Genomic DNA, 115,343 nt, shown 5'->3' with positions numbered 1-115,343 from the left:
GACCAGGTCAACGACAAGACGCAACAGGCGCACGCGCAGGCCATCCGCGAGCTCATCGCCCGTGACAAGAACCACCCCAGCGTCGTGATGTGGTCGATCGCCAACGAGCCCGACTCGGGAGTCGACGAGTCCCGGCCGTATTTCGAGCCGCTCGCGACACTCGCACGCGAGCTCGACCCCACGCGCCCCATCACGTTCGTCAACGTCATGATGGCGCCGGTCGGCACCGACAAGATCTCCGACCTCTTCGACGTCCTGTGCCTCAACCGCTACTACGGCTGGTATGTCGACACGGGCGACCTCGAGGCGGCCGAGGCTCACCTCGAGGCGGAGCTGCGCGGCTGGGAGGCCGCCTACGGCAAGCCGATCATCATGACCGAGTACGGCGCCGATACGGTCGCCGGCCAGCACTCGGTCTTCGCGCAGCCGTGGACCGAGGAGTACCAGGTCGCCTACCTCGACATGAACCACAGGGTGTTCGACCGGATCGAGTCGTTCGTCGGCGAGCAGGTATGGAACTTCGCAGACTTCCAGACCGCCGTCGGGATCATTCGCGTCGACGGCAACAAGAAGGGCGTGTTCACCCGCGACCGCAAGCCGAAGGCTGCCGCCCACGCGTTGCGGAGTCGCTGGACGCGACTCGAGAGATAGAGAGAGAAGACCATGTTCATCGACAAGGCCGAAGTGATCGTCACGAGTCCGGACCGGAACTTCGTCACGCTCAAACTGACCACGGACGACGGGCTCACGGGCCTGGGCGACGCGACGCTGAACGGCCGCGAGCTCGCCGTCGTCGCCTACCTGACCGAGCACGTCGTGCCGCTGCTGATCGGAGCGGATGCCTCGAAGATCGAGGACACGTGGCAGTTCCTGTACCGCTCCGCGTACTGGCGGCGGGGCCCCGTCACGATGGCGGCGATCGCGTCGGTGGACATGGCGCTGTGGGACATCAAGGGCAAGGCGGCCGGGATGCCGGTCTACCAGTTGCTGGGCGGCGCCTCCCGCAACGGGCTCATGGCGTACGGGCACGCCTCGGGCAAGGAGCTGCCCGAGCTGTTCGACTCGATCCGCGCCCACCAGGAACAGGGGTACAAGGCGATCCGGGTGCAGACCGGGGTGCCCACGCTGAAGGCGATCTACGGCATCGCGGCGCAGGGCGCCGACGTCGGCGACGCGTCGGTCCGCTACGACCATGAGCCGGCCCGTCGCGGCGCGAAGCCGGTCGAGGAGGACTGGGACACCCGCGCGTACCTGAACCACCTGCCCGGTGTCTTCGAGGCGGTGCGCAACGAGTTCGGCCCCGACATCCCGCTGCTGCACGACGGTCACCACCGGATGACGCCGATCCAGGCGGCGCGACTGGGCAAGGACCTCGAGCCGTACGACCTGTTCTGGCTCGAGGACTGCACGCCCGCGGAGAACCAGGAGGCGCTGCGACTCGTTCGCCAGCACACCACGACGCCGCTCGCGATCGGCGAGATCTTCAACACCGTGTGGGACTTCAAGGACATCATCCGCGATCAGCTCATCGACTACGTGCGCGGCGCCGTGACGCACATGGGCGGAATCAGCCCGCTGAAGAAGACCCTCGAGTACGCGGCGATGTACCAGATCAAGTCCGGAATGCACGGACCGACCGACATCTCCCCGGTCGGGATGGCCGCCGCGATGCACCTGGGACTCGCGATCCACAACTTCGGCATCCAGGAATACATGCGCCACGGCGCGAAGACCGACCAGGTCTTCCAGCAGTCCTTCACCTGGCAGGACGGCTACCTGCACCCCGGCGACAAGCCTGGACTGGGCGTCGACCTCGATGTCGACGAAGCGGGCAAGTACCCGTACGCGCAGGCCTACCTGCCGTACAACCGCCTGCTGGACGGCACCGTCCACGACTGGTGAGCAAAAGGGCGCGGATACTTCACTGAGGCGGGCGTGGCAATCGATGCCACGCCCGCCAGGACCGATATTGTCGAGACGGCAGCACCGTGGTGGAGGTCGTATGGCAAGTGACGCGGGAGCGGACAAGGCTCGCCGGAAGGGTGGCGCGGCGACGATCTACGACGTCGCGGAGCTCGCCGGCGTCAGCCCGTCGACCGTGTCGCGGGCGCTCGGGAAGCCCGGACGCATCAGCGCCCCCACGGAGGCCCGCATCCGGGCGGCCGCCGAGCAGCTGAGCTTCCGCATCAACCCGATGGCGCGCGCCCTGCACACCGGCCGCACGAGCACCCTGGCTCTCGTCGTCGCCGACATCACCAACCCCGTCGTCTTCGACATCGTCCGCGGCGCCGAGAGCGCCGCCAGTGCCGGGGGCTACACCCTCGTCATCGCCGAGTCCCAGGAATCGAGCGATGCCGAGGCCGAGGCGGTCCAGCGCCTGCTGCCCAGCGTCGACGGCATCATCCTGGCTACGAGCCGGCTCGAAAGCGACGTCATCCGCGAACTCGCCGCGCAGAAGCCCGTCGTCCTCATCAACCGCGCCGTGGACGGCGTCGCCGCGATCCTGCCCGATGTCGAAGAGGGCGTCGCGGCGCTCCTGACCCACCTGCACGACCTCGGCCACCGCTCGATCGCGTTCCTGTCCGGTCCTGCGACGTCGTGGGTGAGCGCGCAGCGGTGGGAGCACCTGCTCGAGGAGACCGAACGACGCGGAATGGGCCTGGTCGAGATCGGCCCCAACGCCCCGACCATCGACGGCGGGCGGGAAGCGTTCCGCCGCGTGCGGGCCGCGAAGGTCACCGCCGTCGTGGCGTTCAACGACCTCATCGCGATCGGCCTCATGCAGGCGATGTCGAGCGCGGGCGTGCGGGTCCCCGGCCAGATGAGCGTCGCCGGCTTCGACGACATCTTCGGCAGTGAGCTCATCGTCCCCGCCCTCACCACGGTGCGCAGTCAGCTCGGGCTCGCCGGACGCCGCGCGTCGTCGTATCTGGTCTCGCGACTCGAGGATCAGGACGCGACGTCGGAGGAGGAGCTCCTGGCGACCGAGCTCATCGTACGGGGGTCCACGGGACCGGCCTGACCTGGATGAATCGGCCTCCCGCCGCCGTGTATCACGCCGGAGGTCGTCGGCTCTTCTCTCATGAGACTGGAGGGCCCACCCATGGAATTCAACGACGCCTCTGCGACCTTTCTTGCCGTATCCCCGATCCTTCGAGAGAGGGCGACACTCGTCGCCGACATGGCCGTGGCCGGGTCGGGCCGTGCATCCGACGCGGCGAAGGCCGCGGTCGCCGAAGTCGAGCTCGCGATCGCCGACGCCGACGCGGCGTACCAGCGGCAGTCGTATTCAGCGGCACTCGACGGGTACGAGCGGGCCCGCGGACTGATCTACCGGTTCCTGCACCCGGGATTCGACGTGCACACCTGGCTGGGCGACGTCCATCGTCCCCCGCTCCCGATCGGCGCCGTGCTCGAGAACTCCCTGCTCGAGGCGTCCGCCAACCTCGCCGGCGTCATCCGCCCGACCGCCGTCGATCCCGTGCCGGTGACGGGGCTGATCGCCACCGCGGCCGTGGAACCCGACCTGGTGCGATTCACCACCACGGGCTTCCGGCCGACGCAGGAGGCGCGGGCCGATCTCGGCCTCGCCTCGAACCAGGCGCTCGCACTGATCACCGACGGCAAGCCCGAGCTCGCCGTCCCGCTCCTGAAGAGCGCCCTCGAGGCGGCCGGCGCGCCCGACGTGGAGAAGCAGACGGTGGGCGCGACGATGCTGACCCTCGCGACGGCGCTCGTGCAGACGGGGCAGGGCGAAGAGGCCGCGAAAGTCGCCGCGCACGCAGCGGATGCCTTCACCGCCGCCGATGACAAGATCGGCGCTGCGCATGCCGTCCACACGCAGGGCATCGCGGTCGCGCTGACGGGAGACCAGGCCGCGGCCGACAAGCTCTTCGACAAGGCGCGCGGCGCCATCACCGACGCACCCGACCCGGCTGCACCGGGTGGAGCCGCGCCAGGCGGAGCCGCGCCAGGCGGAGCCGCGCCAGGCGGAGCCGTGCCGGGCGGCGGCATCCGCGTGCCCGGTGGCCTCCGGCGAGACAACCGCGACGTGCCGGTGGGGCTCGTCCGCCCGCTCGATCGCCTCCGTGCGCGTGTCGACGCGCCCATCGATCGCGTCCTCGTGGACCGGCTGAACCGCGTCGACGACGGCGGGGTCGCAGGCATCCCGATCGCGACGACCTTCGCCGCTTCGGCGGGCCTGCTCGGGGGCCTCGACTCGCGATCGCCGGAAGTGCTCGCGGCGGTCCGCGACAAGGACCCCGAGACGCTCGGCGTGCGACTTCCCGGAAGGGTCGACGGCTGGACGACGACGACCGTCGTCGATCCCGCCGACCGCGCGGCGGTGACGAAGGACTGGGCCGTCGGCATCAACGTCGGCACCGACATCGTCACGCTGGGAATCGAAGACGGGGCGATGCCCGCCGCCGGGAAGATCGCCGACGCCGTCTACCGCCGGCGCATCACCGCCACGAAGCTGATCGATCTGGGCATCGTCGCCGGTCAGTCGTCCACGACGACCTACTATCTGACGCACCTGTACGCCTATGTGCTGCCCGTCAAGATCGGCGACACGCGGTTCGAGCTCGGCCAGCACGGGCTCGCCGAGGAGAGCTACGTCGAGGCCGCGGGCTACTCGTATCTCAACGATCCGATCGAGTCGACGGCACTGTGGATCCGTCTTGCGAAGAATGCCGTGGAGTGGGGCAGCGTGCTCTACCGGGCGGAGAACGTCGACGGGGCGAAGGCGCAGTACGGAAAGGTCATCGACGACCAGGGGAACGTCCCGGCGTCCACGCTGTTCACCACGGCAGGGCTGCACACTCCCGCCGACGTCGCGCGGGGACTCATCCAGCACCTCGCCGACCGGCCGCTGCCGAGCGTGCAGTGGGAGATCGCCTCCCTCGTGCTGACGGCCTTCGGATTCATCCAGCAGATCCTGCAGGGGCTCGACTACTACGGCCTCGCGCTCTCGCCCATCCACACCTTCGAGTACCTCCAGTCGGTCGCGAAGGGCTTCGCCGCCGAGGCCGTGCAGGCCGAGCGCGACTACGTCAACTTCAAGACCCGTCAGGAGGCGACCGAGGCCACGCGGCGCGACCTCGAGGCGGCCGTCGCCATGGCGCAGGCGCAGGCCGAGGCCCAGCGTCAGCAGTACCTGTCGGCAGTCGACGACCGGCAGTCCGCGCAGGCCGCCCTTGACCTCGCGAACAGGCGGCTGCAGGACGCCATCCGGCAGCGCGACGACTATGCCGCCTCGAGCTGGACGCAGATCTGGTCGCAGGCGGCGTCGACGGCACAGGGCATGGGCTCGAACTCGTGGTTCAGCGAGATCAGCGAACTCGCCGACAAGCTCGATCGCGGCGAGAGCATCTCGGGGGAGCGCGGCAAGCTCGCGGCGGCGTACGTCTTCAGCGCCGGCCGGAAGAACCGGGCCTATGAGCTCGCGAAGATGCAGGACAACATCGCGGAGCTGAACGCGGCCATCCCGGTCGCGCAGGAGCAGGTGCAGTCGGCGCAGCACCGCGAGCTCGGCGCCGAGATCGCGTGGCAGGCCGCGCTGCAGAAGTCGCAGCTCGCCTCGGCATCGCTCGACGCGTTCGATGCGAACCTCTTCTCGGCGGATGCCTGGTCGATGATGGCATCGGTCATGAAGGACATCACCCGCGACTACATGTGGCGCGCGATCCGCATCGCGAAGCTCATGGAGCGGGCGTACAACTTCGAGAACGACACCTCTCTGAGCGTCATCAAGGCCGACTACGGATTCGTGGTGTCCTCCGGTCCGGGCGGCGAGGTCAAGCTGCTCGGCGGCGACGGACTGATCGACGACATCGAATCGTTCACCTACCAGGCCATCGTCACGAAGGTGCGCAAGAGCAGCCGGATCAAGGACGTCATCTCGATCGCCGAGGCGTACCCCGCGCAGATGGCCGCGTTCCGCGCCACGGGCCTGCTCAGCTTCGAGACCGACCTCTACGAGTTCGATCGCCTGCACGCCGGCTACTACGGCCAGCGGATCGAGGCAGTCGAGCTCGAGTTCGTCGGCCTCGTGCCCGAGGACGGGATCAACGGCACCCTGACGGCGGGCGGCGTGACCCGCTACCGCACGCGGACGGGAGGCGTCGCCCAGCGCACGCACGTCGTCGACACGATGGCCGTGTCGGAGTACCGGCTGCGCGACGACGTCTTCGTCTTCACCGCCGAGACGGGGGTCCGAGGGCTCTTCCAGGGCATCGGCCTGGGCACGACGTGGCAGCTGCACCTGCCCAAGCGCAGCAACGAGTTCGACTTCGCACGGATCGTCGATGTGCGCATCGTCGTCTATTACACGGCCCTGTTCGACTCGGCGCTGCGGTCCAGCGTGCTCGCGGCGCCGCCGCGGGCGGGCGAGCTGAACCGGGTGCGCGACTTCGACCTGCGCTACGACTTCCCGGAGGCATGGTACGGCTTCTACCGCTCCGGCACGGCCGCCGTGCGGCTCGACGAGGTGCGGATGCCCGCCAACCAGGAGTCCTTCGCCATCGACTCCGTGCACCTGCGCGTCGTCGCCAAGGCGGGGGTCGCGGCATCCGGAATCTCCCTCCACGTGGTCGCGCCCAGCGGGACGCAGACCGACGTCGTAACCGATGCGAACGGCGTGGCCGACCTCACGGCGGCGGCACCTGCCCTCGTCGGGTCGACGCCCATCGGCGACTGGCAGTTCGCCGTCACGGGTGGCGCGTCGCTCACCGACGGGGCGGGCCTGCACTTCGATCGCGTCGTGAGTCTTCAGCTGGGGCTGGACTACTCGTTCGAGTATCCCGCCGAAGCGCTCTGACTCGGGGGCCTGTCATGCGCGAAGACACGGGAGTCGCACCCGGCCTGACCGACGTGCCCGGCGGGGGCGGGGGCATCTCTCCGCTCGGCGACCGGTTCCAGCCCGACCTGGTGCGCGGCACCGGCAACTACGCCGTTCCGCTCAAGCTGCCCAAGGGTCCGAACGATCTGCAGCCGCAGGTCTCGGTCACGTATTCGACGGGTGCGGGCAACGGGCCCTTCGGCCTCGGCTGGCGGTACGAGCCGCTGCGGATCGACAGGCGCAGCGACCGCGGCGCACCCGCATACGACGACAGTGACACGTTCACGCTCGGCGGCGCCGAGACCCTCGTGCCCGTCGGCGGCGGCCGGTTCCGGCCTCGCACCGACACGCAGTCGTGGCTCATCGAGCGCGACGGCGACGGCTGGCGCATCCGCGACGGCAAGGGCGGCACGCGCCGGCTGGGGATCACCTCCACCACGCGGGAGACGGGCCCCGCCGGCGCCGTGTTCGCATGGCTGCTGGAGGAGGAGACGGATGCCGCAGGCAACAGCATCCGGTACACCTACGAGGCCGATGGCGGCCGCCTCTGGCTGACCAAGGTGGAGTGGTCGGTCTTCGCACTGCTCTTCCATCACGAGACACGCGCCGACGCTTCGACGGATCGGCGTGCGGGCTTCGCCCGCACGCTCACCCGGCGCGTCACGTCGATCGACCTCGTGTCCGAACGCGCCGATCCGACCCGCCTGCGCACGTGGGAGTTCGAGTACGTCGCCGCGGCGAACGGCGTCTCGCTGCTGCATCGTGTCGAGCTCTCGGCAGGCGAGGGCCCCGATCGCGTGGCCGAGCCGGCGCTGACGTTCGAGTACACGCCGTTCGACGTCGCGAACGCCGACGTCGTCGCGCTGCCGGCCCTCATCCCGCCCCCGGGCCTCGATCAGCCGGGGACCATGCTCGCGGACCTCGACGGCGACGGCGTGCCGGAGGTCCTCAGCATCACGGCAGGCAGCGCGCTTCGCTGGCGCCGGGCGAACGGCGCCTACGACGGGCCGTTCCCGGTCGGCGACCTGCCGGCATCGGTCTCGCTCACCCGCGCGAACGTGGCGCTCGCCGACCTCGACGGCGACGGTCGCGTCGACCTGTTCGCGACCGATCAGCGCCTGTCGATGTGGTTCCACGCCGACGGATCCGGGGGATTCGACCCTTCGCCGCAACTGTTCGCCGAACGGCCGAGCGTCCGGCTCGATGCCCCCGACACGCGGCTGACCGATGTCGACGGCGACGGTGTCACCGATGTGCTGTGGACGGGACGCGACGCGACGGTCGTCTTCAGGCTCGGCGCGGACGGCATGGTGGAACCGCCGGTCGTCCTCGGCAGCGGGGCGGACCGTCCGTCGGCGCTGTTCGGCGAGCGTGGTGTGCGGCTGGCCGATATGACCGGCGACGGGCTGCAGGATCTCATCTCGGTGCGCAGCGGCCAGGTCGTGTACTGGCCGTCGAACGGCGACGCCTCCTTCGACGACGCCGTCGACATGGCGAGTCCGCCCGTGCTCCCGCCGGGCTACCGCGACGAGAGGCTCCACGTCGTCGACATCGACGGCGACGGCTGCGCGGACGTCGTCTATCTCGGCGACACGGTCACCACCGTCTGGATCAACCAGTCGGGCCTGCGGTTCGCGCCCCCGGTCGAGCTGCCGATCGCACCGCCCGCCGGCAGGCGGGCGCTCGTCGCCGATCTGCTGGGGGATGGGCGGCCGGGATTCGCGTGGACGGTCCCGCAGCGGGATGCCCAGGACAGCGGCATCCGGTTGCTGCGCTTCGCAGCCGGCGGCACGGCTCCGCGCCTGCTGACCGCGATCGACAACGGCATGGGCGGGGCCTACCGCATGGCGTACGCGACGACGACCTCGATGCGGGAGGCCGACGAGGCCTCCGGTGCGCCCTGGTCGAGCCTTCTGCCGATGGTCGTCAACGTCGTCGCCTCCCTCACCGAGCTCGACGCCGTCTCGGGACGCGAGTCGACGTCGACCATGAGCTATCACGACGGCGTGTACGACGGCTGGAACCGGGAGTTCCGCGGGTTCCGCAGGGTCAGCGTCGATCAGGCGGGGGACGACTCGATGCCGGCCACGCGTCAGGAGGTCGAGTTCTTCCAGGGTGAACCCGACGAGCTCGATCTCGTCGAGCGCGAGAGGCAGCGTGCGCTCGCGGGCTCCCTGACGGCGACCTCGGGCCGGACGCGGGTGGGCGAGGCGTGGATCGACCGGAACCGCTCCACGCAGACGTGGGACGCACGCCTCGAGCACGACGGCGGAGCGAACGCCTCGGTGTGGTTCCCGCACGTCGTGCGCATCGAGACGACCGAGCTCGCGGGCCCCGCAGGCGGACCGGACCGCGTCGAGGTCACCGAGCTGTCGTCGTTCGACGCCCACGGGCACCCGACGCTGCGCACGCGGACCGCGTTCGCCTCCGATGCGCCGGGCGACGCCCTCCGCTCCCAGGAGCGGCTGGCATACGTCGCGGACGAGGCGCACTGGCTCGTGCACCTGCCGTCGCGATCCGTCATGCTCGACGCCGACGGCATCGTCAACTCCGCGCGCATCACGCACTACGACGGAGCCCCCTTCGTCGGCCTTCCGGAAGGACAGGCGACGAGCGGGCTCGTCACGTCGGTGCTCGAGGCGCGCCTCCTCGACAGCCGCCTGCCCGCCGACTACGCGGGCGGCCGCGACTTCGCAGCACTGGGATACCTCCGCCTCGACGGCGGCGACACCGCGGGGTGGTACGCCCGCACGTACAGCGCGCGGCGCGACGGTCACGGCAACGTGCTCGAGCAGCACGATCCGATGGGCGCCGCGATGGTGTTCGCCTACGATGCGGACTCGCTGTTCCCGGTGACGACGGTCGACGCGCTCGGACGTGTCTGCACGACGACCTTCGATCTGCGCTCCTGCGAGCCCGCCGAGACCCTCATGCCGGACGGACGGGGCACGCGCGCGGAGTTCGACGCGCTGGGCCGGCTCATCGCGCAGTCGGAGACCGACGATTCCGGTGCGTGGCAGCTCGTGAAGGCCTGGGTGACCGACACGGCCTCGGTGCCGGCATCGATGACGTCGTTCTCGGTGCTGGAGACCGGGCTCACGCGCGAGGAGCTCCTCGCAGTCGACCCGCTCACCACGACGGCCGCGGGGGTCGCCCGGACGTTCCTCGACGGCTTCGGCGCGAAGGCGGCGACCGTCGCCGTCGCGCCCGCGGCGGCCGACGGGTCGGCGCGCACGTCGGTGACGGATCGCCGCGTCGTGAACACGCGCGGTCTCGTCGCGGCGGCCCTCGCGCCCGAGTTCGGCGCGACGCTGGCCTGGCCGGGTCGCCCCGCGATCGTTCCCGCCTCCGCGGTGCGCACGGTCTACGACGGCGACGCGCTCGTCCTCGAGAGCCACGGGCCTTCAGAAGCGGGATTCATGGTCGAGCGCACCCCGTTCACCGTCGTCCATCGCGATCCGGCGGCAGCCGGTGCGGTGCTGCGCACCGAGCACTTCGATGCGCACGGGCGCCTCGCGCAGCTGGATTCCGTCGCCGCACCGGGTCACATCATCACGACCCGCTACGATCTCGAACTCGACGGGCGGATCACGGCGCTGCGGGAGGGTGGCGGACCGGCGCAGGCGGCGTGGGTGCACGCAGGACCCGGCGAGCCGATCCGCATCACACAGGCGGATGCCGGCACCCGCACGTACTACCGCGACGCGGCCGGACGCCTCGTCGAGAGGGTCGATCCCGACGGCACGTCGCTGCGCTTCTCGTTCGACGCGCTCGGACGGGTCACGGCGATCGATCACCATGCCCCGACAGGCGACACGCGTCTGCGCACGGTGCACTACGACGTGGATCCGGATGCCGCGCATCCCGCCGCCGGCAGGTTCCTCGAGGGGCGCGTGGCGGTCGTCGACGAGGGCGATGTGCGGTGCCGCTACAGCTACGACCACGCGGGGCGCCCTGTCCGCGAGGAGTGGAACGTGGATGCCGACACGATGGCCGTCACGCGCACCTACGACCGGCAGGGCCAGCTCGCGAGCGTCGCGTACCCCGACGGCAACTCCGTCGCGTACGAGCGCCATGCGAGCGGGGCCGTGACACGCGTCGTCGGAGTCGCTGACGACATCGAGCACGCCGCTGACGGACAGGTGCTGGCCTGGCGCGCCGCGAACGGCGTGCGGATCGAGCTCACGCGCGACGAGATCGGTCAGCGGATCACCCGACGCAGGGCGGTCGACGCCGGCGGCGTCGAGCTCCGGTCGCTCGGGTACGGGTTCGACGCGATCGGCGCGGTGACGTCGGTCTCGGACGCCGGCTCATTCGGCGCCGAGCACCACGAGTACGCGTATGACGGACTCCGCCGGCTGACGGCGGCCACGGTCCGCGACGGCGGGCCGGGGGGAGCGGTGCTGCGTCAGCACGCCTACGCCTATGACGACCGGGGAAATCTCACGTCGTTCGACGAGTCGACGCCGCTGACCCTCGGATACGCCGACGCCGTGCATCCGAACCGGGTCACCGCGGTGTCGTCGGGCGGCGGGCCCGCGACCGCGGTGTCGTACGGCGAGCGTGGCGAGATCGTGGCGGGATTCGGACTGTCGGCCGTCGCGCTCGATCCGCAGATGCGTCTGACGACCGCGACGCGCGGGGACGGCGCCGTCATGCGCGTCGCGTACGACCCGCAGAACCGGGAGGTGCGGCGGACGGTCACGCATGCCGACGGTTCGGTGTCGACGACGCTGACCGCCGCCGGACTGTGGACTCGGCACGACGAGCGGACGACGTGCCGCATCTACCTCGAGAGCACGCTCATCGCGAGCATCGAGACGACGAACGGCGCCGCCGAACGGACCTATCACCTGCTCGACCACCTCGGGTCGGTCGTGCTCGCGACCGATTCCTCCGGCGCGGAGGTCGAGAGCCAGCGGATGAACCCGTTCGGCAGCGCCCTCGACCCGAACTCGGCGAGCCTCTTCCTCGGCCGCGAGATGGAGGCCGGCTTCGGCATCGTTCCGCTCGGCGCGCGCTTCTACCTGCCGTCGATCGGGCGGTTCCTCTCGCCCGACTGGTATGTGCTGGAGCATCCGAACAAGGCGGTCCGGCTCCCTCAGGGCTTCAACGTGTACTCCTATGCCCTGAACAACCCCATCGCCTTCAAGGACCCGTCCGGCCTGTGGTTCGGCATCGACGACCTCATCGTGCTGGCGGCGGGCTTCGTCGTCGGGTTCGTGGGCGGTCTGATCTACGGGCTGGCCAATGGCCAGGGCTGGGGGAGCCTGCTGACGGCGCTCGAGACGGGACTCACGACGGCGGCCGGCGCGTGGCTGGGCTGGACGGTCGCGGGCCCGATCGGGCTCGTGATGGGCGGGATGAACGGCTTCGTGGGCGGCATCCACGGCATCTACGACTGGTCGAGCCCCTCGGGCTGGTTCGCCTTCCTGTCCGATTCGACGTGGAGCCTCATCGGGACGTCGCTGGGCAACATCGTCCACATCATCAATCTGTTCTACAGCGACGCGAACTATCGGGACGACCTCAGCCGTCGCCAGAACCGGCACGTGTACGAAGGCGGCTTCGCGCTCAAGAAGGACTTCGCCTTCACTGAGGGCAACGTGATCTCCAACGCCGGCCTCGGCACGCATTCGGTGGACACGTCGTTCATCGCCAACCACGAGGAGCTGCACATCTGGCAGCAGCGGTTCTTCGGCCCCATCTTCCAGGGCGGCTACATCGTGTGGGCGGTCGGCGGGTTCATCGTCGGCAGCATCGCGTGGTTCTGGCACACCGACCAGAGCTACGGCAGCTTCATCGAGACCGCCGCCTACTACGACAACCCCTTCGAGTACTGGGCCTACAAGAACGACAACAACTGGCCGCCGTCCGGAGCGAACCCCAGCATCAGATGGTGACCACCGGACCGATCAGATCCCCGACGTCGCGGTTCCCGTGCATTCGTAGAGGGTGCTGCTCGGCGAGTCGCTCGGCTGGGTGCAGCTCTGCTCGACCCAGTCGAGGATCGCGCCCGAGCCGGTCTGGCCGCCGAAGCCCGCCTGGCCCCCGAAGCTCGGGCCGCCGCGTCCCGTCGTGATCACGTAGCGCACGTCGCCGTCGGCGACGAGCTGCTGGAAGCGCTCGAGGGTCGGCACCGGGTCGGCACCGTTGAAGCCGCCGATCGGCAGGAACGACCCGCCGTCGGACGCGATGATGAGGCCCGCCGCCGACTGGGCGCCGAACGTGGCCGCGAGATATTCTCCGCCGCTCGAGTGCTCCCGCAGGTACGCAATAAGCGCCGTGTCGTCGCCGGAGCCGCCGAACCCCGCGCCGCCGAAGCCGCCCTGGTTGGCCGGGGGAGCGCCCTGCGGCCTGCCCTGCGTCACGCCCGCACCAGGGCCGTTCCGGAAGCCGCGGGTTCCCTGGCCCGGGAAGCCCTGACCGCCTGGGTTCGCGCCGCCCAAGCCGCCGGCGCCACCAGGCGCTGCGAAGCCGCGCATGCCGACGTCGGCGACTCCGCCCGCGACGGGGTTGGTCGAGCTGGGGTTCGCGATCGCCACGGCCGACCAGACCAGGGGAGTGAGCAGCATCGCGGCGCCGGCCAGCGCCGCGACCGCCGCGTGACCGCCGCGTCCGCGCAGGCGCTCGCGCAGGATCACTGCGATCGCGATGCCCGCGAGGGCGGCCTGCGCCACGGCGACGGCGATCGAGTAGCCGCCGTAGGTGAACCCGATCCCGAGCGCCGTGACGGCGGCGAGGGCGAGCATGCTGACCTGAGCCCACGTGACGCGACGCCGGCGCGCGAGGGCGAAGGCGAGGCCGATCGCGAGAGCCATCGGGATCGCGAGCGCCGCCGTGTAGAACTGGTGCATGCCGGCGACGGCTGAGAACATGGCCGCGAAGGTCACCAGCCACACGCCCAGCAGCACCGTCACGGGCCGGGGGAAGCGCAGCACCCAGAGCACGACGATCGCGAGCAGCGCCGTCGGGACAAGCCAGGCGATCTGACCCGCGAGCTGTTCGTTGAAGAGCCGGAACACGCCCGGATCGCCCGAGAACGGCGGCGTGAACGATCGATAGGCCGTCGTGTCCGCCGTCGCCTCGCCGAACCGGCCGAGACCGTTGTAGCCGAACACCATCTCCCACGGGCTGTTGCCGAGTGTGCTGCCGATGTAGGGGCGCGAACCGGCGGGCACGAGGGACACGACGATGATCCAGAGGAGGGATGCCGCGAGGCTCAGGACTCCCGCGATGCCGAGCTGCCAGAGCTTGCGCCACCACGGTGCCCGGGTGAACAGCCACGCTGCCGCGAGGGCGGGCCAGACGGCCCACGCCTCGAGCATGTAGGTCTGGAACGAGAGGGCGATGAAACCGCCCGCCGCGAGGAGCCAGCCGAAGCTGCGGCGCGTGAGCGCCTTCGCCGATGCCCAAGCGACCGCACTCAATCCGAGCACGAAGAACGTCTCGGGCTGGTTCGACCGGGCGACCGCGACGAGGATCGGCGTCGTCGCCACGACGGCGCCCGCGAGCAGACCCGCCGTCGGGTTCAGCAGCCGCTTCGCGGTGACGGCGACGATCACCGTGGCGCCCACGGCTGCCAGAGCGTTGGGCAGCACGACGGTCCAGGTCGAGAACCCGAACGCCTTCACGAACAGCGCGGGGATCCAGAAGGAGCCGGGGATCTTGTCGAGCGTCACGGTTCCCGCAGGATCGATCGCCCCGAAGAAGAAGTCCGGCCAGGTCTTGCTCATCGACAGCGCGATCGAGGCGTAGTAGTCCGATCGCGAACCGGTCCACACCGACCACACGGTGAGGAGGCCGGCGCCCACGGCGAGCAGCACGAGCCCCGTGTGCCAGGCCGTCCATCGGGGAGTTCGCAGGGATGCCGCGGAGGCGGGCCGCTCGAGCCCGCGGCTCTCGACGATGGATGTCACGAGCAGAACGTAATGATGCGACCATTCACCCGGTTATGCCGAGGTTATGAATCACCTGGGTCTGCGCGGCCGCCCACCTGTCCGTCGGCGCCCGCCCCGCGCATAATGAGGCCATGCCCGACGACGACGTCGAGGAGCTCGCCGCGTTGCGTCGCAGGGCCTACGGGCCGAACGCCGACATCGATGGCGATGCGGTCGCGCAGGCACGGCTCGCAGAGCTCGAGCTGGCCCTGGCTGTGGCGCGCTCTCGAGAGACCCCGGCGCACACGACGACAGTCTCGCAATCGCGTGGGGAGGGCTCGGACGAGCCCGAGACGCCGGATGCCTCGGCGGCGGTCTCTGCGGACCAGCCTGAACCGGCGACGCCCGCAGAGCCGAACCCCCGCGCGCGCGAATCGAGTCGCGGCCGCCGGCTTCCGTGGATCCTGGCCGCCATCGCGGGGATCGCGGCCCTCATCGCGACCCTCGCGGCGATCGTGAGCATCGAGGCGAGCCCCACTCCCGTCGTGAGTCTGCCCATCGCCTCCCCTCCCGCATCGGTGCGCGAGCCGGATCTCGGCCTCGGAATGCTGGGATTCTTCGGCGCGCGGCGTGCCACACTGCGATACCACGGCGCCGTCGGCTCGCTCGACGTGTGGACGGTCCAGGGCCGCGACTCCGCGCAATGCGTCGTCCTGAGCCTGCGCGGCGAGATCTGGGATCAGGACTGCGCGCCGAGGCCTCTCCCGGCGGTGCTCGACGTGACCGCGGACTACGGGGCTCTGCACTCCGAGTCCCCGGGGATCGACATGCCGTCGGGTTCGTTCGTGCGATTCGCCTGGCAGGGCGGCGCCGTCGACCTCTATGTCGTACGAGGCACGGCCAGGTTCTGACCGGAGCGTTCGGCCGCGAGCTCCTCGAGCGTCTCACGGCCCAGAAGGGCGTAATCGGGGTTGTCGTCGCTCTGCACGAGCAGGAGCACGGCGAACGCTGCGGCCCAGGCGCGCGCCCGCATCCAGGTCGCCGCATCGGTGCGGTCGCCGATGGCGGCGCGGAAGCGCGCGCGGCCGGTCGCGTCGAAGGCGAGCCAGGCGATCGCGAGATCGTAGGCGGGGTCTCCCGCCGTCACGTCGCCGAAGTCGACGATCGCCGCGACGCGTTCGTCACCCACGATGAGGTTGCCCGGGTGGAGGTCGCCGTGGATCCAGACCGGCGGACGGGCCCACGGCTGCGCGGCGAGCCCGTCGCTCCAGGCCCCCTCGGCGACGTCGACCAGCTGCGTGGGAATGCTGCCGCGAAGCTGCGACAGCCGTTCCGCGACCGCCTCGGCTCGGGCCGCGAGCGGCACGCCCCGCACCGGATTGACCGGATGATCGGGATCGGCGGCGACGTGCAGCGCGCCGAGCGCGCGAGCCACAGGCTCTGCCCACGCGCCGCGAAGCGCGCGCGGAACGTCGAGTCCGCGCACGCCGTGGAACCACGGGACGATCGACCACGCCCACGGATAGTCCTCGCCCGGTGCGCCCGCGAAGACGGGAACGGGCACGCGGATGCCGGTGGCCTCGATGGGCGGCCCGAGCCGGGGGAGCACCCGCTGCTCGTGGACGACGAGGGGTGCGGCGAGCGACCGCCGGGGCAGCCGCACCGCAAGGTCGGAGCCGAGGCGCCACAGCTCGCAGTCCCAACCGCTCGCCGCCTTCGCGAGGGGCAGCGCCGCGGCATCCGGGATCACCCGCGACGCCTGCGACACGAGCATGGCGCGCACGAGTTCAGCGGTGATCTGCACCTCGGCGGCGGGCATGTCCGGCATCTCGCCGAGGGTATCGGCTCCGCCGCAGGAAAGTGGATCTGTCTTTATGTGGGAATCGCTTGTTTTGCGTTGGTATCTGTTGTATCTTGGAGTTCACCTTGAGGACGAGGATCCATATGTACGCGACGGAGCGCCAAGCTCACATCACTCGGCACCTGGCCGAGCGCGGTCGCGTTTCGGTCGTCGAACTGGCCGACGATCTCAGCGTCACGACCGAGACCATCCGCCGCGACCTCGCCGCCCTCGAGCAGCAGGGCATCCTGCGCCGCGTCCACGGCGGGGCCGTGCCGCTGCGCACGGGCAGCGTCGTCGAGCCGTCGATCGCCGAGCGCATGATGGTGAACGCCGACGCCAAGCGCGCGATCGCGCACCGCGCCCTCGACGCGATCACCGACGGCTACCGCGGCGCGGTCGTGTTCGACGCGGGCTCCACCGTGGGAGCGATCGCGGCGGGCCTGGGGGAGCGCGTCGCCGCGACGGGCGCGCGCCTCGACGTCGTGACGCACGCCGTGCCGGTTGCGCACACGCTGTCACTCCTTCCCGACATCGGGCTCACCGTCCTCGGCGGCCAGGTGCGGGGACTCACGGCTGCCGCCGTCGGCACGTCGACACTCTCGGCCCTCGCGTCGTTGCGGCCCGACCTCGCGTTCATCGGCGCCAACGGCCTCTCGGCCGACTTCGGGCTCAGCACCCCCGACCCCGCAGAGGCGGCCGTCAAGGCCGCGATCGTGCGCTCCTCGCGGCGCGTCGTCGTGGTCGCCGATCAGGCCAAGTTCGGCGTCGAGTCGTTCGTGCGCTTCGCGCAGCTGAGCGACATCGACGTGCTCGTGACCGACGCCGCACCCGAATCGTCGCTCGCCGACGCGCTCGAGGCGGCCGATGTGGAGGTATGGATCGCATGATCGTGACACTGACCGCCAACCCGTCGCTGGATCGGACCATCACGCTCGCCGGCGCGCTGCAGCCGGGCGAGGTGCAGGCGGCGACCTCGGCGCGTGAAGACGCCGGCGGCAAGGGCATCAACGTCGCCCGCGTCGTCGCGGCAGCGGGCGCCCGATCGCTCGCCGTGCTCCCCCTGGCGACCGACGATCCGTTCGACGCCGCGCTGAGCCACTCGGCCGTCGCCGCCAAGCGCGTGCCGATCCATGGCCGCGTGCGGGCGAACGTCACGATCACCGACCCCGCGGGCGTCACGACCAAGCTCAACCTCCCCGGCGCAGCGCTCGACGACGACGACGCCGCCGCCGTCATCGCCGCTGTGGTCGAGGCCTGTGCGGGCGCCCGCTGGCTCGCGCTCGCGGGCTCGCTGCCCCCCGGTGTCGGCGACGGGTTCTACGTCGACGTCATCGAGGCCGTGCGCTCGCATTTCGGCGATGACGCGCCGCTCATCGCCGTCGACACGTCGGGAGCGGCTCTCGCGGCCGTCGTCGCCGACGGTCGCCCCGACCTCATCAAGCCCAACGACGAGGAGCTCGCCGAACTCGCCGGAGTCGAGCTGGAGACCGGCGACGACCTCGCCGCCGCAGTGCTGCCCGTCGCCCGCAGGATCGTTCCCGCCCGCGTCGGCGCGGCGCTCGTCACGCTCGGGGCCCACGGCGCGGTCCTCGTCGATGCCGACGGCGCCTGGGCGGGCACGCCGCCCAGGATCCGCGTCGCGAGCACCGTCGGAGCAGGCGACAGCTCGCTCGCGGGCTACCTGCTCGCCGACCTCGACGGCGCCGACCCGGAAGAGCGGCTTCGCCGCTCGATCCGCTACGGCGCGGCCGCGGCATCCCTCCCCGGCACGCAAGCGCCTTCGCCCGCCGATCTGCCGACGGGCGACGTGCCCGTCCGCACCCTCGCCTGACCCACCACGACCCACGACACCGCCACACCGACCAAGGAGGTCACCGTGTCCACCATCACACCAGAGCTCGTCAGCCTCGACGACGCGCTCGGCGGCGACAAGGCCGCCGTCATCAAGGCCCTCGCGGCCCGCGTCGTCGCGCAAGGACGCGCGACCGACGCCGACGCCCTGTACGCCGACGCCTGGGCGCGCGAGCAGAAGGACGAGACCGGCCTCCCCGGCGGCATCGCGATCCCGCACGCCAAGAGCGGTGCGGTGACCGAGCCCACGCTCGCCTTCGCACGTCTGCAGCCCGGCGTCGACTTCGGCGCTCCCGACGGTCCCGCCGACCTCGTCTTCCTCATCGCGGCGCCCGAGGGCGCGGCCGAGGCGCACCTCGCCGTGCTGTCGAAGCTCGCACGCAGCCTCATGCAGGACGACTTCACGAGCGGCCTGCGCGCCGCCCAGACTCGCGGCGACGTGGTCTCGATCGTCCGTCAGGCGATCGGCGAGGAGGAGGCCGCGCCCGCCGCGCCCGCGGCAACGGCATCCGCCCCCGCCGCCGTCTCCTCCGGACTCGACGTGGACGGCCGCCCCGCGCGCCTCGTCGCCGTCACGTCGTGTGCGACCGGCATCGCCCACACCTTCATGGCCGCGGACGCCCTCACCGCGGCCGGCAAGAAGACAGGTGTCGACCTCACCGTCGAGCCGCAGGGCTCGAGCGGCTACCAGGCGCTGCCGCAGCACATCATCGACAGCGCCGACGCCGTGATCTTCGCGACCGACGTCGACGTGCGGGAACTCCAGCGCTTCGCGGGCAAGCCCGTGGTGCGCTCGGGGGTGAAGCGCGGCATCGAGGAGCCCACCGAGCTCATCGAGGAAGCCGTCGCCGCCGCCAAGAACCCCGCCGCGACGCGCGTGTCGGGTACCGCGGGGGCCGGCAGCTCGGCCACCTCGACCGAGTCGCTGTCGTGGGGGGCCCGCATCCAGCGCATCCTCCTCACGGGCGTCAGCTACATGATCCCGTTCGTCGCGGGCGGCGGTCTGCTGATCGCCCTCGGCTTCCTCCTCGGCGGCTACAACGTCACCGCCGACGCGGCCACGGTCATCACGCAGAACGCGCTGTGGAACCTGCCCGCGGGCGGCCTCGGCCAGTACCTCGGCTCGGTCGCCTTCATGATCGGCGCGACCTCGATGGGCTTCCTCGTCTCGGCGCTCGCCGGCTACATCGCGTTCGCGATCGCCGACCGTCCCGGCATCGCACCCGGCTTCGTCGCGGGCGCCGTGGCGGTGCTCATGAACGCGGGATTCATCGGCGGCATCGTCGGCGGTCTCCTCGCCGGCGTCACCGCGTGGTGGATCTCGAGCTGGCCCGCCCCGCGCTGGCTCCGCGGCCTCATGCCCGTCGTCATCATCCCGCTGCTCGCCTCGATCGTGGCCTCCGGTCTCATGATCCTGTTCCTGGGCCGCCCGATCGCGACCCTCATGACGTGGCTCACCGACTGGCTCACGGCTCTGTCGGAGAGCGGCGTCGGCGCCATCGCCCTGGGCATCGTGCTCGGTGTGATGATGTGCTTCGACCTCGGCGGTCCCATCAACAAGGTCGCGTACTCGTTCGCCGTCGCGGGCCTCGCCGCCGGCAGCGCGGACAACCCCGCGCCGCTGCTGATCATGGCCGCCGTCATGTGCTCGGGCATGGTGCCCCCGCTCGCGATGGCCCTCGCCTCGACGGTGCTCGCCCGCAACCTCTTCACGCCGGTCGAGCGCGAGAACGGCAAGGCCGCGTGGCTGCTGGGTGCGTCGTTCATCTCCGAGGGCGCCATCCCGTTCGCCGCGGCCGACCCGCTGCGCGTGCTCCCCGCCTCCATGGTCGGCGGTGCCGTGACGGGTGCGCTGTGCATGGCGCTGGGTGTGCAGTCCTACGCTCCGCACGGCGGAATCTTCGTCCTCTTCGCCATCCAGCCGATCTGGGGCTTCCTGGTGGCGCTCGCGGCCGGTACCGTCGTGACGGCGTTCCTGGTGGTCGCCTTCAAGCGCTTCATCGCTCCCAAGGAGCTCGAGGCGGCTGAGGCCGACCTCACCGCGGCCGCCGTCCCGGCGTGATCCACGGGACCGTCATCGAGGAATGAGACAAGGAGCAGAAATGGCACAACGTCAAGCCACCATCGCGAGCAGCTCGGGCCTTCACGCTCGCCCGGCCAAGCTCTTCGTGCAGGCCGTGCAGCAGAAGCCGGTCCCCGTCACGATCGCCGTGGAGGGAGGCCCCGACCTCAACGCGGGCAGCATCCTCTCGCTCATGGGCCTGGGTGCGTCGCAGGGTACGGTCGTGACGCTCAAGGCCGAGGGAGACGGCGCCGACCAGGCGCTCGACGAGCTCGTGGCTCTGCTCGAGACGGATCTCGACGCGCAGTGACCGACGCGGAGTGACCGAAAGCCGGATGCCGCGGGCCCTGTATGGGCTCGCGGCATCCGGCTTTGTCGTGTCCGGGTTCAGATGTCCGCGGCGTCGCCGGGATCGAGCGCGAGGAATTCGCCGCCGTCCTGCTCCACCGCCCACTTCAGCCGCGCACGGCCCATGTCGCGGCCGATGACCGAGAGCGTCATGTCGTGTGTGCCGAACGCCTGCCGCGGTGCGACGGCCAGCACGAAGTCCATCGCCTCGCCGATCTTGAGCCACGGCGCACCGACGGGCGCCGCGAGGAGCGTCACCTTCGCACCCTTGGGCACCGCATAGGAGTCGCCCGGATAGTAGAACTCGTCGTTGACGAGCACGCCCACGTTGTCGACGATCGGGATCGACTCGTGGATGACGTTGTGCTTGCCGCCGAAGAACTTCAGGGTGAAGGCCTCGAGCGTCACGGTGTCGCCGGGCGCGACGACAGTGACGTCATAGCCGCCCGCCGCCTTCGCGACACCCTCCGGTCCGTAGATCGGGATGCCCGGCGCATACTGCAGGATGCGGTCGAGATGGTCGGCGGTCCAATGGTCGGGATGCTCGTGGGTGATGACGACGGCGACGACGCTGTTCAGGTCGTCGAGGGGCAACGTGAAGCTGCCGGGGTCGATCACGAGCTTCGCGCCGTCGTTCTCGATCGTCAGGGCAGCGTGCTCGAATTTGGTCACTCGCATGCCTCGAGTCAAGCGCCGAGGGATGCCTCCGGCAAGGCCGTCTCGGCGATTCCGGCCTCGATTTGGCGCACTCGAATCGCCATGGCATACTTGAACGGTTGCCTGACGGCCCCATCGTATAGCGGCCTAGTACGCCGCCCTCTCACGGCGGTAACGCGGGTTCGAATCCCGCTGGGGTCACCAACAACGAAGAAAGCCGGTCCACTCGGACCGGCTTTCTTCGTTCCTGCCGTCCTACCAAAGCCCTCTACGACGGTCAACCCGCTTGGCCGGCACTCGCCGACGCGCCACCATGTGAGGAACGGATCAGTCGGGCTGCGTGCGCCCCCTGGACCGGGTGAGTGATGCGATGAAAGATCTCTTGATAGGCGGTAGCCGATTCCTCACGACCGACGACGTCGCAGACGCCGTCCTCGACTATGCGAGAGCCCTCGCGCAATACGGAAGATCCGACATCGTGCGGTTCCCGGCCCTCGTCGACGGGGTCGCGGCCACGTCGTGGCTCACGCTGGGACCGAGTTCGGGCTCGACGCTGGCGGCCGTGTCGGTCAGCGACGCTCCGATCGGAACGCTCGAGGGCGCGAACGAGGCCTCGGAGGAGATCTCACGTCGGACGCGGACCCTCGAGGGCGACGTCTGACCCGTCACTCGACGGGGGAGTCGTCGTCCTTCGCCGTGGCGTTCTTCACCGTCGCCGGCTCAGGGCGCGCCCGCGATGCCCGGCGCCGCCGCACGAGGCGCACGGCGCCCCACACCACCAGCACCACGATGGCCGCCACGGCGATCCACGGAAGGATGAAGCCGAGCGCGACGACGATGCCGTTGAGCGTCGCGACGAGCCCGTTCCAGCCGGCCACGAGACCGTCGGTGAAGCCCGCGGGATCGGCTTTCACCGGCTCGGCCACCGGCGTGAGCGTGACGGTCAGCGACGACATGTCGACCTGGCTCTGCAGCGACTCGAGCTGCTGCTGGTACGACTCGAGCGTCGCCTGCCGATCCGACAGCGCCGTCTCGGCGGCGATGAGGTCGGACAGGTCGCCCGCCTGCGACATGAGCTGGGTGAGCCGGTCGACGGATGCCTGGGTCGCGTCGATCCGCGCCTGCAGGTCGATCGTCTGCTCCGTGACGTCCTGCCGGTTGACCGAGGTCGCCGTCACGTCGCCGAGATCGGACAGCTGATCCATCATCGTCGTGAGCTGATCCGACGGTACGCGGACGGTGATCCAGGCGCCGTCGGTCGTCGGATACGGGAGGGTCGTGTCGTACACGACGCCCGGATCGACGGGGATGGGCTGCCCGCTCTGGCCGATGCTCATCGACTCGACGTATCCGCCGAGCGCCTCCGCCGAGTGCGCGACGTCTCGTGTCGCCGCAGGCACGTCCTGCACGACGACGGTCGCCGACGCCGTCGTGATGATGTCCCGCCCGGCGGTCGGGTCGGCCGCCCCGGGGACGGAGGACACCCCCAGCCCAGCGCTGTCGCCGGCGGACTCGTCGGTCGACGCGCTTCCCGCCGAGGTGTCGGGGGCAGCCGGAGCGACGGGGGCCGAGCCGACCTCGCTCGAGCCCGCGGTGCCCGACACGAGCGGCACGATCATCGGCGAGACGACCGCGGCCACGACGACGACGGCGGCGGCTGCTGCGCCGCCGATCCACCAGCGCCGTCGCCGTGCGCGCGCCGACGTGCGGTCGCGGCCGATCTCGGCGAACAACGACTGCTCGATCTCGGCGATGCGCTCGTCCGTGAGTTCGGGAAGGTCGGGCTGACGGTCGCCCTGGACGGGCGTCTCGTCATGCGGCGTGCTCATGTGCTCTCCTTGACAGTCGTCCGCAGACGCGTGCGGATGCGGGAGAGACGATTGCGCACGACGCCGTGGGCGACGCCGAGCTCGTCGGCGGCGGCCTGATAGGCGTATCCCTCGACGGCGCAGAGCCGGAAGATGTCGCGGTCGATCGGGCTGAGTCCCGCGACCTCGCGCAGGATGCGCTCGGCGAGGTCGTCGTCGATCACCTGCTGCTCGACGTCGACGGTGGCGGGCAGCGACTCGTCGGCCTCGCCCGCGGTCCGCTCGCGATCGCGGCGCTGGCGCCGGATGCGGTTCGCGGCCTGCAGACGGCAGATCGTCGCGAGCCACGGCAGCAGCGACTCTCCGGCGAGCTCGAAGCCGTGCAGCTTCCGCCAGGCCGCGAGGAACGTCTCCTGCGTGACGTCCTCCGCGTCGGAGGCGTTGCCGACGAGCCCGTGCGCGATCCAGTAGACGGGTCGCACGTAGGCGCGGTACAGCGTGCGGAAGGCATGCTCGCTGCCGTCCCCAGCCGCACGCACGAGCGCGGCATCCGTCGTCTCGATGTCAGTCATCCCCGTCCGTTCGTCGGCCGGCCACATTGTCTCTCAGTCTTGAGGTGTCGGGTCGGAACCGTCCGTCTCACCTGTAGTCTGAACGGGCGAGAGGGAGTATCCCAGCCTCGCGCGTCCGTCATCACGGGAACCCGTCGTGGATCCCCGGGCGCGCGCCGCCTCCGGCGGGGGAGAGACTTTCGGCCCTTTGCGACCCCCTCCCGAAAGGCCTTCATGCCCTACGAGATCCCCGTCTGGTTCGAAGTCACCGCCCTCGTCGTGCTGACGCTGATCCTCCTCGCCGATCTGCTCCTCATCATCAAGAGGCCCCACATCCCGTCGCTGAAGGAGGCGACGCTCTGGGTCGTCTTCTACGTCTCGCTCGCCCTCATCTTCGCGGTGGTGCTCCTGTGGGTCACGCAGAGTCCACAGGCGATGGGCGAGTTCGTGGCCGGCTGGCTCACCGAGTACAGCCTGTCGATCGACAATCTGTTCGTGTTCGTGCTGATCATGGCGCAGTTCTCGGTTCCGCGCCGCTACCAGCAGCAGGTGCTCATGGTGGGCATCATCATCGCGCTCATCCTGCGCGCCATCTTCATCCTGCTGGGTGCGGCCCTCATCGAGAGCTTCAGCTGGATCTTCTACATCTTCGGCGCCTTCCTCGTCTTCACCGCGTGGCGGCAGGCGTTCCCGAGCGCGCACGAAGAGGACGCGCAGGCCGAGGCGGGCATCGTGCGCTTCATGCGCCGCTTCGTCGACATCAGCGACCACTACGACGAGGGAAAGCTCCGCACGGTCGTGCGCGGCAAGAAGGTCTGGACGCCGATGATCCTCGTGTTCGTCGCGATCGGCGTGACCGACCTGATCTTCGCGATCGACTCGATCCCGGCGATCTTCGGCATCACGCAGAACCCCTTCATCGTGTTCACCGCGAACCTGTTCGCGCTGATGGGCCTGAGACAGCTCTACTTCCTCCTCGGCGGCCTGCTCGATCGCCTGAAGTACCTGCACTACGGCATCGCGTTCATCCTCGGATTCATCGGGCTCAAGCTCTTCTTCCACGCCCTCCACGTCAACGAGCTGCCGTTCATCAACAACGGCGAGCCCGTCGACTGGGCGCCCGAGATCTCGACGTGGACATCGCTGCTGGTCATCGTCCTGTCCATGGCGGTCGCCACGATCGCGAGCCTCGTCTCGTCGGCCCGCGAGAAGAAGGCGGTGACCGTGGATGCCGCGGCCGCGGCCGTCGCGGAGGAGAAGGGCACGCCGCCCACCGTCGACCAGCCGCCGAGCCCCGACGACCACCGCTGAGCGGAGGCGAGGGACGGAGCGATCCGCACCCGGTGGTAGTCTGACCGGGTGCGGATCGCTCGCCTTCTCCTTAGCGGCCGCGGCGAGATCTCGTTCTGAGCCCTCCTCGTCGCGGAGTCCGTTGTGGGCCCATCCCATAAGGGGAGCAGTCCCCTTCTCGAGGAGAACGACCAAGCAATGAGCACCCCTGTTTCCGACGACTTCGGCATTCCCGATCGCCCCCGCACCCTGGCCGAGAAGGTCTGGGACGACCACCTGGTCGTGAAGGGCGAGAACGGCGAACCCGACCTCATCTACATCGACCTGCACCTCGTCCACGAGGTGACCAGCCCGCAGGCATTCGACGGGCTCCGCGCCGAGGGCCGGCCCGTCCGCCGCCTCGATCTGACGATCGCGACGGAAGACCACAACACTCCGACGCTCGACATCGACAAGCCCATCGCCGACCTCACCAGTCGCACGCAGATCGAGACGCTGCGCCGCAACGCCGAGGAGTTCGGCGTGCGCCTGCACTCGCTGGGCGACAAGGAGCAGGGGATCGTCCACGTCGTCGGCCCGCAGCTCGGCCTGACGATGCCGGGCATCACGGTCGTCTGCGGCGACTCGCACACATCGACCCACGGCGCGTTCGGCGCGATGGCCTTCGGCATCGGCACGAGCGAGGTCGAGCACGTGATGGCGACGCAGACGCTGCCGCTCAAGCCGTTCAAGACGATGGCGATCACGGTCGAGGGCGAGCTGAGGCACGGCGTCACCGCCAAGGACGTCGTTCTGGCGATCATCGCCAAGATCGGCGCGAACGGCGGCCAGGGCTACGTCCTCGAGTTCCGCGGCAGCGCGATCCGCTCCCTCTCGATGGAGGGGCGCATGACCATCTGCAACATGTCGATCGAGGCGGGCGCCCGTGCCGGCATGGTGGCCCCCGACGACATCACCTTCGAGTACGTCAAGGGCCGCGAGCACGCGCCCAAGGGCGATGACTGGGATGCCGCCGTCGCGTACTGGCGGACGCTGCCCAGCGACGAGGGCGCCGTCTACGACGCCGAGGTGTTCCTCGACGCGAACGAGCTCGAGCCCTTCGTCACGTGGGGGACGAACCCCGGCCAGGGCGTCTCGCTGTCCGGCGTCGTGCCGGATCCCACCTCATTCGAGGACCCCAATGAGCGCGCCGCGGCACAGCGGGCGCTGGAGTACATGGACCTCGCGGCCGGCACGCCCCTCAAGGACGTCCCCGTGGATGCCGTCTTCATGGGCTCGTGCACGAACAGCCGCATCGAGGACCTTCGCGCGTTCGCGTCGGTCGTCCGCGGCCGGACGAAGGCGCCGAACGTCAGGGTGATGGTCGTGCCCGGCTCGGCCCGCGTGCGCCTGGAGGCCGAGGCCGAAGGTCTCGACAAGGTGTTCGAGGAGTTCGGGGCGGAGTGGCGCTTCGCCGGCTGCTCGATGTGCCTCGGCATGAACCCCGACCAGCTCGCACCGGGGGAGCGCTGCGCCTCCACGTCGAACCGCAACTTCGAGGGCCGTCAGGGCAAGGGCGGGCGCACGCACCTCGTGTCGCCGCTCGTCGCCGCCGCGACAGCCGTGCGCGGCACGCTCTCGAGCCCCAGCGATCTGCCGGCCCCGGCCGTGCTTCGACAAGCTCAGCATGAACAGGAAGGGGTGGCCTGACATGGAGAAGTTCACAACCCACACGGGCATCGCGGCTCCGCTGCGCCGCTCGGCCGTCGACACCGACCAGATCATCCCCGCCGTCTACCTGAAGCGGGTCACCAAGACGGGATTCGAGGATGCCCTCTTCGCGAGCTGGCGCCAGGACCCCGAGTTCGTGCTCAACCAGCCCGCCTATGCCGGCGCGTCGATCCTCGTCGCCGGACCCGACTTCGGCACCGGCTCCAGCCGTGAGCACGCCGTCTGGGCGCTGCGCGACTTCGGCTTCAAGGTCGTGCTGAGCCCGAGGTTCGCCGACATCTTCCGAGGGAACGCCGGCAAGCAGGGCCTGCTCGCGGGCGTGATCTCGGAGGCCGACCTGGAGGCCATGTGGACGACGATCGAGGCGCAGCCGGGTGTCCGGATGACGGTCGACCTCCAGGCGCGCATGGCCTCGATCGGCGACCTCGCAGTGCCGTTCGAGATCGACGATTACACTAGGTGGCGCCTTCTCGAGGGCCTTGACGACATCGGGCTGACCTTGCGAAACGAAGCGAGGATCGCCGAATTCGAGGCTCGTCGCGAGGCGTGGAGGCCTCGGACGCTCCCGATTCCGTAAGCTAAGGCGTTCCCGCTTCCTCGCCGGAGGCCCCACCAGGGCAGCCGCGCCATCCATCACCAACAAGTGAGGTCCCACCGGATGAACACTCTTCTCAGCGACTCGGCCGGCCCGAAGACGGGAGCAAGGGAATTGTCCGGAGAGACCCTCGCGATCCGCGGAGGCCGGCCCCTCACAGGCCGTGTCGAGGTGAAGGGTGCGAAGAACCTCGCGACGAAGGCGATGGTCGCGGCGCTGCTCGGCGAGACGACGAGCACGCTGCGCGACGTCCCCGACATCAGCGACGTGCAGGTCGTGCGCTCGCTCCTCGAGGTGCACGGCGTCCGCGTCGACGACGGCGAGGAGGAGGGCACCCTCCACCTCGACCCGAGCGGCGCCGTCTCGGCGCACTTCGAGGAGATCGACGCGCACGCCGGGGCATCCCGCATCCCGATCCTGTTCTGCGGACCGCTGCTGCACCTGCTCGGCCAGGCGTTCATCCCCGACCTCGGCGGATGCCGCATCGGCGACCGGCCGATCGACTTCCACCTCGACGCCCTGCGCAAGTTCGGCGCGATCGTCGAGAAGCTGCCGAGCGGCATCCGACTGTCGGCGCCCGAGGGGCTGCACGGTGCGCTCATCGAGCTGCCGTACCCGAGCGTCGGCGCGACGGAGCAGGTGCTCCTCACCGCCGTGCGTTCGCGCGGCACGACGGAGCTGCGCAACGCGGCGATCGAGCCCGAGATCATGGACCTCATCGCGGTGCTGCAGAAGATGGGCGCCATCATCTCGTACGAGCCCAACCGCGTCATCCTCATCGAGGGCGTCGACTCGCTGCGCGGCTACGACCACCGCTGCATCTTCGACCGCAACGAGGCCGCGTCGTGGGCGTGCGCCGCTCTGGCGACCGACGGCGACATCTTCGTCGGCGGGGCCAAGCAGCAGGAGATGCTCACGTTCCTCAACGTCTTCCGCAAGGCCGGCGGCTGGTTCGAGATCCACGAGGACGGCATCCAGTTCCGCCGTGAGGGCGCCCTCAAGCCGGTCGTCGTCGAGACCGACGTGCACCCCGGCTTCATGACCGACTGGCAGCAGCCGCTCATCGTCGCGCTGACGCAGGCGAACGGCGTGTCGACCGTGCACGAGACGGTGTACGAGAACCGCCTCGGCTTCACGAACGCCCTCGTGCAGATGGGGGCCGACATCGTCGTCCACCCGCACGGCATCGCCTCCGACGACCGCCGCGTCCCGCGCCGCGAGCTCGAGCAGGCAGCCGTCATCACGGGCCCGACGCCGCTGCGCGGCGCCGATGTCGTCGTGCCCGACCTGCGCGGCGGCTACAGCTACCTCATCGCCGCACTCGCGGCGGAGGGGGAGTCGGTCGTGCGCAACGTCGGCATCATCCGCCGCGGCTACGAGAAGCTGTTCGCCAAGCTCGACGCCCTCGGCGCCGACTTCGACGTCATCGGGTAGTCCGTGGCAGCCACCTCGCCGCGGCTGAAGGCGTCGACGGAGAAGTCGCGGCCGAGCGTCTTCTGGCCGCTCGCCGCCGTCATCGCGCCTCTCATCGCGCTGCTTTTCAAGCTCGAGATCGAGGGCGCGGAGAACCTTCCGAGGGAAGGCGCGTACGTGCTCGCGCCCAACCACTACTCGGAGTCGGACCCCCTCGCCGTCGCGCTGGCCGTGTGGAAGTCGGGACGCGCACCGCGGTTCATGGCGAAGGAGTCGCTCTTCCGCGTTCCGGTGCTCGGGTGGATCCTCCGCGTCACGGGCATGGTCCCCGTCGCGCGGACGTCGTCGGCGGCATCCGCCCGGCAGACGCTCGAGACGACCGAGACGCTCGTCGAGCTCGGTCGCGGCGTCATCGTCTACCCCGAGGGATCCCTGACCCGCGACCCCCGGATGTGGCCCATGCGCGGCAAGACCGGCGCCGTCCGGCTCGCGCTGGCAGGCGACATCCCGCTCGTGCCGATGGCGCAGTGGGGATGCCAGGCCGTCCTGCCGCGGTACGGCAAGCTCAAGCTGTGGCCGCTGCGGCGACCGGTGCGCGTGGTGATCGGCGCGCCGGTCGACCTGTCCGCGTTCCGCGCGGAGCAGACGCCGTCGACGAGCAGCCTCGTCGCCGCGACCGACGTCGTCATGGCCGACATCGCCGGCCTGCTCTCGAAGATCCGCAACGAGCCGGCCCCCGCCGAGCGCTGGAATCCGGCCGACCACGGCCAGAAGGAGACGGGCCGCCTTGAGCCGTAGGCAGGATGCCCTCCCGCGGGTCGCCGTCGTCGGCGCCGGCAGCTGGGGGACGACGTTCGGCAAGATCCTCGCCGACGGAGGAGCCCACGTGACGATGTGGGCACGTCGCGCCGAGCTCGCGCACGAGATCGAGGAGGCCAAGCGCAACAGCCAATACCTCCCCGGCATCAACCTGCCGCGCGAGATGTCGGCGACGCACCATCTCTCCGAAGCACTCGAAGGCGCCGACCAGGTCTACCTCTCCGTGCCGAGCCAGACCCTTCGCGAGAATCTCAAGGCCGTGCGCCCGCTCGTGTCGAAGAGCGACGTGCCGATCGTCTCGCTCATGAAGGGCGTCGAGCGCCGCACCGGTCTGCGCATGAGCGAGGTCATCCAGCAGGAGCTCGACTGCGACCCGGGGCGCATCGCCGTGGCATCCGGTCCGAATCTCGCTCTCGAGATCGCCCGCGAGCAGCCCACCGCCGCCGTCATCGCATCGACGAGCCAGGAGACGGCGGATGCCGTGGCCCGCCGCTCGCGCAACCGCTACTTCCGCTCCTTCGTCAACACCGACGTCATCGGCACCGAGTTCGGCGGCGTGCTCAAGAACCTCATCGCCGTCGCGATCGGCATCGTCGACGGAGTCGGCTACGGCGAGAACACGAAGGCGTCGATCATCACGCGCGGCCTCGTCGAGATGACCGACTTCGCCGTCGCTCAGGGTGCCCACCCCGAGACGCTGCAGGGCCTCGCGGGGCTCGGCGACCTCATCGCGACCTGCCAGTCGCCCCTCAGTCGCAACAACACCGCCGGACGCCTACTCGGCCAAGGCTATCGCTTCGACGACGTCGTCAAGCAGATGAACCAGACGGCCGAGGGTCTCGCCTCGGTCGCCCCGGTGCTGCAGCTGGCCAAGGAGGCCGGCATCCAGATGCCGATCGTCGAGCAGGTCAAGCGCGTGCTCGACGGCACGATGGACCCGCGCGAGATCGCGCCCCATCTCACGACCGATGACGACGAGCCGCAGGGCGAGAGGACGCAGAATGGACAAGCCGGTGGTGGCGGTGCTCTTTGGAGGTCGCTCCAGCGAACACTCGATCAGCTCCGCAACAGCGGGAGGCGTCCTCCGCGCGATCAACCGTGACCGTTACCGCGTGATCCCCGTCGGGATCACGCGCGACGGCGTGTTCGTGCTCGAAGACGACGAGCCCGACAAGTTCGCGCTCGACGCCGAGCGGCTGCCGGAGGTCGTCGACAACGGCACACGCGTGCTGTGGCCTGAGGTCGGCGACCGGTGCCTGCGAGTGCGCCGAGCCGACGGCACCGTCGTCGCGCTCGGAGAGCTCGACGTGGTGCTGCCGATCCTCCACGGCGTGCACGGCGAGGACGGAACCATCCAGGGCTACTTCGACACGCTCGAGATCCCGTACGCGGGCGGGGGCGTGCTCGACTCGGCGCTGTGCATGGACAAGCACTTCATGAAGATCGTGCTGCAGGCGGCCGGCGTCGCCGTCGCGCCGTGGATCACGGTGACGCGGGCGCGATGGGCTGCCGATCCGGAGGGTGTGCGGAGGGATGCCGCGGCTCTCGGCGAGCCGATGTTCGTCAAGCCTGCGCGAGCCGGGTCGAGTGTCGGCGTCTCGAAGGTGCACGACGCGTCCGAGCTCGACGCCGCCGTCGACCTCGCCTTCGCGGAGGACGACAAGGTGCTCATCGAGTCGGCGATCGTCGGGCGAGAGGTCGAGGTCGCGGTGCTCGAGGGGCGCTGCGGCGGAGCGACGCGCGCGTCGCTCCCGGGCGAGATCGTGCTGACGACGCGTGAGTTCTACGACTTCGAGGGCAAGTACCTCGGCGGCGACGGCGCGGAGGTCGTGTGCCCCGCAGACCTGACCGACGCCGAGATCGCGTCGATCCAGCAGCTCGGCGTGCAGGCGTTCGACGCGGTCGGCGGCCGAGGGCTGGCGCGCGTCGACTTCTTTCTGACGGCCGACGGTCTCTACGTCAACGAGCTCAACACGATGCCCGGCTTCACGCCGATCTCGATGTTCCCGAAGTGCTGGCTCGCCTCGGGGATGACGTACCCCGAGCTGATCTCCGAGCTGATCGACACGGCGCTCGAGCGCGCGGCCTGATCGGCCGGCCGCGGCCTGATCACCCGGTGCCGGAGTCCTGCTCGTCGAGCGGGGCTTCCGGCGCCGTGCAGTCGGCGTCCTTCGGAAGCTGCGCGACGGCGAGCCGCACGTCATCGAGGACGTTGTTCGGCGAGACCACTTCGTTGTCGACGTAGACCTCCACGGCGGGGTTGCGGCCGTAGGTCGTGAGCCGGTAGTGCGGCGATTCCGACTCGTCGACCAGCCAGTCGATTCCGCCGACCGTGATGCAGCGCAGCGTCGAGGGGCCCGGCTCGGCGACACCGCACGTGAGGAGCACCGCGGCGGGGTCGCCCCACGCGCCAGTGGCCTGCGCGTCGGTCCAGCGCCGCTGCTGCCCGTCGACCGACTGGGGGAGTCGCACCGTCACGTCGGCGCACAGCGGGCTGTTCGCGTCGGGCGCGGCCTTCATCGACACGGTTCCGCCGCTGCAGCCCGTCAGCGCGACGGCCGCGAGCAGCAGTGCCGACGCGGTCCCGGCGGTGCGGAGTCGGCGGGATCGGGTCACCCCTCCAGGCTAACCTGGCACGATGAGCTCTCCCGCCGCCGCACCCCGGGTGGGCGACCTGTCGGAGGGCGCGATCCTGCGCACGATCCTCGAGCGGCTGGGCCCATCGCGCGCTCAGGTCGGACCCGGTGACGACGCCGCCGTGCTGGCGGCGCCCGACGGCAGGATCGTTGCGACGACCGACACGCTCGTGCACGGTCCCGACTTCCGCCTCGCGTGGTCGAGCGCCTTTGACCTCGGCTGGAAGGCCGCCGCCGTCAACCTCGCCGATGTCGCCGCGATGGGCGCGCGACCGACGGCGCTGCTGGTCGCCCTCGCGATGCCCGACGACACTCCGCTGTCGTTCGTGGAAGGCCTCGCCGACGGCCTCCGCGCCGCCTGCGACGCCCTCGCGCCCGGCTGCGCGGTCGAGGGGGGAGACCTCACGGTCTCGGACACCCTCACGATCGCCGTGACGGCGCTCGGCGCGCTCGACGGGCGCGACCCGCTGCTGCGCTCGGGCGCACGTCCGGGCGATGTCGTCGCCGTGGCGGGCGAGCTCGGTCGCGCGGCGCGGGGTCTCGCGGTGCTGTTCGGACGGTTCCGGGATGCCTCCGGCTCGCCCGTGCCCGTCGACGAGGCCGCGCTGAGCGCCGACGAGTCGACCGACCTCGCCCGCCAGCTGCGCCCGTCGCCGCCCGTCGGGCTGGGCCCCGTCGCGGCGGACGCCGGGGCGACCGCTCTCATGGACGTGTCCGACGGGCTCGTGCTCGACGCGACGCGCATGGCAACGGCATCCCGTGTCACGATCCGGCTCGACGGATCGGCGGTGGGTCCGGAGCCGGCGCTCAGCGGCGGCGAGGATCACGCCCTGCTCGCGACGTTCCCGCCGGAAGCCGGGCTGCCGCAGGGCTTCCGCACGATCGGGCGCGTCGAAGCCGCGGGCGCCGATCCCGTGCTGGTCGACGGGGTCGTCCCCGCCGGTCGCGGCGGGTGGGACCCTTACCGGGACTGGGACGCGACGAGGGGCTGACCCCACCACATCGCCGTGTCGCCGTACGCGCGATCGCGCACCGGCTCGAGTCCCGCGGCGTGCCATGGCGGGGCGGGGGAGCGGCGCGCGCGCTCGACCACGACGACGGCGTGGTCGGACAGGAGCGGCCGCAGGGCGTGCAGCGCCGTAGCGAGCTCGGTCTCGCCGACGTCGTACGGAGGATCGAGGAACGCAAGGTCGAACGGCCCGGCGTTGCGGCCGAGGAACGCCGTCACGGCGATGCGGTGCACGCGGATGAGCGGCTCGGCGCCGAGCGCCTTCGTGACGCGCGCCGCGTTGCGCTGCGCGATCGTGGCGGCCGGCCCGGCCCGCTCGACGAGGTCGGCCGACGCCGCCCCGCGGCTCACCGCCTCCAGGCCCAGCGCGCCCGATCCCGCATACAGGTCGACGACGCGTGCGCCGACGATCGCGTCGGCCGATTCGAGGGCGCCGAAGAGCGACTCGCGCACGCGGTCGCTCGTGGGGCGCGTGCCGCTCCCGGGGACATCGAGGGTCGTCCCTCCGGCGCGGCCGGCGATGATGCGCGTCACGCTCCCACCCTACAAACCCGGCGTCGGAGGCGGTGTCTAGAGTGGATCCATGCCCGGCCACACCCTCGAGTCGCGCCTCGACGGCGCCGTCGGGGGCAAGACGGCCGGCGTGCTGGAGCGCGCCTTCGGCATGAAGACGGTCGGCGACCTGCTGGCGCACTACCCGCGGCGCTACGCGCGTCGCGGCGAGCTGACGCCGATCTCTTCGCTTCCGGTCGGCGAGCCGGTCACGATCGTCGCCGAGGTGCGCCGCGCCAACGAGCGCCGCATGCAGGCGCGCAAGGGCACGATCCTCGAGGTCGTGATCAGCGACGGCAACGGCGAGCTGTCGCTCACCTTCTTCAACCAGGCCTGGCGTCTGAAAGACCTGCGCCCCGGCCGCCGCGGAATCTTCGCCGGAAAGGTGGGGGAGTACAAGGGCTCGAAGCAGCTCGCCCACCCCGACTACGAGCTGTTCGACGACGAAGACACGGCGCGGCTCAACGCGCAGGCGTACGCGAACCTGCCGATCCCGATCTACCCCGCGACCTCGACGGTCGCGAGCTGGCAGTTCACGAAGATCGTCGAGCTCGTGCTCGGGGGGCTCGGCGACATCGCCGACCCGCTGCCCGACGCGCTGCGCGCGGTGCACGGTCTGCTCGACGCCCGCACCGCGATCGAGCGCATCCACCGCCCCGATTTCGAAGACCAGATCGAGCAGGCGCGCGAGACGCTCCGCTGGCACGAGGCGTTCGTGCTGCAGGCGGCCCTGCTGCAGCAGCGCCAGTTCGTGCGCGCGCTGTCGGCGATCAAACGGCCGGGCGGTGCGCTCCTCGAGAGGTTCGACGAAGCGCTGCCCTTCCCGCGCACTCCCGACCAGCTGACGGTGGGCGACCAGGTCGAGCGCGACCTCGTCGGCGACTGGCCCATGAACCGTCTCGTGCAGGGCGAGGTGGGCTCGGGCAAGACCCTCGTCGCGCTGCGCGCCATGCTCCAGGTCGCCGAGAGCGGCGGCCAGTCGGCGCTCATCGCGCCGACCGAGGTGCTCGCCGCCCAGCACGTGCGCTCGATCGCGCGGATGCTGGGTCCGAAGCTCGCTCCCGAGCTCATGCCGACGCTCCTGACCGGCCAGCTGCCCGCCGCCGAGCGGCGAAAGGCCGCCCTGCGGGTCGCGTCGGGCCAGGCGCGCATCGTGGTCGGCACCCACGCCCTGCTCAGCGAGTCGACGACCTTCGCCGACCTCGGCCTCGTCGTCGTCGACGAGCAGCATCGCTTCGGTGTCGAGCAGCGGGAGTCGCTGCGCGCGAAGGGCTCCTCGCCGCACGCCCTCGTGCTCACCGCGACCCCCATCCCGCGCACCGTCGCCATGACGGTGTTCGGCGACCTCGATGTGTCGACCATCCGCACGATGCCGCAGGGGCGCGCCGGCATCCAGACCTTCGTCGCCCCGCTCGCCGAGAGGCCCGGCTGGTTCGCGCGCGTCTGGGAGCGCATCGCGGAGGAGGTGGGCCAAGGCCGTCAGGCGTTCGTCGTCTGCGCCGCGATCGACTCCGAGGCGGCGACGAAGGATGACACGGCCGACGAAGCCGTCGAACCCGACGAAGGATCGACGGCACGCACCCGCTGGGGTGTCGTGCAGGCCGCAGACCTGCTGTCGCGGCATCCCGCCTTCGAAGGCATCCGCGTCGAGATCCTGCACGGCAAGATGCCGTCCGAAGACAAGGATGCCGTCATGCAGGCCTTCGCCCGCGGTGACATCGACGTTCTCGTCGCGACGACCGTCGTCGAAGTCGGCGTCGACGTGCCCAACGCGTCGACCATGGCGATCCTCGAGGCCGACCGGTTCGGCGTGTCGCAGCTGCATCAGCTCCGCGGGCGCGTCGGCCGCGGAGGCGTGCCCGGCCTGTGCCTGCTCGTGACCGAAGCGGCGCCCGGCACGTCCGCGCGGGCGCGGGTGGAAGCCGTCGCCGCGACGCTCGACGGCTTCGAGCTCGCAGAGGTCGACCTCGAGCTGCGCGGCGAGGGCGACGTGCTGGGCGACGCCCAGTCGGGCGTGCGGTCGTCGCTGCGCCTTCTGCGGGTCGTGAAGGACGCTCCGCTCATCGCCGAGGCGCGCGGGGCCGCCGAGGGTGTGCTCGAGGCCGACCCGACGCTCCAGCGCCACCCGGGTCTCGCGGCCGCGATCGAGCGTCGCGTCGGCATCCAGGAGCGGGCCGCGCTGGCCAAGAGCTGACGCGGCTCGCCGTCCGCCGGTCCCATAGGCTGAACCACATGAACAGCCGGATCGCCGTCGTCCCTGGTTCATTCGACCCGCCGACGCTCGGGCATCTCGACGTCATCCGCCGCGCTGCGGCGCTGTACGACCAGCTCCACGTGCTCGTCGTGCACAACCCCAGCAAGGAGGCGATGCTGCCGATCGCGCAGCGTCTGACCCTCCTCGAGCAGTCGATCGCCGAGAGCGACATCGGGGGCGACGTCGTCGTCGCGTCATGGAGCATGGGGCTCCTCGTCGACTACGCGACCGACGTCGGGGCCGGCGTGCTCGTCAAGGGGATCCGGTCGCAGGTCGACGTGGCGTACGAGACGCCGATGGCGATCGTCAACCGGCACCTCGCACAGATCGAGACCGTGTTCCTCCTGCCGGATCCCGCACACGCCCTCGTCTCGAGCTCGCTCGTCCGGCAGGTGGCATCCCTCGGCGGCGATGTCGCGCCCTTCGTTCCGGCGGCCGTCGCCCGCTTCCTCGGCACACCCGCCGACGTCTGACTCAGGCCCCGCACAAGCGGGCGCCGGTAGGCTTGACGACCGTGAGAAAGCGCCACACGGGACCATTCGACCTTCCCGTCCGAGACATCGTCCACCGTTCCGGTGAGATGCGGGAGTTCGCGTTCGACGTGCCCGCGCCCGCCAAATGGGGTGAGGGCCTCGTCTCCGTCCCCGAGGGCGAGCCGATCGCGCTCGACGTGCGGCTCGAGTCCGTCCACGAGGGGATCCTCGTGACCGTCGAGGCCGCCACGGAGTACGCAGGCGTCTGCGGACGGTGCCTCCGAGACATCGCCGAGGGTGTCAAAGTCGAGTTTCAGGAGCTTTTCGCGTATCCTGGGGAGGAAGCAACTGACTTCGAGGTTCAAGACGACCACGTGGATCTTGAAACTCCTGTCAGGGATGCGATCGTCCTGTCGCTTCCGTTTCAGCCGGTCTGTGAGCCGGATTGCCCCGGCCTCGATCCGGTCACGGGCGAACGACTCACCGAGAAGGCCGGACCAGCGCCCAGCGCTCCCACCGATCCACGCTGGGCCGCGCTCCAGGACTACACCAAAGACCACGACGACGATGCGCCGCGCCCCGTGCGGGGCAGCTGAATCGTCGAGAACACAGAAGAGAGTCAGCCATGGCAGGTAACCCCCCGAAGCGGAAGGTCTCGCGCTCCAACACTCGCTCGCGTCGTGCGCAGTGGAAGGCCGAAGCCCCCACGCTCGTCAAGACCATCGAGAACGGCAAGGTCGTCTACAGCCGTCCTCACCAGGCGAAGGTCGTCACCGACTCGCAGGGCACCGAGCTGTTCCTGGAGTACAAAGGCCGCAAGGTCGCCGACGTCTGATCGCCTGACCGGCGACGTGACCGACGTCACTCCTGATCGCGCGATCGACGAGCCCACCGCAGCTCCGACGCGTTCAGCACTTGCCGAGAAGCTCGGCGTCGACATCGACGCCGGGCTTTTCTCGCTTGCCCTGACGCACCGCTCGTACGCGTACGAGCACGGCCAGATCCCGCACAACGAGCGCCTCGAATTCCTCGGCGACTCGATCCTCGGGCAGGCAGTCACCGTGCGGCTGTTCACGCAGCATCCCGAGCTCGACGAGGGCGCGCTCGCGAAGCGCCGCGCGTCCGTCGTGTCGACCGTCGCCCTCGCCGTGGTCGCACGACGCATAGACCTCGGCGCGCACATCCTGCTCGGCCGTGGCGAGAATCTCACCGGCGGCCGCGACAAGGATTCGATCCTCGCCGACACGCTCGAGGCGATCATCGGGGCGACGTACCTCTCGGCGGGTCCGGATGCCGCGACGGCTCTCGTGCTGCGGCTCATCGAACCGCTGCTCGACGACCCCGACCGCTACGGCGCTGCGATGGACCCCAAGACGAGCCTGCAGGAGCTCGCGGCGCACACGGGTGCGGCGGCTCCGCTCTACACCGTCGTGTCGACTGGACCCGACCACGACCGCCGCTTCACGGCGACTGTGACCGTCGGCGCCGTCTCGGCCCAGGGTACGGGGACGAGCAAGAAGCACGCCGAGGCCGCTGCGGCGCTCAGCGCGTGGCGCACCCTCAGCGGTCGTGCCTGAGCTTCCCGAGGTAGAGGTCGTCCGCGCGGGCCTCGAGCCCGCCGTATCGGGGGCGACGATCGTCGCGGTGACCGTGCTCGACGAGCGCGCCCTCACGCGACACGCCGGCGGCGGGGCGCACTTCGAGGGCGCACTGACCGGTCGCATCGTGGAGGGCGCCGCACGCCGGGGCAAGTTCCTCTGGCTGCCCCTCGAGCCGGCGGCCGGCGCCGAGCCCGACGAGGCGATCGTCGGCCACCTCGGCATGAGCGGTCAGCTGCTGCTGCGCGCGCCCGGAGCACCCGAAGAGCGTCATGAGCGCGTGCGCCTGGACATCCAGCATCCCGACCACGGCGAACTGGCCGTCGTCTTCGCGGATCAGCGCACCTTCGGCTCGCTCGCCGTCGATCCGCTCGTTCCCACGCCCGATGCCGCAGCCGGCGGGCGAGGCACCCGCGCGGCGTCGGTGCCGAGTCAGGTCGCGCACATCGCGCGCGACCCGCTCGACCCCGCGTTCTCCGACCGGGGCTTCCGTGCGGCGCTGAACCGCAAGAGCTCGGCCATCAAGCGCGTGCTCCTGGACCAGACGGTCGTGAGCGGCGTGGGCAACATCTATGCCGACGAGGCGCTCTGGGCGTCGCGCATCCATCCCGAGACGCCCGCGCTCACGCTCTCGACGCGGTCTTCGAACCGGCTCCTCGCCGAGGTGCGCGCCGTGCTCGAGAAGGCCCTCGCCGAGGGCGGCACGAGCTTCGACGCGCAGTACGTCAACGTCAACGGGCAGGCCGGTTACTTCGCGCACTCGCTCAACGCGTACGGCCGCACCGGGGAGCCTTGCCCCCGATGCGGCCGCCCGATCGTGCGGGTGTCGTTCATGAACCGCTCGAGCCACTACTGCCCGCACTGCCAGCGCCCTTCGACAGGCTCAGGACAGGGACCGCGGGCGAGCTGAACCCGCGGCATCCGCCTCACTCAGTCGAGCACCTTCTTCCAGGCGCCTTCGTACGCGATCGGCACGAAGCCGATGGCCTCGTTGATGTCGAGCATCGGCCGGTTCTCCTCCGCGTTGTACGTGATGACACGCGGGGAGTCGGGTGCGATCTCGCGCCACGAGAGAAGACCCGCGCACTTCACGAGCGTGCCCAGCTTGTGCCCGCGGTGCTCCTTCAGCACGAGGGTGTCCTCCTGGTTCGAGGCCCGAGTGCGGTCCTTGCCGATCACGAGCTCGTTGAACGCGCACAGCTCACCCGTGGAGATGTGCTGCGCGGCCGTCACGAGCAGGTGCCGCCCGACGTCGGTGTACGCGGCGTCGTGCACCGCGAGGCGCGCGGCGTCCCACACCTCCTCGTCGAACTCCAGCCCGGCCGACGGCGCGTCGGTCGACATGCGCGATTTCATCCACGCATAGCCGTCGACGTACTCCGCCGGCGTCGGCAGCGTCCACTGCACGACGCGGTAGCCGGTCGAGGCCGCCTGTGCCTCGGCGAGGAGTCGGTCGACCTCGTCGAACGGCGCCTGCAGGTCGAACGCGCTGTTGCGCACGACCTGCTCGAGCGCGTACCCGTTGGCGAGGTAGAAGCGGGCCGCCCGGTCGAGGGGGATCGAACCGAAGCCCGTCGGAGGCGTCAGCACCTCTCCAGGCGCGGCGGGGTGCGCCGCCCAGGACTGCAGCACTGTCCGGTCGTACCGGCGTGCGATCTGCTCGACGAGCGCATACGCGGCCGTGCCGATGCCTCGGCCGTGTGCGCTCTCGAGCAGCTCGATGAGCCAGTACGCCGCCTTCGAGCCCTTCTCGAAGGGGATGTCCACGCCGACGCGACCGACGGGCTCGCCGTCGCTCACAACGAGCCACAGCAGTCGCAGCTCGTACTCGTCGGGGCGGTAGATCGGGATCATCTCGTCGGCGGCCATGGTGTGGTCGTCGTGTCCGGAGATCTCCCGGTAGACGCGGTTGCGCACATCGACCATCGCGATGAAGTCGGCGGCGTCCGCGGATTCGATGGATGCCGGGACCGTGAGTTGTCGGAACTCGAGCCCGGTGAGTGTCGTGGTGTTCATTTCTGCTCTCTGGTCAGAGTGTGAGTGTGGGTGTGAATCGGCTGTTCAGGGGATCGCGGAGGTGGCGGGCATCCGGGGGCGCCCGTGCAGCGGCGACGGCGAAGGCGGCCGGAGACCACCACGGCGTTCCTGCGTCGAGCGACGGCCCGGAACGGCCTGCAGGCGGAGTCCTCCTACGAGCGGATCAACGGTCCGCGAGGGGGAGCGTGCAGAACGAGCCGGTCGCCACGGCGAAGACACGTGGGAACGCTGGCGCTGTGCGCTGCGTGCGGGCTTCCGTCATCATGGCGACCTCCTCTCGATGTCTGACGCGATCAGCGACGCTAGCGCAGGCCTTCAGCACACGTCAAGGTCTTCGCCGGATCTCTCACATTCGGCCCGGCCCGCCTGCCCGGTGCGGCGAGGGCCGTCGGGTACGGTTATCCGATATCGTCCGGCCGTGCGGAAGGCTCCTCCATGCACCTGAAGAGCGTGACGCTCAAAGGGTTCAAGTCGTTCGCGCAGCCGACCACCTTCGCCCTCGAGCCGGGTGTCACGTGCATCGTCGGACCCAACGGCTCGGGCAAGTCGAACGTCGTCGATGCGCTCGCCTGGGTCATGGGCGAGCAGGGTGCCAAGACTCTCCGCGGCGGCAAGATGGAAGACGTCATCTTCGCCGGCACGGCCACGCGCGGCCCGCTCGGCCGCGCGGAGGTGCAGCTCACGATCGACAACTCCGACGGCGTGCTGCCGATCGAGTACTCCGAGGTGAGCATCAGCCGCACCCTCTTCCGCAACGGGGCGAGCGAGTACGCGATCAACGGCGAGTCATGCCGGCTCCTCGATGTGCAGGAGCTGCTGAGCGACACCGGTCTCGGCCGGGAGATGCACGTCATCGTCGGACAGGGCCGCCTCGACAGTGTCCTGCAGGCCTCGCCCGAAGACCGGAGAGGCTTCATCGAGGAGGCGGCCGGCATCCTCAAGCACCGCCGCCGCAAGGAGAAGACCCTTCGCAAGCTCGAGGCGATGGAGGCCAATCTGACGCGCCTCAGCGATCTGGCCGGTGAGCTGCGCCGCCAGCTCAAGCCGCTCGGACGCCAGGCGGAGATCGCGCGTGAGGCGGCGACGATCGCCGCCGTCGTGCGCGACGCGAAGGCGCGGCTCCTCGCCGACGAGCTCGTGGGCCTTCGCACCGAGCTGGCCGACCACACGCGCAACGAGCAGGAACGGCACGCCGAGCGGATCGTGCTGCAGGACCAGCTCGACAACGTGCGGGCGCGCATCGAGCTGCTCGAGGCAGACCAGCGTTCGGAGGCCGTCGACCGTGCACGCAGCGTCGCGTTCTCGCTGGAGCGGGTGCAGGAGCGGGTGCGCTCCCTCTACACGCTCGCCGGCCAGCGGCTCGCGCTCCTCGGTGAGGCCGAGGAGGAGGACCCGACCTCGCGCGTCACGGTGACGCAGGCCACGATCGACGAGGCGCGCACCGAGATCGACGACATCGCCGGTGGGCTCGGCGAGGCACAGGATGCCGCCGCCGAAGCGGCTCGCGACGTCATGCGCGCGCGCGCCGAGCTCGACGCCCTCGATGCCGACATCGCCGCGCAGAGCGCGCTGGTATCCGAGCACGACATGCGCATCACCGCCCTGCGCGGTACGGCTGAGGCCGCCGCATCCGCCCTCGCCGCCGTGCGGTCGGCCGTCGAACGGCAGCAGAAGGCACTGGATGCCGCGCTGCAGCGCCGCACGGAGGCGGAGCAGACTCTCGCGGGCGTCGACCCCGGCCTTGTTGCCGAGGGCTCCTCGGCGGAGTACGCGGCCGAGTACGAGCGCGCGCAGCGCGATGCGACCGAGACGGAAGCGTCCGTCGGCGCGCTCCGCGAGCGCCTGCATGCGGCCGAGCGCGAGCTCGAGTCGCTCACGGCGCAGACCAAGACACTGAGCCGCGCCCTCGACGTGCGCAACGCCGCCGCCGACATCATCGCGCGCGGCGGCGAGGGCGTCCGCGGCCTCCTCGGCGACGCGATCAAGGTCAAGCCCGGATTCGAGGCGGCGATCGCCGCCGTGCTCGGCCCGCTCGCCGAGGGCGTGCTCGTCGACTCGCGGGAGGCGGCACTCGCCGTCGCCGAGACGGTGCGCGACGGCGACTTCGGGGTCGTCGACATCGCGATCGCGGACGCCGGCCGCAGCGACCCGGTGCCCGCGGCACCCGGCACCACGTCGGCGCATGACGTCGTGACCGCGCCGGACGGCGTGGTCGGCATCCTGTCCCGCGTGCTCATCGCCGACGACCTCGCGGCCGCCGTGGCGGTGGGCGCGGCCGATGGGGTCACGGTCGTGACGCGCGCGGGCGAGGTCGTGACGGCGCATACGGTGCGCGCGGGATCCGGCCAGGGCCGCTCGCGACTCGAGCTCGCGGCGGAACGGGATGCCGCGGCCGAGCGCCTCGCCGAGATCCAGGTCGTCGCCGACTCGCTGCGCGAGGCGCTCGGCGACGAGGTGCGCGGCCTGGAAGGCGCCCGGCAGCGCACCAGGACCTCACTCGAGGCGCTGCGTGCGCACGACGCGGCCCTCGCCGCCCACGCCGAGCAGGTCAACCGAGCCACGGTGCGACACGAAGCCGCGATCGCCGAATGCGACCGGCTCGCCACGGGGCTCGCGCAGGCCCAGGCTGCCGTCGAGGACGCCACAGGCTCGGCCCGGGTCGCCGACGATCAGCTCACCCTCGCGCTCGAAGCTCCACGCCCCATCCTCGACGCCTCGGCGCGAGACGGCCTGCTCGCGGCGCTCGAGGCGGCGCGCGAATCCGAGATGCGCACCCGCCTCGACGTCGAGACGCTGCGCGAACGGGTGCGGGCGGGGGAGGCCCGCGTCGTGCAGCTCGAGAAGCAGCGCGAACGCGAGCGTGAAGCCGCCGCCGAGGCCGCCCGCCGCGCCGTCATCCGACGGGCGCAGCGCGAGATCGCAGCCGATGTCGCAGGGCAGCTTCCGCCGCTGCTCGACTCCGTCGATCGCTCCGTGGCGCAGGCTCGAGTGGAGCTCGTCGCGGCCGAGAGCGCGCGCACGGCGCTGACGCAGGAGCTCGCCGACCTGCGGACGCGCGAGTCGACGGTGCGCGAGCGGCTCGGGGGGCTCACCGAGAGCGTGCACGGCCTCGAGCTGCAGATCCACGAGAAGCGTCTGCACGTCACGAGCCTCCTCGAGCGCGTCGCCTCGGAGCTCGGCCTCGACGAAGGCGTCCTCGTCGCCGAATACGGCCCTGACCAGCCCATCCCCGTCGACTCCGACGATGACTCCGAGGCCGTGCCCTACGACCGGGCGGCGCAGCGCCGCCGCCTGCAGGATGCCGAGCGCAAGCTCACGCAGCTGGGCCGCGTCAACCCGCTCGCGCTCGAGGAGTTCGCCGCCCTCGAGCAGCGGCACAAGTTCCTCGTCGAGCAGCTGGCCGACCTCACGCAGACCCGCAAGGACCTCCTCACGATCATCGAGGAGCTCGACGAGCGGATGCAGACGATCTTCCTCGCGGCATTCGAAGACACGAAGGCCGCCTTCGGAGAGGTGTTCCCCGTGCTGTTCCCGGGAGGCACCGGCAGCATCTCGCTCACCGACCCCGACAACCCGCTGACGACGGGGATCGAGGTCGCCGTGCGCCCGGTCGGCAAGAAGATCGAGCGGCTCTCGCTGCTGTCCGGCGGCGAACGCTCGCTCGCGGCGGTTGCGCTGCTCACGGCGATCTTCAAGGCGCGCCCGAGCCCGTTCTACATCCTCGACGAGGTGGAGGCCGCGCTCGACGACGCGAACCTCGGGCGCCTCCTGGGGGTCTTCGAGCAGCTGCGCGAGTCGAGCCAGCTCATCGTCATCACCCACCAGAAGCGCACGATGGAGATCGCCGACGCCCTCTACGGCGTATCGATGCGGCAGGACGGCGTCTCCGCCGTCGTCGGCCAGCGCGTGGGGGAGCGGGTCGCGTCGTGATCGGCTGGATCCGAGGCGCATTCGGCGCTGCGGTCGTGATCGCCGTCGTCGCCGGTGCCACGGCGTGCACGATGTCTCCGACGTCGACGTCGACGCCGAGCGCGTCCGCGTCCCCGACGCCCACGGGCACGGCGTCGCCGACCGTCGAGATCAAGCTCGCCGACGGGGACCTGCTCGACCCGAACCAGACGGCGGCGTGGGCCGATCCGCTCAAGAGTGCGCCCGGCTACACGGTCGACGTGGTCGATGACGGCAGCGGCTCGTGGTCGTACACGAGCGACGCGACCGGCTGCACGATCGGCTACTGGCAGGGCGCGTTGACACGCCTGGATGCCTCGTCCGACGACTCCAACCTCTCCGATGAGCTGCTCGCGGCCCAGTTCGGCACGACCACCGACCAGATCGCAGCGTTCGCGAAGGACGACATCGCGCCCTTCCGCACGCCGTCCGAGCTGGTGCAGACGCGGGCCGTTGCCGGCGCCGATGACGAGTCGGGCACGACCTACGTCATCGCGGCACGCGCCTTCGCGGCGCTCAACCAGGGATTCGTCGCATCTCTGCGATGCCCCGCCGACACGAACGTCGCCGCCGTGTGGTCGCTGCTCAGCTCGACCCCGAACGCCTTCCAGATCGTGTTCACCGCGAAGAAGTGATTCTGCGGCATTGCGCAATAGGGAGAATTCCCTAGCGCGCGGTCGATTCAGCCAGGTCTATGCTCCGGCCATGAATCACTCCGCGCAAAGGCGCGTGGGCGTGATCGCCCTCGCCATCGGTTCACTGCTGATCACCGGCTGCGCCTCCGGCGCACCGCCCCAGGCCGCACAATCCCCGACGCCTGTCGTCGAGCCCGGGACTGCGCGCCGAAGTCCCTCCCCGTCGCCGACGCCGACGGAGCGGCGCGCACCGTCGGATCTGTCACTCGATCACGGTGCAGACCTCGACCCTTCGGAATGGCGAGTCCAATGGTTCACGTTCGGCGACGGATTCTCGGAGCTCTCACCGGACGACGGAAACGGGAGTTGGTCGATCACCGATGATGCGACGCAATGCGAAATCAGCTTCTATCAGGGCACCCTCGCCGGTATCGACTACAGCCAGGACGACCGGACGATCACGAACGAACTTCTCACCCTGATGGTTGGCGCGATCTCAGCCGGTGCGACTCGCGAGGATGTCGAATCTCACGCGTTCGACGACGCTGTGCCGCTGTTCTTCGACGACGACGTCCTCCCGATGCGCACCATCTGGGGCGGGCAGGCCGATGGTGGGACATGGCTCTTCTCGGCGCGGATGTTCGGCTCTATGGGAGGTGGGATCTACCTGATGATCAATTGCCCCGAGGGGCAGGATGCCATGGAGGAGTACAACACGCTCCGTGACGACGAACATCTCGTGGTTGATGTCGGGCCGGGATCGACGTGACGCCGGGCGGAGGACGCAACGGACCCGGTTGGGCGGCCGTGAACACCTGACGCAGGGGGAGCGGCTCTCGCGCCCGTAGGCTGGAGGGCATGGCTGAGAGCCCCTGGTCCCTTGTGCGCGTGCTGCGCTCGATGTTCGCCGCACCCGAGATCACCGAGCTCACCTGGCTCGACCTCGAGTCGGCGCTGCTGACAGCGGACTTCGGGCCCGACACGACCGAGCGCATCATCGACGATCTCCGGGAGAAGGTCGCGAAGTACCACACGACCGATCCGAAGGACCTCCAGCGGATGCTGAAGGAGGTGCTCGAGGAGCACTTCGCCAAGTTCGACACCACGCTGCGGCTGACCGAACGCCCCGCCGTCGTGCTCGTCGTCGGCGTCAACGGCGTCGGCAAGACGACGACGATCGGCAAGTTCGCCAAGTTCCTGCAGCGTTACGGCCGCTCCGTCGTCGTCGGCGCTGCCGACACGTTCCGCGCCGCGGCCGTCGACCAGCTCGCGACGTGGGCCGAGCGCGGCGGAGCCGCGATCGTGCGCCCTCAGCACGAGGGCCAGGACCCGGCATCCGTCGCCTTCCAGACGATCGACTACGCCAAGCGCACGGGAACCGAGATCGTGCTCGTCGACACCGCGGGCCGCCTGCACACCAAGGGCGGGCTCATGGACGAGCTGACGAAGATCCGGCGCGTCATCGAGAAGCAGGCGCCGATCAGCGAGGTGCTGCTCGTGCTGGATGCCACGACCGGCCAGAACGGCGTCATGCAGGCAGAGGCCTTCCTCGAGCATGCCGGGGTGACGGGCCTCGTCATCACGAAGCTCGACGGCTCGGCGCGCGGCGGCTTCGTGCTGGCGGTGCAGGAGCGCACCGGCATCCCCGTGAAGCTGCTCGGTCAGGGCGAGGGGATCGGCGACCTGACGGGCTTCACGCCGCACGTCTTCGCGGCCGCTCTCGTCGACTGACACGCCCGAGATCGAATTCGAGCGCTACGGGCTACCGTCGGGGCCTGGGTGCTGGTTTCATGGGGTCATGGCGATCGAGCACGACTTCTTCGGACTCCTCGAGTCCGGACCGGACGGGTCGATCTTCTGGTCCGAGAACGTCGAACTGGGTGATCAGACCGTGACCGTGGACCTCACGGCGCCCGACCAGGACGACGTCTCGGAGGCGGCCCTCGATGTGGCCGCAGGTCTCGTCTCGTCGCTCGAGGCGATCGACCGCAATGCCCGCAACGCCATGGTCGCGGAGCTCGACGACCGCACGAGCGAAGTGACCGAGTACATCCTGCAGCAGCAGGAGGCCCTCGGCGAAGAGCTCGACGAGCTGCTCGTCGACGTCTCGGGCGACACGCACATCGACGTCATCCGCTCGCTGCAGCTCATGAGCATGACGATCCTCGCCGACGAGCACGGCGGGTCGGAGCCCTTCGCCGTGCTCGAATACGCGCTCGACCCGTACGCGACCGACGACGTGCTGCTCGTGAATCTCGGCTCCGACGGCGACGTGCTGTCGGTCACGAGCGCGGACTGACCCGCGGGGTTCGGGGCGTGTCGCGTCGACGACACGCCGGCAGACGCGGCGTGTCGGGACCGGGATACGCCCCGAACCGATGGGGTAAGGGCTCCGCGGGGTTTGGGGCATGTCGCGTCGACGACGTGCTGTCGGCCACGAGCGCGGACTGACCCGCGGGGTTCGGGGCGCGTCGCGTCGACGACACGCCGGCAGGCACGGCGTGTCGCGACCGGGACGCGCCCCAAACCCGTGAACGCTGGGCTACACCGCTTGCGCGAAGCCGCGGTCGACGTGCACGTCGGCGGCGATATGGGCGAGGTGCGACGGGATCTCACGGCCCTTCGAGATCATCGACTGCGCCCAGAGGCGACCCGCGCGGTACGACGAGCGCACGAGGGGACCCGCGAGCACGCCGAGGAAGCCGATGCGCTCGGCCTCCTCCTTGAACGCCACGAACTCGTCCGGCTTGACCCAGCGGGCGACGGGAAGGTGCCGCGGCGTCGGGCGCAGGTACTGCGTGATCGTGATGATGTCTGTGCCCGCGTCGTGGAGGTCCTGCAGGGCCTGCACGACCTCTTCGGGCTCCTCGCCCATCCCGAGGATGAGGTTCGACTTCGTGATGAGACCCGCGTCGCGCGCCTGCGTGAGCACATCGAGCGACCGCTCGTAGCGGAAGGCGGGGCGGATGCGCTTGAAGATCCGCGGCACCGTCTCGACGTTGTGCGCGAAGACCTCGGGACGGGACTCGAAGACCTCGGCCAGCAGCGAAGGATCGCCGTTGAAGTCGGTCGCGAGCAGTTCGACGCCCGTGCCCGGGTTCATCGCGTGGATCTGCCGCACGGTCTCGGCGTTGAGCCACGCCCCACCGTCGGCAAGGTCGTCGCGTGCGACGCATGTCACGGTCGAGTAGCGCAGCTGCATGCGCTGCACGCTCTCCGCGACTCGGCGCGGCTCGTCGGTGTCGTAGTCGGCGGGCTTGCCGGTGTCGATCTGGCAGAAGTCGCAGCGGCGCGTGCACTGCGAGCCGCCGATGAGGAACGTCGCCTCACGGTCCTCCCAGCACTCGTAGATGTTGGGACAGCCGGCCTCCTGGCAGACCGTGTGCAGCTCTTCTGTCTTCACGAGCGAGTGCAGGGCCTGGTACTCCGGGCCCATCTTCGCCTTCGTCTTGATCCACTCCGGCTTGCGCTCGATCGGCGTCTCGGCGTTGCGCACCTCGAGCCGCAGCAGCTTGCGCCCGTCCGGGCCCGCGGCGCTCACGCGGCCACCTCCGCGTACTCGGCCTGGAAGACGCGGATGACGCTGTCGACGACGTCGACGGGGGAGATGTCGGCGCCGACCAGCTCGCTGAGCGTCGTGACCCCGGCATCCGTGATCCCGCAGGGGATGATTCCGCGGAATCCCGCGAGCGTGTTGTCGCAGTTGAGCGCGAAGCCGTGCATCGTGACGCCGCGCTGCACGCGGACGCCGATCGCGGCCACCTTGTCCTCGCCGAGCGGGCGGCGAACCCACACGCCGCTGCGGCCCTCGACGCGGTATCCGTCGACGTCGAACTCGCGGAGGACCTCGATGAGCGCGCCCTCGAGCCGGCGGACGTGGCCGACGACGTCGATGGGCTCGTGCAGGCGCACGATCGGGTACCCGACGAGCTGGCCCGGGCCGTGCCACGTGATCTTGCCGCCGCGATCGACGTCGACCACGGGCGTCCCGTCGGTCGGCCGCTCATGCCGCGCAGTGCGCGCGCCGGCCGTGTACACCGGATCGTGCTCGAGCAGGATCAGGGTGTCGGGGCGGTCGCCCGCGACGATGTCGGCGTGGATGCTCCGCTGCAGCGCCCATCCGTCGAGGTAGGGCACGTAGTCGGGGGCGAAGCCCGGAGTGAGGATGTCGAGCACGCTTCTCCTTCGCTTGTGGCGACTTTCTGGATCGCGTCCAACAATACGCCTAGCGGGTGCCGTCTCGTCGAACCCGAGGGAGCTCGGCGAGACCGAGCGCGGCGCCCCTGAGCTCGGCGGGAATGCCATGGCTCGGCGAGACTGGCCGTGCATAGGGTGGTCGCATGAGCACCGAGCCTCGCACCGGCCGCCCGCGCGCCTCATCCCGCGAGACTCTCGCCGAGGCGGCGTGCGAGCTCTTTCTCGAGCGCGGGTTCGAGCAGACCTCGATCGTGGACATCACCTCACGCGCCGGCGTGAGCCGGTCGAGCTTCTTCAACTACTTCGCCTCCAAGTCCGACATCGTCTGGGCCGCGCTCGACGAGCGCATCGGCGTGCTCGAGGATCGCCTCGAGAACGACAGGGGAGCGGATGCGGCATCCGCTGTCCGCGCTGCCCTCACGGCTCTGGGCGACGGCTTCACGCCCGACAGCCTCGCCCTCGCACTCGTCAACACGGATGCCATGGGCCTCACCGGCGAGCTCGAGCGGGAGGCATCCCTCCGCCGCGCCCGTATCGCCCTGGCCGTCTCGCAGCGGCTCCAGCGCGCGGGTGCCGCGTCGATCGCGGCAGAGGTCGCGGGCGCGGCGCACGGAGGAGCCGTGCTCGCCGCGATCGAGGCGTGGGCGCACGAGGGCGCCGGGCGCGCACCGCTCGCCCGCTCACTCTCCCTCGCCCTGAGCGCGGCGGCACCGACGCTGCCGTCGGGCGCCCGGCAGCTGCGGGTCGTCGCCCGCGCGGACGACTTCGAGGAGGCGCTCGCCTTCTACCGCGACGAGCTCGGCCTCGTCGAACGCGAGTCTTACGAAGGGGAGGGCGACGCCCGGGTCGTGATCCTCGCAGCGGGGGAGGCGACCCTCGAGCTCTCCAACGCAGGACAGGTCGCGCTGATCGACAGCGTCGAGACGGACGGGGATGCTCCGAGCCGCCCGATCCGCATCGCGTTCGAGGTCGGCGACACCGAGTCCGTCGCCGATCGCCTGGTCGCAGCGGGCGCCGATCTGCAGGCATCCCCTCGCATCACGCCCTGGCGTTCGCTCAACGCGAGGCTGCAGGCGCCCGCCGACCTGCAGATCACCCTTTTCCAGGAGCTCGGACCCGACGGTCCATAATAGGATCGCGAATCCTGAGCCTGTCGAAGGGCCCGTAGAATCGGGGGATCATGGCTACCTTCGGCACGCTCTCCGATCGGCTCACCGAGACCTTCCGCAACCTCCGCACCAAGGGCAAGCTCACGCCCGCGGACGTCGACGGCACGGTGCGCGAGATCCGTCGCGCCCTGCTCGACGCCGACGTCGCGCTGCCCGTCGTCAAGGACTTCACCGCCAAGGTGCGCGAGCGCGCGCTCGGCGACGAGGTCAACCGGGCCCTCAACCCGGCCCAGCAGGTGGTGCAGATCGTCAACGAGGAGCTCGTCGCCATCCTCGGCGGCGAGCAGCGGCGCCTGCAGTTCGCGAAGAACCCGCCGACCGTCATCATGCTCGCAGGCCTCCAGGGCTCGGGTAAGACGACCTTCGCAGGCAAGCTCGCCAAACAGCTCGAGAAGGACGGCCACACGCCGCTGCTCGTCGCGGCCGACCTCCAGCGCCCCAACGCCGTCAACCAGCTGCAGATCGTCGCGGGCCAGGCCGGCGCCGCCGTCTACGCGCCGCAGCCGGGCAACGGCGTCGGCGACCCTGTGCAGGTCGCGCGCGACGGCGTGGAGATCGCGCGCCGCCAGCAGCACGACATCGTCATCATCGACACGGCGGGTCGCCTCGGTGTCGACGCCGAGCTCATGAAGCAGGCGTCCGACATCCGCAAGGCGGTCGACCCCGACGAGGTCCTGTTCGTCATCGACGCGATGATCGGTCAGGATGCCGTCAACACGGCCAAGGCCTTCCAGGAGGGCGTCGACTTCACCGGTGTCGTGCTCTCGAAGCTCGACGGCGATGCGCGCGGCGGCGCGGCACTCTCGGTGGCATCCATCACCGGCCGCCCCATCATCTTCGCCTCGACGGGTGAGAACCTCGACGACCTCGAGCCCTTCTATCCCGACCGCATGGCGTCGCGCATCCTCGACCTCGGCGACATCCTGACCCTCATCGAGCAGGCCCAGCAGGCCTTCGACGAGGAAGAGGCGATGAAGGTCGCCGAGAAGCTCGCGAAGGAGCAGTTCACCCTCGAGGACTTCCTCGACCAGCTTCAGCAGATGAAGAAGATGGGGTCGATGAAGAAGATGCTCGGGATGCTCCCGGGCATGGGCCAGATGAAGCAGCAGCTCGACGACTTCGACGAGCGCGAGATCGACCGCACCGAGGCCATCATCCGCTCCATGACGCCGGGGGAGCGCCGCAACCCCAAGGTGCTCAACGGCTCGCGACGCCTGCGCATCGCGCGCGGCTCCGGCATGACCGTCACCGACGTCAACGCGCTCGTGAACCGCTTCGAGCAGGCGGCGAAGATGATGAAGACCGTCGCGCGCGGCGGCGTGCCGAACATCCCCGGCATGGGCCCCGTGCCCGGCGCGGGACGCCCTGGCGCCTCGACGAAGCGCGGCAAGCAGCAGAAGTCGCGGTCCGGCTCGCGGTCGGGCAACCCCGCCAAGCGCGCGGCCGAGAACGCCGGCATCGCGGCGCAGGCCGCGTCGGAGCCGACCGGGTCGGGCTTCGGCCTCGGCGGCAACGGCGCGAAGGGCGCACCGTCGGCCGAGGATCTCGCCGAGCTGCAGCGCATGCTCGGACGCGGCTGACCCACGGCATCCCCCTCTCGGCCTGTTCGCCTCCGCCGAAACAGGTCAACCACGGACCCGCAGGATGTTCTGGACGAATCCGGCCTGCAGATGCGTGGTTGACCTGTCGTTGAAGTGGGCGAGACGAACCCACGACCGACGTCAGTGGCCGAACTGGGCCAGGTGGTCGCGGAGGGTCGGCCCGGCGCGGAACTCGCGGATGAGGTGCTGCACGACCTCGCGCAGATCGCCGTCGGCGGCATCGGCCACCAGCAGCTGGCGTGCGTAGGACGCGCCCTGTGTGAGGGTCGTCTCGAGGCCCGCGAACTCCCGACCGCATTTGAGCTCGACGGCGATGTCGGCGAATCGGTCCATCGTCTCGCGGAGGTGGTCGCGCACGGGGAGCTGAGTGCCGTCGGCGTCGACGATGACGCGGGCGTCGAGGCCGTACCGGGCCGCGCGCCACTTGTTCTCGCGTACGAACCACGGCGGGATGACGGGCAGCTCGCGCCCCTCGTCGAGCTCGCGCGAGAAGTGCTCGACGAGTACCTGCACGAGCGCCGCGACGGCGGCGAGTTCGGGAAGGGTCGACATGCCGTCGCAGGCACGCACCTCGATCGTGCCCCAGCGCGGTGCGGGGCGGATGTCCCAGCGCACCTCGGTCGCGTCGGCCATGACGCCCGTGCGCTCCATGTCGTCGAGGTAGGCCTCGAACTGCGCCCAATCGCGAAACGCCCACGGCAGTCCCGCCGTCGGCAGCTGCTGGAAGACCAGGGCCCGGTTCGACGCGTACCCCGTGCGCTCGCCCGCCCAGAACGGCGACGACGCCGAGAGCGCCTGCAGATGCGGCAGGTAGACCGACAGGGCGCCGATGATCGGGAACACCTTGTTGACGTCTTCGACCCCGACGTGCACGTGAATGCCCCAGATCATCATGTTGCGGCCCCACCACTGGGTGCGCTCGATGAGCTTGTGATACCGCGTCTTGTCGGTGACCTGCTGGTCGTACCACTGCGCGAAAGGGTGGCTCCCGGCGCAGAGGAGCTCGATGCCGAGGGGATCGGTCGCCGAGCGGACGGCCTTGATCGCATCGGCGATGTCGTCGACGGCGGCGGCCACGGTGTCGCCGATGCCGCTCGTGACCTCGACGGTGTTCGTCAGGAGCTCGCCCGTGACGGTGAAGCGCTCGTGCTCGGTCTCATCGCCGATCGCGTCGAGCACCTCCGGCGCACGCGGGACCAGGTCGCCCGTGGTGCCGTCGGCGAGCATGAGCTCCCATTCGAGCCCCACGGTGGACCGGGCGGATGTCGCGAAAGGCACCGTCATGGGCACAGTTTCGCATGCGGATGCGTCGACCCGGCGTCGCGGCAGCCGGTTCGCGACGCGGGGGGTCATGTGCGCCGGGGCGCGCTCACCCGCTCATCGGGGCACGTTGTAGACGTCGATCGCGTCGCCGACGATCGTGAAGCGCAACAGAGCGCCGTCGACTTCACGCTCGACCCGAGCGGGCGCGCCGTCGGCGTCACAGGCGACCTCCGAGAAGCCGCCCCCGCTGAAGTCCTTGCGGATCAGGATGCACCAGCCGGTGCCGTCCGTGAGAGGCGCGGTCCACGCCTGGATGCCCGCGACCCTCTGGAAGCCCTGTGCCGACATGAAGTCGATGCCCTGCTCGTCGAGCCAGCTGCGGGTGCCGAGCATGACGCGCGCGTCCTGGGGCGGATCCGGCGGCGGAGTGACGTGCGTGCCTTCCGCGGGCGCGGCGAGGTCGGGCAGGGTCGGTTCGAGGGCGTTCGGGTCGAACGGGATGACCTCGTCCGAGGTGCGCGTCGGGATCGGCGTCGACGTCGGAGTCGACGAGGGAGCCGGGCTCGCGGGCGGCGTGCCGTGCCGCGGTGTGTTCAGGGCGGCGGTCGCGACACCTCCGACCGTCGCGCCGACGAGGATTGCGGCGATGCCCACGCTCACCCAGGCACGACGGGAGACGGCGGGACGGATGCGCTGCGTGCCCGCGATCAGGAGATCGCGCATGTCGTCGTGCTCGCGTGGCGACATCGGGTCGCTCATGGCACCATCCCCATCTGCTCGAGTTCGCCGCGCAGCCGCGCCTTCGCGCGCGAGAGCCGCGATTTGACCGTCCCGACCGGTATGCCCAGGGCCGTCGCGGTCTCGCTCTCGCGGTAGCCCTGCATGATCGTGAGAACGACGACGCTCTGCTCCTTCTCGGGAAGTCGGCGCAAGGCTGCGAGCACCCCCGTCTCGTCGGCTGGTCGAACGCCCTCGGCGGCAGGTGTGCTCGGCACGCGTCCCAGCACAGCTCGGTAGCGCCGCGCGGACCGTTCAAGGTTCCGCGACGTGTTGGACACCGTGTTGATGAGCCACGGCAGCGGCGACCCGTCCACGAGCCGTACCGAACCGCGCCGCCGCCACAGCTCGAAGAATGCGATCGCGACGGCATCCTTGGCGTCCTCGCGGACCGTGAGGAGCCGGGCGGCGTGACGGAACAGTCGCGCCTCGTGCCGGTCGAAGAGCCGAGCGAGGCCGAGCGGGTCGCCCCTGCCGAGCGCCTCCCAATCGGCGACATCTTCGTCGTTCATACTCTGTTATGTCCGCTCGCGCTGGATTGGTTCATTCCGTCTCGCCAGGGATCGCCGCCAGTTCGCGACGGTGCCGCGGGTGTGAGAGAATTATGGGTCGGACCGGGCGCTCGACCCTCTATCCAGCGCACAGGTCCTCCTTCAGAGCTTCCGCCGGGTGTGCACCCCACGCTCCAGGCGATCGGTTCACTCACTTTCCACACATTCAGGAGAATCGTGGCTGTCAAGATCCGTCTCAAGCGCCTCGGCAAGATCCGTGCGCCCTACTACCGCATCGTCGTCGCCGACTCGCGCACCAAGCGCGACGGTCGTGTCATCGAAGAGATCGGCAAGTACCACCCGACCGAGGAGCCCTCGTTCATCGAGGTCGACTCCGAGCGCGCGCAGTACTGGCTGAGCGTCGGCGCGCAGCCGACCGAGCAGGTCGCCGCCATCCTCAAGCTCACGGGCGACTGGGGCAAGTTCAAGGGCGACGCGAACGCCGTTTCGACGGTCCGCACCGCCGAGACCAAGGCCGACTTCGAGGTCGACTCGTCGAAGAAGTCGGTCATCAAGCCCAAGGCCGAGAAGAAGGCCGAAGAGCCCGTCGCCGAGGCGCCTGCCGCCGACGAGGCCGACGCCGCTTCGGACGCCGAGTAATCCGTGCTGGCCGCCGCGCTCGAGCACGTCGTCAAGGGGATCGTCGATCACCCGGACGACGTGCGCATCGACTCCTCGACGTCGTCTCGCGGCGACGTCCTCGAGGTGCACGTGCACCCCGATGACCGAGGTCGCGTGATCGGGCGCGGCGGACGCACGGCCAAGGCCCTGCGCACGCTCATCTCAGCGCTCGCCGACGGACGACGCGTCCGCGTCGACGTCGCTGACGACTGATGGCGGACGCAGAAACGCCGGACACCACCGCGACGGGCACGGGCAAGGGCCCTGCCCGCGCGGCCAAGCCGGCCAAGACGCAGCTGCGCGTCGGGCGCCTCGTGAAGGCCCATGGCCTCAAGGGCGCCCTCAAGCTCGAGCTGTACACCGACGACCCCGACGGCCGATTCGTCCCGGGTGCGACCTTCACTCTGCAGGTCCCCGAGTCCTCGCCGTGGCATGGCAAGCCGCTCACCGTCCGCGAGTTCAAGTGGATGAACAGCCACCCCGTGGCGTTCTTCGAGGGCGTTGACGATCGCAACGCGGCAGAGGAGCTCGTCCGCGCGATCCTCTGGATCGACCAGGACGCGCAGGCCGCGCCGGCCGAGGATGACGCGTGGTACGACCACCAGCTGGTCGGCCTCGACGTCGTGCGTGACGACGTCGTCGTCGGACGCGTCGTCCGCGTCGACCATTTTCCGGCGCAGGACCTTCTCATCGTGCGCGCGGCGGAAGCCGGCGACGAGCGTGAGATCCTCGTGCCGTTCGTGAAGGCGATCGTGCCCGAGGTCGACATCGCCGCAGGGCGCGTCGTCGTGACCCCGCCTGCCGGCCTCTTCGAAGAGATCGCCGGCGACGAGGAAGAGACCGAGGCCGTCGAGGTCTCGGATGAGGAGCTCGACGAGGACGCGGCGGATGAGGACGAGCGCGGCTGATCGCCCGGCCCCAAGGGTCTTGCATGATGCGCAGAGCCCTCGCCGGCCAGCTCCTCGTCGGGGCGGCCGCGGCGGGTGCGGCGCGGAGCCGCTCATCGGGGTCATCGGGGGCGGCGCGCCCGAGCAGTCGCTGTGCTGACCGGCCGAACCGGAAATCACACCCGGTCACGGCGAACCGTGAGGTCGGTGTGATCCGTCGGTAACACGGCGCGCCACGCCGTGGAACATCGCTCCGGGATCATCGGAGCATGAGCCTTCTCGCCGATTCGACGACGGCGGGGGCACGTACGCCCTCGACCGACGTCCGTTCGGTGTGCTCGTACTGCGGAGTCGGCTGCGGGATCAGCGTGTCCACCGACCCGTCCGCCGGCATCACGAAGACCTCGGGCGACAAGCTGCACCCCGTGAACGGGGGCCGGCTGTGCACGAAGGGTGCGACGCACCTCGAACTCATGCGCGCGCCCGGGCGAATGACGAGCGCGCACGTGCGGCCGTCCCGCGGCGAGGAGCCGGTGCCGGTGCCGCTCGACGACGCGATCGCGCACGCAGGGTCGCGCCTGCGGGCCATCGTCGACGAGCACGGGCCCGATGCCGTCGCGGTATACGTGTCGGGGCAGATGTCGATCGAGGCCCAGTACCTCTCGAACAAGCTCGTCAAGGGCTACCTGCGCGGCCTGCACATCGAATCGAACTCGCGGCTGTGCATGGCTTCCGCCGGAACGGGCTACAAGCAGTCCCTCGGGGCCGACGGCCCCCCCGGATCGTACGAGGACTTCGACCGGGCAGACCTGTTCTTCGTCATCGGGTCGAACATGGCCGACTGCCACCCCATCCTCTTCCTCCGCATGGCCGACCGGCTCAAGCAGGGTGCGAAGCTCATCGTGGTCGACCCCCGGAGGACCGCCACGGCGGATCGCGCCGACCTGTACCTGCCGATCGCGCCCGGCACCGACCTCGCGCTGCTCAACGGGCTCCTCCACCTGCTCGTCGCCGACGGCGCCGTCGACGCCGACTTCATCGCGGCGCACACCGAGGGCTGGGACGACATGCCCGCCTTCCTCGAGGACTATCCGCCGGCCCGCGTCGCTGCGATCACCGGCCTGCCGGAGGAGGACATCCGCACCGCCGCGAAGTGGATCGCCGAGGCGGGCGAGTGGATGACGCTCTGGACGATGGGGCTGAACCAGTCGACGCAGGGCACGTGGCACACGAACGCGATCTGCAATCTGCACCTCGCGACGGGAGCGATCTGCCGCCCTGGCAGCGGCCCGTTCTCGCTCACGGGCCAGCCCAACGCGATGGGCGGGCGCGAGATGGGCTACATGGGCCCCGGCCTGCCCGGCCAGCGCGCGGTCTTCAGCGCGGCGGACCGCTCGTTCGTCGAGGACGTCTGGGAGCTGGCTCCCGGCACGATCCGCGCCGAGGCCGGCGCCGGCACGATCGACATGTACCGGCGCATGGCGGAGGGCGAGATCAAGGCCGCCTGGATCATCTGCACCAACCCGGTGGCATCCGTAGCGAACCGCAAGAACGTCATCGCGGGGCTCGAGGCCGCCGAGCTCGTCATCGTCCAGGACGTCTTCACCGAGACGGCCACCAACGCGTACGCAGACGTGCTGCTGCCGGCGACGCTGTGGGTCGAGTCCGAGGGCGTCATGGTCAACAGCGACCGCACCATGACCCTCGTGCAGCGCGCGAGCGAAGCCCCGGGCGACGCGCAGCCCGACTGGCTCACGATCTGCGGCATCGCAAGGGCGATGGGGTTCGCCGAGGGATTCTCGTTCACGTCGAGCGAAGAGGTCTTCGATGAGATCCGCCGGTTCTGGAACCCGCAGACGGGGTGGGATGTGCGGGGCGTCACGTACGACCGGCTTCGCGAAGGCCCCGTGCAGTGGCCCGCGCCCCCCGACGACGCCGCGGAACGGCATCCCATCCGGTATCTCAACGACGGCGTGAGCCAGAGTCTGCACCGCGAACAGGACGGCACGACGCCCCGGCTGGCGTTCGCGACGCCGTCGCGCCGCGCGCAGTTCCTCGCGCGGCCGCACCTCGGCCCGCAGGAGCAGCCCGACGACGACTTCCCGTGGGTGCTCAACACGGGTCGCCTCCAGCACCAGTGGCACACGATGACCAAGACCGGCAAGGTCGACAAGCTCGTGCGGCTCAATCCCGACCCGTTCGTCGAGGTCAACCCGGCCGATGCCGAGGCGCTCGGCATCGCCGCGGGCGACCAGGTCGAGATCTCGTCGCGGCGCGGCCGGGTCGTGCTTCCGGCCGTCGTGACGGACCGCGTGCGGCCCGGCAACTGCTTCGCCCCGTTCCACTGGAACGACGAGCACGGCGAGTACCTCACGGTCAACGCCGTCACGAGCGATGCCGTCGACAGCGCGTCGCTGCAGCCCGAGTTCAAGTTCGCCGCGGTGTCGCTGCGGCGCGTGGGGCCTGCTCCCGCCTCCGTCGCGGAGAAGGCACCCGGGATGCCGCTTCCCGGCGGCGTGCGCGACGTGCTGGCCGCAGCGGGCGTGGGCGTCGCCCAGCCGCGTGTGACCGAGGCCGAGGGCGTCTACATCGCCGGCTTCCTGGCGGCGCTGGAAGCGGCGCCCGTCGAGGCCGGGCTCGTGCCCGTGCTTCCCGCGGCGGCGCCCCTCACCGCCGTCACGCGCGCGTGGTTCGACGGCATGCTCGCGGGGCTCTACTCGCGCACGGGCCTCGCGGCGGCGGCCGACGCCGGTGCCGTCGAGGAGGTCACGGTGCTGTGGGGCTCGCAGACGGGCAACGCAGAGGAGGTCGCTGGGACGTGCGTCGCGACGCTGCAGGGTCGTGGCATCCCGGCCCGCGCCGTGAGCATGGTCGACATGAGCGTCGACGAGCTCGCGACGGTGCGCAAGCTTCTCGTCGTGACATCGACCTTCGGCGACGGCGGGCCGCCCGACAACGCCGCCGGCCTTTGGGACGCGCTGAGCGCCGACGGCGCGGCTGCCCTCGACGACCTCGAGTACGCCGTCTTCGCGATCGGCGACCCGAGCTACGACGACTTCTGCGGACATGGGCGCAGCATCGACGAGCGACTCGCGGCGCTGGGTGCGACGGCGATCGCGCCGCGCGTCGACTGCGAGCCCGAGTACGCGGGGCCGGCTTCGGCCTGGCTCGACCAGGTCGCCGCACTGTTGGGGACGGGGGAGGCGGCATCCCCGCTCGCGATCGAAGCGCCGCCCACGCGCCGCCTCTTCACGCGCTCGAACCCCGTGCGCGCCCGGCTCGTCACCAATCGACTGCTCAGCGGTGCGGGGTCGGCGAAGGAGGTGCGGCAGTTCGGGTTCGACCTCTCGCACGCGGGCGTGTCGTACGAGGCCGGCGACTCGCTCGGCGTGGTGGCCCCGAACTCCTCCGCCGTCGTGGCCGAGTGGCTCGCCGCGACAGGTCTCGCCGCGCGCAGCGTCGTCGAGCTCGAGGGTGAGGAGCGCTTCCTCGACGAGGCGCTCTCGGCACAGCTCGACATCACGCGCATCACGTCCGACCTGCTGTCGTTCGTCGCCGAGCGCAACAGCGACCAGACCCTCGCGACGATGCTGCGCCGCGAGAACAAGGGCCGCCTCGAGCAGTACCTGTGGAGCATGCAGGCCGTCGACCTCCTCCGCGCCTTCCCCGTGCAGGCCGACGCGGCGGAGTGGATGACGGTGCTCAAGCGCCTGCAGCCGCGCCAGTACTCGATCTCGTCGAGCCCCAAGACGAGCCCCGACGAAGTGCAGCTCACGGTGTCGGTCGTGCGCTTCGAGACCGAGGCCGGACTCGCCCGCGGCGGCGTCGCCTCGACGTTCCTCGCCGACGGCGCCGACGAGGCGCCCGTGTACCTGCAGAAGTCGCCGCACTTCCGGCCGCCGGCAGACCCGACCGCCCGCATGATCATGATCGGGCCGGGCACGGGCGTCGCACCTTTCCGCGGGTTCCTGCACGACCGCCGGGCCGACGGGCACACGGGCCGCAACTGGCTCTTCTTCGGCGAGCAGCACGAGGCGACCGACTTCTATTACCGCGACGAGCTCGTCCAGCTCCGCGACGACGGCTTCCTCACGCGCCTCGACGTCGCCTTCTCGCGCGACCAGCGCCAGAAGGTCTACGTGCAGGACCGCATGATCGAGCACGGAGTCGAGCTGTGGCGCTGGCTCGACGAGGGGGCCCACGTCTACGTCTGCGGCGATGCGAGCCGCATGGCGAAGGACGTCGACGACACCTTCGACCTCATCGCGCAGCGCCACGGCGGGCTTTCGGCCGAGGCTGCCGTCGAGTTCAAGCAGTCGCTCGTGGCGCAGAAGCGCTACGTGCGCGACGTCTACTGACGGCTCGGCATACCGCCGTGGCGCCGTGCACAACGGCGGGGATTTCGGCCCACGCGCCAGTGCGGGTCGGCGCGTCGTGCAGATTGTCCGCGGTTGTGCCTCGCGGGTGAAGGATGCTGCCGCTGACGCCGCTGCGCCCGCCAGGCGGCGGCGCCGTGCACAACGGCGGGGATATCCGCCGACACGCCGCCGCGGGCCGGCGCGCCGCGCGAGATCTCCGCAGCTATGCCTCGGGAAGAGGGATGCCGCGACCGGCCGCGCACGGCACTCAGGCCCTGGCGCCGTGCACAACGGCGGGGATTCCGGCCGACGCGCCGGTGCGCGCCGGCGCGCCGCGCGAGATCTCCGCAGCTGTGCACGCGCGGCATCCCGAACCGTCGAAGGCCGACGTTCCGCGGAGCTTCGGGCTCGACCCCTCGACAAGCTCGGGGGCCGGGGGCCGCGCACGATGAAACGGGCCGCACCCCGGAGGGTGCGGCCCGCTTCGACGGGAAGAGCTCAGATGCGCTGACCGGCCAGCGACTTCCGGGGCACGATGTAGACCGCGATCGTGAGCGTCAGCAGGAGCGCGTACGCGATCACGAAGCCGTAGAACGCGCCCGTGTAGGCCCCCGTCGTCTGCTGCGAGAGGTTGAGCACCTGCGGGATGACGAACCCGCCGTACGCGCCGATCGCCGAGATGAGCCCGAGCGCGGCCGCGGCCTTGCGCTGCATCCGCACCTTCGCCTCACCCTCGGCGCCGATCGCCAGGGTGCGGGCCGCGAACACGTTCGGGATCATGCGGTACGTCGAGCCGTTGCCGACGCCGGTCGCCGAGAAGAGCACGAGGAAGCACGCGAGGAAGACGCCGAAGTTGTGCAGCGGCATCGTCCAGATCAGCGACAGCGCGCCGACGGCCATCACCGTGAACGCACCGACCGTGACCCGGGCGCCACCGACGCGGTCGGCGAGCTTGCCGCCATACGGGCGGGCGAGCGAGCCGACGAGGGCGCCGAGGAACGCGAGCGACACGGCCGCCTGGCCGACCTGGATCGTCGAGAACTCCGGGAACTGGTCGGCGATGAGCTTCGGGAAGACGCTCGCGAAGCCGATGAACGAGCCGAACGTGCCGATGTAGAGCAAGGCCAGGAGCCACAGGTGCGGCTCGCGCAGTGCCGCCGCGGAGCCCGCGACGTCGGCCTTCGCGTTGGAGAGGTTGTCCATGAAGCGCCACGCGCCCCAGATCGCGACCAGGATGAGCGGCACCCACATCCACCCGGCGAGCGACAGGTTCATCGTCGTGTAAGCGGCGCCCAGGGTCACGACGATCGGCACGGCGAACTGCGCGACCGCGGTGCCGATGTTGCCGCCGGCCGCGTTGAGTCCGAGTGCCCAGCCCTTCTCCTTCTGCGGGAAGAAGTAGGTGATGTTGGCCATCGAGCTCGCGAAGTTGCCGCCGCCGAAGCCGGCGAGGGCGGCGACTGCGAGCATGACGCCGAACGGGGTGTCGGGGTTGCCGACCACGACGCCGAGCAGGATCGCGGGGATCAGCAGCAGTCCCGCCGAGATCATCGTCCAGTTGCGGCCGCCGAACCTGGCGACCATGAAGGTGTAGGGGAAGCGCATCGTCGCTCCCACGAGGCTCGGCAGTGAGATGAGCCAGAACACCTCGGAGCTCGAGAATGTGAAGCCCGCGCCGGGGAGCATCACGACGACGATGCTCCACAGCTGCCAGACGATGAAGCCGAGGAACTCGGCGAAGATCGACCAGCCGAGGTTGCGGCGCGCGATCGCGCGCCCCTCGGACTGCCAGAAGACGGCGTCTTCCGGATTCCAGCCGTCGATCCAGCGGCCGGGGCGTCGGGTGAGCGTTACAGGGGTGGAGCCGGGTGCGGCGGCATCTGTGCCGACCTGGGGGGATGTCACGGACGTGGTCATCGTGCCTCCTCGGGAAGGTTATGAGGCGAAGCTATTGGCCTCGTGTTTCCGCCCTCCTGCCGGGCCGGTTACCTCTGCGTCAAATGCGCCGCACCTCGCGTCGGGCGCCGGGTGAAGCCTTCGTCACACATTGGAAACACGGGTGGATGCCTAGACTCGAAGCCGTGCGCATCGACATCGTGACGATCTTTCCGGGCTTCTTCGATGTGCTCGACGTCTCACTGATCGGCAAGGCGCGGGAGCGCGGCATCCTGGATCTCCGGGTGCACGATCTGCGCGACTGGACCCACGACCGCCACCGCACGGTCGACGACACTCCCTATGGCGGGGGCGCCGGCATGGTCATGAAGCCCGAGCCGTGGGGCGAGGCGCTCGACCAGATGCTCGACGACGAGGCTCTACTCATCGTGCCGTCGCCGGCGGGCGAGCGGTTCACGCAGCGTCTGGCGCGCGAGCTCGCCGAGGAGGCGCACCTCGTCTTCGCGTGCGGGCGGTACGAGGGCATCGACCAGCGCGTCATCGACCACTACTCCGAACGCGGGCGCGTGCGCAGCGTGAGCCTGGGCGACTACGTGCTCAACGGCGGCGAGGTCGCGGCGATGGCGATGATCGAGGCGGTGTCGCGGCTCGTGCCCGGTGTCGTCGGCAACCCGGAGAGCCTCGTCGAGGAGTCGCACGAGGACGGGCTGCTCGAGTATCCGAGCTACACGAAGCCGCCCGTCTGGCGGGAGCTCGAAGTGCCGGCGATCCTGCTCAGCGGCAACCACGGCGCCATCGCGCAGTGGCGTCGCGATCAGAGCCTCGAGCGCACGCACGAGCGCCGCCCCGACCTGCTCTGATCAGCCGAACCGCTTCAGACCGTCGCGGTGAGCGCGGCCCGGGCGGTCTCGTAGCGCTCGGCGACGACGGCGGCGATGCGCAGATCGGGCGCGAGCGGCGCCGTCACGAGGTCTGCACCGCCGTTCGCGATGACTCCGGCGAAGTGTCCCGGCGCGAGCACGTAGCTCGCGGCGATGACGCGTCGGGCACCCTTCTGTCGCGCGTCGGCCACGGCGGCCTCGATGCGCGGATGCGCGCCGGCCGCGAAGCCGACCGTGACGCGCGCGTGGAGGAGCTCGGCGACCCGTTCGCCCATGCGTCGCACGTCGCCTTCGGCGGCGGGGTCGCTGGACCCGGCGGCGGCGAGCACGACGGCATCACCCGAGCGGAGTCCCACCTCGCGGAGGCGGTCCTCCAGCACGAGGGCGAGAAGGTCGTGCGGGCCGAGCGCGGGCGCTGCCACGACGTGCGGGTACGGCCGCACCGCGCGGGCGATGTCGACGCGCGTGTGGAAGCCCGTCGACAGCAGGAGGGGCACGACGACGGCGGGACCGGATGCCGCGACCTCGGCCACGACGGCATCGACCGCGGGCTGCTCGACGTCGACGAACGCCTCGCGCACCGGGACGTTCGGGAGGATGGCACGCACCTGCTCGACGAGGCTGCGGATCGCGCGGCGACCGTCGTTCGACGCGGTGCCGTGCGAGCACGCGATGAGGGTCGGAGCGGTCACAGGCTGCCTCCCGGCTCCACGACGTTGAGGCGGTAGCCGCGCTTGACGACGGTCTTGATGAGATCGGGAACTCCGAGCGCCTCACGCACGCGCGCGACGGCCATCTCGACGGCGTGGGTGTTGTCGCCGGACCGGGGGAGCGCGCACTGCAGCTCGCTGCGGCTGACGACCGAGCCGTCGGCGTCGAAGAGCACACCGAGCACGTCGGTGCCCGTCCGCGAGAGCGGGATGAAGCGGCCGTCGAGGACGGCGCCGCTGCTGCGCAGCTCGAGGCGTCCGGCCGTCGTGTCGCGCGACGGGGCGTGGCCGCCGCCGAAGTGCGTGACCACTGCACGTACGAGGGAGCCGAGGCGACCGCGCTCGGCGACGAGCGGCTCGAGGCCGACCTCTTCGAGGGGGCCGGCCGTGATCGGGCCGACGGCGGCCAGGAGCACGCGGCCGGTGTGGACGAGCTCGCGGATGTCGCCGAGCACCCCTTCGCGCCGCGCCGCCGCGACCCACTCGTGGGCGCCGGGCGCCGACGTGAACAGCACGGCGTCGACCTCGCCCGATCCGGTCGCGACGACGGAGCGGCGCACCGTCTCGGGGTCGGGCGGCGGGCCCCAGCGGTAGACCGTGAGGCTCACGACGTCGGCGCCGTCGCCCTCGAACAGCTCGTCGAGTCCGTCGGCGCCCGATCCGTGGTGCTGCACCGCGATGCGGCGGCCCGCGACGCCCTCGGCGAGGAGGAACTCGCCGAGCTCGGCGGACGTCTCGGACTCGGCGACCCAGTCGGCGGTGAGGCCCGCCTGCTGGATCGCACCGCGCGCCTTGGGCCCGCGGGCGACGATCTGCGCCTTGGCGAACGCCGCGTGCAGGTCGTCGAGCATGCCGGCCTCGTCGGCCGCCTCCATCCAGCCGCGGAACCCGACGCCGGTCGTGGCGACCACGACGTCGGGCGGATTCTCGATCAGCTCGCGCGTGCGGGCGAGGAGCGCCTCGTCGTCGATGTGCGGGACGATCGTGAGCGCGGGAGCGCGGCGCACCGTGGCGCCGTGCCGCTCGAGGGCCGCGGCGAGCTCGCCGGAGCGGCGATCGACGGCGATGACGATCGTGCAGCCGTCGAGGGCTGCCGACAGGACGGGGCGGTTCGGATCGCTCACCTGTCGGCGTCACCCGCCATGATGTCGGCGGGAAGCAGGAGGTCGGCCCGCGCCACGTCGCCGACGACGATGACGGCGGGGTTGCGCACGCCGGCCGCCGCGGCGTCCGCGACGGCCCGTCCGAGCGTCGTGCGCGTCGTCCGCTGCTGGGGCGTGTGGCCGTTCTCGACGATCGCGACAGGCTTGTCGGAGGCCGCACCACCCGCGAACGCGGTGTCGACGAGGCGGGCGAGACCCGCGACGCCCATCAGCACGACCGTCGTGACGGCGGGATCGGCGAGGGCGGCGGCCGTCGCCGGCGTCGGCTCGGCCTGCCCGTTGACGACATGGATGGATGCCGCGGTGCCCCGGTGGGTCACGGGGATGCCGGCGGACTGAGGCACCGACACGACGCTCGTCAGTCCCGGCACGACGTCGACGGGGACACCCGCCGCGAGGCACGCCGCGACCTCTTCGCCGCCGCGACCGTAGACGAAGGGGTCGCCGCCCTTGAGGCGCACGACGCGCTTGCCGGCCTTCGCGTGCTCGACGATGATCCGGTTGATCTCTTCCTGAGGCACGGGGTGGTGTCCGGGGCGCTTGCCGACGTCGATGACCTCGACGTCGGGGTCCAGCTCGCCGATCACGTCGGTGGGTCCGAGGCGGTCGGCGACGACGACATCGGCCTCGGCGAGCAGGCGCCGCCCGCGGATCGTCAGGAGGTCGATGGGGCCGGGGCCGCCGCCGACGAGGTCGACACGGCCCGCCGCGGTGGCGCGGCGACGGCGCAGCGGGAGGCGTCCTTCGCGCAGCATCCCTGCGATCGCGTCGCGGAGGCGCCCGGCGCGACGGGGGTCGACTCCGGCATCCGAGACGACGCCGACGACGACGTCGCCGGCGCGGGTCTCGGCCGCGAGCCGCGCCGACCCGTGCGCGCCGTCCGAGGCGTTGACGCACAGGATGCGGCGGGTCTCGCACGCCGCGGCGACATCCGCGTCGACGCGGGGATCGCCGGTCGCCGTGTGCACGAGCCATGCGCCGTCGAGGTCGTCGGCGACGACAGGGCGAGGCATCCACGTGATCCCGTGCGCGAAAGCGAGCTCGCCGATCTCGTCGCACAGCTCGGGCGCGATGATGCGCACGATCGCCCCCTCGTCGAGGAAGCGGCGCAGGCGCCGTGCCGTGACGGGACCTCCGCCGACCATGACCACGTCACGGCCCGCGAGCGAGATGCCCAGCATCGTCGTCATGAGAGCTCCTTGAGGTAGACGTCGCCGTCGCGCACGGCCACGGGCCACACCGTGAGGGCGGCGGGCTCCTTGCCCTGCGTGTCCAGGCACACGCCCGTGCGCAGGTCGAAGACCTGCTTGTACATGGGCGACGCGACGGTCGGGGCATCCTGCTTCGTACCCACGATGCCACGCGAGATGACATGCGCGCCGCTGTACGGGTCGAGGTTCGACACGGCGAAGACGCGTCCGCCATGGGTCAGGAAGAGCGCGACCTGCGTGTCGCCGAGCAGGGCCGCGCGGCCCCGCTCGATCTCGAGGTCGTCGAGGGTGCAGATGCGCACCCATGCGGGCGTGTGCGTCATAGGTGTCTCCACTAGGGTCATCGGCGCACTTCCAGGGTCGTGCCCGCGATGAGGACGCGGCTGTCTTCGCGCTCCTCGAGGGTCGCGGGGCGGGGCTGCCCGCGCTCGACCGTGTACGCGAGCGAGGGGTCGGGCGTCTTGGGGGCGTTGACGAACGACGCGAAGCGCTTGAGCTTCTCGGGGTCTTCGATCGTGGCCTTCCACTCGTCCTCGTAGGCGCCGATGTGGGCGGCCATCGCAGCGTCGAGGTCGTCGCAGATGCCGAGGCTGTCATCGAAGATGACGGCGCGGAGACCCTCGATGCCGCCGTCGAGGTCTTCGAACCACGGAGCGGTGCGCTGCAGGCGGTCGGCCGTGAAGATGTAGTACATCAGGAAGCGGTCGATCGCCGTGAGCAGGTCGTCGTCGCTGAGCCCCTCGGCGAGCAGCACGGCGTGGCGCGGGGTGAACCCGCCGTTGCCGCCGACGTACATGTTCCAGCCGGCCTCGGTCGCGATGACGCCGACGTCCTTGCCGCGCGCCTCGGCGCACTCCCGCGCGCAGCCCGAGACGCCCAGCTTGAGCTTGTGCGGCGACCGCAGGCCGCGGTACCGCAGCTCGAGCTGCACGGCCATGCCGACGGAGTCCTGCACGCCATACCGGCACCACGTCGAGCCGACGCACGACTTCACGGTGCGCAGCGACTTGCCGTACGCGTGGCCCGACTCGAAGCCCGCGTCGACGAGGCGCTTCCAGATGTCGGGAAGCTGTTCCAGCCGCGCTCCGAACAGGTCGATCCGCTGGCCGCCGGTGATCTTCGTGTAGAGGTTGAAGTCCTTCGCGACCTGGCCGATGACGAGCAGGCCCTCGGGCGTGATCTCGCCTCCGGGAATGCGCGGCACGACCGAGTAGCTGCCGTCCTTCTGCAGGTTCGCCATGACGTGGTCGTTGGTGTCCTGCAGGGTCGCGTTCTCGCCCTCGAGCACGTGCGTGCCGGTGAGCGTCGACAGGATGCTCGCGAGAGCGGGCTTGCAGATGTCGCAGCCGCGCCCGACGCCGAAGCGCTCGATGACGGCGCTGAAGGTGCGCAGGCCGGAGACCCGCACGGCGTCGAAGAGCTGCCGGCGCGACATCTCGAAGTGCTCGCAGAGGGCGTTGCTCAGCGCGGCGCCCGACTTCGCGAGCTCCGTGCCGACGATCTTCTTGACCATCATGACGCACGAGCCGCAGGCGGCTCCGGCCTTCGTGCACGACTTGATCGCCGCGACGTCGGTGCAGCCCTCCTCGTGCACGGCGCTTCGGATCGTGCCCGCCGTGACGCTGTTGCACGAGCAGACGAGCGCCTCGTCGGGCAGGTCGCCGGTGGGGGCCGCGACGCCGCCCTCGGGCATGAGGTAGGCGGCGGGATCGCCCCCGAGCGCGCCGCCGACGAGCGGGCGCAGCGAGCCGTACGCAGAGGCGTCGCCCACGAGGATGCCGCCGAGCAGCGTCTTGGCGTCGTCGGAGAGCACGAGCTTCTTGTAGACGCCGGCCACCGGGTCGGCGTAGACGACGTCGAGCGCGCCGGGCGTCTCGGCGAACGCGTCGCCGAAGCTCGCCACGTCGACACCGCTCAGCTTGAGCTTCGTCGAGAGGTCGTAACCGGGGAAGGATGCCTCGCCGCCGAGCAGCCGCGTCGCGGCGACCTCCGCCATCGCGTAGCCGGGCGCGACGAGCCCGACGCAGAGCCCGTCGAAGTTGGCGACCTCGCCGATCGCGAGGATGTTCGGGTCGGAGGTCTGGCACGCCTCGTCGATCAGGACGCCGCCGCGCGGGTGCACATCGAGGCGGGCCTCCCGTGCGAGCTCGTCGCGCGGACGCACGCCGACCGTGAAGACGACGACGTCGGCGGCGGCGTAGTCGCCCGAGCGGAACTCCAGCCCGACGACCTTGCCCGACCGGTCGGCGTCGAGGCGTGTCGTGATCGACTCCGTCTTGACCTTGATGCCGCGCGACTCGATGAGCCGACGCAGGGAATTGCCGCCGGGGAGGTCGAGCTGCGCCGACATGAGACGGTCGGACGATTGCACGACCGTGCACGCGACATCGAGACCCTGCAGGGCGCCGGCCGCCTCGAGGCCGAGCAGGCCGCCGCCGATCACCATGCCCGTGAGCGGCCGCCCCAGCTCGCGCGAGCGCGCCTGGACGAAGCTCTTCAGCCGCTCGACGTCCGACAACGTGCGGTACACGAAGCAGCCCTCGTGCCCGAAGCCGTCGACGGCGAGCCGGGCGGCGTACGATCCCGTCGCCAGCACGAGCCGGTCGTAGTCGACGTCGAGCCCGCTCGCCGTGCGCACACTGCGCGCCTTGCGATCGATGCGGGTGACGGCGTCGCCGCTGATGAACCGCACGCGCGCATCGTCGAGCATCGCGCGGTCCAGTGTGAGGTCGTCGGGGCTGGCCCCGGCGAAGAATCCGGTGAGGCCCACGCGGTCGTAGGGATGCCGCGCCTCCTCGCCGATGAGCGTCACGCGCACGTCGGCGCCGCCTCGGCTGAGCAGGCTCTCGACGAAGCGGTGTGCGACCATTCCGGCGCCGACGACGACGACGTGTGCGTCGGGTGCCGGGGTGGTGCTCATGGCGTCACCGTACGCGGCTCGTGTTGCACCGCCGTCAGCGCCATGTTTCGGTTTGACGACAGACCCTTCGCGGGAGGCGGCGGGTCGGGTGGGCTGCTCGGTCATGGGGATCTCCGATCGACGTGGGTCTTCGGTGTTCGCCAAGGTAGGAGCGCGGTGTTTCGTCGCCGGGCCGCGTTCGGTTACTCCGATCGAACGTTTCCCTCACCTCGCCGTCGCCGTCGATGTGAGAAGACGCACGGACGACGTCTTGTTTCCAGGACCGACCAGGAGGATTCTCATTGCATGCGCGCCCTCGCACCGCGCGACCTCGAGTTGATCCGAACCCAGTTCGCGTTTCCCGACCGCGAGCGGATCGTGGCGAACAACGCCGCGAGCACCCAGCCGCCGCTCGCTCTGTTCGAGCTGCTCCGCGACGTCTCCGAGACGTATGAGAACGTGCACCGCGGGCAGTCGGACGCGTCGATCCGCACGACCGAGATGTTCGAGGCATCCTTCGACACCGTCGCCGCGTGGATAAACGCGCCCTCGCGCCGCTCGCTCTCGATGCACCGCGGCACCACCGAGGCGATCAACGCGGTGATGTACTCGCTCATGGCCGACTTCCGGGACGGCGACAACGTCGTGACGACGCTCATGGAGCACAACTCGAACTACGTGCCGTGGCACGCGCTGTGCCGCGAGATCCTGCCCCGCTTCGGCCGCCACGTGGAGTGCCGCCTGGCGCGCTTCGACCGCGAGACGGGCGAGCTCGACCTCGCGCACCTCGCGTCGCTCGTCGACGACCGGACGAAGCTCGTCTGCTGCACGGGCGGATCGAACTTCCTCGGCACCAAGCCGCCGCTCGACCGTGTGCGCGAGATCGCCGACGCAGGCGGCTACGACCAGCCCGACGGACATCGCGGTGCGCTGCTCCTCGTCGATGCCGCGCAGCGGTTCGCGAGCACGCGCCTGGACGTGCAGGCGATGGACGCCGACTTCGTCGCGTTCTCGTTCCACAAGCTGCTCGCGCCCTTCGGTGTGGGCGTGCTGTACATGAGGGAGTCGCTGCGCTCGTCGCTCCCGCCCTTCCTCTACGGCGGCGACATGATCGCGGAGGGGCAGGTGTACCCCGACCGCGTGTCGTACAACGACCTGCCGTGGAAGTTCTCGGCCGGAACGCCCAACATCCTCGGCGTCATCGCCTCGGCGCAGACGCTCCGCCTGATCGTCGACCTCGTGGGCGCCGATGCGGAGCGCGCCTGGTTCCGCAGCGACGATCCGCTCCGGCCCGAATCCGTCGAGGCGGCGATGTCGATCGTCACCGACCACACGTCCTTCCTGACGCAGCGCGCGATGGACGGGCTGTCGAGCATCCCGGGCCTCGAGATCCACGGGGTGCCACGCGGGCAGGAGCGCACGCCGCTCGTCGCCTTCACCGTGCACGGTCAGTCGCCGTTCGACGTCGCCCGAGCGCTCAACGCGCAGGGGGTCGAGTCGCGGGCGGGATGCCACTGCGCGACGCTGGCGCACCACGAACTGGGTCTCGAGGCGAGCTGCCGCGTGAGCTTCGCCCTCTACAACACGCCGGAGGACGTCGACCTCGTCGTCTCGGCCGTGCGTCGCGCGGTCGAGACGCCGGATGCCTTCCGCCGCGTCGCCGCCCTCCCGGAGGCGGCGCTCAGCGCGGACTGAAACCGGCGATCGAAACGAGACGGTCATGCGGCGGCAATCTCGTGATCGCCGCGATGAGGCAGAGTGGATCCGAATCCGCGAGGAGGAGCAGTATGCGTCGCGCCAAGATCGTCGCCACCCTGGGGCCGTCCACCGAGAGCTATGAGACGGTCGAGGCGCTCGTCCGCGCCGGCCTCGACGTTGCGCGTCTCAACAGAAGCCACGGCGAATACCCCGTGCATGAGAAGGCCTACGCCCACGTGCGCCGGGCGAGCGACGTCACGGGTCGCGCGGTCGGCGTGCTCGTCGACCTGCAGGGCCCGAAGATCCGGCTCGCGCGCTTCGCCGACGGACCGCACGACCTCGAGCCCGGCGACATCTTCACCATCACGACCGAGGACGTGCCCGGCACGAAGGACCTCGTCGGCACGACGTTCCCCGAACTGGCGAAGGACGTCTCCGCGGGCGACATCCTCCTCATCGACGACGGCAAGGTGCGCGTGCGCGTGCTCTCCACCGACGGCGTGCGGGTGCGGACCGAAGTCGTCATCGGGGGCACCGTCTCGAACAACAAGGGCATCAACCTGCCCGGCGTCGCCGTCAGCGCCCCGGCCCTCAGCGAGAAGGACGAGGCCGACCTGCGCTGGGCGCTGCGCCTGGGCGCCGACATGATCGCGCTGTCGTTCGTGCGCAGTCCGAAGGACGTGCAGCGCGCCCGCGTCATCATGGCCGAGGAAGGCCGGCGCATCCCGATCATCGCGAAGATCGAGAAGCCCGAGGCGGTCGAACACCTGCAGGAGATCATCGACGCGTTCGACGGCGTGATGGTCGCGCGTGGCGACCTCGGTGTGGAGCTCCCGCTCGAGAGCGTTCCGATCGTGCAGAAGCGGGCGATCGAGCTCGCACGGCGCTGGGCCAAGCCCGTCATCGTGGCGACCCAGATGCTCGAGTCGATGATCGAGAATCCCGTTCCGACTCGCGCGGAGACGAGCGACGTGGCCAACGCCGTCCTCGACGGCGCCGACGCCGTCATGCTCTCGGGCGAGACGAGCGTCGGAGCGCACCCCGTCACGGTCGTCGAGACGATGGCGCGCATCATCGCGTCGAGCGAGGAGCACGGACTCGAGCGGATCCCTCCGCTCGGCACCAAGCCGCGCACGCAGGGCGGAGCGATGACGCTCGCTGCGCGGAGCATCGCCGACTTCGTCGAAGCGGCCTACGTCTGCGTCTTCAGCCAGTCGGGGGATTCCGCGCGGCGCATGTCGCGGCTCCGCGACCGCGTTCCGATCCTGGCCTTCACCGACCTCCCGTCGACGCGGTCGCGAAACGCCCTGCTCTGGGGTGTCGAGACCTTCCTCGTCGAGCGCGGCGCCACGACCGACGAGCTCATGACGATCCTCGACGACGCGCTGCTCGGCTCGGGCCTGGCCCACCGCGGCGACCGCGTGGTCGTCACGGCCGGCGCTCCTCCCGGGATCGCGGGATCGACCAACAACGTGCGCGTCCACACGGTCGGAACGGGCGGCAGCGAAGTCCTCGACTGACCGCACCGCGGCATCCCGCATCACTTCCGGCTCGGCCGCGCAAGGCCCGCAAGCGCGTTCGCCGCGCTCTACTAGGGTGGGTTACCCACAGCGAGGAGGACTGTCCATGGAGGCATGGCCAGGGTCCGCGTATCCGCTCGGAGCGACATACGACGGCAACGGGACGAACTTCGCGATCTTCAGCGAAGGCGCCGAGCGAATCGAGCTCTGCCTTTTCGGCGACCGCGGCAAAGAGACGCGCGTCGAGCTGCGCGACGTGGACGCGTTCGTCTGGCACGCCTACCTTCCCAACGTCGGGCCGGGCCAGCGCTACGGCTATCGCGTCCACGGAGAGTACGACCCCGCGTCGGGGAAGCGGTTCAACGCCAACAAGCTGCTCCTCGACCCCTACGCAAAGGCCGTCGAGGGCCAGGTGAAGTGGAACCAGTCGGTCTTCGGCTACGACTTCGGCGACCACGAGTCGCGCAACGACAAGGATTCCGCCTCGTCGATGATGAAGGGCGTCGTCGTCAACCCGTTCTTCGACTGGGGCGGCGACCGGCAGCCGAAGACTCCGTACTCCGAGACGCTCATCTACGAAGCGCACGTCAAGGGGCTCACGAAGCTGCATCCCGCGATCCCCGAGGAGATCCGCGGCACCTACAGCGCCATCGCGCACCCCGCGATCATCGAGCACCTCAAGAAGCTCGGCGTGACGGCGATCGAGCTCATGCCCGTGCACCAGTTCGTCGACGACTCGACGCTGCAGGAGAAGGGCCTCTCCAACTACTGGGGCTACAACACGATCGCCTTCCTCGCGCCGCAGAACACGTACTCGGCGACGGGCGACCGCGGCCAGCAGGTGCAGGAGTTCAAGGGCATGGTCCGGGCGCTCCACGCCGCGGGAATCGAGGTGATCCTCGACGTCGTCTACAACCACACGGCCGAGGGCAATCACATGGGCCCGACCCTCTCGATGCGGGGCATCGACAACGCCGCGTACTATCGGCTGGAGGACAAGGACCGGCGGTATTACACCGACTACACCGGCACGGGGAACAGCCTCAACGTCGGCAACCCGCACGCGCTGCAGCTCATCATGGACTCGCTGCGGTACTGGGTGCTCGAGATGCACGTCGACGGGTTCCGCTTCGACCTCGCCGCGACCCTCGCGCGCGAGTTCTACGACGTCGACCGCCTCGCTGCCTTCTTCGAGCTCGTGCAGCAGGACCCGGTGGTCTCGCAGGTCAAGCTCATCGCGGAGCCGTGGGACGTCGGACCGGGCGGGTACCAGGTGGGCAACTTCCCGCCGCAGTGGACCGAGTGGAACGGCAAGTACCGCGACACCGTGCGTGACTTCTGGCGCGGCGAGCCCGCGACGCTGGGTGAATTCGCGTCTCGGCTCACGGGGTCGGCCGACCTCTACGAGCACTCCGGGCGCCGCCCGGTGGCATCCATCAACTTCGTCACCGCGCACGACGGCTTCACGCTGCGCGACCTCGTGTCGTACAACGAGAAGCACAACGACGCGAACGGCGAGGGGAACAAGGACGGCGAATCGCACAACCGCTCCTGGAACAGCGGCGTCGAGGGCCCCACCGACGACAAGAAGGTCCTGACGCTCCGGGCCCGCCAGCAGCGCAACTTCATCGCGACCCTCATGCTCTCGCAGGGTGTTCCGATGCTCCTGCACGGTGACGAGCTGGGTCGCACGCAGAACGGCAACAACAACGGCTACGCGCAGGACAGCGAGCTGACCTGGATCAACTGGGAGACCGCCGACCAGCCCCTCATCGAGTTCACGGCCGCGCTCGCAAAGCTCCGCCGCGAGCATCCCACCTTCCGGCGCCAGCGGTTCTTCAACGGGCGCCCCGTGCGCCGCGAAGCCGGACAGCCGGTGCCCGACATCGCGTGGGGCCGTCCGGACGGCACCCAGATGCAGCCGGAGGACTGGGAGTCGGGCTTCGGCCGGGGGATCAGCGTCTTCCTCAACGGCAAGGGCATCCGCGAACGCGACCGACGCGGTCAGCCGATCTCGGACAAGCACTTCATCATGTTCTTCAACGCGGGCGACGAGCCGATCGACTTCGTCATCCCCGACGTCGACTTCAGCCCCCAGTGGGATCTGCTCGTCGACACGGCGGGGGAGCAGGCCGGCGGCGACCCCGTCGGGCCCGGTGACTCGCTGAGGGTCAAGCCGAAGGCTCTCATGCTGTTGCGCGAGCACACGCCGGTCGAGGGTGAGGCCGACCACTCGGTCGCGGCGTCGGTGGCGGCGACGCTCACGACGTCCGTCGACGAGGTCCCGGCGGCGGCACCCAAGATCGAGATCCCCAAGTAGGCGAGCAGCGGTGTCGCATCCGTCGTCGACGTATCGCCTGCAGATCACGAGCGCATTCGATCTGGATGCCGCGGCCGACGTGACGGGCTATCTCCATGATCTCGGGGCCGACTGGGCCTACCTCTCGCCCGTGCTCGAGGCGGCCGAGGGATCCGAGCACGGCTACGACGTCGTCGACCCGTCGCGCGTCGATCCCGCGCGCGGCGGCCGCGAGGGCCTGCGGAGATTCGTGGATGCCGCGCGCCGCGCGCGGCTCGGGATCCTCGTCGACATCGTGCCCAACCACATGGGCGTCGCGCAGCCGACCCAGAACCCGTGGTGGTGGGACGTCCTGCTGCGGGGCCGCGACTCCCGGCACGCGGCGGCGTTCGACATCGACTGGGAGTTCGGCGAAGGCCGCGTGCGTCTGCCGATCCTCGGTCGCGAGCTCGACGCCGCCCTTGCGGCAGGGGAGCTCACCGCCGACCCCGAACCCACGGCGCAGGCGCCCTTCGGCGTCGTGCGCTACTACGACCATGTGGTGCCGCTCGCCGAGGGAACGGCGCCCGCCGAGCCCTCGACCGACGCCGCGATCCTCCGCACGGTCCTCGCGGCGCAGCACTGGGAGCTCCTCTTCTGGCGGCGTCAGGCGTCGGAGCTCAACTACCGGCGCTTCTTCGCCACGACCTCGCTCGCCGGAGTGAGGGTGGAAGATGCGGCCGTCTTCCGAGAGACGCACACCGAGATCCTGCGCTGGGTGCGAGAGGAGCTCGTCGACGGCCTGCGGATCGATCATCCCGACGGCCTCGCCGATCCCGGGGGCTATCTCGAGCAGCTCGCCGCCGCGACCGACGGGATCTACGTTCTCGTCGAGAAGATCCTCGAGCACAGCGGCACGGACCATCCCGAGGACCTCCCGTCCTGGTGGGAGACCGACGGCACGACGGGCTACGACGCGATGGCCGTCATCGACCGCGTGCTGATCGATCCGGCGGGGGAGCGGCGCCTCGACGCGCTCGACGAACGGCTTCGCGTCGAGACCGGGCTGCCGCCGGCGCCCGCCTACGCCGACCTCGTGCACGAGACGAAGCGCACGATCGTCGACACGATCCTGGTGTCCGAAGTGCGGCGGCTCGTCAGGTGCCTGCCCGAGCCGGTCGAACGGGCCGAGGATGCCCTCGCCGAGCTCCTCGCCTGCTTCCCCGTGTACCGCTCGTATCTCCCGGCGGGTCGGGAGCATCTCGACGCGGCGGAGGCGGAGGCATCCGCCCGCCGTCCCGATCTCGGCGACGCGATCGCGACGCTCATCCCTCTGCTGGGCGATCCGTCGCTCGAGGTCTCGCGCCGGTTCGAGCAGACGACGGGTCCGGTCATGGCGAAGGGCGTCGAAGACACCGCGTTCTACCGGCAGACGCGGCTCGGCACACTCACGGAGGTCGGGGGCGACCCCAGCGTCTTCGCGGTCTCGGTCGACGGCTTCCACCGGGCGTTCGCCGCGCGCCAGGCATCCTGGCCCACCGCGATGACGGCGCTGTCGACGCACGACACGAAGCGCGCGGAGGACGTGCGCGCCCGCCTCTCGGTGCTCTCGGAGCTGCCCGAGCGGTGGGCCGACGTGCTCGACGGCCTCCGCGGCGTCGCCTCGACGGGACACGGCCCCTTCGACGACCTGCTCTGGCAGGCGATCGTCGGCGCGTGGCCCGCAACCCCGGAGCGCCTCCACGGATTCGCCGAGAAGGCGGCGCGCGAAGCCGCTGAGGGAACGGGTTGGTGGGATCCCGACTCCGCGTTCGAGGAGCGCGTGCACGATCTGATCGACGCCGCCTTCGGCCGCGCTGTCGCGATGGTGAACGACTTCGTCGGCGAGATCCGCCGTTACGGCTGGTCGAACGCGCTCAGCGCGAAGCTGCTCCAGCTCGCGGCCCCGGGGGTGCCCGACGTCTACCAGGGCTCCGAGCTGTGGGAGACCTCCCTCGTCGACCCCGACAACCGCCGGCCCGTCGACTACGCGGCGCGCCGCGTCCTGCTCGCCGAGGTCGACGCGGCTCTGGAGCGGGGGGAGTACCCCGTCATCGACAAGCAGGGCGCAGCGAAGCTGCTCCTCACCTCTCGTACGCTGCGGCTGCGCCGCGACCGCCCCGAGCTGTTCACCCGCTACACCCCCATGACGGCGGTCGGCGACGCCGCCGCGCACGCGATCGCCTTCGACCGCGGCGGCGCCCTCGCCGTCGGCACGCGGCTGCCGGTCGCACTCGAGCGCCGCGGCGGATGGGGCGACACAGTGCTGCTGCGCCACTCGGGTCCGACGGTCGACGTGCTCACGGGACGCCGGTTCGAGGGCACCGAGGTTCGCCTGGCCGACCTGCTCTCCATCTATCCCGTGGCCCTGCTCGCGACGGAGGCCGACGCGTGATCGAGGTGTGGGCGCCGCGCGCGCGGAGAGTGAGACTGCGCCGGCCGGAAGGGGGAGCGGATGCCGAGCTCCGCCCCGGCGACGGCGGCTGGTGGTCTTCGGACGTGGTGCTCGCCGACGGCGAGGAGTACGGCTTCGTGCTCGACGACTCCGACGCCCTCCGCGCCGACCCGCGCTCGCGCCGGCAGCCGCACGGAGTGCACGGCCCCTCCGCCTGGTTCGATGTCGGCGCCCACCCCTGGGCCGACGACGCGTGGCAGGGTCGTGAGCTCGCGGGCGGTCTGATCTACGAGCTGCACATCGGCACGTTCACTCCCGAAGGCACCCTGGATGCCGCGATCGGCCGGCTCGGCCACCTCACCGACCTCGGCGTGACGCATGTCGAGCTCTTGCCCGTCAACGCCTTCAACGGCGTCTGGAACTGGGGCTACGACGGCACGCTCTGGTACACGGTGCACGAGGCCTACGGAGGACCGGCGGCCTATCAGCGGTTCGTCGACGCGGCGCACGGCGCCGGTCTCGCCGTCATTCAGGACGTCGTGTACAACCACCTCGGGCCGAGCGGCAACTACCTGCCGGAGTTCGGGCCCTATCTGCGCGACGCGAGCCGCAACACGTGGGGCTACACGGTCGACCTCGACGAGCCGCCCGTGCGTTCGTACATCCTGGAGAACGCACTCATGTGGCTCCGTGACCACCATGTCGACGGGCTGCGCCTCGACGCCGTCCACGCGCTCAAGGACTCCAGCCCGACGCATATCCTGCAGGAGCTCGCCGAGCAGGTCGATGCGCTCTCGGCCCGCCTCGGCCGGCCGCTCACGCTCATCGCCGAGTCCGATCTCAACGACCCGAAGCTCATCCTCCCGCGCGAAGCGGGCGGATACGGCCTCGCGGCGCAGTGGAGCGACGACTGGCATCACGCCGTGCACGTCGCGCTGACGGGTGAGACCGTCGGCTACTACGCCGACTTCGCCGCACTCGACGCGCTGCCCAAGGTCTGGTCGCAGGGCTTCTTCCACGACGGCACCCATTCCTCGTTCCGGGGCCGCGACCACGGGCATCCGATTCCTCCGAGCGTGCCCGCGTGGCGACTGGTCACGTTCGCGCAGGATCACGACCAGATCGGCAACCGGGCGGCCGGCGACCGGCTCTCTCAGTCCCTCTCCTTCGAGCGGCTGGCCGTCGCGGCCGTGCTGACCCTCACGGCCCCGGGCACGCCGATGCTGTTCATGGGGGAGGAGTGGGGCGCCTCGACACCCTGGCAGTTCTTCACCTCGCATCCCGAGGAGTGGCTCGCCGGGGCCGTGCGGGCGGGGCGCATGGAGGAGTTCTCCCGCATGGGGTGGGACCCCGCGCTCGTGCCCGACCCGCAGGACCCCACCACGTTCGAGCGGTCGAAGCTGAGGTGGGACGAGGCCTCCACGGCCGACCACGCGCGGCTGCTCGCCCTCTACCGGTCGCTCGCCCGCCTGCGCCGCGAGCACCCTGAGCTCACCGACCCCGACTTCGCCTCACTCGGCGGCGAGGCGGTCGAGACTGCCGGCGGCCGCGTCTATCGGCTGCGACGCGGGCCGCTGCTCGTGCTCGTCAACCTGAGCGGCGCGCCCGCATCGTTCACGCACGTCTCGCGCGTCCTTCTGGCCACGGATGCCGCGACCGCCGTCGTCGACGGCGCGCTCGTGCTGCCGCCCGAAGCCGCCGCGATCGTCGACACGCGGGCGTAGCGCCGCGCCCGGTCGTCACGCTTCGACTGGCTCAGTGGACGCCGAGGAACGACCGGTCGGTCAGGACGATCGGGCCGTCCTCCGTGATCGCGACGGTGTGCTCGGAGTGCGCCCCGCGTGACCCGTCGACGCTGCGCAGTGTCCAGCCGTCGGGGTCGGTCACGAGCTCGTCGGTCGTCGCGAGGAACCACGGCTCGAGCGCGACGACGAGTCCTGCCCGCAGCGGATAGCCGCGGTTCGGCTTGCCGTCGTTGGGCACGTGCGGATCGCCGTGCATGACCCGGCCGACGCCGTGCCCGCCGAAGTCGGTGTTGATGCTGTAGCCGTCGGCGTGCGCCACCTCGGCGATCGCAGACGAGATGTCGCCGATGCGGTTGCCGACGACGGCGGCCGCGATCGCGGCATCCAAGGCCCGTTCGGTGGTGTCGATGAGCGCGAGGTCCTCGTCGCGCGCCGTGCCGACCACGAACGACACGGCGGAGTCGGCGACCCACCCGTCGATCGACACGGCGAGGTCGAGCGAGACGAGGTCGCCGTCGCGAATGGCGTAGTCGAAAGGCAGTCCGTGCAGCACGGCGTCGTTGATCGACGTGCAGATGACCTTGCCGAAGGGGCTCGCACCAAAGGACGGGTGATAGTCGATGTAGCAGGACTCGGCACCGGCCCGGCGGATGAGCTCGTGCGCACGACGGTCGATCGCGAGCAGGTTCGTGCCGACCTTCGTCTCGTCCCTCAGCGTCGCGAGCACCTCGGCCACGAATCGCCCCGCCGGCCGCATGGCCTCGATCTCGGCGGGTGTGCGCAGCTCGATCATGGCGCTCCTCTCGTCGGTCCATTCTGTCGGATCCCGACAGGGGAGGCTGTGAGGATGCCCCGGTGACACGCGCACCCCGCCCGGGGTGCTCCGCGACGGCGTACCATCGGTCGCATGTGGGTGCGTCGCGCGTTCTTCAGCTGGATGATTCCGGCCGCGTTCCTGCTGCCGCTGTGGCTCCTCGTCGGCTGGGGGATCTTCCGCGCAGGCGGCTGGGCGTTCCTGTGGCTGTTCATCTCCATCCCGGTCGTGTTCATCGGACAGCTCGTCCTGACGCTCCTCGTCCGGGCTCGTGGCACGGTGCGCGCACAGCGCGCGGTCTCGTGGTGGGACGTGCTCGGCTTCAGCGCCTGGCACCTCCTCATCATCTCCCTCGGGTTCTACGACCCGGCCTGGTGGGCCCCCGCCCTGGTGATCACGATCATCGTCGGGGTCGGGCTGTTCTGGCTCACCCTGTGGCAGCTGTGGCGCGAGGCCAGGCCGTCGAGGATGGTCATGTACACGACCGAGGGCATCGCCTACCTCCCGCCCGACCCGATGGCGGGAGCCTCCGGTCCGGCGGCCCCGCCTCAGGCGCAGGCCGAGGGCGACGTCTTCGTGATCACCGAGAAGAACCAGCGCGAAGCGGGCTGAGCGCCGCGTTTTGGCGGGCCGCGGCATCCGTGGCAGAATAGATGTTTGTGCCCTGACCCGGCTCTGCCTCAGGGGAGCCCGTCGTACGGAAGAGATTCCGGCGGCCTCGGGCACACGACATCCTTTCCATTCTTTTCGCGGTCGACCTGTGGCGGCCGCAGGAAGTGACGATCATGCAGATCCTCGACGCCGTCGACGCGGCCTCGCTCCGCTCCGACATCCCGCCCTTCGCCCCCGGCGACACCGTGAAGGTGCACGTCAACATCACCGAAGGCAACCGCTCCCGCATCCAGGTATTCCAGGGCGTCGTCATCGGCCGCTCCGGCGACGGTGTGCGCGAGACCTTCACCGTTCGCAAGATCAGCTTCCAGGTCGGCGTGGAGCGCACGTTCCCCGTGCACAGCCCGGTCATCGACCACATCGAGGTCGTGACCCGCGGTGACGTCCGCCGCGCGAAGCTGTACTACCTGCGCAACCTCCGTGGCAAGAAGGCCAAGATCAAGGAGAAGCGCGAGAACTGAGTTCTCTCCTGCACCGACACCCCGGGGTCATCACCCCGGGGTGTCGTCGTTCCCGGGCTCATCACCCGTCGGGGCGTGAACATGCCGCGTGCGAACGCCGAAGCCTGTCGAGTGTGCGACCCTTGATGAGATGGCCACCGAACTCCCCGGCGAGCCCGGTGAAGGACCTGAGATGACGACCGAACAGACGGCTCCCGCGGAGCCAGTGCCGACTCCGCGATCGTCATCCGACCCGAAGCGCCGTCGTGGATGGCTCTACTTCCTGCGCGACGTCATCATCATCGTGCTCATCGCGGTGCTGGTGTCCTTCCTCGTGAAGACATTCCTCGTGCGCTCGTTCTACATCCCGTCGGGATCCATGGAGGACACCCTCCTGATCAACGACCGCATCCTCGTCGACGAGATCACGCCCCGCTTCACGGGCTACGACCGCGGCGACATCGTCGTGTTCCAGGACCCGGGCGGATGGCTTCCCCCGACGACCCCCGAGCCCCGCGAGCCGCTCGTCGAGGCGGCCGACTGGCTGCTGTCGCTCGTCGGCCTGTCGGCGCCCGACAGCGACGACCACCTCGTCAAGCGCATCATCGGGCTCCCCGGCGATCACGTCGTGTGCTGCAACGCCATCGGACAGGTCACGGTCAACGGGGTGCCGATCGACGAGACCGATTACCTGAAGCTGCCGAGCGGGGAGTCCGCCGCGTCCGGCGATCCCTTCGACGTCACGGTTCCCGCAGACAGCCTGTGGGTCCTCGGCGACAACCGCTACCGCTCGAAGGACTCCCGCTACAACCAGGATCAGCCGGGCAAGGGCTTCGTGCCGATCGACAACGTCGTCGGCAGGGCGTTCGTGATCACCTGGCCGTTCGACCGATTCGGCATGCTCGACTTCCATCCCGAGGTGTACGCCGCCGTGCCCGACCCCGACGGATCCGGCAGCGGTTCCGGCGGCAGCACGCCCGTGGAGGAGAGCTCGGGAAGGTGACCGTCGTCGAGCCGCGACTGACCCTGGAGCGCCGGCTCCTGCGGGATCACCCGATCGTGATCGCGTGCGACGAGGTCGGGCGCGGAGCCCTGGCAGGACCCGTCGCCGTCGGCGCGGCCGTCATGACGCCCGCAGGCGCGCGGCGGCGCATCCCGGCTGGCCTGCGCGACTCCAAGCTCGTGCCCGAGCCCAAGCGCGCCGACGTGGCCGCCCGCGCAGCCGCCTGGGTGTCGGCAAGCGCCGTCGGCTGGGCCAGCAGCGTCGAGATCGACGAGATCGGCATCATGCGCGCCCTGGGGCTCGCGACGATCCGCGCCCTCGCCGACCTGCGGGCGCACGGCGTCATCCCTGAAGACGCGATCGTGCTCCTCGACGGCAACTACGACTACATCACCCCCGCGGGCGCCGTGGGGCTCACCGTCAAGCCTGTCATCAAGGCCGACCGCGACTGCGCGAGCGCCGCCGCGGCATCCGTGATCGCGAAGGTCGCCCGGGACACGCTCATGACCGGGCTGCACGACGAGCTGCCCGCGTACAACTGGGCCAGCAACAAGGGCTACGCGAGCCCCGATCATCGCGAGGCGATCCGCACCTACGGCATCAGCCGGCACCACCGCGCGTCGTGGTCGATCGTCGACACGCCGACGCTTTTCTGAGCCGCGCCCTTCCGAGCGGGGTCAGGAGTCGAGCGACAGCTCTTCCGGCAGGTGGAAGTCGCGGCGCGACAGCTCCTCCACGTTGACGTCCTTGAACGTCAGCACGCGCACCGACTTCACGAAGCGGTCGGCGCGGTAGATGTCCCACACCCAGACGTCGGTCATCGAGATCTCGAAGTAGAAGTCGTGCTCCGTGTCGCGGCGCACGACATTGACCTCGTTGGCGAGATAGAAGCGCCGCTCGGTCTCGATCACGTATTGGAACTGCGAGACGACGTCCCGGTATTCGCGATACAGAGCCAACTCGAGTTCGCGGTCGTAGTCATCGAAGACTTCGTCATCCATGGTGCATCCATCCTAGACAGCCTCGGCGACGCCGCGGTTCGGTCCCCGTCCGTGCAGGGTCCCCTCCCCAGGACGGCTGTCGGTCGACGATTGCACGGATGCCGTCACCGCCGCCCGATGCGGGTCCCTGCTCGGGCGACGATGCCGTCATGGCAGAGAAGGACGTCCTCGGGCGCGCGGGCGAGGATCGTGCCGCGCGCCACTTCGAGTCGCTCGGTTTCACGATCCTCGACCGCAACTGGCGAACCGCGGGCGGCGAGCTCGATCTCGTCGTCGCCTCGGCCACCGAGCTCGTCGTCGTCGAGGTGAAGACGCGTCGCTCGGAAGCGTTCGGGCATCCGCTCGAGGCCGTCGGCGATGTCAAGAAGTCACGGCTCTGGCGCCTGTCGATGGCCTGGATCGCGGCGCACCCCGCCGCGGCGCAGGGCCGCCGGCTGCGCATCGACGCGGTGGGACTCATCGGCCCCGATCCCGCGACGGCGACGCTGGAGCATCTGGCAGGTGTGGTGTGACCGTCGCGCGCACGTGGTCGGTCGCGCTCGCGGGGGTAGAGGGCGCCCTCGTCGACGTCGAGGCCGACCTGTCGAACCAGGAGCCCAGATTCATCATCATCGGCCTTCCCGACAAGGCGCTCGGAGAGGCCGTCCAGCGCGTGCACAACGCGTGCGCCAACAGCGGTCTCGTGCTGCCGCGCCGCCGCCTCACGATCAACCTCTCGCCGGCGAGCCTTCCCAAGCACGGTGCCGGCTTCGACGTCGCCGTCGCGATCGCCGCCCTCGCGACGGAGGGCGGGATGGATGCCGCGTCCATCGCGTCGACTGTGCACCTGGGCGAGCTCGGGCTCGACGGGCGGCTCCGGCCCGTACCGGGAGTGCTGCCCGCCGTCGTCGCGGCCGCACGGGCCGGCATCACGCGCGTCGTCGTGCCGTGGGCCAACCGCGAGGAGGCGGAGCTCGTCGAGGGCGTGACCGTGCTGGGCGCGGTGAGCCTGGCCGAGGTCGCGCGCTGGCACGGTGCAGAGGTGGAAGACGTCGCGCACGAGCCCGTCGGGGGCGTGGGCGCGCCGGAAGTCTCCGCGATTCCGACCGATCTCAGCGAGGTCATCGGCCAGCGCGAGGCGGTCGAGGCCCTCATCGTCGCGGCGGCGGGCGGGCATCACGTGCTCATGAGTGGTCCGCCGGGCGCGGGCAAGACGATGCTCGCCCGCCGGCTGCCCGGCATCCTCCCCGATCTCGACGACCGCGCGGCGCTGGCGACGGCGTCGATCCGCTCGCTGTCGGGCGAGCCGGTGACGACGCTCAGCCGCACTCCGCCGTTCGAGGCGCCCCACCATTCGGCGAGCATGGCCGCACTCGTCGGGGGCGGCTCCCGGCAGCTGCGCCCAGGAGCGATCGCCCGTGCCAGCGACGGCGTGCTGTTCCTCGACGAGGCGGGGGAGTTCGCAGCGAGCTCGCTCGACGCACTCCGCCAGCCGCTGGAGAGCGGCTCGATCGTCATCCATCGCGCGGGCGCGACCGCCGCGTATCCGGCGCGGTTCCAGCTCATCCTCGCGACCAATCCGTGTCCGTGCGGCAACTTCGGCGTCCCGGGCGGCGCGTGCGAGTGCCCTGCCATGGCGATCCGGCGTTATCTGGGCCGGCTGTCCGGGCCGCTTCTCGACCGGATCGACATCGAGCTGCAGCTCCTGCGCGTATCTGTCGCCCGGGCGCGGGCGCTCGAGCAGCCGGGGATCACGACGGCGACGGCGCGCGAGCGTGTGGCGGCGGCGCGGGAGCGGGCCGCCGCACGCCTTGCCGCGACGCCGTGGACGCTCAACTCGCAGGTCGCGGGCACGTGGCTGCGCGAGGGTCCGCTCGCGCCCGCGGCCGCGGCGCGCAGGCCGCTCGATGCGGCACTGCACCGGGGCGCTCTGACCCTGCGGGGATACGACCGCGTGCTCAGAGTCGCGTGGTCCCACGCGGATCTCGCCGGGCGCAGCACCCTCGCGATCGAAGACGTCGGTCGCGCTCTGTATCTCAAGAAGGGCATCACCGCATGACGGGCTCCATCGCATTCACCACCGAGATGTCGGACCTCCTTGCCGCCGTCGCGCCGGCCGCGGCTGCCGATCCGGACGCCCGTCGAGAGCGGGAGGCGCGCGTCGTCTGGAGCCACCTCGTCGAGCCGGGCGACTCGGTGGCGGGTCGGCTCGTGGCGGCTCTGGGGGCGGAAGGCGCCCTCGAGGCTGCCGTGGGGCGCAGCCGCGTCGACCTCGGCGACGTCTCGCTCGAGGAGGTCGAGGAGGGACGCAGGCGATGGATGCCGCGCCTGCGCAGGCAGGCGGTGCACGACGCCCTCGCGACCGCGGAGCGGGCGGGGATCCGCCTCGTCGTCCCCGGTGATGCGGAATGGCCGAGCCGTGTCTCCGACCTGGATGCGCACGCGCCCCTGGCGCTGTGGGTGCGCGGCGAAGCCGCGCTGCTCGCGCGCCCGCAGCCGTCGGTCGCGATCGTCGGGGCACGCGCCGCGACGTCGTACGGCGATCACGTCGCCATGGAGCTCGCCGCCGACCTCGGCGGTTCGGGCATCCCCATCGTCTCGGGTGCCGCCTACGGCATCGACGGCGCCGCGCATCGCGCCGCCCTCGCTGTCGATGCGCCGACCGTCGCGCTCCTCGCGAGCGGTGCCGACCGGCCGTACCCTGCCGGCCACGCCGACCTCCTCGAACGGATCGCGCGCAACGGCGCGGTCGTCGCCGAGTCGCCGTGCGGTGCCGCCCCGACGAAGTGGCGCTTCTTACAGCGCAACCGCCTGATCGCGGCGCTGTCCGATGCGACTGTCGTGGTGGAGGCGGGCTGGCGCAGCGGCTCGCTCAACACCGCCCATCACGCACTCGACCTCGGACGCGCCGTCGGTGCTGTGCCCGGTGCGATCACGAGCGCCGCCTCGGCGGGCTGTCACCGTCTGCTTCGCGAGTCGGGCGCCGTATGCGTCACGAATGCCGACGAGGTGCGCGAGCTGCTCGACCTCGGCGGGCTGTGCACCTTCGGAGGGCCTGATGATGATCCCGATCCGCTCACCGACGACACGACCCGCGTGCGCGACGCCCTGAGCACCCGCTCCTGGCGCGAGGTCGACGACATCGCGCGGCGCGCAGGAATGGCCCCGCAGCACGTCGAGGCGATCCTCGGACTCATGCTCATCATGCGTGATGCCGAGCAGAGCCGGCTGGGCTGGCGCCGATCCCGCACGACCTGATCCGGCGGCGCGGCGGCCCGGAGCGTCGCGCCGCCGCCTCCCGCCGGGAGGAGTCATGCTGGCAGCATGCGGATCGAGGATGCAGTGGATGCCTACGCCGCGCAGCTGCGCGATGTCAGGCGACTCTCGCCCGCGACCGTGCGCGCGTATCGGTCCGATCTCGCCGACCTCGCGGCGTCGGTCGGCGATGTCCCCGTCGCCGAGGTCGACCTCGAGCACCTCCGGGAATGGCTGTGGAACGCCACGAAACGCGGCGACGCCCGCTCCACGATCGCACGGCGGACCGCCGCCGTCCGCGGCTTCTTCGCGTGGCTGACCGAGATGCAGAGCATCCCCGCCGACCCGAGCCTGCGGCTCGTGGCACCCAAGCGCGGACGCACGCTGCCCGCCGTTGCCACGCTGGACGCCGTCGCGACGCTCCTCGACGCGCTGGGCCGCAAGGCAGCGGAGGGCGATCCGATCGCGCTGCGCGATCACGCCCTCCTCGAGCTGCTCTATGGCGCCGGCATCCGCGTGTCGGAGCTGTGCGGCCTCGACGTCGACGACCTCGACCACGCACGGCGCACGGCGCGCGTGCTCGGCAAGGGGGCGAAGGAGCGGGTGGTGCCGTTCGGCGTCCCTGCGGGCGCCGCGCTCGACGCATACCTCGTGCGCGGCCGCCCGGCCCTCGCCGCGCGCGCGGAGCCGACGACCGGGGAGCGCGCGCGGGAGGGCGCCGTCTTCCTCGGCGCGCGCGGGCGACGGCTCGGCACGCGAGCGGCCTACGACGTCGTGTCCCGCGTGCTCGGGCCCGTCGTCGGCGCGACCGTGGGGCCGCACGCCCTGCGGCACTCGGCGGCGACGCATCTCCTCGACGGCGGCGCAGACCTTCGCACGGTGCAGGAGCTGCTCGGCCACGCGAGCCTCGGGACGACGCAGATCTACACCCACGTGTCCAGCGAGCGGCTCGCCTCCGCCTACCGGCTCGCCCACCCGCGGGCATGACCGGGAGCCGCAGCCTCAGTCGCAGCAGGGCAGGAGCACGGCGCGCGGCACGCCGCCCAGGAGCAGCAGGGGATTGATGTACTCGCCGTCCAGACGGACCCCGAAGTGGAGGGCGCCCGACGCGGCGTGACCGCCGAGAGACAGGTCGCCCACCATCTCGCCGCGGAGGACGCGGGTCCCCGGCGTCAGCGTCGACGAGACGGGCTCGAGAGTCGAGACGAGCCCGGCTCCGTGATCGATCGTCAGGACAGGCCGGCCGGCGACATCGCCGACGAACGCGATCACGCCGTCGGCGGGGGAGCGCACCGAGAATCCGTCGAGCGACTCCAGGTCGATCCCGCGATGACCCGGCGCGTAGTCGTGGACGGGCTGCACGTACGGCGCCACGAGCCGGAACGGCGCGACCGGCCACACCCACCCCGACGTCGGCGCTGCCGCCGCCGCGGGTGCACCTCCGGCGCACGCTCCGACCAGGAGGAGGAGAACGCACAGCCCGCGCAGGGCCCGCAGAGGATGCGATCGCGCGGGATGCGGCATCCCTCCACCCTCCCGCAGGCGGGAATCCGTCACGTTCAGCGGCCACGATCGGTGCAGGACCGACCCCCGGCCCCGGCTGGGGAGGACACCCCGCGACTGATACACTGATGAGGCACCTCGTTCGTCGGGGTGACTCCGCGTGCCCAGAGCGTGACGTCTGCACGTCGCGCGGCATCCACTCCCAACGGTCCCGAAGCGAATATCGCTGCGGGTGGGCGTATGCCGGGCACCAGGCTCGCCGGATCATCCGTCCGGCGCGAACAACCGCAAGAGGCGCGCGAGCGCCAGACAGGAGAACGGCCATGGCCGTCGTCACGATTCGCCAGCTGCTCGACAGCGGCGTGCACTTCGGGCACCAGACCCGCCGGTGGAACCCGAAAGTCAAGCGCTTCATCCTCACGGAGCGCAGCGGCATCCACATCATCGACCTCCAGCAGTCGCTGACGTACATCGACAAGGCGTACGAGTTCGTCAAGGAGACCGTCGCCCACGGCGGCACGATCCTCTTCGTCGGCACCAAGAAGCAGGCCCAGGAAGTCCTCGCCGAGCAGGCGACGCGCGTCGGCCAGCCCTACGTCAACCAGCGCTGGCTGGGTGGCCTCCTCACGAACTTCTCGACGGTGTCGAAGCGCCTCGCGCGCATGAAGGAGCTCGAGGAGCTCAACTTCGACGACCCGGCTGCGAGCGGCTTCACCAAGAAGGAACTCCTCCTCAAGAAGCGCGAGCTCGACAAGCTGCACAAGTCGCTCGGCGGCATCCGCAACCTCCAGAAGACGCCTTCGGCGATCTGGGTCATCGACGCCAAGCGCGAGCACCTCGCGATCGACGAGGCCAAGAAGCTCGGCATCCCGGTCATCGGCATCCTCGACACGAACGCCGACCCCGACGAGTTCCAGTACCCCATCCCCGGCAACGACGACGCGATCCGCTCCGTGAGCCTGCTCACGCGCATCATCGCCGACGCCGCCGCCGAGGGCCTCATCCAGCGCCACCAGCCGGCCGACGAGGCCGACGAGGCCGCTGAGCCCCTCGCCGAGTGGGAGCGCGAGCTCCTCGAGCAGGCCGCGCCCTCCGACGCAGCCCCGGTCGAGGCCGAGGCCGCTCCGGTCGAGGTCGTCGAGGTCGTCGAGGTCGCGGAGCCCGCGACCGAGTCGGCTGACGAGGTCGAGGCCGAGGTCACCGAGGTGGCCGTCGCCGCCGACGAGGCGTAACCCACTCTTCACCGGCACGCAGGTTCGCCCTGCAGGATTTCCCCTCGGCGGGGCCGCATCGGATCGCAAGGTCCCCGCGGTCCCGCCGAGGCATCCACGAGAATTCGACAACAAGGAGCCGCCACCCATGGCAAACTTCACGATCGCCGACATCAAGACCCTGCGCGAGCAGCTCGGCACCGGCATGGTCGACACCAAGAAGGCCCTCGAGGAGGCCGACGGCGACCTCGAGAAGGCCGTCGAGATCCTCCGCCTCAAGGGCGCGAAGGGCAACGCCAAGCGCGCCGACCGTTCCACGAGCGAGGGCCTCGTCGCCGCCGCCGAGCGCGACGGCCAGGTCACGATCCTCGAGCTGAACACCGAGACCGACTTCGTCGCGAAGAACGAGCGCTTCATCGCCCTCGCCGACAAGGTGCTCGAGGCTGCTGCCGCGGTCTCGGCCGACTCGGTCGAGGACGCGCTGGCCGCCCCCGCCGGCTCGCAGACCGTCGCCGAGCTCATCTCGGACGAGGCCGCGATCATCGGCGAGAAGGTGGAGCTGCGTCGCGTGCGCACGATCAAGGGCGACAAGTTCGAGATCTACCTGCACCGCACGAACAAGGACCTCCCGCCGCAGGTCGGCGTGGTGCTCGCCTACACGGGTGACGACGCCGAGACGGCGCGCAGCCTCGCGCAGCACATCTCGTTCGCCAACCCGACCTACCTCTCGCGCGACGACGTGCCCGAGGCCGAGGTCGAGAAGGAGCGCGAGATCGTCACCGAGATCTCGCGCAACGAGGGCAAGCCCGAGGCCGCTCTCCCGAAGATCGTCGAGGGCCGCGTGAACGCGTTCTTCAAGCAGGTCGCCCTGCTCGATCAGGACTACGCGAAGGACAACAAGCAGTCCGTCGCGCAGGTCGCCAAGGACGCCGGTCTCACCCTGACCGACTTCGCCCGCTACAAGGTCGGCGCGTAATCGACTCCTGAAGGGCCCGCATCGGAATCAGTTCCGATGCGGGCCCTTCACGCGCATTCGATAGTCTGCATTCCGCGACGAGAGGATCCCACGTGATCGATGAAGCGACCGGACGCCGCCGCGTCCTCCTGAAGCTCTCCGGCGAGGCGTTCGGCGGTGGCCAGCTCGGGGTGAACCCCGACGTCGTCAGCCAGATGGCGAGGGAGATCGCCGCCGCCGTCGACCGGGTGGAGGTGGCCGTCGTCGTCGGCGGCGGCAACTTCTTCCGCGGCGCCGAACTCAGCCAGCGCGGCATGGACCGCGGCCGCGCCGACTACATGGGCATGCTCGGCACGGTCATGAACGCCCTCGCGCTGCAGGACTTCCTCGAGCAGGCGGGCGCCGCGACGCGCGTGCAGTCCGCCATCGCGATGACGCAGGTCGCCGAGCCCTACATCCCGCGCCGCGCCGAGCGGCACATGGAGAAGGGCCGCGTCGTCATCTTCGGCGCCGGCGCCGGCCTGCCCTACTTCTCGACCGACACCGTCGCGGCGCAGCGCGCGCTGGAGACGAAGTGCGACGAGATCCTCGTCGCCAAGAATGGCGTCGACGGCGTGTACACGGCGGATCCGCGAGTGGATGCCTCGGCCACCCGCATCGACGAGCTCACGTACTCCGACGCGCTGCTGCGCGGCCTCAAGGTCGTCGACTCGACGGCGTTCAGCCTCTGCATGGACAACGGCATCGACATGCGCGTGTTCGGCATGGAACCGGCCGGCAACGTGACGCGGGCGCTGCTGGGCGAAACCATCGGCACGCTGGTCACGGTCTGATCGGCACCTGCCGACTAGACTGGTGAGGTTCGAGCCCACGAGGGGAGCCACTGTGATCGCCGACGTTCTGTCCGATGCCGCAACGCGCATGGACCGCGCCGTGGAGGCCGCGAAGGACGACTTCGCAACCGTTCGGACGGGCCGGGCGAACCCGCAGCTCTTCCAGAAGATCCTGGTCGACTACTACGGCACGCCGACCCCGCTCGCCCAGCTCGCGTCGCTCGCCAACCCCGAGGCCCGCACCCTCGTCGTGACGCCGTACGACAAGTCGGCGCTCAAGGCGATCGAGCAGGCGATCCGCGACCAGCCGAACATCGGCGCCAACCCGACGAACGACGGCAACCTCGTGCGCGTGACGCTCCCCGAGCTGACCGAGGAGCGCCGCCGCGAGTTCGTCAAGCTCGTGCGCACCAAGGGCGAGGACGCGAAGGTGCACGTGCGCGGCATCCGTCGCAAGTCCAAGGACGACCTTGACGACCTCAAGAGCGAATTCGGCGAGGACGAGCTCGCTCGCGCCGAGAAGGAGCTCGACGCGCTCACCCGCTCGCACGTCGACGCCATCGACGAGGCGCTCAAGCGCAAAGAGGCAGAACTCCTCGAGGTCTGAGGCTCACCATGTCCGACGCATCCGGTGACGGGCCGGAGCCGTCGCCGGCGGCCCCGCAGAGCAGACGGGACGCCGCTCGCGCGCGCCGCGACGAGACGCACGACACCGGCGCGGTGTTCGAGTCGCACGTGCGCGCCGCGCGCAGCGGCATCGAGAACCAGGTCGCGCAGGCGCGCGCGGAGTTCGACCTGGCGAACGAGCGCATCAAGCAGCGCACCGGCCGCGACCTGATCGTCGCGATCCTCATCGGGCTCGCGCTGGGCGCGGTCCTGATCGTGTCGCTCGTCTTCATCAAGTGGCTGTTCCTGCTGTTCGCACTCGCGGCGATGGTCCTGGGGTTCATCGAGTTCGGTCGCGCCCTGACCGCCGCCGGGCGCAAGGTCGACCTCGTCCCGCAGATCGGCGCGGGCTTCGTGCTCGTGCTGTCCGGCTACTTCCTGGATTCGTGGCTGCTCTGGGTGATGACCTTCGTCACTGTCGCGATCGTCATCGTGTGGCGCCTCATCGCCCAGATGGCGGCACGGGACGGCCGCGTCTACGGCGCAGTCCTGTCGGACGTGCTCGTCGCGGGGTTCGCTCAGCTCTACGTCGCATTCCTCGCGAGCCTCACCGCCGTCCTCCTGCACCAGCCGGGCGGCGAGTGGTGGATCCTCGCGTTCATCATCATCGCCGTGGCCAGCGACACGGGCGCGTATGCGACGGGACTCGCCTTCGGCAAGCACCCGATGGCCCCGCGCATCAGCCCGAAGAAGACGTGGGAGGGATTCGCCGGCGCCGCCGCGGCGGCCCTCCTCGCGGGTCTGCTCCTCGGCATCTTCATGCTCCACCTCCCGTGGTGGGCCGGCCTCGTCATCGGCGCCGTCATCCTCCTCACCGCGACGGCGGGCGACCTCGCCGAATCCATGATCAAGCGCGACCTCGGCATCAAGGACATGAGCTCCTGGCTGCCCGGCCACGGTGGCGTGCTCGACCGCCTCGACTCGATCCTCCTGTCGATCGTCGGCGCCCTCGCCCTGTACTACCTCCTCAACCCCCTGGCTGTGTGATGACGACCCCCGATATCGAGAGCTCCGGCGCGCCCCGCGCAGCCGCCGCCTTCCCCGATGCCCCGCGACGCAGCAAGGGCTACGACAAGAAGACCGTGGACGCCTTCCTGCTGCGCGCCAAGGCCGCGTTCGACGGTGGCGCCGCGGAGCCGCTGACTGCCACCGACGTGCGACGGGTCGCGTTCCCGCTCGTCCGGAACGGCTACGCCATCGCATCGGTCGATGCCGCGCTCGGCCGCATCGAGGACGCCTTCGCGGCGCGCGAGCGGCAGTCGGTCGTGACCCGCAAGGGTGCGAACGAGTGGGTGAACCGGGCGAAGGACACGGCACAGGTCGTGCTCGACCGCATCACGCGTCCGCGCGGCCGACGCTTCGACCGGGTGAGCATCGTGCGCTACGGCTACCGCGTCGACGAGGTCGATCTCGTGGCCGACAAGATCGCGCGCTACCTCGAGTCGGGCGACGCGGTCACGGTCGAGCAGGTGCGCGCCGTCGCCTTCCGCATGCAGCGCGGGGGATACCGCGAGACGCAGGTGGATGCCGTCCTCGACGCCGTCGTGGAGGTCATGCTCGCCGTCGCCTGACCCGGGTCGACGGGGTCCGCCTCGAATGGCACGCGTCACATCGGGCCGCTAGACTCGGGGGACTGTGACTTCCGGCAACGAGATGACTCCCGTGGCGTCCCGACGGATGCGTCGCCAGCAAGCAGCCTCCCCAGCGGCACCCGCAGTCGCTCCGGTCGCCGTGCGCGCCAGCGCACCCCAGCCCCGCTGGTCACGTCGACGCGGCGTGGTGGGCGTGTTCGCGGCCGTCGCAGCACTGGGCTTCGTCGCCGCGTACGTCGGTCCGATGGGCACCGCCCTCGCCGAGGCCAAGGCCGACGACGCGGTGCCGGTCACCCTCTATGCGACGGGGCTCGGCGACATCCAGAGCCTCGAGCTCGCCGCCTCCGATTCCGGTGCCGAGCCTGCCGCGCTCGACCGCGGCGGCTACTCCGTCTACGTGACCCCCAAGCCCACTCCGACGCCCACCGCATCCACGAAGTCCTCGTCCTCGTCAGGCTGGGCGCCGCCCTTCGTCACGCCCGACCCCGGGTCGGCGCAGGCGATCGCCTACGACATGGTGCACGCGCGCGGGTGGGGCGACGATCAGTTCTCCTGCCTCGTCGCCCTGTGGAACAAGGAGTCAGGCTGGCGCGTCAACGCCTACAACAAGGGCAGCGGCGCCTACGGCATCCCGCAGGCGCTCCCGGGCAGCAAGATGGGCTCGATCGCATCCGACTGGGAGACCAACCCGGCGACGCAGATCACGTGGGGTCTCAACTACATCGGCGGACGCTACGGCACGCCGTGCGGGGCTTGGGGCCATTCGCAGAGCACCGGCTGGTACTGAGCCCATGCCGCGGTCGAACCGGCGGCGGCGTCCCGATCCGGCGGGAGACGACTCGTTCGAGCGGCTCCTGGCAGGATGGAAGCGCAGCGAGATGCGCCGCGGCGTCGAGTGGACCGTACAGCCCGTGGGCGCGGCGCAGGCGCTCAAGGAGTACACCTGTCCCGGATGCGGTCGCGTGATCGAGCCGGGAGTCGCCCACGTGGTCGCCTGGCGCGCAGACGGCGTACTGGGGGACCAGGCCGATCTCGCTGCGCGCAGACATTGGCACACGCACTGCTGGAGGATCGGCTGACATGGAGATCCGCGGACCGGTCATGCTGCCCGCGCAGCGCGAGGACGTCGAACTCGAGACGCTGGACGGGCTGAGGCTCGTCGGCGAACTCGCCCAGCCCGAGGGCCGCGAGCCCGTCGCGACGCTCGTGACGCTGCATCCCCTGCCCACGGCGGGCGGATTCATGGACTCGCACATCCTCCGCAAGGCGGCTGCGCGCCTGCCCGCCCTCGCCGACCTCGCGGTGCTCCGCTTCAACACGCGGGGCACCTCTTCGCCGCGCGGGACGAGCGAGGGCGCGTTCGACGGAGGCCGTGCCGAGGCGTTCGACCTCGCCGCCGCCATGGACTTCGTGCGGGAGCGCGAGCTGCCGCGGCCATGGCTCGTGGGCTGGTCCTTCGGCACCGAGATCGCACTCAAATACGGGCGCGACCACGCCGTCGAGGGCGTCATCCTGCTGTCGCCGCCGCTGCATCGCGCGACCGACAAGGAGGTCTCGGCCTGGGCCGACGACCCGCGCCGTGTCATCGCGCTGATCCCCGAGTTCGACGACTACCTGCGACCGGATGCCGCGGCGGAGCGCTTCGCGTCCGTGCCCCGGGCCGTCCTCATCCCCGTCGAAGGCGGCAAGCACCTGTGGGTGGGGGAGAGCCAGACCCGCCGTGTGATGACCGAGATCGTCGCGGCGGTGAATCCCGACGCCCTGCCGCTGCCCGACGAGTGGAACGGCCCGCTGCCCGGCTGACGCTCGAGGTCGATCGACCGCGCGTCAGCGCTCGTTCTGGCGCGGGATCACGACCTGGCGGTAGATGATCAGGATGCTCGCCGCCACCGGGATCGCGACGAGAGCACCCAGCAGGCCGAGGAGCGCGCCGCCGGCCAGTGCCGCGATCACGACGACTGCTCCCGGCACCGACACGGCGCGGTTCATGATGCGCGGCGAGATCACGTACGCCTCGATCTGCATGTAGATGAGGTAGTAGATCGCCGCGATGATCGCTGTCGTCGGGGTCGGTGCCAGGCCGAGGCAGAAGAGCACGATGATGGTCGAGCCGGTCAGCGTGCCCACGAGCGGGATGATCGAGAAGAAGAACGCGATGACGGCGAGGACGGCGGGGAAGGGCGCGCCGATGATCGTGAGGAAGATCGCGCTGAGCACGCCGTTGATGACGCCGAGGCTCAGCTGGCCGATGACGTAGAAGCCGACCGAGTCGGTGATCTGCTCCGCGAGGTCGATGAACCGCGGGCGCTTCGACGCCGGCACGAGCTGATACACCGACTTCTTCAGCGTCGGCGTCGACGCCGTGAAGTAGATGGTGAGGATGAGCACGATGAAGGCGCCCGTGAGGCCCGCCAGGATCGACACGCCCACGGTGATGACGCCCTGCCCGATCGAGCCGCCGATGTTGGCGAGGTTGTCCTGGATCCACTGCTCGACCGCGGTGAAGACCTCGTCGACCTTGAGGTTCGGGAAGATCCCCTGAAGCCATGACTTCATGTCCTCGACGAAGGTGCCGCCGCGGACGACCTCGGTGATCGCGGCGATGAGCTGGCCCACCTGTTGGAAGATGATCGGCAGCACCATGAGGATGATGCCGACGAAGGCGGCCAGCACCGCCAGGATCGTGATGAGCACGGCCGCCCAGCGGGGAAGCTTCCGGCGTTCCAGCCAGGCCACGATGGGGTCGAGGCCGAGCGAGAGGAAGAGCGCCGTCCCGACGTAGAGCAGGATCGTCGACAGGGTCTGGATGCTCGTGATCAGCAGGAGGCCGAGTCCCACGCCGAGTGTCGCCACGAAAGCGACGCGGAACGGGTTGTGCACCTTCACGGGGCCTCCTCCGGCACGCGGGAACCTGTCCCGCCAGGATACGCATGGCAAGTGTCCAGACCGGGCAACGACGCCTCCCGGACGACTTTCAGGTGCTCTTCGCTACTCTGAAATGTCTAGAGAACGGTCCGCAGCCTCCAGAGCGGACCCAGGAAGGTGTCTGTTCGTGCGTTTCGTGTGGGCCGTCGCGGCGTTCGTGCTCGCGGCCGTGATGATCGGGGCGGGTATCGCCCAGCGAACCGTCTTCCAGGGACCCAAGTCGGTTGCGACCGGCATCGCGGTCCATGACACGACGCCATACATCCTCATCGACGGCGCCGTCCTCAACACCTCGAGCGGCACCCCGACCTTCCGCGCCGCAGGCGACGGCCCCGTCTTCGCGGCCTACGGGCGCACCGCCGATCTGCAGGCCTGGCTCGCCGACGCGAGCTACGAATCGGTCACCGTCGGCGCCCACGGGAAGGTCAAGACGACGCTCGTGAAGCCCGACGCGGCCGCGACGACCGACGGGACGGGAACGGGAACCGACGCCACGACCGCTACGGCGGCCGGGACCGACACGACGAGCGGCGATGCAGCGGCCGGAGACGCAGCCGCAGGTGAGGCGACAGGCGGCGGCGATGCTGCGGTCGAGGGCGCGACGGCCGGACGGAACCCCGCCGGCTCGGACCTGTGGCTCGAGGAGTTCCAGCAGGACGACCTCCTCATCGCACCGCTGTCGATCCCCGCGACCATGAGCGTGCTCGTCGCCGCCGACGGAACGGCCCCCGCGCCGAGCGACCTCTCGGTCACGTGGCCCGTGGCCAACACGACACCCTGGGCCGGTCCGCTCATCGTCGGCGGAGGCATCCTGATGGCCCTCGGAATCGTCCTCTACATCCTCGGCATCCGTCACGTGCGCCGTTCGCGGGGCCCCCGTCGCAAGGGTCTGCCGATGCCCGTGACCGAGCCGATCGACATCGCGGTGGACAACGCCGAGAAGGGCGTCATCAGCTCCGGCCAGACCGGACGACGCCGCGCTCTCACGGGGCGCCGCTCGCTGATCGTGATCCCGGCGGTCGCCGTCTCGGCGCTTCTGTTCACGGGATGCTCCTCCGACGCCTGGCCCGACTTCGCCGGATCGCCCACGCCGTCGCCGACGCAGACGGTCGTCACGCAGGAGGGTCAGAACGATCCCGCGGTGACGGAGTCGCAGGCCGAGCGGATCCTCTCGCGCATCGCGTCCACCGTCGCCGACGCCGACACGAAGCTCGACCTCGCTCTCGCGTCGACCCGCCTCGACGGCGCGATGCTCGCCGAGCGGCAGACGAACTACACCCTCCGCACCGCGATCGCCGATTACAAGGCGCCGTCGGCGATCCCCACCAAGCCGGTCTTCCCCCTCCTTCCCGAGGCCAACGACGGATGGCCGCGCACCGTCATGGCGGTCGTCGCCGACAAGGACAACAAGACCGCCAGCATCATGCTCATGACGCAGCAGGATGCCTGGTCGGACTACAAGCTCTCGTACATGTCGAACCTCGAGGCCGAGACGACGCTGCCCGACCTCGCGCCCTCGTACATCGGCGCGCCGATCGTGGCCCCCGACTCGCCCTTCCTCGTCATGCAGCCCGACCAGGTGGCCGCGGCCTACGCCGACGTCATCAACAAGGGCGACGAGAGCGAGTTCGCCGCGAAGTTCGACGCGACGGGCGATCAGTTCCGCACCTCGATCGCGGCAGACCGCCAGAAGCGGCTCGACGAGTTCAATGCGACCGGCGCGCAGACCGGAACCCTCACCTTCGCGTCGGCGGCCGGCGCCACGGCCCCCGTCGCGCTCGCTACGCTGGAGAGCGGCGCGATCGTCGCCGTGAGCCTCACCGAGACCGACACCGTCCAGCCCACCACTGGCGACGCCGTGATCAAGGTCGGCGAAAACCAGACAGTCAAGACACTGGCCGGAGTCGACCAGTCCGCGACGGGGTTCACGACGACGTGGGGCGACCAGCTCTTCTTCTACGTGCCCAGCCAGGGCTCCACGGAGAAGATCCGGCTGCTCGGCTACGCCTCCGACATCCTCGACGCGAAGGTTATCAAGTGACCGATCCGGCTCCCGGCGCCGTTATGCGCGGCGCGGTGGACCTCTCCGCCCTGCGCAACCGTCCCTCCGCCCCTGCCGCGGCAGCCGAGCCCGGCGAGCCCGCGGGCGCCGTTTCGTCGCTCGTGATGGACGTCACCGACGCGACGTTCCCGCAGGCGCTCGAGCTCTCCCGCACCGTGCCGGTCGTCGTCGACCTGTGGGCCGAGTGGTGCGGGCCCTGCAAGCAGCTCAGCCCGATCCTGGAGAAGGTCGTGCTCGAGCTCGACGGGCGCGTCGTGCTCGCCAAGGTCGACGTCGACGCGAATCCGCAGCTCTCGCAGGCCTTCCGCGCGCAGTCGATCCCCATGGTCGTGGCGCTCATCGGCGGCCAGCCCGTCCCGCTGTTCACCGGCGCGGTGCCCGAACAGCAGGTGCGCGAGGTGTTCGCGCAGCTCCTCCAGGTCGCCGCGCAGAACGGCGTGAGCGGCCGGCTGGACGTGGCCGGCGGTGACGACGACACGTCGGAGCCGGCCGAGCCGGCGCTGCCGCCGCTGCACGCCGAGGCGTACGACGCCATCGAGGCGGGAGACTACCCGCGCGCCATCGCCGCGTACGAGCAGGCCCTCATCGAGAACCCCCGTGACGCCGAGGCGCGCGCGGGGCTCGGTCAGGTGAGCCTCCTCGCCCGCGTCCAGGATGCCGACCTCCAGGCCGCCCGCACGGCGGCCGCCGCCGAGCCCACGGCCATCGAGGCGCAGTTCGCGGTCGCCGGCCTCGACCTCGCCGGCGGTCACGTCGAAGACGCCTTCGGGCGGCTGCTCGACCTTTTCGCGGCGCCGCCGTCGGACGAGCGCGGTCCCGTGCGCGAGCGCCTGCTCGAGTTGTTCGGAGTGGTGGGCGACGCCGACCCGCGCGGCGTGAGCGCGCGCGGCCGACTCGCCTCGCTGCTCTTCTGACGCTCTCCCCGCGACTCTCACCCGAGGCGGGCGGCGGAGTCTCTCCGCCGCCCGCTTCGCAGTTCCCGGCTCAGCCGCGGGTCGGCGAGGGGATGTGCGCCTGCGGGTCGTGGCGCAGCCACAGCACGCCGAGCGGCGGCACGATCATCGTCGCGCGCTTCTCGTCGTTCGCCGCGACGACGCCGAGGTTGCCGACGCCCGATCCGCCGTACTCCTGCGCGTCGCTGTTGAGCACTTCATGCCACACGCCGCTCTCGGGCAGGTCGAGCTCGTAGTCGTAGACCGGCACGCCGGAGAAGTTCGCGACGACGACGATCGTGTTGCCGTGCCAGTCGCGCCGTGCGAAGGCGATGACATTGGGGTTCCACGACGGCGCGCCGAGGCGCGTGAACGCCGCGCTGTCGCTGTCCCGGGCCCACAGGGCCGAGTGCTCGCGGTAGACGCGGTTGAGCGTCGCCACGAAGCCGTGCAGCTGCGCGTGCGAGGGCTGGTCGAGCATCCACCAGTCCAGGCCGCGACCCTCGGACCACTCGGACATCTGCCCGAACTCCTGGCCCTGGAACAGGAGCTGCTTGCCCGGGTGACCCCACATGTAGGCGAGGAAGGCGCGCATGTTCGCGAGCTTCTGCCAGTGGTCTCCCGGCATCCGCGCGAAGAGGCTTCCCTTGCCGTGCACGACCTCGTCGTGGCTGATCGGCAGGATGTAGTTCTCGCTGAACGCGTAGACGAACGAGAACGACAGCTCGCCCTCGTGGTGCGAGCGGTACATCGGGTCGCGCTTGATGTACTGCAGCGAGTCGTTCATCCAGCCCATGTTCCACTTGAAGCCGAAGCCGAGGCCGGCGCGGTTCGTCGGCGCCGTCACGCCGGGGAAGCTCGTGGACTCCTCCGCGATCATGGCGATGCCGGGATAGCGCTTGTACGCCGTCGCGTTGACCTCCTGGAGGAACGAGATCGCCTCGAGGTTCTCCCGGCCGCCGTGCACGTTCGGCACCCACTCGCCCTCCTCGCGGGAGTAGTCGAGGTAGAGCATCGAGGCGACGGCGTCGACACGGAGGCCGTCGACGTGGAACTCCTCGAGCCAGTACAGCGCGTTGGCGACGAGGAAGTTGCGCACCTCGCGACGCCCGTAGTCGAAGATGTACGTGCCCCAGTCCTTGTGCTCGCCACGTCGGGGGTCGGAGTGCTCGTAGAGTGCCTCGCCGTCGAAGCGGGCGAGGGCGAACGAGTCCTTCGGGAAATGGCCGGGGACCCAGTCCATGATGACGCCGATGCCCGCCTGGTGCAGGCGGTCGATGAGGTACTTCAGGTCGTCGGGGTGCCCGAACCTGCTGGTCGGGGCGAAGTATCCCGTGACCTGATAACCCCACGAGCCGCCGAACGGGTGCTCGGCGAGCGGCAGGAACTCGATGTGCGTGAAGCCCTGCGCCGTGACGTAGTCGACGATCTGGTCGGCGGCGTCGCGATAGGACAGCCCGGGGCGCCACGAGCCGAGATGCAGCTCGTAGACCGACATGGGCTCGGAGACGGGCTGGCTCTTCGCTCGGCGCGCCATCCACGCCTCGTCGTTCCAGGTGTAGGAGGTGTCGACGACGACGGATGCCGTCGCGGGGGGCACCTCGGCCCAGCGGGCCATCGGATCGGCCTTGATGACCCAGTCGCCGCGTCGCGTCTGAAGCTGGAACTTGTAGGTGGTGCCGGCGCTCAGCGCGGGCACGAACAGCTCCCACACGCCGCTCGATCCCATCGAGCGCATCGCGTGCCCCTGGCCGTCCCAGGAGTTGAAGTCGCCGACGACGCGCACCGCGCGCGCGTTGGGAGCCCACACCGTGAACGACGTGCCCCAGGCGCCGTCGTGTTCACGGACGTGAGCGCCGAGCACGTTCCAGAGCTCCTCGTGACGACCCTCGCGGATGAGATGCATGTCGAGTTCGCCGAGCACGGGAGGATGCCGATACGGATCGTCCGCGACGTAGTCGGGGGCGTCCTGGTACGTCGTGACGAGATGGTACGAGCCGGGATCGCCGAACCGCACGCCCTCCCAGATCCCGCTGCGCACATGCTCGAGCGGCACCTCGGTGCCGTCGGCGAAGACGGCGGTGACGCTCTTGGCCAGCGGACGGCGGGCGCGCACGGTCCAGGTCGTCTCGCCCTGGGCGTCGGTGTCGGGGTGCAGGCCGAGCACGGCATGCGGGTCGTGGTACGCCCCCGCCGCGACGGTGTCGAGCAGCTGGTCGTCGAGGGCGCTCATCGCGACTCCTTCACGTGGAGGATGTGAACGGGCTCATGGAAGGCGTCGAGCCGGACGTAGTCGTGGTCCGACCAGGTCCACGTCTGCCCCGTGAGCAGCTCTTCGACCTCGAACGGATCACCCGGCTCCACGCCCCAGATGCGGGTGTCGAGGTGGATCATCGTCTGGCGCACCGAGTGCGGATCGACGTTGGCCACGACGACGATCGTGTCGCTGCGGCCTGTCGGCGAGAGCTCGGCGTCGATGTGCTTGGAGTACACGAGGATCGCGTCGTCGTCGCTCCAGTGCGCGCTGAAGTTGCGCAGTTGGCGCAGTGCCGGGTGATCGCGGCGGATCTCGTTGAGCTTCGTGAGGAACGGCGCGAGCGAATCACCGGATGCCTCGGCTCCCGCCCAGTCGCGGAGCTTGTACTCGTACTTCTCGTTGTCGATGTTCTCTTCGGACCCGGGGCGCGCGACGTTCTCGAAGAGCTCGTACCCGGCGTACACGCCGTAGAGCGGCGCGGCTGTCGCCGCGATCGCCGCACGGATCTTGTAGCCCGGCCGGCCGCCGAACTGCAGGAACTCGGTGAGGATGTCGGGGGTGTTGACGAACAGGTTGGGACGCATGAAGTCGGCCGTCTCCGTCGAGACCGAGCCCAGGAACTCCTCGAGCTCCTGCTTCGTGTTCCGCCACGTGAAGTACGAGTAGCTCTGCTGGAACCCCGCCATCGCGAGGGCCTGCATCGGCGCGGGCCGGGTGAACGCCTCGGCGAGGAAGATCACGTCCGGCTCGTCGATCGTGACCGTCGCGATGAGCCACTCCCAGAACTGCAGGGGCTTGGTGTGCGGGTTGTCGACGCGGAAGATCCGCACGCCCTGCTTGATCCAGTGCCGCACCACCCGGAGCACCTCGGCCTTGATCCCTGAAGGATCGTTGTCGAAGTTGATCGGATAGATGTCCTGGTACTTCTTCGGCGGGTTCTCGGCGTACGCGATCGTGCCGTCGGGAAGCGTCGTGAACCACTCCGGGTGCTCGGCCACCCACGGGTGGTCGGGTGCGGCCTGCAGCGCGAGGTCGAGCGCGACCTCGAGGCCCTCGGCCTTGGCCGCGCGCACGAACGCGCGGAAGTCGGCAAGACTGCCGAGGTCGGGGTGGACGGTGTCGTGCCCGCCCTCGGCCGCGCCGATCGCCCACGGCGATCCCGGGTCGCCGGGCTGCGGGTCGAGCGTGTTGTTGCGGCCCTTGCGGTTCAGACGCCCGATCGGGTGAATGGGCGGCAGGTAGAGCACCTCGAAGCCCATCGCCGCGACGGCGGGAAGGCGCTTGACCGCCGTGCGGAAGTTGCCGCTCTTGACCGTGCCGTCCTTGAAGCGCCGCGCGCCCTCCGAGCGGGGGAAGAACTCGTACCACGCGCCGACGCCCGCGCGTTCCCGCTCGACCAGCAGCTCGTGCGTCTCGCCGATCGTGAGCAGCGACGTGAGCGGGCGGGCGGCGAAGAACTCCGCGATCGCAGGATCGCGCACGATCTCCAGAGCGGTCGTGTCGTCGATAGATGCATCGCGCAGGCGATCCGCGGCGTTCTTCAGCGCACGCCGCTCGGCCGCGGGGCGATCCATCTCCTTGCGCGCACGGTCGAACAGGCGCGCGCCGATGTCGCGCATGAGCTCCGAGTCCACGCCGGCCGCGATCTTGACCTCGGCGGCGTGCTCCCACGTCGCGAAGTCGTCGGCGAATCCCTCGAAGCGGAACGACCAGACTCCCTGCTGGAGCGGGACGACGACGGTCGCCCAGCGGTCGAACCCGTCGCCGAGCGCCGTCAGGCGGTGCAGCGATTCATCGCCCGAGGGGGAGAAGAGCCGCACGTGCACGCCGATCCGGTCGTGCCCTTCGCGGAAGGCGGTCGTGCGGAACGGGACGACCTCGCCGACGTAGGCCTTCGGACGGAACCTCTCGCCAGGCGTCGACGGCGACGGAAGCGCCAGCGGTATGCGGCCCGTCTCCGTATCGCGCTCAGGCTGCCAGGCCGTCGCCGGTCGGAGCGGAAGTGCGGAGGCACTTCGCCAGAGGACAGGTGGGGCGGTGCGCTTCGGAGTGACCACGCTCCGAACCTACCGTGCACCCAGGCGGCATGACAGACAGCGGCGCGAGGTGCGCCGCGGGCGTATCATTCGACGCGGAAGAGCCGCATCGAGGTGCCCGGGACGGCCACGACGTCGCCCGGGAGCAGCGCGCGCTCATCTGCCGCGGGACGCTCGTCGTCGCTCGACCACAGCGACACGTACCGCTCGACGCCTTCGATGTCGGGGAGCGTCACATCGATCCCACGCTCGTTGCCGTGCACGATGAGCAGGATGCGGTTGAAGTCCTCGTTCTCGGGCGTCGACGACGCGACGTACTGCAGGGTGCGGTGGGCCGGGTTCGTCCACCGGTCGCTGGACATGGTCTCGCCGTGCTCGTCGTACCACTCCATGACCGACGCCGACGGCGTGCGCTGATCGAGGCGTGCGAACCAGGTCGGGCGCAGCGCGGGGTTGTCCCGGCGAAGCGTCAGAAGGCGCTGCACGTGCTCGAAGAGGTCTCGCTGCCAGGGCGCGTGGTCCCAGGAGAGCCAGGTGAGCGGGGAGTCATGGCAGTACGCGTTGTTGTTGCCACGCTGAGTGCGACCGAACTCGTCGCCCGCCGTGATCATCGGGATGCCGGCGGACAGCAGCAGGGTGCCGAGGAGGTTGCGCATCGCCCTCCGGCGGGTCGAGAGGATCCCTTCGTCCTCCGTGGGTCCCTCCGCCCCGTGGTTGAACGATCGGTTCGTGTCGGCGCCGTCGCGGTTCTGCTCGCCGTTGCCCATGTTGTGCTTGACGTCGTATGAGACGAGGTCGCGCAGCGTGAAGCCGTCGTGCGCCGTCACGAAGTTGATGCTCGCGAGCGGACCGCGCTCGGCGCTGAACGTGTTGGACGAGCCCGCGAGACGCGTCGCGAATCCGCCGATGCCCACGGGCGCCGAGGAGGCGCGACGCGCGTAGTCGACGTCGCTCAGCCAGAAGTTGCGCACGCGGTCGCGGTACCTGTCGTTCCACTCGAGCCAGTCGTCGCCGAAGTTCCCCGTCTGCCAGCCGCCCATGCCAACGTCCCACGGTTCGGCGATGCGCTTGACGTCGGACAGGAGCGGATCGTCGGCGATCGCGCGGAGCAGCGGGTGGTCCGGGGTGTATGCGTGCGAGGCATCCCGCCCCAGAGTCACGGCCAGATCGAAGCGGAACCCGTCGATCTGCACGTCGTTCGCCCAGTAGCGCAGCGAATCGAGCACGAGGCGCGCCGCGGCATCCGTGGAGGTGTTCACCGAATTGCCGCATCCGGTCACGTCGATGTAGGCGCCCTCGGCGGTCTGCCGGTAGTACGCGCGGTTGTCGATGCCGCGCAGGCTCGTGCGCGGTCCGCCGATCGCCTCCTCGGCGGTGTGGTTGTAGACGACGTCGAGGATCACTTCGAGGCCCGCCTCGTGGAGGAGCTTCACCATGCCCTTGAACTCGCGCAGGATCGCCTCGGGACCCTGCGCGCGATTCGCCTCCGTCGCATAGGCGGCGTGCGGGGTGAAGAAGTTCAGCGAGTTGTAGCCCCAGTAGTTCGAGAGGCCGTGCTGCAGCAGGCGCGGCTCCGTCGCGAAGGCGTGCACGGGAAGCAGCTCGATGCTCGTGACGCCGAGTGAGAGGAAGTGCTCGATCATCGCCGGGTGGGCGAGCCCCGCGTAGGTGCCGTGCAGGGCGGGCGGCACGAGCGGATGCCTCTTGGAGAGGCCCTTGAGGTGGCCCTCGTAGATCACGGTCCGATCGAGCGGGACGAGGGGCTTGGCCACTCCGCCCCAGTCGAACGAGCCGTCGATCGCGACGGATCGCCAGTCGCCGAATCCGCCCGAGACGAGACCCTTCGAGTACGGCTCGACGAGAAGAGTGCCGGGGTTGAACGTGTTGCCGGCTCCCTGCGGTCCTGCCACCCGGATGGTGTAGCGCACGCCGGCGCGAAGACGCGGCGTCGACACCTCCCACACGCCGCCGCCCGCCGGCGCGAGCGGGACGGCGTCGACGATCCAGTCGAGGTCGGTGTCGTCGAAGACGACGAGCTCGACGGCGTCGGCACCGCCCGACCAGACGCGAAGGGTGCCGCCATCGGACGTGAGCGTGACGCCGAGACCGTCGAGATCGGCGCTGAGAAGGCCGGACGAGGTGGCTTTTGCGAGCGAGTCCGTCGGGGACATGCGATCTACAGTAATGACGACAGGAGTCCAAGGTGTTACCGGCGGAGGGTGGTGTCCGGATGAACGTCTACCTCGATCACGCGGCGACGGCCCCGTTGCGCCCCGAGGCACGCGATTCCTGGATCCGTGCGACGGAGTCTCTCGGCAACGCGTCGTCCATCCACAGTGCCGGCCAAGGTGCGCGGCGCCTGCTCGAGGACGCCCGCGAGCGGCTCGCCGCGGTGGTCGGCTGCGACCCCATCGAGGTCGTGCTGACCTCGGGCGGCACGGAGTCGGTCAACCTGGCCGTCAAGGGGCTGTGGTGGGCCCGTCCTTCGGGAGCAGACGCCGTCGTGCTGCCCGACGGCGAGCACCACGCGACGCTCGACGCCGTCGAGTGGCTGGCCGTGCACGAGGCGGCGACCGTGCGACCCGTCGCACTCGACGGGGCGGGACGCATCCCCGTCGACTCGTTCGCGGAACGGCTCGGCGGCGCCGCCCTCGCGACGGCCCTCGTCGCCAACAACGAGGTCGGCTCCCTCAACGACGCGCCCGCGCTCGCACGCGACGCCGCCGCGGCGGGAACACCGCTGCACCTCGACGCCGTGTCGGCGTTCGGTCATGTCGCGGTGGATTTCCGCGCGTGGAGAGGGGATGCCGCGGGCTCCGCCGGTCTCGTCGCGATGAGCGTCTCGGCGCACAAGATCGGCGGCCCCGTCGGCGTCGGAGCGCTCGTCGTGTCGCGACACGCCGCCCTCGCTCCCATGCTCCACGGCGGCGGTCAGCAGCGCGGCCTGCGGGCGGGCACTCAGGACGTCGCGGGCGCGGTCGCGTTCGCGACGGCCGCCGAGCTCGCGGTGGCCGAGCTCGACGCGGAGGCCCGGCGACTCGCCGTTCTGCGCGATCGGCTGATCGCCGGCATCCTGTCGTCCGTCCCGCGGGCCGAGCTTCTCGGACACCCGACGCTGCGGCTGCCGGGAAACGTGCACATGCTGTTCTCGGGTGCGACAGGGGAGACCCTGCTGTTCCTGCTCGACCAGGCGGATGTCTCCGTCTCGACGGGCTCGGCCTGTCAGGCCGGTGTTCCCGAGCCGTCGCACGTCGTGCTGGCCCTGGGACGGACGGATGCCGAGGCCCGCCAGGTGCTCCGGTTCACGCTCGGGCGCACCTCGACCGACGCCGACGTCGACCGGGTGCTGGCGGTGCTCCCCGAAGCCGTCGAGCGGGCACGGGCCGCGGCATCCGGGGCTCGTTCAGGCGCCCGCTCGTAGACTGGAGCGATGCGCATCCTGGCGGCCATGTCGGGCGGAGTCGACTCCGCCGTCGCCGCCGCGCGCGCCGTCGACGCCGGCCACGACGTCGTCGGCGTCCATCTCGCGCTCTCGCGCGCCGGCGGGACGCTGCGCACGGGCAGCCGAGGGTGCTGCACGATCGAGGACGCGATGGATGCCCGGCGCGCGGCCGACCGCCTCGGCATCCCGTTCTACGTCTGGGACTTCTCGGAGCGCTTCCGCGACGACGTCATCGACGACTTCATCGCCGAGTACCAGGCGGGACGCACGCCCAATCCCTGCATGCGCTGCAACGAGAAGATCAAGTTCGCCGCACTGCTGGAGCGCGCGATCGAACTCGGCTTCGACGCGGTGTGCACGGGACACTACGCGACGCTCGTCGACGGTCCAGAGGGGCTCGAACTCCACCGCGCGTCCGACAACGCGAAGGATCAGTCGTACGTCCTCGGCGTGCTCACGGCCGACCAGCTCGCTCACACGTACTTCCCGCTCGGATCGACGCCGTCGAAGGCGCTCGTGCGCGCGGAGGCGGCCGAACGCGGCCTCACGGTCGCGCAGAAGCCCGACAGCCACGACATCTGCTTCATCCCCGACGGCGACACCCGCGGGTGGCTCGCGGAGAAGGTCGGCACGGCATCGGGCGACATCGTCGACCGGTCCGGAGCAGTCGTGGGTTCGCACGAGGGCGCGCACGCCTACACCGTGGGTCAGCGGCGCGGGCTCTCGCTCGGCATCCCCGCTCCCGACGGCAAGCCGCGGTTCGTCCTCGAAGTGCGGCCGGTCTCGAACACCGTCGTCGTAGGGCCCAGGGAAGCCCTCGCGACCGCCGAGATCGCGGGGGAGCGGTACACGTGGTCGGGCCGCGCGCCCGAGTCGACGTCGTTCGCCTGCCACGTGCAGATCCGCGCGCACGCCGACCCCGTGGCGGCCCTCGCGACACTCGCGGACGGTGTGCTGACCGTGCGCCCCGAGACCCCGTTCGACGGCGTCGCCCCGGGGCAGACGGCGGTGCTCTACGACGGCACGCGCGTCATCGGGCAGTTCACGATCGACCGCACGGTGTCGGCAGTGCCCGTCGAGGCCTGAGCGCCTGCCCTCGTCGCTCTCAGCGCGGAGCGCTCGATAGCCGCTGTCGGACCCCGCTCCTAGACTGACGGGGTGACGGATGCCGCGCTCTCTGCAGACCTCCCGCTCGACGAAGCGCGCAATGAGGCGCAGGGCCTCACCGACCGCATCATCGGGGCGCGCGACGCCTACTACGGCCGCGACGCCGAGATCGTCGATGATGCGACCTACGACGGGTGGATGCGTCGCCTCGAAGAGCTCGAGCGCCTCTACCCCGAGCTGCAGACGCAGGACTCGCCGACCCTGAGCGTCGGCGCGGCGACCTCGACGCTCTTCGCGCCGGTGGAGCATGCCGAGCGCATGCTGAGCCTCGACAACGTCTTCAGCCTCGACGAGCTGCGCGACTGGTGCGCCAAGGCTCAGGGTGCCGCGGGCCGCTCCGTCCGATGGCTCACGGAGCTCAAGATCGACGGTCTCGCGATCAGCCTCCGCTACGAGAACGGCGTGCTCACCTCGGCTGCCACCCGCGGCGACGGGCGCGTCGGCGAAGACGTGACGGTCAACGCCCTGCGGGTCGCCGGCATCCCGCAGCGACTCTCCGGCACGGGGCATCCTCCCCTCGTCGAGGTGCGCGGCGAGGTCTTCATTCCGGTCGCCGCCTTCGAAGAGCTCAACGCCCTGCAGGCCCGGCTGCGGCAGCGCGTGTACGAGGACTCCCGGGCACGCGGCGCCGACGACGAGCGCGCACGGAGATCGGCCGACCGGCGGTTCCCCGCCTTCGCCAACCCGCGCAACGCCGCGAGCGGCGGGCTCCGTCAGCAGCTCGACAAGAAGGACGGGCTCGAGCTCGAAGCGGGCGAGGCGCGCGTCGCGTCGCTGCGCCTCTTCGTGCACGGCATCGGGGCATGGCAGAACCCGCCCGTCGCGTCGCAGAGCGAGATCTACGCCCTGCTCGCCGAATGGGGCCTCCCGACCAGCCCGTACTTCCGCACGACCGAGGCGATCGACGGCGTCATCGACTTCGTCGCGCACTACGGCGAGCACCGGCACGACGTCGAGCACGAGATCGACGGCATCGTCGTGAAGGTCGACGAACTCGCGCTGCACGACGAACTCGGTGCGACCAGCCGCGCGCCGCGCTGGGCGATCGCGTACAAGTACCCGCCCGAGCAGGTCAACACGAAACTCCTCGACATCGTCGTGTCTGTCGGTCGCACGGGGCGTGCGACGCCCTTCGCGGTGATGGCCCCGGCGCGGGTCGCGGGCAGCGTCGTGCGGCAGGCGACACTGCACAACCAGGACGTCGTACGTGTCAAGGGTGTGCTGATCGGCGACACCGTCGTGCTGCGCAAGGCGGGCGATGTCATCCCCGAGGTGCTCGGCCCTGTCGTCGAGCTGCGCGACGGCACGGAGCGCGAATTCGTCATGCCGAAGGACTGCCCGGAATGCGGGTCGCCACTCGCACCGGCGAAGGAGGGCGACGTCGACCTGCGCTGCCCCAACACGCGGTCCTGCCCCGCACAGGTGCGCGGCCGGGTCGAGCACATCGGGTCGCGCGGCGCCCTCGACATCGAGGCGCTCGGCGAGGTGACGGCCGCCGCCCTCACGCAGCCGACCGTGCCGGAGGTGCCGCCGCTCCCCACGGAGGCCGGCCTGTTCGAGCTCACACTCGACCAGCTCGTGCCGATCGAGGTCGTCGTGCGCGACGCGGAGACGGGCGAGATGAAGGTGGACGAGAAGACGGGCGATCTCGTCCGGCGTGCTCCCTTCCGCCGCAATCCCAGTGCCGCCGAGAAGAAGGAGGGGCTGACCGGCCCTCAGCCTTCGGCGCAGGCGATCACGCTCATCGACGAGCTCGAGAAAGCCAAGACGAAGGACCTGTGGCGCTTCCTCGTCGCGCTGAGCATCCGTCACGTCGGGCCCGTCGCCGCGCGGGCGCTCGCGCAGTGGTTCGGCTCGCTCGCCGCGATCCGCGCCGCCTCACGCGACGAGCTCGCGGCGGTCGAGGGCGTCGGCGGCATCATCGCCGACGCGCTCATCGACTGGTTCGAGGTCGACTGGCACCGCGAGATCGTCGAGCGCTGGGAGGCCGCAGGTGCCAGACTCGCCACCCCGGGGCACCCCGGGCCCGGTGCTGCGACCGTCGAAGGGGGAGTGCTCGAAGGCCTCACCGTCGTGGCAACCGGCTCGCTCGAGGGCTACTCGCGCGAAGGGGCGCAGGAGGCCATCATCAAGGCCGGAGGCAAGGCGGCGTCGAGTGTCTCGAAGAAGACCGACTTCGTCGCGGCCGGTCCCGGCGCCGGCTCCAAGCTCGCGAAGGCGGAAGAGCTCGGGGTGCGGATCATCGACGCCGCACAGTTCAAGCTGCTCGTCGAGCAGGGCCCCGCGGCGCTCGAGGCTCTCGCACCCGACGCGGGGTGATCAATCGTGGGCGAGACCGCGCAGTGGCTGTACCGCATCGTTCCGTCGCGGCCCGAGATGGTCGGCGATCCCACCGAGCAGGAGGTCGAGGTCGTCGCGGCGCATGTCGCCCACCTCGTCCGACTTCACGAGCGCGGTGTGCTGATCCTCGCCGGGCGCACGCAGGAGCAGGAGGGCACGTTCGGCGTCGTGATCTTCGAGGCGACCGATCGCGTCGCCGCGGAGGCGATCATGTATGGCGACCCGGGCGTTTCGACCGGAGTGTTCGTCGCCACGCTGCATCCATTCGGGATTGCCGCGGCTCGCGGCGAGGTCGCCGACTGATCAGCCGGGTCATTCGCATTCGAGTGTCGTAGGTATGTTCTAATCTCGGAGTCCTCGACGAAAGGACCCGCGATGACTCTCACGCCCGACCCCTCCGTGATCGCCTGGCTCGACCAGGAAGACGCCCGCACCGCCCAGACGATCCGCAAGCACGGCACCAGCATCGAGTACGTCGGCGGCGACCGCCGACGCAGAGAGACGTCCTTCGCCTACACGATCGGCCTGTTCGGGCTCGCGCATCCCGAGCTCCTGGTCTTCGGGCTCGACCCGCGCACGACGGCGCTGCTCCTCAACGACGTGTCGGCGCGCGTGCAGGGCGGCCGTGATCTCGTCGTGGGTGAAGTGCTCTACTTCGACGGGTGGACCCACCGGATCACCGTCGAGCCGGTGCCCAACCCGGGAGACATCGTGTTCGCCGCGAACCGGTTCTATCAGCGCCCCGACGAGCACTCCGTCGACGTCGTGCAGCTCACGTACGACGACCGCGCAGGCCGCTTCCCGTGGGAGGAGGGGTACGCGAACGCGGAGTGGATCCAGCCCCGTCCGGGATCGTTCGCGGCGTGGTGAGCCGGGTGCTACGTGCCCGACGTGAGCTTCAGGAGCGATTCGCGCACCTGGCGGCGCAGCACCTTGCCGATGAGCGACTTCGGCAGCTCGTCGACGACGAAGATGCGTCGAGGCACCTTGTAGGGGGTCAGGATGCCGCGCGCGAACTCGCGGATCGCCTCCACATCGACGTCCTTGCCGCCGTCGACGACGATCGCAGCCACGACCTCCTCGCCGGAGTGCTCGCTCGGCAGGCCGACGACGGCGGCGTCTTCGACGTCGGGGTGCTGGCGCAGCGCGTTCTCGACCTCAGTCGGGGCGACGTTGAAGCCGCCCGTGATGATGAGCTCCTTGATGCGGTCGACGATGCGCACGAAGCCGGCCTCGTCGATCGTGACGATGTCGCCCGTGCGGAACCATCCGTCGACGAACACCGCCTCGGTCTCCTCGGGCTTTCCGTAGTAGCCCTGGAACACCTGCGGCCCGCGCACGACGAGCTCGCCCCGGCCGCCCGGCTCGACGTCCTTCGAGGGGTCGTCCGGGTCGACGACGCGGCACTCGGTGCCGGGCAGCGGCAGTCCCACCGTGCCGGGCACGCGGTTGTCGGCGACCGGATTGGCCATGAGAACCGGGGAGCACTCGGAGAGGCCGTACCCTTCCACGAGGTAGCCGCCGCTCGCAGCCTCGAACGGCACGACGAGCTCGTGCGGAAGCGCCATCGCGCCCGAGATGGCGACCTCGGTGCCGGTGATCGGCACGCCCTTCTCCTTCGATGCCTTCAGCAGGCGGTCGGCGATCGGCGGCACGAGCGGGAGGAAGGTCGCGGGATGCTTCTTCGTGACGGCGAGCACCATGTCGGGGTCGAACCGCGGAAAGAGCACGAGCCGTGCGCCCATCGACATCGCGAAGGTGAGGCAGAGCGTCAGCCCGTAGGCGTGGAACATCGGCAGCACGGCGTAGACGACGCACCCGTCGCCCCGCACGATCGACGGCACCCACGCGCGCGCCTGCGCGGCGTTCGCGAGAAGATTGCGGTGCGTCAGTGCGGCGCCCTTGGGGGTGCCGGTCGTTCCGCTCGTGTACTGGATGATCGCCAGGTCGTCGGTCGCGGGCTTCGGGTGGCTCGAGGGCAGCCGATCGGCGCCGACGACGTCCTCCCACGAGGTCGCGCCCGACGTGCGCTCATGCAGAGCGGCCCGTGACTCCCGCGCCTTCGCGATCGGAAGGCGCAGGGCGAGGCGCGTGAACAGCGGCATCGCCTTCGTGACGTCGACGGTGATGAGGTTCGGCACGCGGAGGTCGTCGGGGAAGTCCTGCACGGTCGCGACGACCTTGCTCCACACGATCGCGTGCTTGGCGCCGTGGTCTTCGAACTGCTTGCGCAGTTCGCGCGGCGTGTAGAGCGGGTTGTGCTCGACGACGACCGCGCCGACGCGCAGGATCGCGTAGAACGCGACGATGTGCTGCGGGCAGTTGGGCAGCACGATCGCGACCGGGTCTCCCGGCCTCACGCCGCGCTCCTTGAGGCCGGCGGCAGCGCGATCGATCGCCTCGTGCAGTCGGCGGTAGGTCGTCACCTTGCCGAAGAACTGGAGCGCCGCCGCGTCGGGGTAATCGCGGGCGGATGCCTCGACGATGTCGACGAGCGAGCCCGACACGGGGTCGAGCTCTGCCGGCACGCCCGCGGCATAGCTGGCGATCCACGGGCGAGGCGGGTCATACATCGTCGTCACGCGCCCCACACTAACGCCCGGCCAGGGCGGCGCACAGAGCCCAACTAGACTGTCGTGGTGTCTGAAATCACCCCCGATCTCGTGCGCCATCTCGGCGTACTCGCCAGGATTCAGCTGAGCGACGAAGAGGTCGAGCGCCTCACCGGTCAGCTCGATGTGATCGTCGACAACATCGCCAAGGTGTCGGAGGTCGCGACGCCCGACGTCGCCGCGACGAGCCACCCGATCGTGATGGAGAACGTCTTCCGCGCCGACGAGGTGGGCGACACGCTCACGCTCGAGCAGGCGCTGCAGAACGCACCCGACGCTGCCGACAGCCGGTTCCGAGTGACCGCGATCCTGGGGGAGGAGCAGTAGAGATGAGCGACCTCATCCGGCTGAGCGCCGCCGCGCTCGCAGACAAGCTCACCGCGGGCGAGATCTCGAGCGTCGAGGCCACGCAGGCCCACCTCGACCGCATCGCCGAGGTCGACGGCGACGTGCACGCGTTCCTCCACGTGAGCGACCACGCCCTCGACGTCGCGGGCGACATCGACCGCCGCCGAGCGGCCGGCGAGACGCTCGGCGCGCTCGCCGGCGTGCCGCTGGCGATCAAGGATGTGCTCGTCACGACGGACATGCCGTCGACGAGCGGCTCGAAGATCCTCGAGGGGTATCTCTCGCCCTTCGATGCGACTGTCGTCGCGCGCTCGCGCGCAGCAGGGCTCGTGCCCCTCGGCAAGACGAACATGGACGAGTTCGCGATGGGCTCGTCGACGGAGCACTCGGCCTACGGCCCCACGCACAACCCGTGGGACCTCGACCGCATCCCCGGCGGCTCGGGCGGTGGCTCGGCCGCTGCCGTGGCCGCCTTCGAGGCACCTCTCGCCCTCGGCTCCGACACGGGCGGCTCGATCCGCCAGCCCGCGCACGTCACCGGCACCGTCGGCATCAAGCCGACCTACGGCGGTGTGAGCCGGTACGGCGCGATCGCCCTCGCCTCGAGCCTCGACCAGGTCGGTCCCGTCACGCGCACCGTGCTCGACGCGGGACTGCTCCACGACGTCATCGGCGGGTACGACCCGAACGACTCGACCTCGCTCGCCGATGCCTGGCCGTCGTTCGCCGAGGCCGCCCGTGAGGGCGCGCGCGGCGACGTGCTCAAGGGACTCAAGGTCGGGGTCATCGCCGAGCTCCCCGACAGCGGCTTCCAGGCCGGCGTCTCCGCGTCGTTCCGCGAGGCGCTCGCCCTCATGGAGGCGCATGGCGCCGAGATCGTCGAGATCAGCGCTCCGCACTTCGAGTACGGCGTCGCCGCGTACTACCTCGTGCTCCCGGCCGAGGCATCCAGCAATCTCGCCAAGTTCGACTCGGTGCGCTTCGGCCTGCGGGTCACGCCGCACGCGAACTCGACCGTGGAAGACGTCATGGCGGCCACGCGCGAAGCCGGCTTCGGCGACGAGGTGAAGCGCCGCATCATCCTGGGCACCTACGCACTGTCGGCGGGCTACTACGACGCGTACTACGGCTCGGCGCAGAAGGTCCGCACGCTCATCCAGCGCGACTTCGACGCAGCGTTCACGCAGGTCGACGTCATCGCGACGCCATCGGCCCCGACCACCGCGTTCAAGCTCGGCGAGAAGATCGACGACCCGCTGCAGATGTACCTCAACGACGTGACGACGATTCCCGCCAACCTCGCGGGCGTTCCCGGCATCTCCGTCCCGTCGGGCCTGGCGGCCGAGGACGGCCTGCCGGTCGGCATCCAGTTCCTCGCTCCTGCCCGGGAGGACGCGCGCCTGTACCGCGTCGGGGCCGCGCTCGAGGCGGCGCTGGTGGACTCGTGGGGCGGACCGCTCCTCGACAGGGCGCCCGTCCTGAGCGCGAAGGGAGGCGTCCGCTGATGGCGAAGGACGCACTGATGGACTTCGACAAGGCTCTCGAGCTGTTCGAGCCCGTGCTCGGCTTCGAGGTGCACGTCGAGCTGAACACCAAGACCAAGATGTTCTCCGCCGCACCCAACCCCGCGCACGACGAGCATCACGGCGCCGAGCCCAACACTCTCGTCGCCCCGGTCGACATGGGCCTGCCGGGTTCCCTGCCGGTCGTCAACGCGGAGGCCGTTCGCTCGTCGATCAGCCTCGGGCTCGCCCTCGGCTGCTCGATCGCGCCGTCGAGCCGGTTCGCGCGGAAGAACTACTTCTACCCCGACCTCGGCAAGAACTACCAGATCTCGCAGTACGACGAGCCGATCGCGTTCGAGGGTCAGGTCGAGGTCGAACTGGCCGACGGCACGATCGTGCAGATCCCCATCGAGCGCGCGCACATGGAAGAGGATGCCGGCAAGCTGACGCACGTCGGCGGCTCGACCGGACGCATCCAGGGCGCCGAGTACTCGCTCGTCGACTACAACCGCGCCGGTGTGCCGCTCGTCGAGATCGTCACGAAGCCGATCTTCGGCGCGGAGCACTCCGCTCCCGACCTCGCCGCCGCGTATGTGCGCACGATCCGCGACATCGTCATCGCGCTCGGCATCTCCGAGGCACGCATGGAGCGCGGCAACCTGCGTTGCGACGCGAACGTGTCGCTCCGCCCGCGTGGGCAGCAGAAGCTCGGCACGCGCACCGAGACGAAGAACGTCAACTCGATGCGCTCCGTCGAGCGCGCCGTGCGCTACGAGATCCAGCGTCAGGCGGCGATCCTCGAGGCCGGCGGCTCCATCACGCAGGAGACGCGCCACTGGCACGAGGACACGGGCACGACCTCCCCGGGTCGTCCCAAGTCCGACGCCGACGACTACCGGTACTTCCCGGAGCCCGACCTGCTTCCGGTCGCGCCGTCGACCGAGCTGATCGAGCAGCTGCGTGCTGCCCTGCCCGAGGCGCCGGCGGCCCACCGCCGTCGGCTCAAGGCCGACTGGGGCTTCGGTGACATCGAGTTCCAGGGCGTCGTCAACGCGGGTCTGCTCGCCGAGGTCGAGGCCACGATCGCGGCCGGCGCCACGCCGGCCGCCGCCCGCAAGTGGTGG

At 70.4% G+C, this 115,343-nt stretch carries 96 protein-coding genes and 1 tRNA gene (1 of these 97 cut by a window edge); 70 read left to right on the top strand and 27 right to left on the bottom strand.

Translation table 11 applies throughout. The features are described 5' to 3' along the window. From uidA to ACH3VR_RS07260, 5 genes are all read left to right on the top strand, one after another. Positions 1 to 651: the final stretch of a beta-glucuronidase gene (gene uidA / locus ACH3VR_RS07280; RefSeq protein ID WP_396640086.1), read on the top strand. It extends 1,122 nt beyond the left edge of the window; only the last 651 of its 1,773 coding nucleotides appear in the window; its start codon lies off the left edge, out of view; it ends in the stop codon at positions 649 to 651. Positions 652 to 663: 12 nt separating this feature from the next. Beyond that, entirely contained in the window at positions 664 to 1,902 is a 1,239-nt protein-coding gene (gene manD / locus ACH3VR_RS07275; RefSeq protein ID WP_396640085.1) for a D-mannonate dehydratase ManD, read from the top strand. A gap of 100 nt (positions 1,903 to 2,002) precedes the next feature. Then, positions 2,003 to 3,022 (top strand): LacI family DNA-binding transcriptional regulator, encoded by a 1,020-nt coding sequence (locus ACH3VR_RS07270; RefSeq protein WP_396640084.1) that lies wholly within the window; start codon positions 2,003 to 2,005, stop codon positions 3,020 to 3,022. A gap of 81 nt (positions 3,023 to 3,103) precedes the next feature. Next, positions 3,104 to 6,820, top strand: coding sequence for a Tc toxin subunit A-related protein (locus ACH3VR_RS07265; RefSeq protein ID WP_396640083.1), 3,717 nt, complete (start codon positions 3,104 to 3,106; stop codon positions 6,818 to 6,820). A gap of 14 nt (positions 6,821 to 6,834) precedes the next feature. Beyond that, positions 6,835 to 12,744 carry a toxin TcdB middle/N-terminal domain-containing protein gene (locus ACH3VR_RS07260; RefSeq protein ID WP_396640082.1) on the top strand — a complete coding sequence of 1,970 codons (5,910 nt, stop codon included), beginning with the start codon at positions 6,835 to 6,837 and terminating at the stop codon, positions 12,742 to 12,744. A 12-nt stretch (positions 12,745 to 12,756) separates the two neighbouring features. Here ACH3VR_RS07260 and ACH3VR_RS07255 read toward each other — a convergent pair whose 3' ends face one another. Then, positions 12,757 to 14,760 (bottom strand): ArnT family glycosyltransferase, encoded by a 2,004-nt coding sequence (locus ACH3VR_RS07255; RefSeq protein ID WP_396640081.1) that lies wholly within the window; start codon positions 14,758 to 14,760, stop codon positions 12,757 to 12,759. 113 nt (positions 14,761 to 14,873) lie between these two features. On the opposite strand from ACH3VR_RS07255, the gene ACH3VR_RS07250 reads away from it, so the two are divergent. Then, a complete protein-coding gene (locus tag ACH3VR_RS07250; RefSeq protein ID WP_396640080.1) occupies positions 14,874 to 15,632 on the top strand; it encodes a hypothetical protein in 759 nt (252 codons plus the stop codon). Here ACH3VR_RS07250 and ACH3VR_RS07245 read toward each other — a convergent pair. Beyond that, on the bottom strand, positions 15,602 to 16,549 hold the full coding sequence (locus ACH3VR_RS07245; protein ID WP_396640079.1) for an aminoglycoside phosphotransferase family protein: 948 nt from the start codon (positions 16,547 to 16,549) through the stop codon (positions 15,602 to 15,604). The genes ACH3VR_RS07250 and ACH3VR_RS07245 overlap by 31 nt on opposite strands. Before the next feature lie 116 nt (positions 16,550 to 16,665). Between ACH3VR_RS07245 and ACH3VR_RS07240 the strand changes: the two genes are divergently transcribed. Genes ACH3VR_RS07240 through ACH3VR_RS07225 form a run of 4 tightly spaced genes read left to right on the top strand, consistent with a single transcriptional unit; the run spans position 16,666 to position 20,787 of the window. After that, on the top strand, positions 16,666 to 17,451 hold the full coding sequence (locus ACH3VR_RS07240; protein ID WP_396640458.1) for a DeoR/GlpR family DNA-binding transcription regulator: 786 nt from the start codon (positions 16,666 to 16,668) through the stop codon (positions 17,449 to 17,451). Beyond that, entirely contained in the window at positions 17,448 to 18,395 is a 948-nt protein-coding gene (gene pfkB / locus ACH3VR_RS07235) for a 1-phosphofructokinase (RefSeq protein WP_396640078.1), read from the top strand. Before ACH3VR_RS07240 ends, pfkB begins: the two co-directional genes overlap by 4 nt. Before the next feature lie 45 nt (positions 18,396 to 18,440). Continuing rightward, complete coding sequence (locus ACH3VR_RS07230; RefSeq protein ID WP_396640077.1) at positions 18,441 to 20,477, top strand: PTS fructose transporter subunit IIABC; 2,037 nt, start codon at positions 18,441 to 18,443, stop codon at positions 20,475 to 20,477. A gap of 40 nt (positions 20,478 to 20,517) precedes the next feature. Next, positions 20,518 to 20,787, top strand: coding sequence for an HPr family phosphocarrier protein (locus ACH3VR_RS07225; protein WP_396640076.1), 270 nt, complete (start codon positions 20,518 to 20,520; stop codon positions 20,785 to 20,787). A gap of 77 nt (positions 20,788 to 20,864) precedes the next feature. Here ACH3VR_RS07225 and ACH3VR_RS07220 read toward each other — a convergent pair whose 3' ends face one another. Further along, complete coding sequence (locus ACH3VR_RS07220; protein ID WP_396640075.1) at positions 20,865 to 21,503, bottom strand: MBL fold metallo-hydrolase; 639 nt, start codon at positions 21,501 to 21,503, stop codon at positions 20,865 to 20,867. 107 nt (positions 21,504 to 21,610) lie between these two features. Between ACH3VR_RS07220 and ACH3VR_RS07215 the strand changes: the two genes are divergently transcribed. Together ACH3VR_RS07215 and ACH3VR_RS07210 are read left to right on the top strand one after the other, a co-directional pair. After that, positions 21,611 to 21,686: transfer RNA gene (locus tag ACH3VR_RS07215), tRNA-Glu, on the top strand. Between the two features lie 178 nt (positions 21,687 to 21,864). Then, positions 21,865 to 22,143, top strand: coding sequence for a hypothetical protein (locus ACH3VR_RS07210; protein ID WP_396640074.1), 279 nt, complete (start codon positions 21,865 to 21,867; stop codon positions 22,141 to 22,143). A gap of 4 nt (positions 22,144 to 22,147) precedes the next feature. Here ACH3VR_RS07210 and ACH3VR_RS07205 read toward each other — a convergent pair whose 3' ends face one another. Beyond that, on the bottom strand, positions 22,148 to 23,311 hold the full coding sequence (locus ACH3VR_RS07205; RefSeq protein WP_396640073.1) for a DUF4349 domain-containing protein: 1,164 nt from the start codon (positions 23,309 to 23,311) through the stop codon (positions 22,148 to 22,150). After that, entirely contained in the window at positions 23,308 to 23,862 is a 555-nt protein-coding gene (locus ACH3VR_RS07200; RefSeq protein ID WP_396640072.1) for an RNA polymerase sigma factor, read from the bottom strand. Before ACH3VR_RS07200 ends, ACH3VR_RS07205 begins: the two co-directional genes overlap by 4 nt. Positions 23,863 to 24,075: 213 nt before the next feature. On the opposite strand from ACH3VR_RS07200, the gene ACH3VR_RS07195 reads away from it, so the two are divergent. From ACH3VR_RS07195 to ACH3VR_RS07165, 7 genes are all read left to right on the top strand, one after another. Then, a complete protein-coding gene (locus ACH3VR_RS07195) occupies positions 24,076 to 25,152 on the top strand; it encodes a TerC/Alx family metal homeostasis membrane protein (RefSeq protein WP_396640071.1) in 1,077 nt (358 codons plus the stop codon). A gap of 177 nt (positions 25,153 to 25,329) precedes the next feature. After that, positions 25,330 to 26,820, top strand: coding sequence for a 3-isopropylmalate dehydratase large subunit (leuC, locus tag ACH3VR_RS07190; RefSeq protein ID WP_396640070.1), 1,491 nt, complete (start codon positions 25,330 to 25,332; stop codon positions 26,818 to 26,820). Between the two features lies 1 nt (position 26,821). Continuing rightward, entirely contained in the window at positions 26,822 to 27,418 is a 597-nt protein-coding gene (leuD, locus tag ACH3VR_RS07185) for a 3-isopropylmalate dehydratase small subunit (RefSeq protein ID WP_396640069.1), read from the top strand. 81 nt (positions 27,419 to 27,499) lie between these two features. Beyond that, complete coding sequence (gene murA, locus ACH3VR_RS07180; RefSeq protein WP_396640068.1) at positions 27,500 to 28,870, top strand: UDP-N-acetylglucosamine 1-carboxyvinyltransferase; 1,371 nt, start codon at positions 27,500 to 27,502, stop codon at positions 28,868 to 28,870. Positions 28,871 to 28,873: 3 nt separating this feature from the next. Continuing rightward, complete coding sequence (locus ACH3VR_RS07175; RefSeq protein ID WP_396640067.1) at positions 28,874 to 29,647, top strand: lysophospholipid acyltransferase family protein; 774 nt, start codon at positions 28,874 to 28,876, stop codon at positions 29,645 to 29,647. Continuing rightward, entirely contained in the window at positions 29,637 to 30,770 is a 1,134-nt protein-coding gene (locus tag ACH3VR_RS07170) for an NAD(P)H-dependent glycerol-3-phosphate dehydrogenase (RefSeq protein ID WP_396640066.1), read from the top strand. Before ACH3VR_RS07175 ends, ACH3VR_RS07170 begins: the two co-directional genes overlap by 11 nt. Further along, positions 30,670 to 31,758, top strand: a complete 1,089-nt coding sequence (locus ACH3VR_RS07165) for a D-alanine--D-alanine ligase family protein (RefSeq protein WP_396640065.1) — start codon at positions 30,670 to 30,672, stop codon at positions 31,756 to 31,758. Before ACH3VR_RS07170 ends, ACH3VR_RS07165 begins: the two co-directional genes overlap by 101 nt. 19 nt (positions 31,759 to 31,777) lie before the next feature. Here ACH3VR_RS07165 and ACH3VR_RS07160 read toward each other — a convergent pair whose 3' ends face one another. Continuing rightward, positions 31,778 to 32,284 carry a DUF3515 family protein gene (locus ACH3VR_RS07160; protein ID WP_396640064.1) on the bottom strand — a complete coding sequence of 169 codons (507 nt, stop codon included), beginning with the start codon at positions 32,282 to 32,284 and terminating at the stop codon, positions 31,778 to 31,780. 22 nt (positions 32,285 to 32,306) lie between these two features. Between ACH3VR_RS07160 and thiL the strand changes: the two genes are divergently transcribed. Then, positions 32,307 to 33,296: a thiamine-phosphate kinase gene (gene thiL / locus ACH3VR_RS07155; RefSeq protein ID WP_396640063.1), complete on the top strand. Its 990-nt coding sequence runs from the start codon at positions 32,307 to 32,309 to the stop codon at positions 33,294 to 33,296. Here thiL and rsmD read toward each other — a convergent pair. After that, positions 33,266 to 33,847 (bottom strand): 16S rRNA (guanine(966)-N(2))-methyltransferase RsmD, encoded by a 582-nt coding sequence (rsmD, locus tag ACH3VR_RS07150; protein WP_396640062.1) that lies wholly within the window; start codon positions 33,845 to 33,847, stop codon positions 33,266 to 33,268. The genes thiL and rsmD overlap by 31 nt on opposite strands. A 49-nt stretch (positions 33,848 to 33,896) precedes the next feature. Between rsmD and ACH3VR_RS07145 the strand changes: the two genes are divergently transcribed. From ACH3VR_RS07145 to mutM, 6 genes are all read left to right on the top strand, one after another. Next, on the top strand, positions 33,897 to 36,059 hold the full coding sequence (locus ACH3VR_RS07145) for an ATP-dependent DNA helicase RecG (RefSeq protein ID WP_396640061.1): 2,163 nt from the start codon (positions 33,897 to 33,899) through the stop codon (positions 36,057 to 36,059). 38 nt (positions 36,060 to 36,097) lie between these two features. After that, complete coding sequence (gene coaD / locus ACH3VR_RS07140; RefSeq protein WP_396640060.1) at positions 36,098 to 36,592, top strand: pantetheine-phosphate adenylyltransferase; 495 nt, start codon at positions 36,098 to 36,100, stop codon at positions 36,590 to 36,592. 107 nt (positions 36,593 to 36,699) lie between these two features. Next, positions 36,700 to 37,188, top strand: a complete 489-nt coding sequence (locus ACH3VR_RS07135; protein ID WP_396640457.1) for a YceD family protein — start codon at positions 36,700 to 36,702, stop codon at positions 37,186 to 37,188. A gap of 29 nt (positions 37,189 to 37,217) precedes the next feature. Continuing rightward, on the top strand, positions 37,218 to 37,427 hold the full coding sequence (gene rpmF / locus ACH3VR_RS07130) for a 50S ribosomal protein L32 (protein WP_019179169.1): 210 nt from the start codon (positions 37,218 to 37,220) through the stop codon (positions 37,425 to 37,427). A gap of 43 nt (positions 37,428 to 37,470) precedes the next feature. Next, entirely contained in the window at positions 37,471 to 38,169 is a 699-nt protein-coding gene (gene rnc / locus ACH3VR_RS07125) for a ribonuclease III (RefSeq protein WP_396640456.1), read from the top strand. After that, complete coding sequence (gene mutM, locus ACH3VR_RS07120) at positions 38,162 to 39,100, top strand: bifunctional DNA-formamidopyrimidine glycosylase/DNA-(apurinic or apyrimidinic site) lyase (protein ID WP_396640059.1); 939 nt, start codon at positions 38,162 to 38,164, stop codon at positions 39,098 to 39,100. Before rnc ends, mutM begins: the two co-directional genes overlap by 8 nt. A 20-nt stretch (positions 39,101 to 39,120) precedes the next feature. Here the strand turns inward: mutM and ACH3VR_RS07115 are convergent, their stop codons facing one another. Beyond that, entirely contained in the window at positions 39,121 to 40,206 is a 1,086-nt protein-coding gene (locus ACH3VR_RS07115) for a GNAT family N-acetyltransferase (RefSeq protein WP_396640058.1), read from the bottom strand. Between the two features lie 456 nt (positions 40,207 to 40,662). Between ACH3VR_RS07115 and smc the strand changes: the two genes are divergently transcribed. From smc to ACH3VR_RS07090, 5 genes are all read left to right on the top strand, one after another. Next, on the top strand, positions 40,663 to 44,157 hold the full coding sequence (gene smc, locus ACH3VR_RS07110; RefSeq protein WP_396640057.1) for a chromosome segregation protein SMC: 3,495 nt from the start codon (positions 40,663 to 40,665) through the stop codon (positions 44,155 to 44,157). Then, positions 44,154 to 44,810 (top strand): hypothetical protein, encoded by a 657-nt coding sequence (locus ACH3VR_RS07105; RefSeq protein WP_396640056.1) that lies wholly within the window; start codon positions 44,154 to 44,156, stop codon positions 44,808 to 44,810. The genes smc and ACH3VR_RS07105 overlap by 4 nt, the downstream gene beginning before the upstream one ends. A gap of 70 nt (positions 44,811 to 44,880) precedes the next feature. Beyond that, positions 44,881 to 45,579, top strand: coding sequence for a hypothetical protein (locus tag ACH3VR_RS07100; RefSeq protein ID WP_396640055.1), 699 nt, complete (start codon positions 44,881 to 44,883; stop codon positions 45,577 to 45,579). Positions 45,580 to 45,668: 89 nt separating this feature from the next. Next, positions 45,669 to 46,541: a signal recognition particle-docking protein FtsY gene (gene ftsY / locus ACH3VR_RS07095; RefSeq protein WP_396640054.1), complete on the top strand. Its 873-nt coding sequence runs from the start codon at positions 45,669 to 45,671 to the stop codon at positions 46,539 to 46,541. Between the two features lie 67 nt (positions 46,542 to 46,608). Next, positions 46,609 to 47,109 (top strand): DUF2004 domain-containing protein, encoded by a 501-nt coding sequence (locus ACH3VR_RS07090; protein ID WP_396640053.1) that lies wholly within the window; start codon positions 46,609 to 46,611, stop codon positions 47,107 to 47,109. A gap of 243 nt (positions 47,110 to 47,352) precedes the next feature. Here ACH3VR_RS07090 and lipA read toward each other — a convergent pair whose 3' ends face one another. Both lipA and lipB read right to left on the bottom strand, forming a co-directional pair. Further along, positions 47,353 to 48,351: a lipoyl synthase gene (lipA, locus tag ACH3VR_RS07085; RefSeq protein WP_396640052.1), complete on the bottom strand. Its 999-nt coding sequence runs from the start codon at positions 48,349 to 48,351 to the stop codon at positions 47,353 to 47,355. Continuing rightward, positions 48,348 to 48,986 (bottom strand): lipoyl(octanoyl) transferase LipB, encoded by a 639-nt coding sequence (gene lipB, locus ACH3VR_RS07080; RefSeq protein ID WP_396640051.1) that lies wholly within the window; start codon positions 48,984 to 48,986, stop codon positions 48,348 to 48,350. The genes lipA and lipB overlap by 4 nt, the downstream gene beginning before the upstream one ends. Positions 48,987 to 49,150: 164 nt before the next feature. Here lipB and ACH3VR_RS07075 point away from each other — a divergent pair, with 164 nt between their 5' ends. Both ACH3VR_RS07075 and ffh read left to right on the top strand, forming a co-directional pair. Further along, positions 49,151 to 50,137, top strand: a complete 987-nt coding sequence (locus ACH3VR_RS07075; protein WP_396640050.1) for a TetR family transcriptional regulator — start codon at positions 49,151 to 49,153, stop codon at positions 50,135 to 50,137. Positions 50,138 to 50,187: 50 nt separating this feature from the next. Beyond that, positions 50,188 to 51,756, top strand: coding sequence for a signal recognition particle protein (gene ffh / locus ACH3VR_RS07070; protein WP_396640049.1), 1,569 nt, complete (start codon positions 50,188 to 50,190; stop codon positions 51,754 to 51,756). 141 nt (positions 51,757 to 51,897) lie between these two features. Here ffh and ACH3VR_RS07065 read toward each other — a convergent pair whose 3' ends face one another. From ACH3VR_RS07065 to ACH3VR_RS07055, 3 genes are all read right to left on the bottom strand, one after another. Further along, positions 51,898 to 53,061 (bottom strand): glutamate--cysteine ligase, encoded by a 1,164-nt coding sequence (locus ACH3VR_RS07065; RefSeq protein WP_396640048.1) that lies wholly within the window; start codon positions 53,059 to 53,061, stop codon positions 51,898 to 51,900. A gap of 93 nt (positions 53,062 to 53,154) precedes the next feature. After that, entirely contained in the window at positions 53,155 to 53,799 is a 645-nt protein-coding gene (locus tag ACH3VR_RS07060; protein ID WP_396640047.1) for a hypothetical protein, read from the bottom strand. After that, positions 53,796 to 54,329, bottom strand: coding sequence for an RNA polymerase sigma factor (locus tag ACH3VR_RS07055; RefSeq protein ID WP_396640046.1), 534 nt, complete (start codon positions 54,327 to 54,329; stop codon positions 53,796 to 53,798). Before ACH3VR_RS07055 ends, ACH3VR_RS07060 begins: the two co-directional genes overlap by 4 nt. A gap of 216 nt (positions 54,330 to 54,545) precedes the next feature. Here ACH3VR_RS07055 and rpsP point away from each other — a divergent pair, with 216 nt between their 5' ends. The 4 genes from rpsP to ACH3VR_RS07035 all read left to right on the top strand — a co-directional run bounded on the left by rpsP (position 54,546) and on the right by ACH3VR_RS07035 (position 60,234). Beyond that, positions 54,546 to 54,968, top strand: a complete 423-nt coding sequence (gene rpsP / locus ACH3VR_RS07050) for a 30S ribosomal protein S16 (RefSeq protein WP_396640045.1) — start codon at positions 54,546 to 54,548, stop codon at positions 54,966 to 54,968. A 3-nt stretch (positions 54,969 to 54,971) separates the two neighbouring features. Then, positions 54,972 to 55,202: an RNA-binding protein gene (locus ACH3VR_RS07045; RefSeq protein WP_127819708.1), complete on the top strand. Its 231-nt coding sequence runs from the start codon at positions 54,972 to 54,974 to the stop codon at positions 55,200 to 55,202. Beyond that, positions 55,202 to 55,897: a ribosome maturation factor RimM gene (rimM, locus tag ACH3VR_RS07040; RefSeq protein ID WP_396640044.1), complete on the top strand. Its 696-nt coding sequence runs from the start codon at positions 55,202 to 55,204 to the stop codon at positions 55,895 to 55,897. Before ACH3VR_RS07045 ends, rimM begins: the two co-directional genes overlap by 1 nt. 248 nt (positions 55,898 to 56,145) lie before the next feature. Then, positions 56,146 to 60,234 (top strand): molybdopterin-dependent oxidoreductase, encoded by a 4,089-nt coding sequence (locus ACH3VR_RS07035; protein WP_396640043.1) that lies wholly within the window; start codon positions 56,146 to 56,148, stop codon positions 60,232 to 60,234. 498 nt (positions 60,235 to 60,732) lie between these two features. On the opposite strand, the gene ACH3VR_RS07030 is transcribed toward ACH3VR_RS07035, so the two are convergent. Next, a complete protein-coding gene (locus ACH3VR_RS07030) occupies positions 60,733 to 62,151 on the bottom strand; it encodes an MFS transporter (protein WP_396640042.1) in 1,419 nt (472 codons plus the stop codon). Between the two features lie 164 nt (positions 62,152 to 62,315). Between ACH3VR_RS07030 and trmD the strand changes: the two genes are divergently transcribed. Then, positions 62,316 to 62,990, top strand: a complete 675-nt coding sequence (gene trmD, locus ACH3VR_RS07025; protein ID WP_396640041.1) for a tRNA (guanosine(37)-N1)-methyltransferase TrmD — start codon at positions 62,316 to 62,318, stop codon at positions 62,988 to 62,990. A 14-nt stretch (positions 62,991 to 63,004) separates the two neighbouring features. Here trmD and ACH3VR_RS07020 read toward each other — a convergent pair whose 3' ends face one another. From ACH3VR_RS07020 to nirB, 5 genes are read right to left on the bottom strand one after another with little or no spacing between them, the layout of a single operon-like run. Next, positions 63,005 to 63,703 carry a sirohydrochlorin chelatase gene (locus tag ACH3VR_RS07020; protein WP_396640040.1) on the bottom strand — a complete coding sequence of 233 codons (699 nt, stop codon included), beginning with the start codon at positions 63,701 to 63,703 and terminating at the stop codon, positions 63,005 to 63,007. After that, a complete protein-coding gene (locus tag ACH3VR_RS07015) occupies positions 63,700 to 64,845 on the bottom strand; it encodes a uroporphyrinogen-III synthase (RefSeq protein ID WP_396640039.1) in 1,146 nt (381 codons plus the stop codon). Before ACH3VR_RS07015 ends, ACH3VR_RS07020 begins: the two co-directional genes overlap by 4 nt. Then, entirely contained in the window at positions 64,842 to 66,074 is a 1,233-nt protein-coding gene (gene cobA, locus ACH3VR_RS07010; protein WP_396640038.1) for a uroporphyrinogen-III C-methyltransferase, read from the bottom strand. The genes ACH3VR_RS07015 and cobA overlap by 4 nt, the downstream gene beginning before the upstream one ends. Further along, the gene (gene nirD / locus ACH3VR_RS07005; RefSeq protein WP_396640037.1) at positions 66,071 to 66,418 is read right to left on the bottom strand and encodes a nitrite reductase small subunit NirD; all 348 of its coding nucleotides are present in this window, start codon (positions 66,416 to 66,418) and stop codon (positions 66,071 to 66,073) included. Before nirD ends, cobA begins: the two co-directional genes overlap by 4 nt. Before the next feature lie 17 nt (positions 66,419 to 66,435). After that, positions 66,436 to 69,015 (bottom strand): nitrite reductase large subunit NirB, encoded by a 2,580-nt coding sequence (gene nirB / locus ACH3VR_RS07000; RefSeq protein WP_396640036.1) that lies wholly within the window; start codon positions 69,013 to 69,015, stop codon positions 66,436 to 66,438. Positions 69,016 to 69,300: 285 nt separating this feature from the next. Here nirB and ACH3VR_RS06995 point away from each other — a divergent pair, with 285 nt between their 5' ends. From ACH3VR_RS06995 to treZ, 5 genes are all read left to right on the top strand, one after another. Then, on the top strand, positions 69,301 to 70,689 hold the full coding sequence (locus tag ACH3VR_RS06995; protein WP_396640035.1) for an aminotransferase class V-fold PLP-dependent enzyme: 1,389 nt from the start codon (positions 69,301 to 69,303) through the stop codon (positions 70,687 to 70,689). Between the two features lie 92 nt (positions 70,690 to 70,781). After that, positions 70,782 to 72,212 (top strand): pyruvate kinase, encoded by a 1,431-nt coding sequence (gene pyk, locus ACH3VR_RS06990; RefSeq protein ID WP_396640034.1) that lies wholly within the window; start codon positions 70,782 to 70,784, stop codon positions 72,210 to 72,212. 106 nt (positions 72,213 to 72,318) lie between these two features. Next, positions 72,319 to 74,532: a glycogen debranching protein GlgX gene (glgX, locus tag ACH3VR_RS06985; protein ID WP_396640033.1), complete on the top strand. Its 2,214-nt coding sequence runs from the start codon at positions 72,319 to 72,321 to the stop codon at positions 74,530 to 74,532. Between the two features lie 10 nt (positions 74,533 to 74,542). Continuing rightward, positions 74,543 to 76,924 (top strand): malto-oligosyltrehalose synthase, encoded by a 2,382-nt coding sequence (treY, locus tag ACH3VR_RS06980; protein WP_396640032.1) that lies wholly within the window; start codon positions 74,543 to 74,545, stop codon positions 76,922 to 76,924. After that, positions 76,921 to 78,648: a malto-oligosyltrehalose trehalohydrolase gene (treZ, locus tag ACH3VR_RS06975; RefSeq protein WP_396640031.1), complete on the top strand. Its 1,728-nt coding sequence runs from the start codon at positions 76,921 to 76,923 to the stop codon at positions 78,646 to 78,648. Before treY ends, treZ begins: the two co-directional genes overlap by 4 nt. Before the next feature lie 31 nt (positions 78,649 to 78,679). On the opposite strand, the gene map is transcribed toward treZ, so the two are convergent. After that, positions 78,680 to 79,462, bottom strand: coding sequence for a type I methionyl aminopeptidase (map, locus tag ACH3VR_RS06970; protein ID WP_396640030.1), 783 nt, complete (start codon positions 79,460 to 79,462; stop codon positions 78,680 to 78,682). Between the two features lie 114 nt (positions 79,463 to 79,576). Here map and ACH3VR_RS06965 point away from each other — a divergent pair, with 114 nt between their 5' ends. From ACH3VR_RS06965 to ACH3VR_RS06950, 4 genes are all read left to right on the top strand, one after another. Further along, on the top strand, positions 79,577 to 80,095 hold the full coding sequence (locus ACH3VR_RS06965) for an MFS transporter permease (RefSeq protein WP_396640029.1): 519 nt from the start codon (positions 79,577 to 79,579) through the stop codon (positions 80,093 to 80,095). Between the two features lie 173 nt (positions 80,096 to 80,268). Further along, positions 80,269 to 80,616 carry a 50S ribosomal protein L19 gene (gene rplS, locus ACH3VR_RS06960; RefSeq protein ID WP_396640028.1) on the top strand — a complete coding sequence of 116 codons (348 nt, stop codon included), beginning with the start codon at positions 80,269 to 80,271 and terminating at the stop codon, positions 80,614 to 80,616. A 172-nt stretch (positions 80,617 to 80,788) separates the two neighbouring features. Next, a complete protein-coding gene (gene lepB, locus ACH3VR_RS06955) occupies positions 80,789 to 81,598 on the top strand; it encodes a signal peptidase I (RefSeq protein ID WP_396640027.1) in 810 nt (269 codons plus the stop codon). Next, positions 81,595 to 82,254 carry a ribonuclease HII gene (locus ACH3VR_RS06950; RefSeq protein WP_396640026.1) on the top strand — a complete coding sequence of 220 codons (660 nt, stop codon included), beginning with the start codon at positions 81,595 to 81,597 and terminating at the stop codon, positions 82,252 to 82,254. Before lepB ends, ACH3VR_RS06950 begins: the two co-directional genes overlap by 4 nt. Positions 82,255 to 82,275: 21 nt before the next feature. On the opposite strand, the gene ACH3VR_RS06945 is transcribed toward ACH3VR_RS06950, so the two are convergent. Further along, positions 82,276 to 82,599, bottom strand: coding sequence for a DUF2469 family protein (locus tag ACH3VR_RS06945; protein WP_345802792.1), 324 nt, complete (start codon positions 82,597 to 82,599; stop codon positions 82,276 to 82,278). 149 nt (positions 82,600 to 82,748) lie between these two features. Here ACH3VR_RS06945 and ACH3VR_RS06940 point away from each other — a divergent pair, with 149 nt between their 5' ends. From ACH3VR_RS06940 to ACH3VR_RS06925, 4 genes are all read left to right on the top strand, one after another. Continuing rightward, entirely contained in the window at positions 82,749 to 83,111 is a 363-nt protein-coding gene (locus tag ACH3VR_RS06940; protein WP_396640025.1) for a YraN family protein, read from the top strand. Next, positions 83,108 to 84,637, top strand: a complete 1,530-nt coding sequence (locus ACH3VR_RS06935; protein WP_396640024.1) for a YifB family Mg chelatase-like AAA ATPase — start codon at positions 83,108 to 83,110, stop codon at positions 84,635 to 84,637. Before ACH3VR_RS06940 ends, ACH3VR_RS06935 begins: the two co-directional genes overlap by 4 nt. Then, positions 84,634 to 85,836, top strand: coding sequence for a DNA-processing protein DprA (gene dprA, locus ACH3VR_RS06930; RefSeq protein ID WP_396640023.1), 1,203 nt, complete (start codon positions 84,634 to 84,636; stop codon positions 85,834 to 85,836). Before ACH3VR_RS06935 ends, dprA begins: the two co-directional genes overlap by 4 nt. Before the next feature lie 66 nt (positions 85,837 to 85,902). Next, positions 85,903 to 86,820: a tyrosine recombinase XerC gene (locus ACH3VR_RS06925; RefSeq protein WP_396640022.1), complete on the top strand. Its 918-nt coding sequence runs from the start codon at positions 85,903 to 85,905 to the stop codon at positions 86,818 to 86,820. A 15-nt stretch (positions 86,821 to 86,835) separates the two neighbouring features. On the opposite strand, the gene ACH3VR_RS06920 is transcribed toward ACH3VR_RS06925, so the two are convergent. Then, positions 86,836 to 87,357: a murein hydrolase activator EnvC family protein gene (locus ACH3VR_RS06920; RefSeq protein ID WP_396640021.1), complete on the bottom strand. Its 522-nt coding sequence runs from the start codon at positions 87,355 to 87,357 to the stop codon at positions 86,836 to 86,838. Between the two features lie 302 nt (positions 87,358 to 87,659). Here ACH3VR_RS06920 and rpsB point away from each other — a divergent pair, with 302 nt between their 5' ends. The 9 genes from rpsB (at position 87,660) to ACH3VR_RS06875 (ending at position 94,396) form a co-directional block, all read left to right on the top strand. Further along, complete coding sequence (gene rpsB / locus ACH3VR_RS06915; RefSeq protein ID WP_396640020.1) at positions 87,660 to 88,568, top strand: 30S ribosomal protein S2; 909 nt, start codon at positions 87,660 to 87,662, stop codon at positions 88,566 to 88,568. A 127-nt stretch (positions 88,569 to 88,695) separates the two neighbouring features. Then, positions 88,696 to 89,523 (top strand): translation elongation factor Ts, encoded by an 828-nt coding sequence (tsf, locus tag ACH3VR_RS06910; RefSeq protein ID WP_396640019.1) that lies wholly within the window; start codon positions 88,696 to 88,698, stop codon positions 89,521 to 89,523. A 92-nt stretch (positions 89,524 to 89,615) separates the two neighbouring features. Then, positions 89,616 to 90,335 (top strand): UMP kinase, encoded by a 720-nt coding sequence (gene pyrH, locus ACH3VR_RS06905; protein WP_396640018.1) that lies wholly within the window; start codon positions 89,616 to 89,618, stop codon positions 90,333 to 90,335. Positions 90,336 to 90,387: 52 nt separating this feature from the next. Next, a complete protein-coding gene (frr, locus tag ACH3VR_RS06900; protein ID WP_396640017.1) occupies positions 90,388 to 90,942 on the top strand; it encodes a ribosome recycling factor in 555 nt (184 codons plus the stop codon). 8 nt (positions 90,943 to 90,950) lie between these two features. Beyond that, positions 90,951 to 91,988 (top strand): phosphatidate cytidylyltransferase, encoded by a 1,038-nt coding sequence (locus tag ACH3VR_RS06895; RefSeq protein WP_396640016.1) that lies wholly within the window; start codon positions 90,951 to 90,953, stop codon positions 91,986 to 91,988. Next, entirely contained in the window at positions 91,988 to 92,572 is a 585-nt protein-coding gene (locus ACH3VR_RS06890) for a DivIVA domain-containing protein (protein ID WP_396640015.1), read from the top strand. Before ACH3VR_RS06895 ends, ACH3VR_RS06890 begins: the two co-directional genes overlap by 1 nt. Positions 92,573 to 92,636: 64 nt before the next feature. After that, positions 92,637 to 93,380, top strand: a complete 744-nt coding sequence (locus tag ACH3VR_RS06885) for an aggregation-promoting factor C-terminal-like domain-containing protein (RefSeq protein WP_396640014.1) — start codon at positions 92,637 to 92,639, stop codon at positions 93,378 to 93,380. A gap of 4 nt (positions 93,381 to 93,384) precedes the next feature. After that, positions 93,385 to 93,672 carry a hypothetical protein gene (locus ACH3VR_RS06880; protein WP_396640013.1) on the top strand — a complete coding sequence of 96 codons (288 nt, stop codon included), beginning with the start codon at positions 93,385 to 93,387 and terminating at the stop codon, positions 93,670 to 93,672. Between the two features lies 1 nt (position 93,673). Further along, complete coding sequence (locus ACH3VR_RS06875) at positions 93,674 to 94,396, top strand: alpha/beta hydrolase (RefSeq protein ID WP_396640012.1); 723 nt, start codon at positions 93,674 to 93,676, stop codon at positions 94,394 to 94,396. A 24-nt stretch (positions 94,397 to 94,420) separates the two neighbouring features. Here the strand turns inward: ACH3VR_RS06875 and ACH3VR_RS06870 are convergent, their stop codons facing one another. Beyond that, complete coding sequence (locus ACH3VR_RS06870; RefSeq protein WP_396640011.1) at positions 94,421 to 95,479, bottom strand: AI-2E family transporter; 1,059 nt, start codon at positions 95,477 to 95,479, stop codon at positions 94,421 to 94,423. A gap of 166 nt (positions 95,480 to 95,645) precedes the next feature. On the opposite strand from ACH3VR_RS06870, the gene ACH3VR_RS06865 reads away from it, so the two are divergent. Beyond that, a complete protein-coding gene (locus ACH3VR_RS06865) occupies positions 95,646 to 97,559 on the top strand; it encodes a glycosyl transferase (RefSeq protein ID WP_396640010.1) in 1,914 nt (637 codons plus the stop codon). Continuing rightward, positions 97,556 to 98,494: a tetratricopeptide repeat protein gene (locus ACH3VR_RS06860; RefSeq protein WP_396640009.1), complete on the top strand. Its 939-nt coding sequence runs from the start codon at positions 97,556 to 97,558 to the stop codon at positions 98,492 to 98,494. Before ACH3VR_RS06865 ends, ACH3VR_RS06860 begins: the two co-directional genes overlap by 4 nt. Before the next feature lie 70 nt (positions 98,495 to 98,564). Here the strand turns inward: ACH3VR_RS06860 and glgB are convergent, their stop codons facing one another. The 3 genes from glgB to glgX (ACH3VR_RS06845) all read right to left on the bottom strand — a co-directional run bounded on the left by glgB (position 98,565) and on the right by glgX (ACH3VR_RS06845) (position 104,976). Beyond that, a complete protein-coding gene (gene glgB, locus ACH3VR_RS06855) occupies positions 98,565 to 100,745 on the bottom strand; it encodes a 1,4-alpha-glucan branching protein GlgB (protein ID WP_396640008.1) in 2,181 nt (726 codons plus the stop codon). Then, positions 100,742 to 102,709, bottom strand: coding sequence for an alpha-1,4-glucan--maltose-1-phosphate maltosyltransferase (locus ACH3VR_RS06850; protein ID WP_396640455.1), 1,968 nt, complete (start codon positions 102,707 to 102,709; stop codon positions 100,742 to 100,744). Before ACH3VR_RS06850 ends, glgB begins: the two co-directional genes overlap by 4 nt. A gap of 182 nt (positions 102,710 to 102,891) precedes the next feature. Next, a complete protein-coding gene (gene glgX, locus ACH3VR_RS06845) occupies positions 102,892 to 104,976 on the bottom strand; it encodes a glycogen debranching protein GlgX (RefSeq protein WP_396640007.1) in 2,085 nt (694 codons plus the stop codon). 59 nt (positions 104,977 to 105,035) lie between these two features. On the opposite strand from glgX (ACH3VR_RS06845), the gene ACH3VR_RS06840 reads away from it, so the two are divergent. The 5 genes from ACH3VR_RS06840 (at position 105,036) to ACH3VR_RS06820 (ending at position 110,624) form a co-directional block, all read left to right on the top strand. Beyond that, positions 105,036 to 106,226, top strand: coding sequence for a cysteine desulfurase family protein (locus tag ACH3VR_RS06840; RefSeq protein ID WP_396640006.1), 1,191 nt, complete (start codon positions 105,036 to 105,038; stop codon positions 106,224 to 106,226). Between the two features lie 9 nt (positions 106,227 to 106,235). Then, positions 106,236 to 107,333: a tRNA 2-thiouridine(34) synthase MnmA gene (gene mnmA, locus ACH3VR_RS06835; protein WP_396640005.1), complete on the top strand. Its 1,098-nt coding sequence runs from the start codon at positions 106,236 to 106,238 to the stop codon at positions 107,331 to 107,333. A 72-nt stretch (positions 107,334 to 107,405) separates the two neighbouring features. Beyond that, positions 107,406 to 109,733, top strand: coding sequence for an NAD-dependent DNA ligase LigA (gene ligA, locus ACH3VR_RS06830; RefSeq protein WP_396640004.1), 2,328 nt, complete (start codon positions 107,406 to 107,408; stop codon positions 109,731 to 109,733). A 6-nt stretch (positions 109,734 to 109,739) separates the two neighbouring features. Further along, a complete protein-coding gene (locus ACH3VR_RS06825; RefSeq protein ID WP_396640003.1) occupies positions 109,740 to 110,057 on the top strand; it encodes a YciI family protein in 318 nt (105 codons plus the stop codon). Between the two features lie 72 nt (positions 110,058 to 110,129). After that, positions 110,130 to 110,624 carry a DUF4262 domain-containing protein gene (locus tag ACH3VR_RS06820; protein ID WP_396640002.1) on the top strand — a complete coding sequence of 165 codons (495 nt, stop codon included), beginning with the start codon at positions 110,130 to 110,132 and terminating at the stop codon, positions 110,622 to 110,624. Positions 110,625 to 110,632: 8 nt separating this feature from the next. Here ACH3VR_RS06820 and ACH3VR_RS06815 read toward each other — a convergent pair whose 3' ends face one another. Next, positions 110,633 to 112,327: a long-chain-fatty-acid--CoA ligase gene (locus tag ACH3VR_RS06815; RefSeq protein WP_396640454.1), complete on the bottom strand. Its 1,695-nt coding sequence runs from the start codon at positions 112,325 to 112,327 to the stop codon at positions 110,633 to 110,635. 66 nt (positions 112,328 to 112,393) lie between these two features. Here ACH3VR_RS06815 and gatC point away from each other — a divergent pair, with 66 nt between their 5' ends. The 3 genes from gatC to gatB all read left to right on the top strand — a co-directional run. Then, the gene (gene gatC / locus ACH3VR_RS06810) at positions 112,394 to 112,693 is read left to right on the top strand and encodes an Asp-tRNA(Asn)/Glu-tRNA(Gln) amidotransferase subunit GatC (protein ID WP_396640001.1); all 300 of its coding nucleotides are present in this window, start codon (positions 112,394 to 112,396) and stop codon (positions 112,691 to 112,693) included. A gap of 2 nt (positions 112,694 to 112,695) precedes the next feature. Continuing rightward, a complete protein-coding gene (gene gatA / locus ACH3VR_RS06805) occupies positions 112,696 to 114,219 on the top strand; it encodes an Asp-tRNA(Asn)/Glu-tRNA(Gln) amidotransferase subunit GatA (protein WP_396640000.1) in 1,524 nt (507 codons plus the stop codon). Next, a partial coding sequence (gene gatB, locus ACH3VR_RS06800; RefSeq protein ID WP_396639999.1) for an Asp-tRNA(Asn)/Glu-tRNA(Gln) amidotransferase subunit GatB occupies positions 114,219 to 115,343 on the top strand: 1,125 nt, incomplete at its 3' end. The genes gatA and gatB, both read left to right, overlap by 1 nt.

This window comes from Microbacterium alkaliflavum, from assembly GCF_044325405.1.
Classification (GTDB): Bacteria; Actinomycetota; Actinomycetes; order Actinomycetales; family Microbacteriaceae; genus Microbacterium; species Microbacterium alkaliflavum.
The sequence above is the reverse complement of the archived record's forward strand: the minus strand, read 5'-3'. Positions and strand labels throughout refer to the sequence as shown.

Coding starts and splice junctions, on each gene's coding strand:
- ACH3VR_RS06940 (WP_396640025.1), top strand. CDS start 82,749: ATGGCAGAGAAGGACGTCCTCGGGCGCGCGGGCGAGGATCGTGCCGCG.
- ACH3VR_RS06815 (WP_396640454.1), bottom strand. CDS start 112,327: ATGTATGACCCGCCTCGCCCGTGGATCGCCAGCTATGCCGCGGGCGTG.
- glgX (WP_396640007.1), bottom strand. CDS start 104,976: ATGTCCCCGACGGACTCGCTCGCAAAAGCCACCTCGTCCGGCCTTCTC.
- coaD (WP_396640060.1), top strand. CDS start 36,098: ATGAACAGCCGGATCGCCGTCGTCCCTGGTTCATTCGACCCGCCGACG.
- ACH3VR_RS06895 (WP_396640016.1), top strand. CDS start 90,951: ATGTCCGACGCATCCGGTGACGGGCCGGAGCCGTCGCCGGCGGCCCCG.
- ACH3VR_RS07270 (WP_396640084.1), top strand. CDS start 2,003: ATGGCAAGTGACGCGGGAGCGGACAAGGCTCGCCGGAAGGGTGGCGCG.
- manD (WP_396640085.1), top strand. CDS start 664: ATGTTCATCGACAAGGCCGAAGTGATCGTCACGAGTCCGGACCGGAAC.
- ffh (WP_396640049.1), top strand. CDS start 50,188: ATGGCTACCTTCGGCACGCTCTCCGATCGGCTCACCGAGACCTTCCGC.
- glgX (WP_396640033.1), top strand. CDS start 72,319: ATGGAGGCATGGCCAGGGTCCGCGTATCCGCTCGGAGCGACATACGAC.
- nirD (WP_396640037.1), bottom strand. CDS start 66,418: ATGACGCACACGCCCGCATGGGTGCGCATCTGCACCCTCGACGACCTC.
- lepB (WP_396640027.1), top strand. CDS start 80,789: ATGACGACCGAACAGACGGCTCCCGCGGAGCCAGTGCCGACTCCGCGA.
- ACH3VR_RS07060 (WP_396640047.1), bottom strand. CDS start 53,799: ATGAGCGACCCGATGTCGCCACGCGAGCACGACGACATGCGCGATCTC.
- ACH3VR_RS07240 (WP_396640458.1), top strand. CDS start 16,666: ATGTACGCGACGGAGCGCCAAGCTCACATCACTCGGCACCTGGCCGAG.
- ACH3VR_RS07200 (WP_396640072.1), bottom strand. CDS start 23,862: ATGACTGACATCGAGACGACGGATGCCGCGCTCGTGCGTGCGGCTGGG.
- ACH3VR_RS06945 (WP_345802792.1), bottom strand. CDS start 82,599: ATGGATGACGAAGTCTTCGATGACTACGACCGCGAACTCGAGTTGGCT.
- nirB (WP_396640036.1), bottom strand. CDS start 69,015: ATGAGCACCACCCCGGCACCCGACGCACACGTCGTCGTCGTCGGCGCC.
- rimM (WP_396640044.1), top strand. CDS start 55,202: ATGGCGGACGCAGAAACGCCGGACACCACCGCGACGGGCACGGGCAAG.
- ACH3VR_RS06880 (WP_396640013.1), top strand. CDS start 93,385: ATGCCGCGGTCGAACCGGCGGCGGCGTCCCGATCCGGCGGGAGACGAC.
- smc (WP_396640057.1), top strand. CDS start 40,663: ATGCACCTGAAGAGCGTGACGCTCAAAGGGTTCAAGTCGTTCGCGCAG.
- mnmA (WP_396640005.1), top strand. CDS start 106,236: ATGCGCATCCTGGCGGCCATGTCGGGCGGAGTCGACTCCGCCGTCGCC.
- murA (WP_396640068.1), top strand. CDS start 27,500: ATGAACACTCTTCTCAGCGACTCGGCCGGCCCGAAGACGGGAGCAAGG.
- ACH3VR_RS06840 (WP_396640006.1), top strand. CDS start 105,036: ATGAACGTCTACCTCGATCACGCGGCGACGGCCCCGTTGCGCCCCGAG.
- ACH3VR_RS07205 (WP_396640073.1), bottom strand. CDS start 23,311: ATGAGCACGCCGCATGACGAGACGCCCGTCCAGGGCGACCGTCAGCCC.
- ACH3VR_RS06995 (WP_396640035.1), top strand. CDS start 69,301: ATGCGCGCCCTCGCACCGCGCGACCTCGAGTTGATCCGAACCCAGTTC.
- glgB (WP_396640008.1), bottom strand. CDS start 100,745: ATGAGCGCCCTCGACGACCAGCTGCTCGACACCGTCGCGGCGGGGGCG.
- ACH3VR_RS06875 (WP_396640012.1), top strand. CDS start 93,674: ATGGAGATCCGCGGACCGGTCATGCTGCCCGCGCAGCGCGAGGACGTC.
- ACH3VR_RS07225 (WP_396640076.1), top strand. CDS start 20,518: ATGGCACAACGTCAAGCCACCATCGCGAGCAGCTCGGGCCTTCACGCT.
- rpsB (WP_396640020.1), top strand. CDS start 87,660: ATGGCCGTCGTCACGATTCGCCAGCTGCTCGACAGCGGCGTGCACTTC.
- ACH3VR_RS07260 (WP_396640082.1), top strand. CDS start 6,835: ATGCGCGAAGACACGGGAGTCGCACCCGGCCTGACCGACGTGCCCGGC.
- ACH3VR_RS07075 (WP_396640050.1), top strand. CDS start 49,151: ATGAGCACCGAGCCTCGCACCGGCCGCCCGCGCGCCTCATCCCGCGAG.
- cobA (WP_396640038.1), bottom strand. CDS start 66,074: ATGACGACGATGCTGGGCATCTCGCTCGCGGGCCGTGACGTGGTCATG.
- thiL (WP_396640063.1), top strand. CDS start 32,307: ATGAGCTCTCCCGCCGCCGCACCCCGGGTGGGCGACCTGTCGGAGGGC.
- ACH3VR_RS07135 (WP_396640457.1), top strand. CDS start 36,700: ATGCGGGAGTTCGCGTTCGACGTGCCCGCGCCCGCCAAATGGGGTGAG.
- ACH3VR_RS06925 (WP_396640022.1), top strand. CDS start 85,903: ATGCGGATCGAGGATGCAGTGGATGCCTACGCCGCGCAGCTGCGCGAT.
- leuC (WP_396640070.1), top strand. CDS start 25,330: ATGAGCACCCCTGTTTCCGACGACTTCGGCATTCCCGATCGCCCCCGC.
- ACH3VR_RS06820 (WP_396640002.1), top strand. CDS start 110,130: ATGACTCTCACGCCCGACCCCTCCGTGATCGCCTGGCTCGACCAGGAA.
- ACH3VR_RS07035 (WP_396640043.1), top strand. CDS start 56,146: ATGAGCCTTCTCGCCGATTCGACGACGGCGGGGGCACGTACGCCCTCG.
- ACH3VR_RS07250 (WP_396640080.1), top strand. CDS start 14,874: ATGCCCGACGACGACGTCGAGGAGCTCGCCGCGTTGCGTCGCAGGGCC.
- ACH3VR_RS07055 (WP_396640046.1), bottom strand. CDS start 54,329: ATGAACGACGAAGATGTCGCCGATTGGGAGGCGCTCGGCAGGGGCGAC.
- dprA (WP_396640023.1), top strand. CDS start 84,634: ATGACGGGCTCCATCGCATTCACCACCGAGATGTCGGACCTCCTTGCC.
- ACH3VR_RS07065 (WP_396640048.1), bottom strand. CDS start 53,061: ATGACGGTGCCTTTCGCGACATCCGCCCGGTCCACCGTGGGGCTCGAA.
- map (WP_396640030.1), bottom strand. CDS start 79,462: ATGATCGAGCTGCGCACACCCGCCGAGATCGAGGCCATGCGGCCGGCG.
- leuD (WP_396640069.1), top strand. CDS start 26,822: ATGGAGAAGTTCACAACCCACACGGGCATCGCGGCTCCGCTGCGCCGC.
- ACH3VR_RS07115 (WP_396640058.1), bottom strand. CDS start 40,206: ATGAACACCACGACACTCACCGGGCTCGAGTTCCGACAACTCACGGTC.
- ftsY (WP_396640054.1), top strand. CDS start 45,669: ATGGCTGAGAGCCCCTGGTCCCTTGTGCGCGTGCTGCGCTCGATGTTC.
- rplS (WP_396640028.1), top strand. CDS start 80,269: ATGCAGATCCTCGACGCCGTCGACGCGGCCTCGCTCCGCTCCGACATC.
- rpmF (WP_019179169.1), top strand. CDS start 37,218: ATGGCAGGTAACCCCCCGAAGCGGAAGGTCTCGCGCTCCAACACTCGC.
- ACH3VR_RS06965 (WP_396640029.1), top strand. CDS start 79,577: ATGTGGGTGCGTCGCGCGTTCTTCAGCTGGATGATTCCGGCCGCGTTC.
- pyk (WP_396640034.1), top strand. CDS start 70,782: ATGCGTCGCGCCAAGATCGTCGCCACCCTGGGGCCGTCCACCGAGAGC.
- gatA (WP_396640000.1), top strand. CDS start 112,696: ATGAGCGACCTCATCCGGCTGAGCGCCGCCGCGCTCGCAGACAAGCTC.
- ACH3VR_RS07090 (WP_396640053.1), top strand. CDS start 46,609: ATGGCGATCGAGCACGACTTCTTCGGACTCCTCGAGTCCGGACCGGAC.
- ACH3VR_RS07220 (WP_396640075.1), bottom strand. CDS start 21,503: ATGCGAGTGACCAAATTCGAGCACGCTGCCCTGACGATCGAGAACGAC.
- pfkB (WP_396640078.1), top strand. CDS start 17,448: ATGATCGTGACACTGACCGCCAACCCGTCGCTGGATCGGACCATCACG.
- ACH3VR_RS07100 (WP_396640055.1), top strand. CDS start 44,881: ATGAATCACTCCGCGCAAAGGCGCGTGGGCGTGATCGCCCTCGCCATC.
- ACH3VR_RS07265 (WP_396640083.1), top strand. CDS start 3,104: ATGGAATTCAACGACGCCTCTGCGACCTTTCTTGCCGTATCCCCGATC.
- ACH3VR_RS06920 (WP_396640021.1), bottom strand. CDS start 87,357: ATGCCGCATCCCGCGCGATCGCATCCTCTGCGGGCCCTGCGCGGGCTG.
- ACH3VR_RS07245 (WP_396640079.1), bottom strand. CDS start 16,549: ATGCCGGACATGCCCGCCGCCGAGGTGCAGATCACCGCTGAACTCGTG.
- tsf (WP_396640019.1), top strand. CDS start 88,696: ATGGCAAACTTCACGATCGCCGACATCAAGACCCTGCGCGAGCAGCTC.
- ACH3VR_RS07165 (WP_396640065.1), top strand. CDS start 30,670: ATGGACAAGCCGGTGGTGGCGGTGCTCTTTGGAGGTCGCTCCAGCGAA.
- ACH3VR_RS06890 (WP_396640015.1), top strand. CDS start 91,988: ATGACGACCCCCGATATCGAGAGCTCCGGCGCGCCCCGCGCAGCCGCC.
- ACH3VR_RS07030 (WP_396640042.1), bottom strand. CDS start 62,151: ATGACCACGTCCGTGACATCCCCCCAGGTCGGCACAGATGCCGCCGCA.
- ACH3VR_RS07195 (WP_396640071.1), top strand. CDS start 24,076: ATGCCCTACGAGATCCCCGTCTGGTTCGAAGTCACCGCCCTCGTCGTG.
- ACH3VR_RS07145 (WP_396640061.1), top strand. CDS start 33,897: ATGCCCGGCCACACCCTCGAGTCGCGCCTCGACGGCGCCGTCGGGGGC.